This is a genomic window from Alteriqipengyuania abyssalis, from assembly GCF_019857185.1.
GTDB classification, from domain to species: Bacteria; Pseudomonadota; Alphaproteobacteria; order Sphingomonadales; family Sphingomonadaceae; genus Alteriqipengyuania; species Alteriqipengyuania abyssalis.
The window spans coordinates 332959-442969 of sequence record NZ_JAHWXP010000002.1 but is presented as its reverse complement, the minus strand read 5'-3'; the positions used below and the strand labels follow the sequence as shown (position 1 = coordinate 442969).

Here is a 110011-nt window from a genome sequence, read left to right as displayed (position 1 = left end):
ACGACGGGAAGCTTTGGTCGAAAAAGGCTTTCTGCCCTCCTTAGCACGGTGACAGGACACCACCCAGGCGCGCTCACTCCACCGGCCTGCGATGGTCGAGTAGGTCCTGCTTTTGCTCGCTGCTGTCGCGTTCTTCCTCGACCATTTCGTCGATCTCGTTACGCGGGGCGACGTCGGTCGGCGGCGGTGTGGCTGCGGCGCGCGGCTTGGCCGAGGACGTGGCTCCCGCGTCGCGTCCTGCGATATTCTCGAACGGGACGCTGGCGGAGCGCGGATCGAACCGGAGGCGATAGATCGGTTCGGGCAGGCCGAAGCCGGCATCCTCCAGCGCAGTCTTCACCGCCGGGATCGCGACGCTTTGCGCCTTGAACCAGTCGGTCTCGCGCTGGTCGATCCAGCCGAGGAAGCGAATCACAACGGTTGAATCGCCGACCTCCACGATCCGCGCCTCCGGCGCCGGGTCTGCCAGCATGAAGGGCAGGGCCTCCAGCGTGGTGCGGCCCAGCTCTGCCGCAGCGGTCGCATCGTCATCCGCGTCGACGCCCAGCGTGAAGTCGAACCGGCGCTGCGGGTTGCGGGTGAAGTTGACGATTACCGCCTTGAACACGGTCGAGTTGGGGATGCGCAGATGGTTGCCCTCCAGCGTCATCAGCACGGTCGCGCGGCTGGTCAGCCGGACCACGCGCCCCTCGAACGCGTCGATCTGGACCAGGTCGTTGGCCCGGAAAGGCTGGCGTAGCGAGAGCATCAGCGAGGCGACGTAGTTCTCCACCGTGTCGCGCATGGCGAAGCCCAGCGCGATGCCGATCACCCCAGCCCCGCCCAGCACCGCGCCGAGCAGCGCGGTCGCCCCGATGATGTCGAGCGCGATGACCGCGGCGAAGATGATCGCGATGAAGCGGATCGCACTCGCCACCAGATCGGCGAGGAAATCATTGGGCGTGACGAGCCGCCAGAGGAACCTGAGCGAGGCGAGCAGGTATCCCACCAGCAGGATCGCCAGCCCGATCAGCACCGCGACCCCGATCAGCGGCAGCATCCCCGCCGCACCGCGCAGCCGGTCGATCAGCGCGGTGACGATATCCGCCGTCCCCTCCAGCGAGGTGTCGCGCGCGATCTCGTTCTCGACCGTGACCACATCGAAGCGCGCGGCGATTGCGCCGGCATCGTCGATCGCTTCCTGGCTGGGGGCGGAACCGGTCAGGCGTACGACGCCCTGATTCACCGCGACCTCGATGCCGGAGAACGCCTCTACTTCGGCATAGATGTCGCGCAGGCGCGTGGCGATGCGGCTGTCGGCCTGCGGATCGCGCTCGTCCGACAGCGCGCCGGTGGCGGTGGGCGTAGGCTGCGGCTCGGCCTGTTCGGGCACCAGACCCGGCAGTGCAGCGGCCACGGGCGCGGCGAAACATGCCAGCCAGAGCGCGGCGAGGAGTCGCAGCAGCATGGTCAGCCCCACACAACCCGGCCAAGGCCGCGTGCGGGCATCAATCGGGGAAGGCCGTGCCGAATCCCAGCGCGAGCAGCAGGGGCACGCCCACGGTCAGCAGCCACAGCGCCACCTGATCGCGCCGGAACGCCCCCTTCAGGGCCGGATCGTGCGCCTTCGCGTCGTCGATATCGGTCCACCGCTTTTCGAAAAAGCGCAGCACGGGGATGAAGGCGCCGACCATGATGACCAGCAGCAGGTAGACGGTGATCCCGTCGAATGCGTGCTTCATCTTGGGCATGGTGATGAAGATCAGCAGCGCGGTGGTGACCAGCAGCGCCCAGGCGATATTGTCGCTGATCGCAGCGGGCCAGTCGGCCTCGGGCCGCGTATCGGCTGCATTCTTGGTCCAGGTATTCATGTGCGGCATCCTCTCGATCGCCCCCGTGCCGGGCACGATAGGGCGAGTGGCCCGCGCGCTCAAGCATGGAGGCGGAACGCAGGCGCTTGCCTATTGCGACTTTCGCCGCGCGCCCCATCTGCTAGGCAGAGAATTATGGCCGAGATCGATCCCGCCGACATTGTCCAGAAGCCTTCCGAAGTGGAGGCCAACGCCGCCCCGCCGATTCCGCAGGGCGGGCTCGAAGTCGTGTCCATTGCCAAGAGCTACGACAAGCGCCCGGTTCTGACCGATATCTCGCTGTCGGTCGGCAAGGGCGAAGTGCTCGGCCTGCTCGGCCCCAACGGCGCGGGCAAGACGACCTGCTTCTATTCGATCATGGGGCTGGTGAAGCCCGATAGCGGCCGCATCCTGATGGATGGCGAGGACGTGACCGGCCTGCCGATGTATCGCCGCGCGATCCTGGGCCTCGGCTACCTCCCTCAGGAAACCAGCATTTTCCGGGGGCTGACCGTGGAACAGAACATCGCCACCGTGCTCGAACTGGCGGAGCCCGACCGGCAGGCGCAGCGTGACGGGCTGGAGCGGCTGCTCGACGAATTCGGCCTGACCAAACTGCGCAACGCGCCCGCGATGGCGCTTTCGGGTGGTGAACGGCGGCGGTGCGAGATCGCCCGCGCGCTGGCGGCGAACCCGTCGATCATGCTGCTCGACGAACCTTTCGCGGGGATCGATCCGCTCTCGATCAGCGATATTCGCGATCTGGTGATCGACCTCAAGAAGCGCGGGATCGGCGTTCTGATAACCGATCATAACGTTCGCGAAACGCTCGATATCGTAGACCGCGCCTGTATCATCTACGGAGGCCAGGTGCTGTTCGCGGGCACCCCGCAAGACCTGGTCGCAGACGAGAACGTGCGCAGGCTCTACCTTGGCGAGAATTTTACCTTGTGATTTTCCGGCGGTCCGAAACGTGATCGCGCATGGGAAACTCGGGTCCGCCGGGGCGGCACCAGCCCGCACCCCCGCCCGGCCACCCATTCAGGATACTCTCGTGGGTGGCCGGGCGGGGGTGCGGGCTGGTGCGGGGCGCAGGGGTCGGCGCAAGCCGAACCCGGATGGCCGCCAAACCTGATGTCACTCGCTCCGCGCCTCGACCTGCGCCAGTCGCAATCGCTGGTGATGACGCCGCAGCTGCAGCAGGCGATCAAGCTGCTGACGCTGTCCAATCTCGAGATCGAGGCCTTCATCGGCGATGCGCTGGAAGCCAATCCGCTGCTCGAAATGGGCGAAATCCCCGCGCGCGCCGATGCCGGCGAGCGTGACGAGGATGGCAGTGGCGACACGTCCGAAACCCCGCGCGAGGAACGCGAGGCGGATGCGCTGATCGCGGAGGGCGCCGCCGAGAGCGACGCGCCGACCGACCTTTCCGCCGCCGAGATGGAGATCGACCGCGACACGGGCGATGGCAGCTGGGGCGCAGCGGAGGGCTTCGGCGGCGAGGATGACGGTTTCGCGATCGACAGCCACGGCGGCACCGCGCTCTCTCTATCGGAATATCTGCACGCGCAGGTCGGCGCCGCAGGGCGTGACGATCAGGAGATTTTCATCGCCCGCGCGCTGATCGAGCGGCTCGACGAAGCGGGCTACCTCACCGAGACGCTGCGCGAAGTGGCCGATGCGCTGGGCGTGACACTGGCGGAGGCAGAGTGCGGCCTGGCCCTGCTGCAATCGCTCGATCCCGCTGGCGTGGGCGCGCGCGACCTTGCCGAATGCCTTGCGATCCAGGCGCGCGAGGCGGACCGTTACGACCCGTGCATGGCGCGGCTGATCGACAACCTGGAGCTGGTCGCGCGCGGCGATGTCGCCCGGCTGCAAAAGCTGTGCGAGGTCGATGCCGAGGAATTTGCCGAGATGCTCGCCGAACTGCGCGGCTATGATCCGCGCCCCGGGCTGACCTTCGGCGAACAGGGGGGCAGCCCGGTGGTGCCCGACATCCTGATCGCGCCGGCGCATGACGGCGGCTGGCGGATCGCGCTGAACGAGGCGACCCTGCCGCGGCTGGTGGTCAACCGCCCCTATCTGGTGGAGCTGCGCGACGGCTGCCGCGACCGCTCCAGCCGCGCGTGGCTGAAGGACCGGCTGGAGGATGCCCGCTGGCTGATCCGCGCGCTCGACCAGCGGCAGAAGACCATCCTGGCCGTGGCGAGCGAGATCGTCACCCAGCAGGAGGGCTTCTTCCGCCACGGCGTCAGCCACCTGCGCCCGCTGACGCTGAGGCAGATCGCCGAGAAGATCGAGATGCACGAAAGCACGGTCAGCCGCGTCACCAGCAACAAGTTCCTCCATTGCCCGCGCGGCACCTTCGACCTCAAATACTTCTTCACCAGCGGCGTGGGCGGCGGCGAGGACGGCGAAGGCGCGAGCGCGGCGGCGGTCAAGGCGCGGATCAAGGCGCTGACCGACGCCGAGGATGCCAAGGCGATCCTATCGGACGACAAGCTGGTGACCCTGCTCAAGGCCGAAGGGTTCGACATCGCGCGGCGCACGGTCGCCAAATATCGCGAGGCGATGGGGATCGGCTCCAGCGTGGAGCGGCGCCGGGCGAAGAAGATCGCCGCGATCGGCTGAGCCCGGCCTCAGTCCCGCCGCAACACTGCGAAATAGGTGACGTTGTCGGCGCTGTCCTGCACGTCCGCTGCCAGCACATCGAGATTGTACAGCTCCGCCGCGCGGGTCGAGGCGAGCGCTGCGCGGGTGAACTGCCGCGCTTCCGCCACCGCACACGCGGCCCCGGCGGTGTCGCCCGCTTCCTGGGTGCGCGCGTCGATCTGCGCAAGGAAGCGCGTGCATTCGGCGAGCGCCATCGGATGGCTGGAGACGACCTCGACCTCCTCCAGCCGGGTGCCAGGCACTGCGAGGCAGTGGAACACAACCGGCTGGGGATGCACGTCGAGGCGGGTGACGGGGAGTGAGGCAAGCAACTGCTCCACCCCCGGCACGGCGCCCGCAATCGAGTTCTCAAACGGGACCAGTGCCCTGTCGCAGGTGCCCGCAACCAGCGCGTCGCACGCGGCGCGGAAATCGCTGTAACCGACCGGCTCGGCATCGGGGAAACGCCCCAGGCACGCAAGTTCGCCGAAGGCACCGGGGTGCCCGCCATAAGCAATACGCATGTCGGTGTCCGGATCAGGCGGCGCGACGGGCAAGCGGGGCAACCCGCTCGATCGCGCACAGGTGCATCTCGCCCGAAACCGCAATGGGGCACACCGCCTCGCCCCGGCCCAGCCGGGTGGCGAGCTCGCTCTGTTCGAGCACGGCGTAGCTGCGATCCTCGCACAGCCGGTCGCGCGACAGGCGGCCGACCGCCAGTGCGGAGCCCCGACCGCCTTCGCCCAGCAGCCCGTCGATGATGACCAGCTCGGGGTCGTCGGCCAGCGCGGTCCACCAGTCGCCCTCGCCGATCTCGATCATCGCGATCGCCTTTCCGGTCCGCGCGCGCTCCAGCGCCGCTTGCGGAGAGGCGCTCTTGCGCACCGGGATGATCGTGCCGAAGCGCGCCCGCGCCATCAGCTGCATGCGTTCGGGATGGCCGGTGGCATGCAGTGCGATCTCGATCGGGCGCTGGGCCTGCAGGTTGATCGCCATCAGCTCGCGCCAGATCGCGGCGAGGCTGACCTGCGGAATGCGGCGGGTCATCGCGTCGAGCCGGGCAATGACGCTTGCCTCGCGCGCCGGGCGCAGCAGCAGTTCGTCCTCGTCCTGGTCGGCGGATTTCGCGCTGGCGATGGAGGCGGCAAGGTCGAGCCGCTTCTCGATCAGCGCCAGCAGTTCCTCGTCAAGCGCGTCGATCTCTTCACGCAGGGTATCGATGGTTCGCATGTTTGCGGCAGGGTTCGGCATGGTGAATTCGCTTTCGGTTCGTCACCGGCGCGCGACGCAATGGGTCGGCGCGGGTGGTTATCGTTCGTTTGTCTCGATGGTGGCCGCTTTTCGCGCAGGGCCTCGCGCGGATCCCGATACGCCGCTCAGGCGTACCGGCCGCTAAACGAACCGAAATAATAGCCGTAATAGGAGAAACGCGCGCCAGCCAGATACACGAATGGCGGCGCGGAAAGCTGTGTCGGGGCCGAAGCGGGGATTGCGAGATCCCGATGCTTGGTCATGACCAAATTGCTCCCGAGGCAAGGATTGAAATCAAAGCGCTGCCTCCCACGCCTTGTGCGTAACGAAATAACGCAAGCTTTGCCGCACTGCAACCTCGTATATCGCACAGGCCCGGCGCTGTGGCATTCGGGTGACTCACGCCGGGCCCGATCCACCCGACTCGCAATTCTGCCGTTTCATCGTGCGACTCGCCGGTTTTTCACGCTTTACACGATGTTAACCTTTTCCGTTCAGACCTTATGTGGTTAATAAGCGCAACACCTTCTGCGGGGGGCGTTGCAGCACATTCATCGGGCCAAAGGGGGCGACCCAATGCGCGTATTGCTGATCGAGGACGAGCCGAGCACGGCGAAGGCGATCGAGCTGATGCTCACGACCGAGGGGTTCAATGTCTACAGCACCGATCTGGGCGAGGAAGGCCTCGATCTGGGCAAGTTGTATGATTACGACATCATCCTGCTCGACCTGAACCTGCCGGACATGCACGGGTACGACGTGCTCAAGAAGCTGCGCGTCGCCAAGGTGCAGACGCCGGTTCTGATCCTCTCGGGCATTTCCGAAATGGACAGCAAGGTCCGCTCCTTCGGCTTCGGGGCCGACGATTACGTGACCAAGCCGTTCCATCGCGAAGAACTGGTCGCCCGGATCCACGCCGTGGTCCGCCGTTCCAAGGGCCACAGCCAGTCGGTCATCCGCACCGGCAAGCTGGCGGTGAACCTCGACGCGAAGACCGTGGAAGTCGACAGCGCGCGGGTCCACCTGACCGGCAAGGAATACGCGATGCTGGAGCTGCTCAGCCTGCGCAAGGGCACCACGCTGACCAAGGAAATGTTCCTCAACCACCTGTATGGCGGGATGGACGAGCCCGAACTCAAGATCATCGACGTGTTCATCTGCAAGCTGCGCAAGAAGCTCAGCCATGCGTGCGACGGCGAGAACTACATCGAGACCGTATGGGGCCGCGGCTACGTGCTGCGCGATCCCAACGAAGAGGCCGAAGCCGCGTAAGCTGCGGCATCGCTAGATTGTCAGGACATTGATGGGGGCGTCGTGGTTTCACGGCGCTCCCATTCCTTTAGCGTGCGCGGGCTGGAGAGGCGGGCGAAGTCGACCCCGCTCGGCTCCTGGAACACGCGCAGGCCGAACTCGGGCAGGATCGCCAGCAGGTGGTCGAAAATGTCCGACTGGATGGCCTCGTATTCCGACCAGTCGGTCGTCGCGGCGAAGGTATAAATCTCCAGCGGCAGGCCCGTGGGCGTCGGCTCCAGCTGGCGCACCAGCGTCGTCATCTCGTGATTGATCCGCGGATGGGTGCGCAGGTAGGCGAGCAGATAGGCGCGAAAAGTGCCGATATTGGTGATCCGCCGCGCGTTTACCGGATTATCCTCCCCCGCCATTTCGCGCGCGTTCCAGTCGCGCAATTCCTGTTCCTTGCGGTCCAGATAGTCGCGCAGCAGGCGGAAGCGGCGCAGATCGGCCAGTTCCTGTTCGGTCAGGAAACGCAAGGTGTTCTGATCGAGATGGATCGCGCGCTTGATCCGCCGCCCGCCCGATTCGGCCATCCCGCGCCAGTTGCGGTAGGATTCGTTGATCAGCTTGTAGGTCGGGATGGTGGTGATCGTCTTGTCGAAGTTCTGCACCTTCACCGTGTGCAGCGCGATATCGATTACATCGCCATCCGCGTTCTGCTGCGGCATCTCGATCCAGTCGCCTACCCGCAGCATGTCCTGCGCGGACAGCTGGACCGAGGCGACCAGGCTGAGGATCGTGTCCTTGAACACCAGCAGCAGCACCGCGGCCATCGCCCCGAGGCCCGACAATAGCAGCAGCGGCGACTGCTCGATCAGCGCCGCCACGCCGAGGATTGCGGCGGCCGCGAAGACCAGGATCTTCACCACCTGGAGGAAGCCCTTGATCGGGCGATTGCGCGCCTCCGGGCGGCGCTTGTACAGCTCGTTGACGTAAGTGAGCCCGGTCGTGATCGCGAGCGCGACCACCAGCACGATGGTCGCGTTGGCGACGTTGGAGACCACCGCCTCCAGCTCTTCAGGCAGGTGGCGGACGAACACGATCCCGCGCGAGATGATCAGCAGCGGGATCGTGGTGACCAGCCAGCCGACCGCCTTGTCCGGCGTCCTGGTCCGCTTGTCGAGGAAGGGCGCGGCCAGCCGCAGCACCACCTTCTTGAGCACCAGATTGACGAGGAAGGCGATCCCCAGCAGCAGCGCCACCCCGCCCAGTGCCTCGACCAGCGGGGGCTGCCCTTCGAGATAGGTGAACATTTCGCGCATCGTGCACGTCGCCTAACGCGAACCGCCCCGCTGCGTCACCCCCGTCCATCGGGCGGGGACAAGAAATGCTTTGCGCGCAGCCAGCCGATTTCGCTTGGAAACCCCTGTCGCGTCTGCGCATTTGCTTGGCGCTACACAACCTTTCGCAGGGCCCTATGTCGTTTCTGTCTGACTATTCGGCCCAGATCGGGCTGGTGGTGCTGGTCCTCACCTTCATCGCATTCCTGATGGAGCGGCGGCCACCGGTGGTGATCGCAGTGGTCTCGGGCGCGGTGATGCTCGCGCTCGGCTATCTTCCGCCCAAGGAAATGCTGGCGACCTTCGCCAACTCGGCGCCGATCACCATCGCCGCGATGTTCATCCTGACCGGCGCGCTGCTGCGGACGGGCGCGCTGGAGGAAGTCTCCGGCTGGGTCATCCGCAGGACTACACAGAGCCCGCGGCTGGCGACAGCCGAGATCGGCCTGGGCACGATCGCCGCCTCGGCCTTCATGAACAACACGCCGGTCGTCATCGTGATGATCCCGGTGGTCAAGAAGCTGGCGCAGGTGCTGAAGACGGGCGCGACCCGGCTGCTGATCCCGCTGTCCTACCTGTGCATCCTCGGCGGTACGATGACGCTGATCGGCACATCGACCAACCTGCTGGTCGATGGCGTGGCGCAGCAGGCCGGGCAGGCGCCTTTCGGCATTTTCGAGATTACCGCAGTCGGTGTCGTCGGGATGATCGCCGGGGTCGCGGTGTTGCTGGTGCTGGGCCCGCTCCTGCTGCCCAACCGCGGCCCGCGCATGGGCGACGAGACGCGAGAGAGCGACATCTACCTCACCCACCTGACACTGATGGCGAGCAGCAAATATGTCGGCCGCACTCTGGCGGAGAGCAATATCGGCAGGCGTCCCGGCGTGCGCGTGGTCGCGATTCAGCGCGGCACCGACCTCTACCGGCGGGATCTGGGCACGTTCGAACTGGCCGCCGACGACCAGCTGATCGTCAGCGCCAGCCCGGAGGAGATCACCTCGCTCGCCGAGGCACCCGATTTCCGCACCGGCCTCGTTGGCCTTGGCGGCGGGGTCGAAACCGCGCGCGACAAGCGCCCGGCGGACCTGAAGGTGATCGAGGCGGTGGTTTCCGCCACCCACCCCGTGGTCGGCCAGCGGCTGAAGGAAATTCCGCTGCTCTCACGCCTGAGGGTCCGCGTGCTCGGCATCGCGCGCCCGCACCACCTGCCCGGGCCGTCGCTGGGCGAGACGCGGGTGCGCGCGGGCGACCGGCTGCTGATCGCAGCGGGGCCGGACGCGGCGCAGGCGCTGCAGGGCAATGTCCAACTGACCAATGTCGGCCTCACCACGGCGCAGTCCTTCCGGCGGACCAAGGCCCCGATCGCAATTGCCACACTGGCCGCAGTGGTGGTGGGCGCGGCGGTGTTCGGCCTGCCGATCGAGGCGCTGGCGGTGGGCGGTGTCGCACTGGTGCTGGCGACCCGCTGCATCGAGCCGAGCGATGCCTGGGCCAGCCTCGACGGCAGCACGCTGGTGCTGATCTTCGGGATGCTCGCCTTCGGCACCGGGCTCGACAATGCAGGCACCGTCAAGCTGATCGTCGACACGCTCCAGCCGCTGCTCGGCGCGAGTTCGCTGCTGGTGCTGATCCTGCTGGTCTATGGCGTCACCAGCACGCTGACCGAGGTGATCACCAACAACGCGATCGCGGTGATCATGACCCCGCTCGCGATCGGGCTCGCCGATGCCGCGGGGCTCGACGCGCGGCCGCTGATCGTGGCGGTGATGTTCGGCGCCAGCGCCAGCTTCGCGACCCCGATCGGCTACCAGACCAACACGCTGGTCTATGGCGCGGCCAACTACCGATTCTCCGACTTCGTGAAGATCGGCCTGCCGATGAATATCGTGGTCGGGCTGGCGGTATCCTTCGCGATCTGGATTTACTTCGGCTGAGGCGCTAGCCGCACCCGCATGACCGCATACAAGGACGGCGATCCCACCACCCTCAGCCGACTCTACGGCCGCAGCGTCGGCAAGCCGCTGCGCGCGCGCCAGCAGGCGCTCGTCGACGATCTGCTGCCGAAAATCTCCGTGCCCGACGAAGGCCCGGTGACGGCAGAGCGCCTGTTCGGCGAAGATTGTCCGCTGCATTTCGAAATCGGCTTCGGCGGGGGTGAGCATCTTGCCTACCGCGCCGACCTGCTGCCTAATCACGGCTTCATCGGGGCCGAGCCCTTCCTCAACGGGGTCGCGCAGGCGCTGACCCATGTGGAGGAACAGCGGCTCCCCAATATCCGCCTACACGCGGGCGACGCGCTGGAGGTGCTCTCCCGCGTACCCGACGGCGCGCTGACCATGGTCTACCTGCTCCACCCCGATCCCTGGCCCAAGGCGCGCCATGCCAAGCGGCGGATGATGAACGACGGGCCGGTGCGGATGATCGCGGACAAGCTCAAACCCGGCGGCGAATTCCGCTTCGGCACCGATCACCCGGTCTATCTGCGCCACGCGCTGATGGTGATGCGGCGCTTCACCGATCCGCAAACCGGCCCGTTCGAATGGGTCGTCGATGGCCCCGCCAGCTTCCAGCAGCGCCCGTCGGGCTGGTGCCAGACGCGCTACGAGAAGAAGGCGCGCGAGCAGATGGGCCACGAGGTGTGGTACTTCCGCTACCGCCGCAAATAGCAAAAGGCCGCCCGGTCGCCCGGACGGCCTTTTCGTAACCGCTGAAGGACGACGCGTCAGAAGCGCAGGCCGACACCCGCGACCACCTGGTTGGTGGTGACATCGCCGACATCGCCGCCGACATCGCCATAGCGCGACCGGCGATATTCCATCCGCGCCTCGAGCGGCCCGGGCAGATCGAGCTGCACGCCGCCGCCGAAGCGGAAGCCGGTGGCGTTATCCTCGACATCGGCGAAGGAACCTGCGGTAGTGAACGAACGCGTGTCGAGCGCGGTGTACCCGACCTTGCCATAGGCCGAAATCGCCCCGGTAATCGGAACGCCCGCGCGGGCGCCGAGATAGTACTGGCCATCCGATTCCAGCCCGTCGCGCGCGCCGGCAAAGCTGTCGGGAAATTCGGTCGAGCTGCCGCTGGCCGAATATTCACCCTCGACCCCGACGAACACGCCGCCGAGCGAGAGATCGTAGCCGGCCGCGATACCATAGACGACCGAATCGGCATCTGCGGTGACGGTGTTGCCGCTCGATTCGACCTCGACGCCCTCGTAGCCGGCAATCGCCTGGACATAGAGACCGCTGGGCGCCGAATTGCCGTCCTGCGCCAGTGCCGGGGTCGCGGCCAGCGCGGCGGCGATGCCGACCATCGCTGTGCCAATCTTTGCAGTGGTGCTGTTCATCTGCGTCCCTTTCGCATGGAAATCTCGATTGCACGCGGGTGTGAACGAAGATGGTTGACGGGTGGTTAACCAATGCCAGCGGCGCCGATCGGCTGTGCCCGGAACAAGCCCCTTCGTTCGTGCGCTTTTCTGCTACTCCCCACAAGAGCGGCCCATCAGGTCGCCATCGGATCGGGGCAGACCGACATTCTCGCGGGCGTCCCACAATCCGGGCACCCGCATTGCATTCAGAACCGAAAGGATCGGCATGAGCGACAGCAAGAAAATTCTCATCATCGGCGCATCGCGCGGCATCGGGCTGGGCCTGACCCGCGAATTTGCCAGCCGCGGCTGGCACGTCGTGGCGAGCGAACGCACGCCCAGCGATGGCCTGCGCGATGCGGCGCAGAGCCACGAAAACGCCGTGGAAATCGTCACCGTCGATGTGACCAAGCCCGACACCTACCAGGGGCTGGCGAGCAAGCTGGGCGAAGGATCGCTCAACGCGATCATCGTCAATGCGGGGATCACCGGCGCAAAGCACCAGTCCGCCGAACAGGCGACCGACGAAGAGATCGCCCATGTGATGCAGACCAACGCCTATGGCCCGGCGCGGGTCGGCAAGGCGCTGCTCCCGCTGCTCAAGGACGGCGGCACCCTGGCCTTCATGTCCTCCCTGATGGGTTCGATCGCAGACAGCTCGGGCGGGTACGAATTCTACCGCGTCAGCAAGGTGGGGCTCAACATGCTCGCCAAGGGCATTTCGGAGCAGCAGGCTAAGGAGCGCAACGTCGAAGTCCTCTCGCTCCACCCCGGCTGGGTGCAGACCGACATGGGCGGGCCGAATGCCTCGATCACGGTCGAGGAGAGCTGCACCGGCCTTGCCGATGTGGTCGAGAAAGCGGGCGGCGGCGGCTACCGCTTCGTCGACTACACCGGCGAAGCGATAGCCTTCTAACGCGCTATTCCACGATCCCCGCCGCCGCCAGCACTGCCAGCGTCAGCACGTCGGGCACGTTGGCGGTGACGGGGACGATCTGGACCGGCTTTTCCATGCCGACCAGGATCGGGCCGACCGTCGCGTCGCCGCCCAGTTCGCGCAGCAGCTTGGCCGAAAGGTTGGCCGATTGCAGGCCGGGCATGATCAGCACGTTGGCCGGGCCCGACAGGCGGCTGAAGGGATAGAGCTTCATCACCTTCTCGTTCAGCGCGGCGTCGGGGGCCATTTCGCCTTCGTATTCGAAGCCGGGCTGCATCTCGTCCAGGATGTGGACCGCGTTGCGGATGTTCTCCAGCCACTTGCCCGACGGATTGCCGAAGGTGGAGTAGGAGAGGAAGGCGACGCGCGGCTCGTGACCCATGCGCCGGGCGACCGCTGCGGTCTCGCACGCGATGTGCGCGAGGTCTTCCGAACTGGGCCGCTCGTTGATCGTGGTGTCGGCGAGGAAGGTGGTGTGGTTCTTCCCGATCATCATGTGGATGCCGAAGGACAACCCGCCCGGCTTGGGGTCGAGCACCCGGCCGATCTCGCGCGCGGTCTGCGCATAGGTGCGGGTCAGGCCGGAAATCAGCGCGTCGCCGTGACCCAGCGCGACCAGCAGCGAGGCGAAGACGTTGCGGTCCTGGTTGACCATCCGGCGCACGTCACGCTCGGTATAGCCGCGCCGCTGGAGCCGCTTGTACAGGAACTCGACCATTTCGGGCACATGCTCGCTGTCCGCCGAGTTCTGGATCTCGAAACTGCCGGGGTCGGAGACGCCGAGCATGTGCATCTTGTCCGCGACCGCCTTGGTCCGCCCGACCAGCACCGGGGTGCCGTAGCCGAAATCGCGGAACTGGATCGCGGCGCGCAGCGCGACGTCCTCTTCCGCTTCGGCAAACACCACCCGCTTGGGATTGGCCTTCGCCTCCTCGTACACCTGCGTCAGCACCGAGGTCGTCGGGTTGAGGCGCGACTTGAGCGCCAAGCGGTACGCCTCCAGATCCTCGATATGGGCCTGCGCCACGCCCGACTTCATCGCCGCTTCGGCCACTGCGGACGACACGACTTCCATCAGGCGCGGGTCGAACGGGGCGGGGATGATGTAGTCGGTGCCGAACTTGTGGCTCTTGCCATAGGCCGCCGCGACTTCCTCCGGCACGCGCTCGCGCGCCAGCGCGGCGATCGCTTCGGCGGCGGCGATCTTCATCTCTTCATTGATCGCGGTCGCCCGCACGTCGAGCGCGCCGCGGAAGATGAACGGGAAGCCGAGCACGTTGTTGACCTGGTTCGGGTAGTCCGAACGCCCGGTCGCGATGATCGCGTCGGGGCGCACCGCCTTGGCGTCTTCGGGCATGATCTCGGGCACCGGATTGGCCATCGCGAAGATGATCGGCTGGTCGGCCATCTTCTTCACCCATTCGGGTTTGAGCGCACCGGCGGCCGACAGGCCGAGGAAGATGTCCGCCCCCTCCAGCGCCTCTTCCAGACTGGTCGCCTCGGTCGGCACGGCATGCGCGCTCTTCCACTGATCGACATCCGCGCGGCCCGGCGTGATCGGGCCGGAGCGGTCGCACACGATCACGTTTTCGTGCGGCACGCCCATCGCCTTGATCAGCGCGGTGCAGGCGAGCGCGGAGGCCCCTGCACCATTGACCACCATCCGGCAGTCCTTGAACTTGCGCCCGGTCAGGTGGCAGGCATTGATCAGCCCCGCCGCCGCGATGATCGCGGTGCCGTGCTGGTCGTCATGCATGATCGGGATGTTCATCCGCTCGCGCAGAGCCTGCTCGATGATGAAGCATTCGGGCGCGGCGATGTCTTCCAGATTGATCCCGCCGAAGGTCGGCTCCATCAGCGCGACCGCTTCGATGAACTTGTCCGGGTCTTCGGTGTCGAGCTCCAGATCGATCGAATCGACATCGGCGAAGCGCTTGAACAGCACCGACTTGCCTTCCATCACCGGCTTGGCCGCGAGCGCGCCGAGATTGCCCATGCCCAGGATCGCGGTGCCGTTGGTAATCACCGCGACGAGGTTGGAGCGCGCGGTGTACTTTGCAGCATTCGCCGGATCATCGGCGATCGCCTGCACGGGCACCGCGACGCCGGGGGAATAAGCGAGGCTCAGGTCGCGCTGGGTCGCCATCGGCTTGGACGCGATGATCTCGATCTTACCGGGCCGTCCGCTCTCATGATAGAGCAGCGCCTCGCGCGTTTCGAAATCGGCGTTGGGCCCGGCGGCGGGCGCAGCGCCGGGTTCGGTGTTGGGTGCCCCGTTGTCGCCGGTGCTCTTTTCGTCAGCCATATCCGCCCTCGTGCAATGCGTGTTCGGCCCCGCCCTAACCTCGCAAGCCGTAAAGGCATAGGGCCAAAGCCGGTGTTTGCATTCGAATGGCGTGCGACCGGACGAACGAAACGCGACAGCCCGATTTTTCCCCAAGACCAAGCATCGGGGCGATGACCGCGCGGCGCGGACGCGGTAGGCCACGATCCGATGGCAGCCGGCAAACCCACTCCGATGATGGAACAGTACCACGCGCTCAAGCGCGAGGCGGGCGAGTGCCTGCTGTTCTACCGCATGGGCGATTTCTTCGAACTGTTCTTCGACGATGCGAAGATCGCGGCCGGCGTGCTCGACATCGCGCTGACCAGCCGGGGCGAAAGCGGCGGGGAGGCGGTGCCGATGTGCGGCGTGCCGGTCCATTCCGCCGACGGCTATCTCGCCCGCCTGATCCGCGCCGGGCACCGGGTCGCGATTGCCGAGCAGGTGGAGACGCCCGACGAAGCCCGCGCACGCGCCAAGGCCGAGGGCAAGCCTTCGTCCAAGGTGCTGGTCGCGAGACAGATCATCCGTTTCGTCACGGCGGGCACGCTGACCGAGGATACGCTGCTCGAGCCGCGCCGCGCGAACCGGCTCGCGGCGCTGTGCGAGCTGCGCGGGCGCGTGGGAATCGCGGCGTGCGACATCTCGACCGGGCGGATGGAGCTGGAGGAGTGCGAGGCCGACGGGGTGGCCGCCGCGCTTTCCCGCCTCGGCGCGCGCGAGATCGTTGCGCCGGAGGACTGGCCCGATGCGCCTTACGAGGCCATCGCGCGCCCACCCGGCGACTTCGCAAGCGAGCGCGGGCGCAAGCGGCTGGAAGAGCTGCACGGGGTCGCCACGCTCGACGCGTTCGGCACGTTCTCGCGTGCGATGCTCGCCGCGGCGGGAGGCCTGCTCGCCTATCTCGACCATGCCGGGCGCGGGTCCATGCCCTTCCTGCTGCCGCCGACGGTCAACGAAACCGGCACGGTGATGGCGATCGACGAGGCGAGCCGGACCAGTCTGGAGATCACCGCGACCCAGAACGGCGAGCGCGCGGGCAGCCTGCTGGGCACGGTGGACCGCTGCGTGACCAGCGCGGGCGCGCGCCTGCTCGCCGAAGACCTCTCCGCCCCGCTCGCCCGCCGGATCGCGATCGAGGCGCGACTCGCGCTCGTGCGCCTGTTCCACGAGGACCCGATCCTGCGCGGCGACACGCGCGAGGCGCTGCGCGCGATCCCCGACATCGCCCGCGCGCTAGCGCGGCTGGTCGCCGACCGAGGCAGCCCGCGCGATCTGGGGCAGGTGCGTGACGGGCTGGCGCAGGCCCGCAGGCTCAACGATGCGCTGACCCGGCTGCCCGATCGGCCCCCGCTGCTCGACGAACTGCTCCCGCAGCTGACCGGCCACGGCGCGCTGGTGGACGAGCTGTCGCGCGCGCTGGTCCCCTCCCCGCCGACCGAGCGCGGCAGCGGCGGATATATCGCCGCCGGATACGACGCCGCGCTCGACGCGCTGCGCGAGACCAGCGGTAATGCGCGCCGGGCGATCGCTGCGATGGAGGCCCGCTATCGCAGCGAGACGGGGATCTCCGCGCTCAAGATCAAGCATAATGGCGTGCTGGGCTATTTCATCGAAGTGCCCGCGCGCCACGGCGATGCGCTGATGGGACCGGACAGCGGCTTCACCCACCGCCAGACGATGGCCAACGCGGTCCGCTTCAACTCGGTCCACCTGCACGAGGAAGCGAGCCGGATCGCCGAGGCGGGCGGGCATGCGCTCGCGGCCGAAGAAGCCCATTTCGAAGCGCTGGTCGAAACCGTGGTCACGGCACGCGAGCGAATCGCGCAGACCGCCGATGCACTGGCGCGGATCGATGTCGCCGCAGGCTTGGCCGAACGCGCGGCGGAAGGGGGCTGGTGCGCGCCGCAGATCGACGATGCGCCCTGCCTCGAGATCGTCGCCGGGCGGCATCCGGTGGTCGAGGCGGCGCTGGCCAAGGCGGGCGAGCGCTTCGTGCCCAATGATTGCGGGCTCGCAGAGACGGACCGCCTGTGGCTGATCGGCGGGCCGAACATGGGCGGTAAATCGACCTTCCTGCGTGCCAATGCGCTGATCGTGCTGCTGGCACAGGCAGGCAGCTATGTGCCCGCGACATCCGCGCGGATCGGGCTGGTCGACCGCCTGTTCAGCCGCGTCGGCGCGAGCGACAATCTCGCGCGCGGACGCTCCACCTTCATGGTCGAGATGGTCGAGACCGCCGCGATTCTCGCCCGCGCGAGCGAACGCAGCTTCGTGATCCTCGACGAGATCGGGCGCGGCACCTCGACCTATGACGGGCTCGCGCTCGCTTGGGCCGTGGCCGAGGCGATCCACGAGAACAATCGCTGCCGCTGCCTGTTCGCGACCCATTACCACGAGCTCGCCCGACTTGCGGAAAGCTGCGACGCGCTCTCGCTCCACCACGTGCGTGCGCGCGAATGGCAGGGCGATCTGGTGCTGCTGCATGAGGTGGCCGAGGGGCCTGCCGACCGCAGCTACGGCCTCGCGGTGGCCAAGCTGGCCGGCGTGCCGCCCGAGGTGGTCGACCGCGCCAGCGCAGTGCTCGCCAAGCTGGAGAAGGGGCGCGAGGAAACCGGCGGGCTCGCCGCAGGGCTCGGCGATCTGCCACTGTTCTCCGCTGCGGTTCAGGCCGAGCAGCAAGAGTGCGACAGCCTGCGCGACACCCTGAGCGCGCTAGACGTCGATGCGCTGTCCCCGCGCGAGGCGCTCGACATGCTGTACCAGTTGAAGCGCGAGGCGGGCGAAAGCTGATCTTGCGCAGATTTGCCATCGCGCGCGAGGCCGCTAGGTTCTGAACGCATGGCACAGGACGATCCCCCCGAAGATCCGGACAAGAGCACGCAGTGGGCGGAATTCCGCACGGATCTGGCTGAGGATCGCAACATCATGGCGATGGAGCGGACTTTCGCGGGCTGGATGCGCACCGCCTTTGCCGCGATCGGCATCGGGCTGGGGTTTCGGGCCTTGTTCGGCAGCTGGGACCCGTCATGGATGCCCAAGCTGATTGCCAGCCTGTTCATCCTGGGTGGCGGATGGCTGGCAATCACGGCGGAAAGGCGCGCGTGCAAGACGCTGGAGCGGCTCAGCACCCACGAATTCGCGCCGATCCCGACCCCCAATTTCCGCGTAATGGCATATGGGGTCGCGATCGGCGCGATCGTCGTCACGGTCGGTCTGTGGATCCTGGTGGAGGGCTGAAAAGCTCCCCGGCGCGTATCAGGTGCCGTCGCCGCGCAGACCGTCGAGCTTCGCAGGCTTGCCATACTTGTCGACATTGTCGTCGTGATTCGGCTCGCCCCGATAGGCCGACATGTCGACCGTGTTGCCGCGCTCCATCTGGTTCATGTGGTCGACCACGTCCTGCGCGTCCGGCGCGGTCAGGCCGCTGGGCGCATGCTCGCTGTCGGAATTGAGGATCGAGGTCGAAACACCCTGCGCCTGATCGGCGACGGTCTGGGCCTGGTCATAGGCACCGACCTGCTCCGAATTCTCGTTCTCGGGCGCAAGATCGTCGGTCTGGCGACGCTCGCCGTCGAAGTCGGAAGGCAGGGTTTTCTTGTTGTTGTCGGCCATGAGGAATCTCCTTTCCTCATGAACGGGCGGAGGGTTTGAGCGGTTCCTTGCGGATTCATTGTCGCGGCACCTGCCCGCACCCCCACCCGGCCAACCCACACAGGATACTACCGATGGGTTGGCCGGGTGGGGGTGCGGGCCGGCGCCGAATGCCGAAACCTAACGCGTCGGCACGGGCGCATCGCCCGTATAGTCGTAAAAGCCGCGGCCCGTCTTGCGGCCCAGCCAGCCGGCTTCGACATATTTCACCAGCAGCGGTGCCGGGCGATACTTGGTGTCGCCGGTCGTGTCATGCAGCACGCGGATGATGTCGAGGCAGGTGTCGAGCCCCACGAAGTCCGCCAGTTGCAGCGGGCCCATCGGGTGATTGAGGCCTAGGCGGCAGCCCAGATCGATATCCTCGATGCTGGCGGTCGACTGGCCGAGCACGAAGATCGCTTCGTTGATCATCGGCAGCAGGATGCGGTTGACGACGAAGCCCGGCTCGTCCTGGCTCAGCACCACTTCCTTGCCCAGCAGGTGGGCGAATTCGATCGTCCGGTCGGTCACGTCCTGATTGGTGGCGAGGCCGGGAATCACTTCGATCAGGCCCATCACCGGCACCGGGTTGAAGAAGTGCAGGCCGATGAAGCGGCCCGCATCGGGCGACCAGTTGGCCATCCGCGTGATCGGGATCGAGCTGGTGTTGCTGGCCAGGATCGCGCCCTCGCCCAGCACCTTGCCCGCGTTCTCGAAAATGCCCTGCTTGATCGCTTCCTTCTCGGTCGCAGCCTCGATGATCAGGTCGGCCTCAGCCATCGGCGCAAGATCGCCGGTGGGGGTGATGCGGGCGAGCGTGGCTTCGGCATCCGCCACTTCCATCTTGCCCTTGCCGACCAGCTTGCCCAGCGAACGCTCGATGCCCTTCAGCGATTCTTCGGCGATGGCGAGATCGCGGTCGCTGAGGAATACCTTGAGCCCGTGCTGGGCGATGGTCTGCGCGATGCCCGAACCCATTTGGCCCGCACCGATGACACCGATGGTCTGCATGAAATTTTCCGTCCTTCGCAACTGCAGCAAGGACGGCTGGCTAGCGATCAAGCCGCCCGCTGGCTAGCTGTCAGTTTTAGCGATTGGCTCCGGGCGTCCAGGTGATGTCCGCCTTGCCCCCGTCATTGGCCGCGCGGGCGAGCACGAACAGCAGGTCCGACAGGCGGTTGATATAGTGCAGCGCCGCCGGGTTGACCGGCTCCAGCTCTGCCAGCGCGGTCATCGCGCGTTCCGCCTTGCGCACGCTGGCGCGCGCGACATGCAGCCGCGCCGCCGCCTCGCTGCCGCCGGGCAGGATGAAGCTGGTCAGCGGTTCGAGGGTTTCGTTGGCCGTATCGATCGCGCGCTCGATCCAGTCGACCTGCCTGCCAACGATCCGCAGGACCATTTCGCCCGGCTCGAACCCTTCGCCGTCGAGCGCACCCTTGGGCGTGGCGAGATCCGCGCCCAGGTCGAACAGGTCGTTCTGCACCCGGCGAAGATTCGCGACCCCGTCATGCCCGGCGTCCAGCGCGCAGATCGCGAGGCCGAGCGCGCTGTTCGCCTCGTCCACCGCGCCGATCGCTTCGATCCGGGCGGCGTGCTTGGGACTGCGAGAGCCATCGACGAGGCCCGTCGTGCCGTCGTCGCCGGTGCGGGTGTAGATCTTGTTGAGCTTGACCATGCAGGCCGAATGGCCGCGTTACTGCGACACTGCAAGCAGGATGGCGACCACCAGGATCGCCAGACCCTGATACTTGATCCGGTCGAACATCGCCTTGTTCTGCATCAGCTGCATCTCGCTCACCGTCTCGCCGGTGTTGTTTTCCAGATCGATCTTGGTGGTCTTCAGGAACGCGACGACGCCGCGGATCAGCGACACGACGACCATGATCGCAAGGAAGATGATGGCGATGACGAGAAGTGTTTGCATATCCTATATATGGGGCTTTCCGAGCGAAATTCCAATCGGCCATTCCCCCCGCCTCAGCCGCGCTGCCCACGCGGGCCCATCCTCGCCCGCTTCGCGATGGTCCGCGAGGGCGGGTGAACCGCGGCGCTTGGCGAGTTTGCGCGCCTCTGCGTCGAGCAACAGCGGGTGATGATGCCAGCGCGGCACCGGCAGGCCGAGCAGCGTCTGCAGCACGCGATGGACCGGAGTCGCGTGGAACAGGTCGAGCCCGCGGGTGACCAGCGTGACCCCATCCGCCGCGTCGTCGACCGTCACCGCGAGGTGGTAGCTCGCGGGCAGATCCTTGCGGCGCAGCACCGGATCGCCCAGCCCGGCGGGATCGACCGTCTGTTCGCCCGCGATCTCGTCATGCCAGCAGAGCGGGCCGGTGAGCGCCAGTGCCTTGCTCAGGTCCATGCGCAGCGCGGCGGGGGCATCGGGCGGCACCTCGCGCGTCTTGCAGGTGCCGGGATAGACCGGCCCCTCCGGCCCCGTCTCGCTCGCAGCGGCAGCGATTTCCGCGCGGGTGCAGGTGCATTTATAGAGCACGCCGAGCGAACCGAGCTTTTCCAGCGCCTCTTCGTACCGCGCCAGCCGCGTGCCCTGTGCGGGCACTTCGTCCCACTCCAGCCCCAGCCAGGCGAGATCCTTGCGGAACTCCTCTGCCAGCTCGGGGCGGTTGCGCGGCCCGTCGATATCCTCGATCCTCAGCAGGAAGCGGCCACCCGCCGCGCGCGCCAGATCGTGCGCGACGATGGCCGAGTAGGCATGGCCCCAGTGCAGGGGGCCGTTGGGGCTGGGGGCGAAGCGGGTCACGGTCATGGCTTGACGTCTTTAGCGGGCATCGCGGCCAAGTCGTCAAAAAGGACTGTGGAAACCATCTTTGTAACAGGCTTGACGCTTTTGCGAGCAAATGGTCCTTTCATCGCATCAGGGAGGACACAAGCAAGTGTTCAAGGCCGATCTGATCGACCGCGCGGCCACGTTCCGCAGCGTAGATGAAGACCCGACGAGGAATTTGTCGGCGTGCCCGACTCTTGTTCTCAACGCGGACTACACCCCGCTGTCCTATTACCCGCTGTCGATCTGGCCGTGGCAGACCGCGATCAAGGCGATCTTCCTTGAACGGGTCGATGTGGTCGCCAGCTATGACCGGCAGGTGCATTCGCCCTCGCTCGATATGAAGCTGCCCAGCGTCATCGCGCTCAGACAATATGTGAAGCCGTCTGAATTTCCCGCCTTCACCCGCTTCAACCTGTTCCTGCGCGACCGCTTCATCTGCCAGTATTGCGGCAGCCCCAGCCATCTGACCTTCGACCACGTGGTCCCGCGCCGCCTCGGCGGGAAGACCACGTGGGAGAACATCTCCACCGCCTGCGCGCCGTGCAACATGAAGAAGGGCGGGCGCACGCCGAGGCAGGCGGGCATGAAGCTGATGGTCGAACCGATCAGGCCGACCAACTGGCAGCTGCAGCAGCACGGCAAGAGCTTCCCGCCCAACTACCTCCACGAAACCTGGCGCGACTGGCTCTACTGGGACATCGAGCTGGAGGAGTAAGGGGGCGCCTGCGTCCGCTTCCAATCCGCCGATTCTTGCGGGTGGCAACAGATCCCATTACCTTTCCGCCCGACAGGAGGTAATCGTGACACAGCACCCCATCCTTGTTGCTACCGATTTCAAACCCCGTTCAGACCGCGCCGTGGATCGCGCCGTCCAGCATGCCCGGGAAACCGGCCGGGAACTGGTGGTCGTCCACGCGGTCGAGGATCCGGACATCATCCGGGTCGGGCCTTCGCTCGAGCAACGCGTGGCCTCCGTCATGCCGGAGAATGCGGGCGATTATCGCTGCCTGTTTCCCGAGGGATCGGCGCCCGCCGCCATCGCGCAGGCGGTGGAGGACGAAGATCCCTTCTGCCTCGTCATCGGCGTCGCGCGCTACAATTCGGTGGGCGATTTTTTCCTCGGCACGGCGGTCGACATGCTGCTGCGCCGCTCGCCCTATCCCGTGCTGGTCGCCAAGGAACGGCCGCGCGCAGCTTACGAGCATATCGTCATCGGGACCGACCTGTCCGAGGCCTCGAAACGCGGCGTGGAGGCGGTCGTCCGCATGTTCCCGCAGGCGCAGCTGCACCTCGTCCACGCATTCCACGTCCCCTACGAGGCGTGGCAGAATGCGGAGTATGTGCGCAATGAACTGGCAGCCGCGGCGCAGGAACAATGCGACGGCTTCACCGAGCAGCTGGATATTTCGCAGGCATGCCGCGAGAAAATGACCATGGAGCAGGTCGAAGGATCGCCGCTCACCGCCATCAACAGGACGATTCGCAAATACGACGCGCATTTGTGCGCGCTGACCTCACATGGATATGGCGGTTTGCGCCAGGCGCTGATCGGCAGCACGGTCAGCGATCTGCTGAAGACCCTCACCATCGATACGCTGGTCATCCATCCGGAGCATGAGAGCGCGGCCTGACGGAAATCTCCCCCGCCCGGCTGGTGCCGCCGGGCGGGGATAGAGTGGCCTCGCCCTACAAGCGCACCATCCGCATCCCGCGTTCGCCGTAGCGATCGCCCTGCGCAGCGCCCGGAGGGACCGCTGCGGAAAGTTCCGCCAGATCCGCATCCGACAGTTCGAGATCGGCGGCGGCCACCGAGTCGCTCATCGTGGCGATGCGCTTCACGCCGGGGATCGGCACGATGTGGTCGCCCTGCGCGATCAGCCAGGCGAGCGCGACCTGCGCCACGCTGGCCCCGTTGCGGTCGGCGATGGTGCGGATCGTATCGACGATCGCGAGGTTGGCGTCGAAATTCTCTTCCGACCAGCGCGGGTCCTGCCGCCGCCAGTCGTTCTCACCCAGAGCATCGCGGCTGCGGAAATTGCCGGTCAGGAAGCCACGGCCGAGCGGGCTGTAGGGCACGAAGCCGATGCCCAGCTCCTCGCAGGCGGGCAGGATGCCGTCCTCCACGCCGCGCTCCCACAGCGAGTATTCGCTCTGCAGCGCGGTGATCGGATGGGTAGCGTGCGCGCGGCGCAGCGTCTGCTCGCCTGCTTCGGACAGGGCGAGGTGGCGGATTTTCCCTTCCGCCTTGAGGTCCGCCATCGTGCCCACGACATCCTCGATCGGCACGCTCGGGTCGACGCGGTGCTGGTAGAACAGGTCGATCGTGTCGATCCCCAGCCGCTTGAGCGATGCCTCGCACGCGCGACGGATATTGGCCGGGCTGCTGTCCGCACCGGTGATCTGGTCGCCTTCGAAGCGGAAGCCGAACTTGGTCGCAATGACGAGGTTGTCGCGCTTGCCGCGAATCGCGCGGCCGACCAGTTCCTCGTTCTGGAAGGGGCCGTAGATTTCGGCGGTGTCGAAGAAGGTGACGCCGAGGTCGATCGCGCGGTGGATCGTCTCGATCGCGTCGTCGGCATTGGCCTCGCCGTAAACGATGTTGCCGCCCGCAACCATCGGCATGCAGCCTATCCCGATGGCGGATACTTCGAGGCCCTGGCCCAGCGTGCGGTACTTCATCGGTCTTCTCCTCAGGTAACGGCGGCTCTGGTCGCAAATTCGTCGCGCTGCCACTCGCCGGTCTCCAGCACTTGCGCGAGATGGCGTGCAGCTTCGGCAATATCGACGAACCGCAGATAGGCGGGCGCGAAGCCGAGGCGCAGGATGTCGGGATCGCGGAAATCGCCGATGACGCCGCGCGCGATCAGCGCCTGCGATAGCGCATAGGCGTTGGCGTGGCGGAAACTCAGCTGGCTGCCGCGCTGCGCGGGGTCGCGCGGGCTGACCAGATCGAGATCGAGGTCGGCCACGCACTCGCGGAAGAACTCGCTCAGCGCGCGCGATTTGGCGACCAGCGCCTCCATTCCGATTTCTGCGATCAGCTCCACGCCCGACTCCAGCGCCGCCATCGCCAGTACCGGCGGCGTGCCCGCGAGCAGGCGTTTGACGCCCTCGGCCGGCTCGTACTCGTCCGAGAAGGCGAAGGGCTGTGCGTGGCCGAACCAGCCGGTCAGCGGCTGCGAGAAATCGCCATGGTGCCGCTCGGCCACGAAGGCGTAGGCGGGCGCGCCGGGGCCGCCGTTCAAGTACTTGTAGCCGCAGCCCACCGCGAGGTCCGCATTCGCACCGTTCACGTCCACCGGCACCGCGCCGCCCGAATGCGACAGGTCCCACAGCACGATCGCGCCGACATCGTGCGCGGCCCTCGTCAGCCGCTCCATGTCGAACATTTCGCCGGTCTTGTAGTGGACGTGCGTCAGCAGCAGCAGCGCGACGTCTTCATCCAGCGCGTCGATCATCTGGTCGCGCTCGGCCAGTCGCTGTTCGACCTGTGACTGGCCCTGGATCATGTAGAGGTCGGTCGGGAAATTGCCCGGCTCGCTCAGCACCACATTGCGGCCCGGGTTCAGCGACAGCGCCGCGCCAATCAGCTTGGCAAGGTTCACGGACACCGAATCGCACGCGATCACCTCGTGGGGTTTCGCGCCCACCAGCGGAGCAATCTTCGCGCCGACGCGCTGGGGCATCGCGATCCAGTCGCCCCCGCCGCCGGGCAGTTCGTTCCAGCTGCGAATCAGGCCTTCGCCCCACTCGGCATCGATCACCTGATGCAGCCGCTCGCGGCTCGCCTTGGGCAGAGGCCCGAGCGAGTTTCCATCGAGGTAGATCACCCCTTCGGGCAGGTCGAAACGATCGCGGAAATGCGCAATCGGGTCGGCTGCGTCGAGGTCGCGTGCACGTTGCATCATTTCACTCACCGGGCAGCTCCCGCAAAATCGCGCGGCACAGGCCCGCATCGCCGCCGCCGACCTTCAGCGGCAGGGCGATCAGTTCGTACAGGCCCGCAGGCACATCATCCAGAACCAGCCCTTCGAGGATGCGCATGTCGTGTTTCAGCACCGCGAGATGCGCGTCCATCGTCTTGCTTTCCTGCGGGTCGACCGACGGCGCATCGGTGCCGATCAGGACCACGCCCTGCGCGGCGAGCCATTCGATCGCCTCGGCCCCGATCGGCAGCCAGTCGGATCGCCAATCGTCGTGCGGGAAGACGTCCCAGGTGCGGAACAGCACGCGGTTGGCATAATTGAGATCGGGCAGGTCGCCGATATCGATCTCCCCTTCGACGCCACGTGCGTCGACCACGATGCAGGTGCCCAGATACGGGTCGAGGCTCATGTTGGCTGCATCCGCACCATCCGCCGCGTAGTGCAGCGGTGCGTCGGCATGGGTGCCCGAATGCGTGCTCATGGTCATCCGGCCCACGTTGACCGGCGATCCGTCCTCCATCTTCCACGTCCGCTCGAACGCGAACTCGGTATCGCCCGGCCACACGGGCAGGCCCGGACGGACCACCTGCGAGATGTCCCAGATCTTCACAGTGCGGTCCTCACGGAGAGCAGCTCGGGGAAGAACACTTCCTTCAGCACGCCTTCGAGATAGCCGACGCCCGAGGTGCCGCCGGTGCCCTTCTTGAACCCGATGATCCGCTCGACCGTCTTGAGGTGCCCGAAGCGCCAGCGCTGGAAGTGGTATTCCAGATCGACCAGCTTTTCGGCCAGCTCGTACAGGTCCCAGTGGTCGTGCGGGTTCTGGTAGATCGTGACCCACGCAGCCTCGACCGCGTCGGATTTCTCCCACCGCTCTTCGCGGTCGCGGTTGAGAACGTCTTCAGGAATGGCAAACCCGCGCTTGGCGAGCAGGCGCACGGTCTCTTCGTAGAGGCTGGGTTTGGCCAGTTCGGCGCGCAGCTTGGCGGCCACTTCGGGCACAGCCTCATGCATGGTCACCATCTTCGGCTTTCGCCCGCCGAGGATGAATTCCATTAACCGGTACTGCGCGGACTGGAAGCCGCTGGAGGTGCCCAGATGCGGGCGGACCAGCGAATAGTCGTGCGGGGTCATCGTACTCAGCACGTTCCAGCTCTGGATCAGCTGCTCCTGCGCGCGCGCCACGCGGGCGAGCATCTTGAACGCGGGCCGCAGCCGGTCCTCCCGAATCGCCTCGCGCGCGGCCTCCAGCTCGTGCAGGCACAGCTTGAGCCACAGCTCGCTCGCCTGGTGGACGATGATGAACAGCAGCTCGTCCTGCGCATCCGATCGTGGATGCTGCGCGGCGAGGATCCGGTCGAGATCGAGGTAGGAGGCGTAGGTTACGCCGTCATTGTCGGTCGTGTCTGGCGTTGTGTATGGCATGGGGCTCGCCCTAGCGGCTTGTGCGCGCAGCGCAAAACCCGCTCAGCAATCGACGGTCGCCACGTCGGGATGATGCTTGCACATGTATTTCTTCACGATCTTCAGATTGCGCGAGTTGGAACGGAAGGCGAAGTCGGCCACATCGCCCACCAGCGGGACGAAGCCGATCACCCCGTCGATCGCGACATTCCCGATCATCCGCGACACATGCCATTTCGGCATGCCCAGATTGCGCGCCTCCCAAACGATGTAGGCACCCATGGCGACGCCGAAGATGTCGCCCAGCACCGGGATCAGGCCGACGATCGCGTCCATTCCGATGTCGTAGTTGATTCCGGGGATGGTCATGCTGCGTTCGGTCAGCTGTTCCATCATCTGGATCCGCCGATAGACCGATGCAGGGTCGCTACCGGCGGGCATTTCGATGCCCATCAGGTTGATCGTCTGCGTCTCACCCATTGGAACTGTCCCCGTTCTACCAGGCCTCTACCCCTGCCAACGCATAAATGGGGTGTCTGGACCACGAGTTCTCGGAAAAACCTTCGAGCCCGCTGCGAACCAGCGACCAGCGGACCGGCGCGCCCAGCGGAATATACACCTCGCGCGCAATCAGCGCACCCTCCGCCTCGGCCAGCAGCGTCGCGGAGCCCTCGCCCGGCTCGGGGCGCAGCGACTGCGTGACCAGCTCGTCCGCTTCAGGCGAGCAGGGGCCGCGCAGCAGCTCGCAATTGAACTGGTTGAGGAACCAGCGCGCGCTGGGGTAGCGCGCCACCCGGTCGATCATAACCAGATCCGCGCCTTGCGGAAACTGGACCCGGCGCAGCTCCACCCCGATCGTCGCCAGGTCGAGCGAGAGCGCGCGCACCAGCACGTCGCTGCCCGGCCCCTCGGGCACCCACAGGCGGACCCGCGGTGCCTGGCCGGTGCGGCGCTCCCAACCGACCACCTGCTGGCGCGCGCGATCGCGCCGCTGATCGATCGAGAGCGACGCCCAGCGTTCGCCGGGCGAAACGGGATTGCCCGGCAGGCCGACGGGCACGATCCGGGTCGAAGGCTGCCACCCGCCCAGACTGAACCCCTCGGCCAGCGCCGCACGATCGATCGCCATGGACAGCGCCTCGCGATTCTCCACTTCGGCGAAGAAGCCCTGTTCGTTGCTCACCAGCATCCCGAACAGGCCCAGCGCGGGGTCCAGCCGGATGGTCCCGCGCGACAGCGGGCCGGTATCGGCCAGCGGAAGGGTGAAGACCGTGCCGTCGAGCAGCGCCGCCGCCTTGCCCTGGCTGAATGCCTCGTTCGCCTGAACGCCGGGCAGCGCCCGCAGGCGGACGGTCTTGCCCAGCTCGTCAGGCTCGCGCTCGGGCAGGCCGATCGATTCGGGCGCGGTCGGGCGCAGGATCGCCAGATCGCCTTCGCGTTCCAGTCGCATCGGCGCGATCGATTCGCCGTCATGCATGATCGCCAGTTCGGGCTGGGCGAGCAGTTGCAGGAATTCGGGCATCGGCCCGGTCAGGCGAATCTCGATCACCCGCGCGGTCATCGCGCGCACATCGTCGATCTTGCGCAGGTCGAGGCCCAGCGAGGTGCCGCGCAGCTGGCGGATCGTCGCCAGCAGGCTGGCCCGCGCATCCTCTGCGATAAGCGGTTCGCCATCGGGCCAGGTTAACTGGCGCAGGCGGAAGATGTAGCTGCGCCCGTCCTCGGTCACGATCCAGCTTTCGCCGAGCGCGGGCACGACCTCGCCCTCCGCATTGAGCGCGACGATGCCCGACGCGGTCGCATCGCGGACCAGCTGCGCCCCGGGCGAGAGGCGCAGGCCATCTTCGAAAATCGAATCGGGGGCACCGATGACGACGACCGGCAGGCCGTCGCCCTCACCTGCATCGCCGCACGATCCCAGCGCGCCCGCCAGCAGCGCGGCGGCAAGCCAGCGCGCGGCGGACCGGGGACGCCCGGCGGGGGTGAAGCGGACTGGAGTGAATCGGATCGGCACGGCAATCGGCCCTTAGCAGGCCGGCGCGCCGGGGTCAGCGCGGTTTCGTGCTAGATCTTGCGGATCGAACGCGGCGAGGCCTGCGTGGCCGATGGCGGCGCGATCGAGGAGGGCCGGGTATAGCGCGGGGTGCTGTCACCCGCGGGCGCCGGGGCCTCGCGAACCTTCTTCGAATCGATTTCGTTGTCGAACACGATCCCGAAGCGGTTGTCCTGCGTCCACGCGACCGAGCCGGTGACGCGGCCCACATTGCGCAGGTCCACGGCCAGACGCATGCCCCGTTCGACGTACAGATCGGCCTCTGCCATCATCCCGCCGTCGGAAAGGTTGCGCACCTTCACACGAATCGATTGGCCTGCGTCGGCCAGGGTCAGTTCCGCCGTCAGGAACAGGCTGTCGCGCTTCACAGATCTGGTATCGATGGCGTTCATTCGGTCGTCTCGGTCTGTCCGGGTCGCAGTGAGGGGCCTGTTACGGCCCTTTGCTGCATCTAGCGCGAGACAGGCTAAGAAAGTTTAAACATCGCTTTACCGCAATTCCCCCCCGGCTCGTGGGCGGGTTCAGTCGTTGCGGGAGATTTTCTCGCGCCGCTCGTGCGCCTCCTGCGCCTCGACCGTCATGGTTGCGACAGGGCGCGCGATCAGGCGCTGCAGGCCGATCGGATCGCCGCTGACCTCGCAATAGCCGTATTCGCCCTCGTCGATCCGGCGCAGCGCGGCATCGATCTTGGCGATCAGCTTGCGCTGGCGGTCACGCGTGCGCAGCTCGATTCCCCAGTCGGTCTCGCTCGACGCGCGATCGGCAAGGTCGGGTTCGCGCAGCGGCGCATCGGCAAGGTTCTGCAAGGTGCCGCCCGCTTCGGTGTGCAACGAATGCTTCCATTCGATCAGCAGCTTGCGAAAGAACTGCTGCTGCCGCTCGTTCATATACTCTTCGTCGTCGGAGGGCGTATAGTCGTCCGGCAAGGCCTTGTTCGCCTTGGCCAGAATTTCGCTGTCGCTAAGCGCTTCTGCGGCCATCACGTCCTCTATCTCTTCCGGTCCCACCCGTGACCGGCTCCTCTACCTGCCGTCAGGGCGAGCAGCGGAGCCTATGGCGGCGGCTCTTAGCAGGCATGCGATGCCGAACAAGCGCTTATCCCCGAAAGTGAAACTAAGTGTCGCTGCGCGAATGAATGCGCGCCGAACCGAACCTGCGCATCCCCCGCGCCTGTATCTCGCGCAACCGGCAGAAACCGGCGCGGCCATTAACGGCCTGTTTACCATGACCGGCAAGAAGTGAACGGGCGGGCTGCAACCCGTCTAGAAGGGGATAATGAGGACAGGGGAAATATCATGCGACTGACCAGTGTAGAAATCGAGACGGCCACACCGGCCACCAACCAGATTGCCGATCTGACGATCGCGCGGCTTATCGCCGCCGCCGCCGATGGCGATGCGCAGGCGTGCTACGAACTGGGCGTGATCTGGTCGACCGTGGGGCACGGGCTCGACTGCGACCTGATCGAGGCACACCAGTGGTTCAACCTCGCCGCCGCTGGGGGCCATCAGGAAGCGGCTTGGTGCCGGGCCGACATTTCCGACGAGATGACCGCGAGTGAAATCGCCGAAGCACAGCGCCGTGCGCGCCAGTGGATGATCGAACAGCGCAAGAGCGCGTGATTCGCACCCGATAACTACCCCTTTCTGAAGGGCGTGCGCTCTTCGAGGAAGTTCTGTTCAGCCGCGATGCCCTGACGCTCGCGCTCGAGGAACTCCGCCACCGCGGCGCGCAGGCCCGGATCGGCGATGTAGTGCGCCGAGCGCGTCTGCACCGGAGCATATCCGCGCGCGAGCTTGTGCCCGCCTTGTGCGCCTGCCTCCACTCGCGACAGACCGCGTGCGATCGCCGCGTCGATCGCCTGATAATAGCACAGCTCGAAATGCAGGAACGGGATGTCGACGACGCACCCCCAGTAGCGCCCGAACAGCGTGGTCCCGCCGATGACGTTCATCGCGCCGGCGACCGCCTGCCCGTCCAGATATGCGAAGATCAGCAGGATCTGCTCGCCCATCCGTTCGCCCAGCAGGGTAAAGGCCTCGCGCGTCAGGTAGGGCGTCCCCCATTTGCGCATGCCGGTGTCCTGGTAGAACTCCCAGAACGCATCCCACACATCCTCGGTCAGGTCGGCGCCGGTGAGGTGGCGAATCTCGACCTGCTCCTGCGCCTTCGCGCGCTCCTTGCGCAGGTTCTTGCGCTTGCGACTCGCGAGCGTGTCCAGAAACGCGTCGAAATCCGCGAAGCCATCGTTTTCCCAGTGGAATTGCAGGTCGCTGCGAATCAGCCACCCGGCCCGCTCGAACAGCGGGACCTGATCGGGGGCAATGAAAGTCGCGTGCGCGCCCGACAGGCCGTGTTCGTGGCACACCTGCTCGGCCGCGTTCAGCAGCGGCGCGGCAAAGGCCTCGTCCTTGAACAGCAGGCGCGGGCCCGTCGCCGGGGTGAAGGGCGCGGCGATCTGCAGCTTGGGATAATAGCGCCCGCCCGCGCGCTCGTACGCGTCGGCCCAGCCCTGGTCGAACACGTATTCGCCGCGGCTGTGCGACTTGAGGTAGGCCGGCAGAGCGGCGTGGATCGTGCCGCCGTCGTCCGCAATCGTGATCGGCGCGGCCTGCCAGCCGGTGCCCGGCCCGACGCTGCCCGAATCCTCCATCGCGGAAAGGAAGGCGTGGCCAACGAAGGGATTGTCCTCGCCCGCCACTCGGTTCCACGCGGCTGCGTCGATACCGGCGACCCCGCCGTGAATGCGTGCCGTGAGCTCTCTATCCGCCATTATCGCCGATATGGGAACGCGCGGGCCGCTTCGCGAGCCGCTAGTGCTGCGGGCGGAGCGCGATGATCGCGTCGACCTCGACCGCGGCGCCCAGTGGCAGAACCGGCACGCCGACCGCCGCGCGGGCATGGCGGCCCGCTTCGCCGAATACGTCGAACATCAGTTCGGAGGCGCCATTGGCGACCTTCGCCTGATCGGTGAAATCGGCAGTCGAATTGACGAACGCGCCGAGCCTGACGACACGCTCCACCCGGTCGAGCGAGATGCGCGCGCCTTCCAGCTGGGCAAGAATCATCAGCCCGCATGCTCGCGCGGCTGCAACCCCGTCCTCGAGGCTCACGTCATCGCCCAGCCGCCCGGTGGCCAGTTCGCCGTCGATGAAGGGCAGTTGCCCGGAAAGATAGGCGAGGCCGCCATGCACTGCGACCGGCACGTAGCTGGCAACGGGGGCGGCAGCCTTGGGCAGGGTGATCCCCAGTTCGTCGAGGCGGGCTTGGATGGTCATGCGGGCTTCTCCAGTCGGTCCAGTATCCATGGCAGCGCTTCGTGCCACGTATCGATTCGGGCGTGCGCATCGCCTGCCTTGGCTCCGCATGCAATATGCGGGGCGAGGCCGGGCTCGCCGCACAGGTGCAACCGGGCAATATCGGGCGCATGCTCGCGCGCCGAGCTGTGGTGCTGTGAAAGATCGTCGATAAAGACCGCGCGGCTCGGGGAGTACTCGTCCAGAATGCGGGCAATCGCCCCGCCCTTGGGGCCCTGGTTGGTATAGACCTTCACGTCGATGCCGTGGCGGGCGAGCTGGCGTGCGCGATCCTCCTGCCGGTGGTCCAGCAGGTTGGTCAGCACCACCACATCTGCCTGCTCGGCCAGCGTGCCATAGGCCTCGACCGCGCCTGCGATCGGCTCCTGCCGCTCCATCTCGGTATCGAAAAATCCGTTGAGCAGCCGCCAGATCTCCTTCTGCTCGACCGTCTCGCCGGTCTCGCGCCGGGTCAGTGCGGTGGTGAAATCGGGCGCGTCGAAGGCGAAATCGATGGCATGCGCCTCGTCCAGCCAGTCGCGGAAATGGGCGACCATGTGCAGCAGCACTTCGTCGCAATCGGTGATGACCAGCGGCCGGCTCATGCAGACAGCTCCCGGTGCGCGGCGATGATCACCGCCGGATCGACGTTGAGCGCATCGGCGGCGAGCACCAGATCGGGCTCGTGCGCGGCGAGGAATTCAAGCACTGCGGCCTGCACGCTCTTGTCCTCGATCCCGTGGCGCAGCCGCTCGGGCGTCAGCCCGGTCAGCGAGAGCAGGCGGTCGGCCCGCCGCTCGTCGGTCAGGATCCAGCCCAGCGCGCCCAGCGCCAGCGCCTCGGCATCGCTGTGGCCGCCATGGGAGGGGTCTGGTGTCGTGGGCGTTGTCATAGGGGGGGCTGGTGGCCTATCCGATAGCGGGGGAAATCAGGAGTTGGGCGAGACGTGGCAAAACGCATCCTTGTTGTCGAGGACAACGATCTCAACCGCAAATTGTTCTGCGATGTGCTGCGCGCCAAGGGCTACGAAGTGCTGGGCTGCGCGGATGGCAATTCGGTGATCGCCTCGGCGCACCAGTTCCGCCCCGATCTGGCGATCATGGACATCCAGCTGCCGCATGTCTCCGGCCTCGACCTGATCGCGCAGATGAAGGCCGACCCCAAGCTCACGCGTGTGCCCGTACTCGCGGTGACGGCCTACGCGGGCAAGGGCGACGAAGACCGGATCCGCGCCGCCGGGGCAGAGGATTACCTTGCCAAACCGGTCTCTATCGGCCCCTTCTCGGCCAAGGTTCTCGCGCTGATCGGCGAGTAACGCCGCTTCGCGAAAGCTTGACAAATCCGGGGTGAAAGCGCTTTGGCCGCGGCTTCCCCAATTATGCTTAGAGGATGCCCGCGATGGACCGTGCCGAGATCGACCGGCGAATCCGCGACCTGATCGAACCGTTCAACAAGAACGGGGTCACCATTACCGACGCGACCACCTTTCAGGGCGACCTCGAATTCGACAGCCTGACCGTGATGGATTTCGTCGCCGCGATCGAGGACGAGTTCGACATCATCATCTCGATGAACCAGCAGGCCGAGATCGAGACCTATGGCCAGCTGGTCGATGCCGTGAAGAAACTGGTCGACGCAGGGTGATCGCACGATGAGTGAAGGCATCAGCCAGCCGGACGCGCCCGTCGTGCGGGAAGGCCGCGCCAAGGGCGACCTTTTCGCCAAGTTCGATGATCTGATCGCGATGCGCGAGGGCCTGCTCGCCAGCGGGGTGGAAGATCCTTTCAACCTCGTGATGGAAAAGGTCCTCTCGCCCACCCGCGCGATCTGCAACGGGCGCGAGACGATCCTACTCGGCACCTACAACTACATGGGCATGACCTTCGATCCGGACGTGATCGAGGCGGGCAAGCAGGCGCTGGAAGAGTTCGGCAGCGGCACCACCGGCAGCCGCGTGCTCAATGGCACGTATCAGGGCCATAAGGAGTGTGAGGACGCGCTCAAGGAATTTTACGGAATGGACCACGCGATGGTCTTTTCCACCGGCTACCAAGCCAACCTCGGAATCATCTCCACCATGGCCGGCAAGGGCGATTACGTGGTGCTGGATATCGACAGCCACGCCTCGATCTACGATGGCTGCGCGATGGGCCGGGCCGAGATCGTGCCCTTCCGCCACAACGACATCGAAGCGCTCGAAAAGCGGCTGAAGCGCATTCCCGCCGAAGCGGGCAAACTGGTCGTGCTCGAAGGCGTGTATTCGATGCTTGGCGACGTCGCGCCGCTCAAGGAGATGGTCCGCGTTTCCAAGGAAGCGGGCGCGATGGTGCTGGTCGACGAAGCGCATTCGATGGGCTTCATCGGCGAACATGGCCGCGGGGTTGCCGAAGCGCAGGGCGTGCTGAACGATGTCGACTTCGTGATCGGCACTTTCTCGAAGAGCGTGGGCACGGTGGGCGGCTTCTGCGTCTCCAACCACCCCGATTTCGAGATCATGCGGCTGGTCTGCCGCCCCTACGTGTTCACCGCCAGCCTGCCGCCCAGCGTGGTCGCCACCGCCGCGACCAGCATCCGCAAACTGATGCACGGGTCGAACAAGCGCGCGCACCTGTGGGAGAATTCCCGCACGCTGCACAAGGGTTTGAAGGACCTCGGCTTCCAGCTCGGCACCGACGAGCCGCAGAGCGCGATCATCGCCGTCATCATGCCCGACCTGACCAGGGGCGCGCAGATGTGGGAGGCGCTGCTGAAGGAAGGGCTCTACGTCAATCTCGCCCGCCCGCCCGCAACGCCCGCCAACATGACGCTGCTGCGCTGCTCGCTGTGCGCGGAGCATAGCGAGGACGAGGTCACGACCATCCTCGGCATGTTCGAACGCGCGGGCAAGGCGACCGGGATCATCTGATAGGGGAAGGATAGCGGCGCATGGAGGGGCTGGTTTTCGGCTGGCGCAGCGCGATCCTCCTCGCCGCCCTCGTCCCGCTGCTGCCGATCGGCATCGGCCTCGTCACCACGCTGCGCAACCGCATCGCCAATCGCACGCTGACCGCGCTGCTGCTGGTGCTGGCGGGGATTGCGACGCCGTGGATGATCGGGTTCGCCGGCTTCTACGACCGCTGGCAGGGCCTCTCCTTCGTGCCCTTCTCGCTCCCGCTGGCGGTGCCGCCGCTGCTGTGGCTGTTCGCCCACGCGCTGACCCGCGGGCGCTGGCCGCCGAACGGCGCATGGCACCTCGCGCCCGCACTGGTGCAGGCGGCGGCGAAGGTGGCGCAGGTGTGGACCGGCTACCTGCCCGCGCTGGCCACCGCGCTCGACCTCGCGCTCCTGATCTCCGCCCTGTTTTATGGCTGGCGCTCGCTCGCGCTGCTGCGCGCGTTCCGCGCCTTCCTTGCGCAGGAGCGGTCGGACGACCGGCTCTACGCAGGGATATGGCTGAGCCGCGCGATCCTCGCGGTACTGGCGCTGATCGCGATCGCCTTCGCCTACAAGCTTGCCGGCCTGTTCATCCCGCTCGGCTACCGGGGCAACATGGGGCAATATGTCGCGGTCGCCTTCTTCGCGCTCTATCTCGGGATCGAGGGCTGGCGCCACGCGCGGCTCGATTATCCCACGCTGCCCGATGAGGCTCACGCACCGCCGCCACCGCCCGAGGCGCGGGACTGGCGCGCGCTGGGCGAGGAGGTCGCGCAGCGGATGCGCACCGAGGGCTGGGCGCGCGATCCGCAGCTCTCGCTCGACCGGCTGGCGCGCCACATGGGGCTCAACCGCGCCTACGTATCGCGCGCGCTCAACGAGGGGCTGGGCACGGGCTTTTCCGCCTTCGTTAACGGACTGCGGAGCGAGGAGGTGGCGCGCGCGCTCGAGGCGGGGAGCGAGGCGACGCTGCTCGACCTCGCGCTGGAGGCGGGCTTTGCCTCCAAGGCGACCTTCAACCGCGCCTTCGTGCAGCGCTACGGCATGTCGCCCTCGGCCTACCGGGCGCGGCTCGGATCGTAAAAACCTGCAGCGATTGACGCTTTGCAGCGCACCGCACGGCAGGGCGCGCCATGCCTGCCGCTTCCGACATCAGAGGAGCGGACATGGATCGACGGATGTTTCTGGGGGCGGGCACCGCGCTGGCCGCGTGCGCGGCGCTCCCGCTGCGCGCCGGGGCCGGCTCCACCTTTGCAACCGATATCGACGTGGTCCGCGCCGCCATCTCGATCCATCCGGGCGCGCTCCGCTATCTCAGCGAGGCGCAGCTCGCCAGTGCGCTCGACGAGCTGGAGCGCACCTACCTGCGCGCAGAGAGCCTTCCCGCGCGCTTCCTTGCGCTCTCGGGCGTTCTCGCGAAGCTGAAGTGCGGGCACACGCACTGCAATTTCTACAACCAGCCCGACGCGATCGCGGACGACCTGTTCGACCGGCGCACCCGGTTGCCCTTCCTGTTTCGCTGGATCGACAGGCAGATGGTCGTCACGCGCGACTTGTCGGGAAGCGGCCGCCTGCCACCGGGGACGATCGTCACTGGGATCGACGGGCGCACGCCCGCCGCGATCCTCGCCGCGCTGCTGCCGCTGGCGCGCGCCGACGGCGGCAACGATGCCAAGCGGGTCGCGCAGATGGAGGTGACTGGGGGCGAGCGCTTTCCCGCCTTCGACATCTTTCAGGGCCTGCTCTTCCCGCCGCAGAACGGGCTCTTCTCGGTGGCGTTCGCGCCTCCCGGCGGCGCGCCCGCGACCGCGCGCCTGCCCGCGCTCTCGCCCGAGGAACGGCTCGCCGCCGCGTCGCCCCTGCCCGACGACGGCACCCCGCTGTGGTCGCTGGCGCAGCGCGAGGACGGGATCGCGGTGCTGACCATGCCGAGCTGGGTTGTCTATCGCAGCAGATGGGACTGGCAGGGCTGGCTCGCCGAGCGCGCGCCCGCGCTCTACACCGCGCGCGGGCTGGTGATCGACATTCGCGGGAACGAGGGCGGGCTGAGCTGCGGCGACCCGATCCTCGCGCGGCTGGCGGGTGAGGACATCGTGCTCGACGAGTATCGCCAGCAGGTGCGCTTCCGCAGCTTCCCCGCGGCGCTCGATCCCTACGCCGTCACGCCCGTTCCGTCCTTCCGCACGCTGGGAGTCGGGGCGGTCCCGCTCGGCGACGGGTTCTACGGGCAGGATTCTGCGACGACGCCGGTGCCGCGGATTGCCGCGGTAAGCCCGCGCCTGACCACGCCTACCGTGATCCTCGTCGATGCGAGCAACAGCTCGGCGACCTTCCTTTTCGCCCTCCGCGCGAAAGAGCACGGGCTCGCCACGCTGGTCGGTGCGCAAACCGGCGGCAACCGCAGGGGGATCAACGCGGGTGCGGTCGCCTTCGTCACGCTGCCCGGCAGCGGGATCGAGTTCGACCTGCCGCTGGTCGGCTATTACCCCGCCTCGCCCCAGCCCGATCGCGGCGTGCTGCCCGAGATCGCGGTAGAGACGAGCGCGGCGGACATGGCCTCGGGCCGCGACCCGCAGATGGAGGCTGCGCTCGCGCAGCTGCGCTGATCAGCCACCATCGACCCCGTGGCGCACCGGCTTCACCGGGATGCGCAGGTAAGCGACGCCGTTGTCCTGCGCCTCTGGGAAGCGCCCGGCGCGGATATTGACCTGGACCGACGGGAGCAGCAGCCGCGGCACGGCAAGGTCGCTGTCGCGCGCCTCGCGCATGGCGACGAACTCGTCCTCGCTCACGCCGTCGTGGACGTGCACGCTGCTGCGCTTCTGCTCGCCCACGGTGGTTTCCCACGCGTAATCGTCGCGCCCCGGGGCCTTGTAGTCGTGGCACATGAACAGCCGGGTGTCCTCGGGCAGCGCCAGCAGGCGGCGGATCGAGTGGTAGAGCTGGTGCGCATCGCCGCCGGGGAAGTCCGCCCGCGCGGTGCCGAAATCGGGCATGAACAGCGTATCGCCCACGAACACCGCGTCGCCGATCTTGTACGCAATGTCGGCGGGCGTGTGGCCCGGCACATGCAGCACCTCGACGGTGAGCGAGCCGATCGCGAAGCTCTCTCCATCGGCGAACAGGTCGTCGAAATCGGACCCATCTGTCTTGAGGTCGTCCATCCCGAAGACCGGGCGGAAGATCTTCTGCACATCGCGAATATGCGCTCCGATCCCGATTCGCGCGCCAGTCTTCGCCTTGATGAAGGGTGCCGCGCTCAGATGGTCGGCATGGGCGTGGGTTTCGAGCACGCGCTCGATCGTCACGCCTTCCTCCTCGGCGGCGGCAAGGATCGCTTCGGCAGAGCGCACGTCCGCCTCGCCCGAGGCGAGATCGAAGTCGAGCACCGGGTCTATCACCGCGCCCTTCGCCGTGTCCGGGTCCCAGACCAGATAGCTGACCGTGTTGGTCGGTTCGTCGAAGAAGGCGCGAATGCGGGGGTTCGTCATGATGAGTCTCCGTCGGGCTTGCTGTTGACGCTTGACATATATTAGCGATGGCTTATTTAGCAAGTACTAATGGACAACGATACTCTTCTCGCCCCCGCAGACCTCGCCACGTTTGAGGCCAATGCATCTTCCGTTGCCGAGCTGCTCAAGGCGCTCGGCAACACGCGTCGCCTGATGGTGATGTGCAAGCTGGCCGAACATGGCGAGATGCGGGTGAATGCGCTCGCCGAGGAGGTCGGCCTATCGCAGTCCGCGCTCTCGCAGCACCTTGCGAAGATGCGGGCAGAGGGCCTGGTCGACTCCCGGCGCGAGGCGCAGACCGCCTGGTACCGCATCGCCGACCCGCGCTGCCGCACCCTGCTGGCGACCCTTCACGATCTTTATTGTCAGGAGTGACCCCCCATGACTTCTACCCCCAACACCCCCAAGACCGTCTCCCCCACCGAAGCACGGCGCATGATGGCCGAAGGCGCAAAACTGGTGGATATTCGCGGGACCGACGAGTTCGCCCGCGCCCGCGCTCAGGGTGCCGAGAATCGCCCGCTGGACCAGATCGAGCGGATCGATTGCGACGGCCCGATCGTGTTCATGTGCCGCTCCGGCATGCGGACTGGCAGCAATGCACAGCGGCTCGCCGCGTGCCATGATGGCGAGGCCTTTCTGCTCGAAGGCGGGCTGGAAGGCTGGCGCAAGGCCGACCTCCCGGTGGAGGAAGACCGCAGCCAGCCGATCGAGATCATGCGGCAGGTTCAGATCGCCGCGGGATCACTGGTCCTGCTGGGCGTGATCCTGGGCCTCACGGTCGCGCCGGGATGGTTCGCGCTGTCGGGCTTTGTCGGCGCGGGGCTGGTCTTCGCAGGCACCACCGGCTGGTGCGGGATGGCCTACCTGCTCGCGATCATGCCGTGGAACCGGCAGGCCGCAGCGGCCTGACGCGATCGATGGACCTGGCTCATATCCTCATCACGCTGCTTTCGGGCGGTGTCATCGGCTTCGTGCTGGGGCTGGTCGGCGGCGGGGGCTCGATCCTCGCCGTGCCACTGCTGGTCTATGCGGTGGGGATGAAGTCGCCGCACATGGCGATCGGCACCGCCGCGGTGGCGGTCGCGCTCAACGCACTGGTCGGGCTGGTCGGCCACGCGCGCGCAGGCAATGTCCGCTGGCAATGCGCGCTCAGCTTCGCGCTGGCCGGTTCGGCGGGTGCGGCGCTGGGTGCGGAGGCGGGCAAGGCCGTCGACGGAGAAAGCCTGCTCGGCCTGTTCGGCGGGCTGATGGTGGTGGTCGCGCTGCTGATGCTGCGCGGTCGCTCGGCAGCCGAGAACCCGCTGGTGCGGATGACGCGCGAGAATGCGAAATCCATGCTCTCGCGCATCCTTCCGATCGGGTTCGGCACCGGGCTGCTCGCCGGTTTCTTCGGGATCGGCGGCGGCTTCCTGATCGTGCCGGGGCTGGTCTTCGCGACCGCGATGCCGCTGTCGCTGGCGATCGGCAGCTCGCTGGTCGCGGTCAGCGCCTTCGGGATCACCACCGCCGGGTCCTACGCACTCTCTGGCATGGTCGACTGGACGATCGTCGCCTGGCTGGTCGCCGGGGGCATCGGCGGCAGCGTGCTGGGTCGCGGCACCGGGGCGAAGCTCGCCACGCACAAGCGCGCGCTGGAGATCGGATTTGCGGTGCTGGTCGCGGCGGTGGGCGTGTGGGTCATCGTCAAGTCGCTGGGTTGAGATAGCGCGGAACCGCTCGCCACGCCTTTCGTCTGTCAGGGCAGAAGGAGATTCTCTAATGGCGAATATCAGCACTGGCAGCGCAAAGTACGAAGGTTTCGGCAAGGACGGCAAGGGCCATGTCTCGACCGGGTCGGGCGCGCTCAAGGACCAGCCCTACGGCTTCAAGACCCGCTTCGAGGATGAGCCGGGCACCAACCCCGAAGAACTGATCGCAGCCGCGCATGCCAGCTGCTTCACGATGGCGCTGTCGTTCCAGCTGGCGGGCAAGGGCCACTCGGACGGCACGATCGAGACGACCTGCAAGGTCACGCTCGAAAAGGATGGCGAGGGCTTCAAGGTGAGCAAGTCGGCGCTGTCGGTGACCGGCGGCGGCGACGGGCTCGACCAGGCGACGTTCGAGGAATGCGCCAAGACCGCCAAGGAAAACTGCCCGCTGTCCAAGCTGCTCGACACCGAGATCACGCTGGAAACCACTTTTAACGGCTAACCGTCTTCCCCCGTGGGCGGGTCGGCGCTGAGCCATCCGCCCACACCCACCGCGAGCATCATGCCCACCAGCTGCGCGGCGATGAAGCCGGGCACGTCGACCGGCGCGATCCCGGCGAAGGTGTCGCTGAGCGAGCGGACCACGGTGATCGCGGGATTGGCGAAACTGGTCGAACTGGTGAACCAGTAGGCGGCAGTGATGTAGAGCGCGACGCTCGCCGGAACGGACCCGGGCAGACGCTTCAACGTGACGAGAATGGTGAGGACGAGGCCGAAGGTCGCGATCGCCTCGCCTGTCCATTGCCCCACGCCGGTGCGCGCCTTCGTCGAGAGCTGCAGGATCGGCAGGTCGAACATCAGGTGGACCGCCAGCGCGCCCAGCGCACCCGCCAGCAGCTGGACGAGGATATAGAGCAGCGCGATGCGCACCCGCGTCTCCCGGCGCAGCGCGAAGGCTATGCTAACCACGGGGTTGAAATGCGCGCCCGAGATCGGCCCCAGCATCGCGATCAGCACGTAGAGGATTGCCCCGGTGGCGATCGTGTTGGCGAGCAGCGCGACCGCCACGTTCCCGTCCATCAGGTTTTCCGCCGTCACGCCCGAGCCGAGCACGCCGGCGAACAGGAAGAAGCTGCCGATCGCCTCCGCGGCGAGGCGGCGTGACAGGGCGTGCTCTGCGGGCGGAGCGGCCTCGGCGACGGCGTTCACAGATCCTCGATGCTGTGGACCGCCGCACACGGATCGTTCGCGTCGCTCTCGTCACCATGGCCGACCTGCGTCAACACCAGCACCCCGCCGATCACCAGCGCGACGAACGCGGCGGTGACCCACGGAAGATACTTGTCGATGAAGACCTTGATCGGCGCGCCGAAGATGCGGAACAGCAGGCCCACGGTGAAGAAGATCATCCCGCGCCCGACCAGGCTGGCGAGGATGAAGGTGACGATGTTCATGCTCACGAACCCGGCAGAGATCGTCAGCAGCTTGAACGGCACCGGAGTCGATCCGGCGACCACGATCGCCTCCCAGTCGTATTCGCGCAGATAGCAGGCGGCGCGCGGGAAGCTGTCGGTCATCCCGATCACGCCGATCAGCCATTCGCCGACCAGATCGTACAGGCCCCAGCCGATGAAATAGCCGAACAGCCCGCCCACGACCGAGGCAAGCGTGGCGATCACGCCGAAGCGAATCGCCTTCTTCGGCTCGGCGAGGCACATCAGGCCCAGCAGCGGGTGCGGCGGGATGGGGAAGAAGCTGGCTTCGACGAAGCAGAAGAACGCGAGCCACCACTGCGCATGCGGATGCGCCGCCTTCTCCATCGTCCAATTGTACAGACCGCGCAGCATTGCCGCTCCCTCCCAGATTTCGCCAGCGCTTAGGCCAGCCGCCCACCCCGCGCAAGCGCGAGCGTAGATCGGTCAATTTACCAGATAGGTTATTTTAGCATTGACATCGTGACGCTATTTGGTTAGGGAGAAAGAACATCGCGATGGTGCGGGCACGGCGGGGGCCAATCGCTAAGTCAGACGCCAGCCCCCGGGATCATCATTTCATGCCGACCAATAGCAGCAGCGCATCCGCCCAGCGGGTGCGTCGCAAGAACGTGCGCATTACCGACACGCAGAAACGCGAAGGAGAGGAAGGCCCGATCAGCAAGCACTGGCGGACCTATTTCCTCCAGGCACTGGCCGCGACCTCCAGCGTCACCGCTTCGGCGAAGGCGGCGGGCATCTCGCCCAGCCGCGCCTACAAGACCCGGCGCGAAGATGCGGACTTCGCCGCCGCATGGCGTGCCGCGCTGTACGAAGGGTACGAACATCTGGAGATGGAGGCGCTCGCCTACCTGCGCGGCCACGATCCGGAGCGCAAGCTCGACATCGCCAACGCGATCCGCCTGCTCGCCGCGCACAGCGCCACGGTGGCGGAGGAACGTGCCCGCCGCAGCGGGCGGGACGAGGCGGCGGTGTTCGCCGCGCTCGACCGGAAGCTGGACGCGATCCGCACACGGCGCCTTCCCAAACCGGCGCCGGGTCACGCCGATGAACCATAGGCGGCTCAATGCGCTCGCCAACCTGTCGGACGCCGCGCTGGTCGACTGGTACGCCTCGCTGAGAGAGGACGAAGCCGACGCGCTCGGCCTTTACTGGCGTCTATGGGCGAGGCCCGAGCAACTGCCGCCGCCGGACGATTGGGACACTTGGCTGATCTGCGCCGGGCGGGGCTTCGGCAAGACGCGCGCCGGGGCCGAATGGGTGCGGGCGGTCGCGCGGAGCGACCCGGAGGCGCGGATCGCGCTGGTCGGTGCCTCTCTGGCCGAGGTACGCAGCGTGATGATCGAGGGCGAAAGCGGCATCCTCGCGGTGTGCGCGCCGAACAATGCGCCGCAATGGGAGCCGAGCCTGCGGCGGCTTTCGTGGGCGAGCGGCGCGCGCGGCTATTGCTACTCCGCCGCCGAGCCCGAGTCCTTGCGCGGTCCGCAGCACAGCCACGCGTGGTGCGACGAGATCGCCAAGTGGGACAATGCGGGCGAGCGGGCCACGGCGGCGTGGGACAACCTGCAGATGGGCCTGCGGCTGGGCGAGCACCCCCGCGTGGCTGCGACCACCACGCCGCGCGCCGTGCCGCTGGTCCGGCGACTGCTGGACGAGGCCGAAACCGGCGACGTCGCGGTGACGCGCGGGACGACCTGGGACAACGAGGGCAACCTCCCCACCCGCTTCGTCGACCGGATGCGCCGCCAGTTCGCCAGCACCACGCTGGGGCGGCAGGAACTGGACGGCGAACTGCTAACCGACATCGAAGGCGCGCTGTGGACCCGCGCCCTGCTGGAAATGTGCCGCATTCCTCCCCCTCCGCTTCAGGGGAGCGAGCGGGGCTGCCGTCCTGTCCCCCGGACAGGATCGGCGGGCGCCCCGCTGGGGGGTGGGATCTCCCACTTCACCCGCATCGTCATAGGCGTAGATCCCCCCGCCAGCGCCCACGGCGACGCTTGCGGCATCGTAGTCTGCGGCGTGGATGAGGAAGCGCTCGCCACCGTCCTCGCCGACGAAAGCGTCGAACACGCCTCGCCCGAAAAATGGGCACGCGCCGTCGCACGAGCCGCCGAGAAGTGGGAGGCCGACCGCGTGATCGCCGAAGCCAACCAGGGCGGCGCGATGGTCGAAAGCGTGCTGCGCGCAGCGGATGTGTCGCTGCCGGTCAAGCTGGTCCACGCCAGCCGAGGCAAGGTCGCCCGCGCCGAGCCGGTCGCCGCTTTGTACGAAGCGGGCCGCGTGCGCCACGCCGGGCTGTTCGCAAAGCTGGAGGACCAGCTATGCGGACTTACGATTGGTGGCGGCTACGAAGGCCCGGGCCGCTCCCCCGACCGCGCCGACGCGCTGGTCTGGGCGCTGACCGAGCTGATGCTGGGGCGCAGCGGGAGGCCCAGGGTGCGGGGAATGTGAGCCGCCGGGTCACCCCGGACTTGTTCCGGGGTGGTGCTTCTAAGGCGGCGAAAAACCTAGGTCGACGGCCAGATCGCGCCACTCGGAATTGCTCGCCTCGATCGTGTTGAACTTCCACTGGCGCGACCAGCGCTTGATCGTCTTCTCGCGCCGGATTGCGATCTCAATGTCATCGTGGCGCTCGAACCAGACGAGCGACTCGATACCGCGCCGTTTTGCATAGCCATCGAAGGTACCGCAGCGATGCTGATGGATCCGCGCCAGCAGGTCCGACGTGACGCCCGTATACAACGCACCGCGATAGCGGCTGGCGAGAATATATACGGTCGGTTCGAAGGTCCGCATCGGCAGGGAATGAAACAAGCACCACCCCGGAACAAGTCCGGGGCGACTGAACCGCGAACTCCCGTCTGGAGAACCCCCATGTCCTTCCTCACCTCCATCACCTCCGCCTTCAAGGGCGGGGGGAGCGCCCGTGTGCCTATTGCGCGCGGGTTCGCCTCGCCCTGGGCGAGCGCGCTGGAAAGCCACGCCCCGCCGTTCGACTACGCGACCAGCCTGCAGGCGGGCTACGCCTCCAACCCCGTCGCGCAGCGGGCGGTGCGGATCGTGGCCGAGGGGGTGGGTGCCGCGCCTGTCTCTACAGATGCGGACGACCTGCTCGCGCTGGTCACCGCGCCCAGCGCGGGCCAGTCGCTGGTCGAGACGATCGCGGCGCACCTGCTGCTGCACGGCAATGCCTTCATCCAGATCCTCAAGGACGCCAGCGGCAAGCCGGTCGAGCTGTTCGCCTTGCGGCCCGAGCGGGTCGCGATCCGGCCCGGACCGATCGGCTGGCCCGAGGCCTTCGCCTATCACCTCGGCGCGCAGACGCATGTGATCCCACTGGAGGACGAGGATGGGTGGCCCGAGCTGATCCACCTCAAGTGCCTCAACCCCGGCGACGATCACTATGGTGCGGGGGCCTTGAGCGCCGCCGCGCAGGCCATCGCGATCCACAACGCGGCGAGCCGCTGGAACCATGCGCTGCTGGAAAACGCCGCGCGGCCCTCTGGCGCGCTGGTCTACCAGCCGGGCGACGGACAGGGGCTGACGGCGGACCAGTTCGAGCGTTTGAAGGCAGAGCTTGCCCGCGCCTTCCAGGGTAATGGCAATGCCGGGCGGCCGATGCTGCTCGAAGGCGGGCTCAGCTGGCAGAGCATGGCGCTGAGCCCCGCAGACATGGACTTCGCCACGCTGAAAGCAGCGGCGGCGCGCGACATTGCGCTCGCCTTCGGGGTGCCGCCGATGCTGCTCGGCCTGCCGGGCGACAACACCTATTCGAACTATCGCGAGGCCAACCGCGCGCTGTGGCGCCTCACCCTGCTGCCGCTGGCGGACAAGATCTTCGGCGGGATCGCTGCCGGGATGGCGCCGTGGTTCTCCGATGCGCAGATCGCGGTCGATCTCGACCGGGTGCCCGCGCTGTCCGAAGACCGCGAGCGGCTGTGGAAGCAGGTGAGCGAGGCGGACTTCCTCACGCCAGAGGAACGCCGCGCAATGCTCGGCCTCGCCCCGCAGGAGAACGAGGCATGACCACCGAAGACATGCTCACCGCGCTGCTCTCGCAGGCGCGGGCCGAGGGCGCGGAGCTGGTCACGCTGCGCGCGATTGCCGAGGAAGCGGGCGAGCTGGGCGCGGCGCGCGCGCTCGCCCGGATCGGCCTGTCGGACGAAGCCGCCTCGGGCGATATCGACGAGCTGCGCGAACTGCTGCAGGCCTGGCGCGATGCCAAGGCAAGCGCGTGGAAGGCCGCGATCGAGTGGCTGGTGCGCGGCGTGTTCGCGGCGCTGCTGGTCGGGATCGCGGTGCGGCTCGGTGTCGCGGAGCTGGTCCGATGAGGATCGCCGGCTATGCCGCGCTGTTCGACGTGCCCGATGCCGCGCGCGACACCATCCGCCCCGGTGCCTTTGCCGCCACTCTCGCGCAAAGCCGCGATCCTCTGCCGCTGCTGTGGCAGCACGACCCGCGCCAGCGGATCGGCTGGGTCGAGCGGATCGGCGAGGATGCGCGCGGCCTGCGCGTGGTCGCCGCGATCGACCGGCCCGCCAGCCGCGCGGCTGCTCTGCTGGCGGCACGCGCAGTGTCCGGTCTCAGCTTCGGGTTCCGCGCAAAGTCGGCGCATAGCGGACCGCAGGGGCGCGAGCTGATCGCGCTCGACCTCATGGAAATCAGCCTCGTCACCCACCCGCTCCAGCATGGCGCGCGGGTGCATCTGGTCGCCTGACTTCCTCCGACCCCGTCACCCTCGTCTGCCCCACCCCAACCCCCTCCCCTGCAAGGAGAGGGGGCCTTTCCCGTGCCCAACGAAAGAGAGACTGCCATCATGGACATGCCCCTTCCCGACACCGCGCCCATTGCCCCGGCCGACCCGGACGCCACCGCGATCGACGCCAGCTTCGACATTGTCGCCCGGCAGGACCGGGTGGAACAGCAGGTCGAGGGCCTGCGCAGCGAAGTCGAAGAGGTGAAGCTGCGGGTCGACCGCATCGCCCAGGGCGCACAGCGTGCGGCGCAGCGCCCCGCGCTTGCCGCCAGTGCCGCCCAGACCGAGGTGAAGGGCTTCGTCGATGGCTATCTGCGGCGCGGCAATACGCATGAGATCAAGTCGATCTCCGGCACCAGCCCGAGCGATGGCGGCTATGCCGTGCCGCGCCAGATCGATGCGATGATCGCCCGCCAGCTGACCGAGATCAGCCCAATCCGCGCGCTGGCGCAGGTCGTCCAGACCGGCAGCGCGGGCTATCGCAAGCTGGTCGCCACCGGCGGCACGGCGAGCGGCTGGGCGGGCGAGACGGCCGTGCGGCCCGAGACCGACACGCCCAGCTTTGCCGAAATCGCCCCACCCAGCGGCGATCTCTACGCCAACCCGGCGGCGAGCCAGGCGATGCTCGACGATGCGGGCTTCGATCTGGAATCCTGGCTGTCGAGCGAGATCGCGATGGAGTTCGCCCGCGCCGAAGGGGCCGCGTTCGTGAACGGCTCCGGCACCAACCAGCCGCGCGGCTTCCTCAAGGCCCCCACCAGCACGCTGGGCGATGCGGCGCGCGCCTTCGGCAGTGTGCAATATGTCGGCACCGGCGATGCGACCGGCTTCGGCACCGATCCGGAAGAAAAGCTGATCGACCTCGTCCACACGATGAAGGCGGGCCACCGCCAGGGCGCGAGCTTCGTGATGAACTCGACCACGCTGGCCGAGGTGCGCAAGCTCAAGACCAGCGACGGCGCATTCCTGTGGCAGCCCGGCCTGATCGAGGGCCAGCCGGACCGGCTGCTGGGCTATCCGGTGGTCGAGGCGGAGGACATGCCGGACATTGCGGGCGGCGAATATCCGATCGCCTTCGGCAATTTCCGCCACGGCTATCTGATCGCCGAACGCAACGCGACGCAGGTGCTGCGCGATCCCTTCACCAACAAGCCCTTCGTCCACTTCTACGCGACCAAGCGGATCGGCGGGCAGGTGCTCGACAGCGCAGCGATCAAGCTGCTGCGGATCGAGGCCTGACGCCGGGCGGCGCGGGCGGGCCCTTCCCGCAACCGCGCCGCCGCGCCCGCGTCGGCTCCCCCATTCCCCCGGCCGGCGCGGGCGCCCTTTTCACGACGATCATTTCAGGAGACCGCCATGATACGCACGGTGCTGGCGACCGGCGATCTCGCGCCCGCGCTGGCCGAGCTCAAGCATTGGCTCGGCATCACCCGCCCGGCCGACGACGCGCAGCTGACCGGCCTGATCGGTGCCGCGATGGAGGCGTGCGAGCGGTTCACCGGCCTCACTCCGATCGCCTCGACCATCGAGGTGGTGCTGGAGGCGAGCCACGAATGGACGCGGCTTGCCAGCCGCCCGATCGCGCGCCTCACGAAGATCGAGCGGCTCGCCGATGACGGCACCCGCACCGCGCTGGGCGAGGAGGATTACGACCTCCACCTTTCAGGCGACGGCTCGGCGCAATTGCGGCTGCGCGCAGGCCCGTATCTCAGGCGCGTGGTGGTGACTTTGGAGGCGGGCCTCGCGCCGGACTGGCCCGGTCTGCCCGATGGCCTGCGCCACGGCATCCTGCGCTTCGCCGCCTTCCTCCACCGCGAGGGAGAGGCTGCGAGCGGCGAGCCACCCGCCGCGATCGCGGCGCTGTGGCGGCCCTGGCGCGTGCTGAGGCTGGCGTGATGGCCGGGATGATCCGCGTGCGGATGCCCGCGCTCGACCGGCTGGCCCATGCGCTGGAGCGGCGGGCCCTCAAGCGCCTCGAGAACCGCGCCCGAAAGCTGGGCGGCGATCCGTGGCGCTCGCCCGACCGGCTCTGGCCTCATTTCGGAGACGACTGATGGAAACCCGGCTGCGCGCCGCGCTGCTCGATCACCTGCGCGCCGATCCGGCGCTGATGGACGCGATCAATCTGGTCGCCGAGGCGGAGGTGGAGCGCGCCTCGCCCCCGTGGATCGCACTGGTCGCCTCCGCCTCGACCGACTGGGGCACAAAGACAGAGGCCGGGCGCGAGGTGCGCATCGCGCTCGAACTGCGGCTGCACGGCGACGATCCGGCGAGCGGCGGGGACATCGCCGCACGGGTCGATGCCCGCACGCTCGCCCTGCCTGTGCAGCAGTCCGGCTTCCGCGTGGTCAGCGCCGCCTTCCTGCGCGGCCGCGCCGAACGCCGCGCGAACAACGCCCGCGCGATCCTGCGCGAATACCGCTTCCGCCTGCTCGCTTCCGACTGATCCCGAAAGGACATCCCATGACCGCACAAAGAGGCTCCGCCTTCCTCCTCAAGATCGGCGACGGCACCCAGGAAAACGGGGGCCCGCCCGCCTACCAGACCGTCGCCGGGCTGCGGACCACCCAGCTGGCGATCAATGGCGACAGCGTGGTGGTGACCCACAAGGGATCGGGCGGCTGGCGCGAATTGCTGTCGGGCGCGGGCACGCGCTCTGTCTCGGTCAGCGCGGGGGGCATCTTCCTCGGCTCGGATGCCGAGGCGCGGGTGCAGACCCACGCGCTGGCCGGGACGATCGACGATTACGAGCTGTCGTTCGAGGATGGTGCGCGGCTGCGCGGGCGCTTCCTCGTCCAGCGGCTCGACTATTCGGGCGATTTCAATGGCGAGCGCAATTACACGATCCAGCTCGAAAGCTCGGGCCCGGTCGTCCCGGCATGAGCCCGGAACAGGTCCGGGGTGACGCACCCAATCCGCCCCCCAATCCCCTGCGCGGCGAAGCGGCAATCCGTATCGCGGGCGAGGTGCGCAAACTGCGCCCCAGCTTCACCGCGCTGGTCGCGGCGGAGGAAGAACTCGGCCCGCTATTCGCGCTGGTCGAGCGTGCAGCCAATGGCGAGCTGCGCCTGGCCGAGATCGCCGCGCTGTTCTGACACTGCCTGCAATCGCGCGACGGGCTGACCCGCGAGGCTGTGGGCGATGCGATCCTGGCAGGCGGGCTTGCCGCCGCCACCACGCCGCTGCGCGCGCTGCTCGGCGCGATTCTGCAGGGCCGATGACCCGCGCCTTCTCCCCGGGTGTGCCGCCGCTCGCGGCGCTCGCCGCGCAGGCGCTGGGCTGGACGCCGGAGGCGTTCTGGAATGCCACCCCCGCCGAACTCGCCGCCGCGCTCGGTCCGACTTCGCCCACCGGCGATGGCGTTGACCGAAGCGACCTCGACAGCCTGATGGAGCAATATCCCGATGCCTGACCTTGCAGCCGACCCGGTCGACGCAATGCTGATCGACGTGCGCGCCAACACGCGCGGCTTTGCCGAGGATGTCGCCCGCATGCGGCAAGACCTCGACGGCGAACTCGTGGCAGGCTTCTCGCGCGCGGGCGACGTTCTCGAACGCAGCCTGCTGAGCGCGATCCGGCGCGGCAGCCTCGGCTTCGAGGATCTGCAGGCCTCCGCCAGCAAGGCGATCGACCGGATCGCGAGCCAGGCTCTCAAGCTCGGGCTCGGTCAGATTTTCGGGGCGAACAATCCGCTGGGCGGGATCGTCGGCACTCTGCTGGGCGGCGTGCTCGGCCTGCCCGGCCGCGCGACCGGCGGCCCGGTGAGCGCGCAGCGCGGCTATCTGGTCGGCGAGCGCGGGCCCGAACTCTTCGTACCCCCGTCGGATGGGCGGATCGTGCCGCTGACAGCACATGGCGGCGGCGCGCGGAGGGTGGATGTTGCGATCCAGCTGGCCGCGCCCGCGGGCACTGCCGCGCCGATCGCGCTCGAACGCTCCAGCCGGCAGATCGCCGCAGCTTTGCGCCGGGCGATGGAGAACAGCTGATGGCCTACTGGCTTTGCGCTGACCGCAACGGGCAGGAGCACGACCATATCCAGCGCTTCGACCCGCGCTTCTGGACGGTCAATTTCCCCCGTCCGATGATGGCGAGCGTGGTCACCACCGCGCCCGATGCGCTGCGGCTGACCTGCGAATTTCATCATGCGGGCGAACTGGCGGGGCTTATCTGGGAGAGCGAGGACACGCTCGACCATCCGCTGCACGCCTACGTCACGAACCGCGACTACGCCCATGCCGTGCTCAGCTTCCGCTGGCGCAGCGGTGGGGTCATCCCGCTCGACGCGGTGCACGGGCCGACACTGACGATAGAGGGACGCGATGCCAGCGGCGCGGCGCGTGCGTGGTATGTCCGGCTGTGGAACTATGCGGCAGGTTCGCCGGAAGACGCGGTGGTGACGCTGCCGTTTTCGGCACTGCAAAGCGGCTTCGCCTTGCCCGGAGAGCCCGTCCATCCGCACGACATCGACCGCATGTTCATCTCGCTGGTGCCGCCCGGCTACGTGCCCGGCAGCGCCGATCCGCTGGCCCAGCGCGCCGATGGCTGGGTCGAGATGAGCGATATTGCCTGCGACGGCGCGCGCGCGATGCTGGAGATCGGCGAGAGCATGCTGCCCGAGCATGGCGAGCAGATCGCGACCGCCTATGACGACTGCTTCAACCAGACGCCAGCGCGGCTGATCCGCCAGATTCGCCAGCTCGGCTATCGCGGGCGGGTGGTCCACTATGTCGGGATGAGCCACTATTTCCGGCTCGAACCGCTTGGCGGCGGGCATTACGTCAGCCTGGCAGGCGGTGTGCTCAACGATGCCTGCGCTGCGTGGCACCGGGCCTACGCCGAGGAGGCGCAGGCCGCCGGGATCGAGATCATCTGGTCGCTGTCCTACGAGTTGTTCGACGCGCATTGCTGGAACGACTGGAAACAGCGCAGCGCCGATGGCGCGCCCGCACAGACCGGGTGGGAGCCGCCCTCCGCGCTGCTCTCGCCCGCACATGCAGGGGCGATGGGCTATCTGCGGCAGGTCGCGGCGGCGTTCGTCCAGATTGCGCGAAGCGCTGACATGCCGGTTCGCTTCCAGATCGGCGAGCCGTGGTGGTGGGTCACACCGGGCAGCTTTGCACCGTGCCTATACGACGATGCCGCAAGGGCCGCGTTCGGCGGCGATCCGCCTGTCATCGCGGATATGCGCGCACCGCTCGATGAGGCGCAGAAGGCACTGCTCGATGCAGCGGGCGCGCTGCTCTCGACCTCCACCGCCGCTCTGGCGCAGGCGGTGCGCGATGCTGCCGGGGGTGAGGCGGAAGTGCTGCTGCTCGCCTTCACGCCGACGATCCTCGACGGGCAGATGCCCGAGATAGAACGCGCCAATCTGCCGGTCGGCTGGGCCTGGCCCGCCTTCGACCGCTTGCAGCTGGAGGATTACGACTGGCTGACTGCGGCTGCCGATGCCCGCCGCCGCGCGGCCTACGCCCATGTCGATGCACGGCTCGGCTACCCGATCGACCGGCAGGACTATTTCGCGGGCTTCGCGCTGAACGCCGAAGATGCGCCCGCCTACTGGGCGCGGATCGACGCCGCGCTGGACGAGGCGCGCATGCGCGGCGTGACCCAGCGCTTCGTGTGGGCGCTGCCGCAGATCGCACGCGACGGATACACCCGGCTTGCCCCGCCCCAGACCGACCAGCGCGAGGACCACATGCAGAACTTCGACGACGTCCCCTATCCGCTCACGCTCGGCACGGATGCCAGCGCGAGCCCCGAATTCTCGACCTCGGTACTGGTCACCGCCTCGGGCCATGAGCGCCGCACCGCGCAGTGGGCCGACGCGCGGCTGCGCTTCGATGTCGGGCCGGGGATTCGTTCGGAGAGCGAGCTGGCAACGCTTCTCGGCTTCTTCCGCGCGCGGCATGGCCCCGCACGCGGCTTTCGCCTGACCGATCCGTTCGATTTCTCCTCCAACGGCACCACGGGCGCGCCGACCTCTGCCGACCAGTTGCTCGGACTCGGCGATGGCGAGACCACCCGCTTCGCGCTGGTCAAACGCTACGGCGAGGAACCCGAGCCGCAGGTGCGGCGGATCACCCGGCCCCGTAGCGGCACGGTGCGCGTCTCGGTCGGCGGTCAGGAAACCGCTGGCTTCACGCTCGACCCGCTGGGCTTCGTGGTGCTCGACGATGCCCCGGCGGCCGGAGCGGAAGTGCGCGCGGGCTTCCTGTTCGATGTGCCCGTGCGCTTTGCCGAAGACCGGCTGGCGATCAGCGCCGCTGGTTTTGCCGCCGGGCAGGCGCCCAGCGTGCCGCTGATCGAGATCAGGGAGGCAGCATGAGCGAGGTATATGGGGAAGACCGGCTCGCCACCCGTGCCTTCTTCTGGCGGATCGAGCGGCGCGATGGCGTGACGCTGGGCTTCACCAGCCACGACCGCGATCTGATGCTGGACGGCGTGCGCCTGCGCGCCGCGCCCGGCATCCGCCCCGCCGCGCTGCGCCTGACGGGCGAGATTGCAGGCGACGATGCGCAGATGGATGGCGCGATCACGCATGACGCGATCTCGGCAGCCGATCTGGAAGCGGGCCGCTTCGACGGCGCAGCGGTGACGATCGGCAGCATCGACTGGCAGAGCGGCGAGGCGCAGGCGCATTACTGGGGCACGATCGGCCAGACGGAGGCCGTCGCCGACGGTTTCTCCGCCCAGCTGCATTCGGCCAAGGCCGCACCGGAGGAAGACCCGGTCCCGCGCACCAGCCCGGGATGCCGCGCACGCTTCTGCGGCCCCGGCTGCAACCTGTCGCCTGCACGCTTCACGGTTGAGCGGCAGGTCGCGGCGATCGACGCAGGTGCCAATGCGGTCGGCTTCGCAGGGCTCGCGAGCGCGGATTTCGTGTTCGGGGAGCTGCGCTGGCTGGACGGGCCCGCGGTCGGCCTGCGCCAGACCATTATCGCCGATGAGGCCGGAATGCTCGTGCTCGACGGCAGCATCCCCGCCGGAGTGCGCGAGGGAACCCGCGCCCGGCTGCGAGAGGGCTGCGACCGCACCATCGCCACCTGCTCCACCCGCTTCGCCAATGCGGTGAATTTTCGCGGCGAACCCTTCCTGCCGGGCAACGACCTCGTCGCCCGCTATCCCTCGCGCAGCTGATGGACAGGGCAACCCGGATCGCACGCGCGGCGGGCGATCTGGTCGGCACACCGTTCCGCCTGCAGGGACGTGATCCATCGATCGGGCTCGACTGCATCGGGCTGGTGCTGGCCAGCCTCGCCGCGGCGGAGATCCCACTCGCGCTGCCAGCGGATTACCGCCCGCAACGCCGAGCGTTCACGCTTCCGCATCAGGCGCTGGCAGCAGCGGGCCTGATCGCGATGCGCGGGCCACGCCGCGCGGGCGACGTCCTGCTTCTGGAGACCGGTCCGGCGCAGGTCCATGCGGCGGTCGCCGTAGACCGGCACCGGATCGTCCACGCCCACGCCGGGCTTCGCCGGGTCGTCGAAAGCCCGCTGCCCTATCACTGGCGCGTGCTCGCCTGCTGGCGAGCCGCCTCCGATCCGCAAGGAGAGACATCAGGGCAACGCTGATCCTGTCCACGGTCGGCACCGCGCTCGGCGGGCCGATCGGCGGGGCGATCGGGGCGGTGCTGGGCCGCGTGGTCGACAGCGCGGTGATCGGCACGCCGACCCGCCAAGGCCCGCGCCTGACCGAGCTGGCGGTGTCCACCTCCAGTTACGGCCAGCCGGTGCCGCGCGTGTTCGGCACGATGCGCGTGCCCGGCGCGATCATCTGGGCGACCGAACTGGTCGAAAGCAGTCAGACGAGCGGCGGCAAGGGGCAGCCGAAGACCACCACCTACAGCTACGCGATCTCCTTCGCAGTCGCGCTGTCGAGCCGCCCGGTCGCCGCAATCGGGCGAATCTGGGCGGACGGTGCATTGCTGCGCGGGAGCGCGGGCGACCTGAAGGTCGGCGGGACGATGCGGCTGCACGAGGGGACCGGAGACGACGAAGTCGATCCGCTGATCGCCGCCGACAAGGGCGCGCAAGGCTGTGCATTCCGCGACCTCGCCTACATCGTGTTCGAGGATCTGGAACTGGCCAGCTTCGGCAATCGTATCCCAGCGCTCAGTTTCGAGGTGATCGCGCCCGACGGCACGCTCGATGTCATCGACCTGCTTGAAAACATACCGCTTGCGGCTGGAGCGGGTGTCCCGCTGACGGGTTTGCGGGGCTTTGCCGATCAGGGCGGGTCGCGCGCGGACCTGCTGGCGCATGTGGCACAGGTTTTCCCACTGACGCTTGGCGCGACCGCCACGGGCCTATCCCTGTCGCCGGTGGAGGCCCGCGAGCCGATCGCGCTGCCGCCGCCGGTGGTCGGTCGCCTCGACGCAGAGAATCGTGCCGAGCCACGCGTGCGCCGCGACGCATCCACGCGCGAGGTGCCAGCGGCCTTGCGCTATTACGATCCCGCGCGCGACTACCAGCCCTCGCTCCAGCGTGCGCCGGGCGTCGGCGGGGCGAGCGGGCAGATCGAGTTCCCCGGAGCCTTTGCCGCACCGGACGCACAGGGACGGATCACCGCGCTGCACCGCCGCGCTCTCACCGCACGCGACAATCTCGAATGGCGGATCGCAGAGCCTGCGGCGGGAATCGTGCCGGGGGCCGTGGTGACGCGCGCGAGCCACGGCGATGTCTGGCGCGTGACCAGCTGGGAATGGCACGCCGACGGGATCGACCTGGGGCTGGAGCGGATCGCGCGGCTCCCTGCGGGGCAGTCGGTTGCCGATCCGGGCTCCGGCCCGCCCCCGCTCGACGACGTCCCGGGCGAGCTCGTGCTTCGCTATGTCGAGCTGCCGTGGGACGGATCGGGCGATCCGGCGACGCCGCAACGCTACGCCGCGCTCAGCATGGGGGGCACGCGCAGCCCGATCGCGCTGTCGGCGGTGGACGGCGACGCGCTGCTTCCGCTCGGGCAGGTAGGCCGTGGCGACACGGTGCAGGGTGCCAGCCTCTCGCCGCTCGCCCCCTCCCCCAGCCTGCTGTTCGAGGCGGAGGCCACGCTGGAGATCTCGTTGGCCTCGGCCGGCATGCAGCTGCAATCGGTCGACATGCCCGCGCTGCTGGGCGGCGCGAACCGCCTGCTGCTGGGCGAGGAAGTGCTCCAGTTCCGCCATGCCGAGCCGCTCGGCGATGCGCGCTGGCGCTTGACCGGCCTGCTGCGCGGTCGAGCGGGGACCGAGCATCACGCGGCTGCGGGCCATGCGCCGGGCACTGCCGCGATCCTGATCGACCACCGGCTGGTCGCGCTCCCGGCGCAGGATCACGTGGAAATCGCTGCGCTTCCCGGTGTCGGCTCGACCGGGCCGGTCTACGCCGCGCTTGTCTCCGCCGGCGTCACGCAGCGCCCGCTGCCCCCTGTACACCCGCGTGCCGGGCTCACGGAGGCGGGCGATCCGGTGTGGATCTGGGTGCGCAGGACACGTGGGGGCTGGCGCTGGGAGGACGGGGTGGACATGCCGCTGGTCGAGGAGCGCGAAGCCTATCAGGTCGGCCTCGGTCCGCTCGAAGCGCCACATGCGCTGTGGGAGGTGAGCGGGCCAGGCTTCTCCCTGACCCAAACCCAATGGGCGGACTGGCGCGCACTTCATCCGGCAGCGGTGCTGTGGGTTCGCCAGATCGGCGCCCGCGGCCTGTCGCACCCCGTTCGTCTTCCCACTGCCTCATCCCAGGAGACCAATTGATGTCCATTCCGCCGGAATTCGCAGCGCGATCGCCGCGCAATGATCTGCCCTTCCTGTTCGTCGCCCAGGCGCAGAAGGAAGCAACCGTTAACGAGGCACTTGCGCGGATCGACGCGCTGCTGCGCCCCGTGGTGGAGGGCGAGGCGGAAAATCCTCCGGCGGAGCCCGCTGAAGGAGCCGGCTGGATCGTGGGTGCGGAAGCGCAGGGCGAGTGGACGGGGCGCGATGGCGCGCTCGCGTTCCGGATCGCAGGCAGATGGATATACGCACACCCTTGGGAAGGCACCGTGGTGTTCGACCGCGCGCTGGGCGGCTTGCGTCATTGGCGCGATGGCTGGCAGACGGTCGCGTTGCCCACAATCCCCACTGGCGGTGCAACGATCGACACGGAAGCGCGCTCCGCGATCGCGGAACTGATCGTGCAACTTCGCGCCTCTGGCCTGGGGATTTGAGAGCGCCGCCGGGAACCGCCGGTTTGACGAAGCGTTGGCGGGCCGGGAGGAACAGGGATTGATCCCGGCTTCCATCAAAAGACGCTCTCGCTGATGAGGCAAACTTGCAACAGTGTCTTCGCTTTACGGAAACGAAGGCCTGTCTGCTTGCCTCGGAACTGGGGAAAAGTTAAGTGGGGGCCTCCTGGTGGCTCCCAATCATTACAAAGGGGAATTACAGTAATGCGCAATATCGTCATCGGAATGGCGATGGCTTCGACGATGCTCGCATCGCCGGCACTTGCACGTGACAGCCAATGGTACGTGCAGGTTGAAGGCGGTCCGATGCTGGTCGAAGACCTCGACTTCGACGTCAATGGCGTCGAAGACCAGCTCACCCAAGATTACGACGCCGGCTACGACTTCGGCGGTCTCGTTGGTTACGATTTCGGCCCCGTCCGGATCGAAGCCGAAGCGAGCTACCGTGAAGCCGACGCCGACCAGCTCATCGTCGGCACGCTCGGCTTCCCGGCCGGTGCCGGTACGCGCCTCGCAGCCGCAGGCCAGTTCCCTGCGAACGGCTACGTCAACTCGCTGAGCTTCATGGTCAACGGCCTGGCCGACTTCGGTCCCGATGACGGCCTGCAGGGCTTCGTCGGTGGCGGTGTCGGTGTCGCCCGGACCAAGGTCCAGACGACCATCAACACCAACGGCGCGCCGGGTCTCGACGATTCGGACACCGGTTTTGCTTGGCAGATCCTCGCGGGCGTTCGCGCTCCGGTGACCGATCGCATCGATGTCGGCCTGAAGTATCGCTTCTTCAACGCCCAGAACATCGAAATGGTCGATCGTCTTGGTGACGTACTCGAAGGCCGCCTGCGCTCGCACTCGCTGATGGGCACGGTGACCTACAACTTCGGCGAACCGCCGGCACCGCCGCCGCCGCCGCCGCCGCCGCCGCCCCCGCCGCAGGTGACGTGCAACACGGGCCCGTACATCGTGTTCTTCAACTGGGATCGTTCGGACATCACTCCGGAAGCGGCCTCGGTTCTCAACAACGCGATCTCGGCTTACCAGAACTGCGGCAACGCCTCGGTCATGCTGGCCGGTTACACCGACCGTTCGGGTACCGTTCAGTACAACCTCGGCCTCGCGGCACGTCGTAACGCTTCGGTCCGTTCGTACATGACCGGCCGTGGCATCCCCGACGCTCGCATCAGCAGCGAAGCCTTCGGTGAAGCGAACCCCCGCGTTCCGACCGCCGACGGTGTCCGCGAACTGCAGAACCGTCGCGTGGAAATCACCTACGGTCCGGGTTCGGGCATGTAATCGAGCGGACTTCCGCTACGAAACACTGGAAGGGGCCGGAGCAATCCGGCCCCTTCTTCGTTGGGCAGGTGAAAACGGAGGAGATCACCTGTCATGACACGCCTTTCCAAGTTCGCCCGCGTTGCCCCGACCGCTGTGGGGCTCACCTGCGCCGCCGCGCTCGCTGCCTGCGCGACAACGCCAACGCCCAGCGAAGAGACGCTTGCCACCGCCACCCTGCTCGACACCGACGGCAATCCCACGGGCGAAGCGCGTCTGCTGGGTGTCGGGCACCGCGCGGAGCTGGCCGTCACGGTCGAGGGGCTGACCCCGGGCGAGCACGGCTTCCACCTCCACACGACCGGGCGCTGCGCCCTGCCCGACTTCAAGTCGGCAGGCGGGCACCTCAATCCCGCGAACAAGGGCCATGGCCTGCTCGATAATGACGGCAGCCATCTGGGCGATCTGCCCAACCTCGTGGTGGCAGCGAACGGCACCGCCAGTGTGCAGGTGCCGCTCGACGGCACGCGCACTTACGTGATCGACCAGATCTTCGATGCTGACGGGACCGCCGTGGTCATCCACGCGGACGCAGACGACGGGCGTACGGACCCGTCGGGCAATGCCGGTTCGCGCGTGCGCTGCGGCGTTCTCGAACAGGCCTGATAAGCAAAGGGGCGAGGCCAGCGGCCCCGCCCCAACGCCTCACTTACTGGATTTTCAGGCTTCGGACTGACCCGCTGCGAGCACGCGCTCCTGCGCAGCCGGGACCAGCTTGAGCGCCGCCACCAGGAGGACGAGCCCAATCGGCGCGACCCACAGGGTGCTCAGCATACCCAGGCCTAGATCGCCATCCGCCTTGGACGAAACAAGCCCGGCGAGATACGGCCCGAGCGCGAGCCCGACCAGCGTCGTCGCCAGGAAGAACGTGGCCGTCGCCACCCCGCGCATACGGGGCAGTACCAGCGACTGGCTGGTCGCGGCGGCGGCGCCAAGCGCGCTCGACGCGAACAGCTGAGCAACCGCCGCTAGCACCAGGAAGAGCGCTTTGCTGTCGGTAGTAAACATCACCCACACCACCGGCACCGGCGCAAGCAGGCCGAAGAGCACGACATAGAGCCGCCCGCCCGGCAGCTTGGTGAACAGCCAGTCTGCCATCCGGCCGCCGGCGATGACCCCGAGGAACCCGGTCACGGCTGCCGGCGCCCCCAGCAGCAGGCCCAGCTCGCTCTTGGAAATTTCGAACACCCGTTCGCCGTAGGGCGCGCCCCAATAGGACGTGGCGTAGGAGATGAAGGCGACCGTGCCGTATCCCAGAATGGTGCACAGAAAGGCAGGCGAACCCCAAGTCAGCGCGAAGGTCTGTGGATCGCGCGAACGCAGCGCGCTCGCCCAGCTGAAGATCGCGTAATAGCCGACCGCCAGCAGGAACCACTGATCCGAGATCGCCAGGTCGAAGCCCATTCCCCCCATGATGAAGCCTTGTCCCGTCTCCGCCAGTAGGGTGATCAGCCAAGCGGCGGTAAAGAAACCGACCAGCCCGACGAGATTGATCGCCAGAGCCGTCGGGCTGCGCCGCGCGGCCCCCAGAATCGTGAACGGCGGGATAATCTGCAGCAGCTCCTCGACGAAGCCGCGCCACGGCTTCTCGACCGGTTCCGACGGCATTCCGTCGATCAGGCCGCGCACCGGCTCTTTCAGCGTGAAGACCCAGATCGCGAGCAGAAGGCCAGGCAGGCCGACCGCGATGAAGGCTGCCTGCCACCCGGCGAGGCCCAGCGGGCCGCCATTGGGGTAAGCCGCGTTCCAGTTCTCGACCACCAGCGCGCCGATCACCAGGGAGATACCGCCGCCGACATACAGGCCCGAGGAATAGATCGCGAGCGCGGTGGCGCGAAGGCGCGCGGGGAACCAGTCCGAAATCAGCGAATAGGCGGACGGGCTCGCCGTCGCCTCGCCAATCCCGACCCCGACGCGCGCGCCGGACAGCATGGCCGCATTCTTCGCAAAGCCGGACGCCGCGGTCATCAGCGACCACAGGCCCAGACCGATCGTCATCAGCCTGACGCGGTGCCAGCTGTCTGCCAGCTTGCCCAGCGGAATGCCGAAAAGCGCGTAGAAGATCGCAAAGGCGGTGCCGTAGAGGAAGCCCAGAAACGCGTCGTCGACGCCCAGATCCGCCTTGATGTCGTTCGCAAGGATCGAGAGGATCTGGCGATCGACGAAGTTGAGCACGTAAACCAGCACCAGCACGCTGAGCGCGTACCAGCTATAGGCGGGCACCTTGGCATCTGGTGCCGATGCGGGCTTGTCCGTCGCGTCCATTCATCCCCCTCGTCGTTTTTCTTATGTATCCGCCGGGTAAGTCAGCCCGTCGGTCAGCCCCGCATCGGCAAAACCCTTGCGGCGCAGACGACAGCTATCGCACAATCCGCACGGCAGGCCATCCCCTCTCGGGTCGTAACACGACCAGCTGAGTGCGGTATCGAGCCCAAGCCGGTTCGCCTCGCTCGCAATCTCGGCCTTGCCGAGGAACTGAAGCGGAGCGTCGATCGCGAAACCGCCGCCTTCGATCCCCGCCTTTGTGCCCAGCCGGGCCGTTTCGGCGAAGCTGGCGATGAATTCGGGGCGACAGTCCGGATAGCCCGAATAGTCGAGCGCATTGACCCCGATCACGATCCGGCCTGCGCCGATGCTCTCGGCAAAGGCGGTGGTCAGCGCGAGGAATACGAGGTTGCGGGCTGGCACATAGGTGACAGGGATCGTGCCATCGACGCCGTCCTTGGGTACGTCGATATCGGCGGTCAGCGCCGATCCGCCGAACTTGCGCAGGTCGAGCGTGATTTCACGATGGCTCGCAAGCCCCAGCGCCTTGGCGATTTTGCGCGCGGCCTCGATCTCGCGCACGTGGCGCTGGCCGTAATCGATCGTCAGCGCGTGGACTTCGTGCCCACGCTCGCGCGCCAGAGCGGCGGCAACCATGGAGTCGAGCCCACCCGAAAGCAGGGCGGCGGCGATGGTGTCAGGATTTTTGCCCGTCATGGGCTCCGCGCTAGCGGCTTGCGCGATCGATCCGCAAGCCCGAACAGCGCACGCGGATCACTTGCAGTCGCCCACCCGCCGGCCCTCGGCCTCGAACGAGAAGGGCGAACCGCGTTCGATTCCCGTGGTCCGCAGCTGGATCAGCGCGGGCGATTCCCAGCGAATATCGGTCTGGCCATAACCATTGCCGTTGCAGCTGTAATGGACGGTCGCGCTGACCCCATTGTCGTTGATCACATTGCGGCTGCAGCGCATCCCGCGATGGCGCAGCTGGACCAGATCGCTTTCACGCCGGAGACAGATCCGCCGCGTGCTCGCGCCTTCGCCCCGCTCGCGGATTTCCCACGTGCCGAGATGAAGCTTGCCGAACAGGGTGGTCGAGCCGCCCTGCGCGGCAAGCGGCGCGGCAAGGCCAACGCCCCCCGCGAGGGCGAGCGCAAGGGAGATGGTGATCCCGCGTCTCGTCATTGCCCTATCCCCTTCAAATTCGGCGATTCTGTTAAAGTAGAAACGTATCTATACACGATTTCACCCACACCGGAGATGAACGCCGCTAGGCGTCGATTGTGAAAATTCGCGAACAGAACGCGCAATCGACCAGAATGTCACCCGCTTCATTGCGCATTTCGGCCCTGTCTTCCTGAGAGAATCGACGAATGATCGATTCGTAGTGTTCGACACTGCATCGGCAACCGCGTGTCAGCGGCTTTCCCTGAAAGACACGCACCTCGTCTTCTTCGTGGAACAGCCGCCAGACCAGCGCTTCGAGTGGGAGCGCCTCGTCGAGCAGCTCCTCGTGCCGGATCGAGCCTGCCATCGTCTCGACATGCTCCCAGTGCGGGTGGGAAAGGCGCACATGCAGCCGCTCGCGCCCGACCTCGCCATCGGGCAGATGCTGTGCAAGCAGGCCTGCTGCCAACGTGTGCTCGCCTTCGGTCTTCACCGCGACGCGCACCAGCGTGGGGACCTGTTCGGACTGCAGGAAATAGCTCTCGCATGCAGCGGAGAGGCTTTCGCCCTCCAGCGGCACGATCCCCTGATAGCGCCCGCCACGCTTGGGCACGTCGAAGGTGATCGCGAGATAGCCCTTGCCGAACAGCGCCGGGAGCGAGGGATTGGCACCCAGCTTGGCCAGCGCCTCGGCGTCGAAATCGGCATAGCCGCGCACCGCGCCCTGGCGGAAGTCGCAGACCAGTAGCTTGACGATGCCCGCCTCGGTCTGGGCCTGCATGGTCATCTGGCCGCCGCCTTCGCCCTCTGCGCTCTCTTCGTCATCCTCGTCGATCAGCGCACCGACCAGCGCGGCAACCACCAGCGCTTCGGCGAGCAGGTTGCGGATCACGGGGGGATAGTCGTGCGCGGCGAGGATTTCGTCGAGCGTGCGGTCGAGCCGCACGAGTCGCAGGCGCGTATCCCGCGAGGGGATCGACGCGCCCAGCAGGTGGTCGGAGAAGGTTTCGCTTGTTGGGAGAGTATCGGTCACGGCGGGCTATATAAGAACGCCCGCCGTCTCCCCAAGACCCCCTGCGATTCAGAGCTTGCCGAAAGCCCAGAGAAGCACGGATTTCTGTGCATGGATGCGGTTTTCCGCCTCATCGAACACGCGGCTTTGCGGCCCTTCGATCACGCTTTGCGTCACCTCGTCGCCGACATGCGCAGGCAGGCAGTGGAGGAAATCCGCCTCCGGCTTGGCCAGCGCCATCAGCGCGTCGTTGACCTGGAAAGGCTGCATCGCGGCGATCTTGCTCGCGGCGTTTTCCTGCCCCATCGAGACCCAGGTATCGGTGACGATCACGTCCGCGTCCCTCGCGGCGGCCTGCGCATCCTGCGTCAGCGTGATCGTCGCGCCGCCCGCGCGGGCCGCTTCGACGAACGCCGCCTCGGGCTCGAAACCTGCTGGCGTGGCAACACGCACGTTGAACTTGAAGATGCCAGCGGCCTCGAGGATCGAGTGGAGCACGTTGTTGCCATCGCCCAGCCAGGCCAGTTCCAGCCCCGGCAGCGCCTTGCCGTGTTCGATGATGGTCAGCAGATCGGCCACGATCTGGCACGGGTGCGACGCGTCGGTCAGCCCGTTGATCACCGGCACGCTGGCATGGCGGGCCATTTCCTCGACCTTGGCGTGATCGTCGGTCCGGATCATGATCGCATCGACCATCCGGCTGAGCACGCGCGCGGTATCGGCGATGCTCTCGCCGCGGCCGAGCTGCATCGAGCCGCTCTCCATCACGATCGCACTGCCGCCGAGCTGGCGCATCGCGATGTCGAAGCTGACCCGCGTGCGGGTCGAGCTTTTCTCGAAGATCATCGCCAGCACATGGCCCGCCAGCGGTGCATCGGCGTCCGCCTTGCCCTTGGGCCAGGACTTGCGCGCACCCTTGCGGTCGATCGCGTCGTTCAGCATCGCGGCGAGGGCATCGCCGCCTGCGTCCGAGAGGTCGAGGAAATGCCGCGCGCCCATCAGCTGGCGTCCGGCACTTCGTAGTCCGCCGCACCGGCAGACAGCTTGTCGAAGAACTCGTCGATCTCCGCATCGCCCACCACCAGCGGCGGAAGCACGCGCAGCGTGTTGTCGCCTGCCGCCACGGTCAGCAACTGGTGCTTGTCGCGCAGGTGCTGGAAGAACGGGCGACTTTCGACCTTCATCTTGATGCCGAGCATCAGGCCTTCGCCGCGGACCAGTTCGAACAGGTCGGGATAATTGCCGATGAACTGTTCCAGCCGCGCCTTCAGCCGCGCGCCCTTGTCGCGCACGCCCGCAAGGAATTCGTCGTTGGCGACCGCTTCCATCACCGCGACGCCCGCCGCCATGGCGAGCGGGTTGCCGCCGTAGGTGGAGCCGTGGGTGCCGAAGGTCATCCCGCGGGCGGCATGTTCGGTCGCAAGGCAGGCGCCCAGCGGGAAACCGCCGCCGATGCCCTTCGCGCTCGCCACGATGTCCGGCTTCACGCCGTAGAGCTCGTGCGCGTAGAACTTGCCCGTGCGCGCGACGCCGCACTGGACCTCGTCCAGCACCAGCATCAGGCCGTGTTCGTCGGCCAGATCGCGCAGACCCTGCATGAACTCCTGGCTGGCGGGGCGGATGCCCCCCTCGCCTTGGATCGGTTCGACCAGGAAGCCGGCGGTCTGCGGGCCGATCGCGGCCTTCGCAGCGGCCAGATCGTCGAACTCGCAATATTTGAAGCCCTGCAGCAGCGGCAGGAAGCCGTGGTGCATCTTGGCCTGGTTGCTGGCGCTGATCGTCGCCATCGTGCGCCCGTGGAACGCGCTGGTGAAAGTGATCAGCTCGGTCCGGGCGGGGTCGCCATCCTCGTGCTGGTGGAACGCGCGCGCGGTCTTGATCGCGCATTCGACCGCCTCGGCGCCCGAATTGGTGAAGAACACCGTATCGGCGAAACTCGCGTCGACCAGCATCTGCGCCAGCTTTTCCTGATGCGGACTGCCGTAGAGGTTGGAGACGTGCATCAGCGTCTCGGCTTGCTTCTGGATCGCGCCGATCAGCCCTTCGTGGCTGTGGCCGAGCAGGTTGACCGCGATGCCGCTGGCAAAGTCGAGATAGCGCGTGCCGTCTTCGTCGATCAAATGGCAGTGTTCGCCCTTCACGGGGCGGACGTCGCAACGGGGATAGACGGGCATCAGGGCGGGGATCGACATGGCAACTCCGGGAAATTCAAAACGGTGAACGACAAATGGCGGCCCCGCGAGGGAACCGCCATTCGCGAATGACCGGCGATCTATTGCGTCAGCCGGGCCGGGTCAAACTGGTGAGCATGACCCGGGTCGGCGCGCGCCTCATTCCTGTACGGGAACGAGGTTGACCGCCGAATACTTGCCTCGTCGGTCGACTTCGAGATCGAACTCGTAGCGTTCGCCCTCGTTGATCTGCGACAGGCCCGAGCGCTCGACCGCGCTGATGTGCACGAAGGCATCGGGCTGGCCGTCGTCGCGCACCAGGAAGCCGAAGCCCTTCATCGAATTGAAGAACTTGACCGTGCCGGTCGCCTTTTCACCGGTCAGCTCGCGCCGCGGAGCACCGCCGGCGGCACCGGGGCCGCCATCGCGCGGCGCAGCAGCGCCGCCACCGGTCACGGGGATCACGTCGCCCACGACCTGCAGATCCTGCGCGGAAATCTTGCCGCCACGATCGACCAGGTTGAATTCGAGCTCCTGCCCTTCGGCCAGACCTTCGAGACCGGCGCGTTCGACGGCACTAATGTGCACGAACACGTCGTCTCCGCCGGCTTCCTGCTGGATGAAGCCGAAGCCCTTCTGGCCGTTGAAGAATTTCACCTGGCCCTTGCCGGTGCCGACGACCTGTGCGGGCATGCGGTTGAAGCCGCCACCACCGCCGCCGCCACGCGGACCACCGCCGCCGAAGCCGCCACGGCCACCGCCGCCGCCGCTCCGATCCTGGAAGCCACCGCGATCCTGGAACCCGCCACGGTCCTGAAAACCGCCGCGATCCTGGTAGCCGCCACCGCGATCGTCGAATCCGCCGCGATCCTGGAAACCGCCGCCGAAATCACCGCCGGGAAACGGCTCGAAACCGTCTTCTCCGATGTTGTCCCGCTTGTCGCGCCCGCGACGACGCCCTTTATCGTAACCCATAACTCGCCAAAAACCTTGCTACTTCCACCCGCCCGCAAAACGAAATCCCGTAAAGGCGCAGACGGCCGCCTCCCGGCATTGCTGGAGTGGCAAACGATCGACGTTCCTGCCGCCAGTCCCCCACCAACTGGCCCCACCCTTATCGCAGAATGCGCGCGGGCGCGAACCAATTCGCAATAGGATACTTGATTCCGCAAGTTTATGACAATTTCGAAGGCTTGCGCGGCTTCGGGAGAGCCTGCATGTCTTGCGCGCGATGGAGGAGCCAATGCGCTCGATAGACTTGGCAGGACGCCCAGCGCGCACCGCAAGGGGGCGATTCGGCCCGCCCCCCGGCGGGAGCGATTGAGCGCCGATGGACACTCAGCTTCTCCAACTGGGCGGATCGCTGCTCGCGATTCTGGTGCTGGCCGGAATCGCGTGGGCGCTCAAGCTCGGCCAGCCGCGCACCATCGATACCGCCGAGCGGGCTCTCACCCTCGCCCGCGAGGCGGATAGCGCGTTCGATCCCGGCGAAGCTGCGGTCGGACGCGACGGCGCGGCAGCGATCCTCGCCGATTCGGCCGGGCGGATCATGGTGCTGCGCCGCCATGGCACCCACTTCGCCGCGCGCGTGCTGGAGCCGGGCACACCCGCGCACAGTGAAGGCGATATCCTCACCATCGTGCCGCGCGACCGCCGCTATGGCCCGGTAGTGCTGGATCTCGGCCCCAAGGCGCAGGCTTGGGCCTCGCGCATCGAGGCGCTAGGAAGGGTAGACCATGCCTGACTTCTCTCCCGTCGATTACGCCATTCCCGGCTTCGTCCTGCTCGTTCTGGCAGAGATGCTGTGGGCGCGGTTCAAAGCGCCGCATTCCTACGAGCCGAAGGATACGCTGGTCAGCCTCGCGTTCGGGCTCGGCAGTACGGTCGCGGGATTGCTGCTGGGCGGGCTGGCGCTGGCGGTTTTCCTCGCCGCCTACGAGGTGCGCTTCTTCACCATCGGCTGGGAATGGTGGGCGTGGCCTTTGTGCTTCGTGCTCGACGACCTCAAATATTACTGGGTCCATCGCTTCGGCCACCGCAGCCGGTGGTTCTGGGCGAGCCATGTGAACCACCATTCCAGCCAGCACTACAACCTCTCCACCGCGCTGCGGCAGACCTGGACCGGCGCGTTCACGCTGGGCTTCGTCTTCGCGCTGCCGCTGGTGCTGCTCGGCTTCCATCCGGCGATGATCGCGATCTGCGGCGGGTTCAACCTGATCTACCAGTTCTGGATCCACACCGAGGCGATCGACCGCATGCCGCGCTGGTTCGAGGCGGTGATGAACACGCCCAGCCACCACCGCGTGCACCACGCGACCAACCCGCGCTATCTCGACCGCAATTACGCGGGCGTGTTCATCGTGTGGGACAGGCTGTTCGGCACTTTCGAGGCGGAGCGTCCGCATGCCGAAGAACCGATCCGCTACGGCATCGTGAAGCAGCTGGGCAGCTTCAACCTGCTGTGGGCGGTGTTTCACGAATGGATCGGGATGCTGGGCGACATCTGGCGCAGCCCCTGGAAGCACAAGCTTTCCTACCTGCTGCGCGAACCGGGCTGGAGCCACGACGGCAGCCGCGAGACATCCGATATGATCCGCGCTCGCTGGCAGGAGCAGCACCAGCGTGCAGACGCCGCGCCGGTCGAGACGACGCAGGACGAGCCGCAAAAGCCGATTGCGGGGCCACGCCGCGCAGCCTAACCTTTCCGTAAACGGAGAGAATATTCCGTACACGAGAGAGGACGGGCGCATGAACCAATACGACTATATCGTCATCGGCGGCGGCAGTGCGGGGAGCGCGGTCACCGGGCGGCTGGCGGTGGACGGCCATCGCAGCGTATGCCTGATCGAGGCGGGTGGGCGGAACAACGACTTCCGCGTCAAGACGCCCGGCATGATGCCCTTCCTCAGCGGCAGCCAGAACTACCGCTATGAAACCGTCCCGCAGAAGGGGCTGGGCGGGCGCACCGGGTTTCAACCGCGCGGCAAGGGGCTGGGCGGCTCCAGCGCGATCAATGCGATGATCTATATCCGCGGCAATGCGTGGGACTACGACAACTGGGCCGCGATGGGCTGCGATGGCTGGGCCTACGACGAAGTGCTGCCGTGGTTCAAAAAGGCCGAGGCGAACGAGCGCGGAGAGGATGAATATCACGGCGCAGGCGGCCCGCTGTTCGTATCGGACCAGCGCTGGACCAACGAGACCAGCCGCGCCTTCGTGGCAAGCGCCGCCTCGCTCCAGTATCCCGAACGCGACGATTTCAACGGCGAGAAACAGGCCGGCTTCGGCATCTATCAGGTGACGCAGCGCAAGGGCGAGCGCTGGTCCGCCAGCCGCGCCTATGTCGAACCGATCCGCAACCAGCCCAATCTCGATATCCGCACCAAGACTCTGGTCGAGAAACTGGTGATCGAGAATGGCCGGGTGACCGGCGTCATGGTCCGCAAGGGCAAGCACCGCGAATATCTCAACGCGCGGCGCGGGGTGATCCTGTCGGCGGGCGCGTTCAACTCGCCGCAAATCCTGATGCTGTCGGGGATCGGCCCGGGCCGCCATCTGAACGCGATGGGGATCGAGGTCGCGCTCGATCGCCCGGCGGTGGGCAGCAACCTGCAGGACCATATCGACTACGTGTCGAGCTGGGAGAGCGAGAGCCGCGTGCCGATTGGCAACAGCCGCGAAGGCACGCTGCGGATGCTCGGCGCGATCCTCGAACACCGGCGCAAGCGCACCGGGGTGATGACCACCCCCTATGCCGAGGCGGGCGGATTCTGGACCGTGATGCCCGATGCCCCAGCGCCCGACGTGCAGTGGCACTTCGTCCCCGCCATGCTGGAGGATCACGGGCGCGAGAAGGTGAACGGCCACGGAGTCTCGTTGCACGCCTGCGTGCTGCGCCCCGAAAGCCGCGGCACGGTGCGCCTCACCAGCCCCGACGCGGCCGATGCCCCCGCGATCGATCCCAACTTCCTCGACGACGAGCGCGATATGGCGGTGCTGCGCGAAGGCGTGCGCCTGTCGCACCGGATTGCCGAGACCGCGCCGCTGGCCGATTACGGGCTGACTGATCGCCATCCGGTCGACCTTACCGACGATGCCGCGCTCGACGCGATGATTCGCAGCCGCGCGGACACGGTCTATCACCCGGTCGGCACCTGCCGGATGGGCTCGGACGAGGAAGCGGTGGTCGACCCGGCGCTGAAAGCGCGCGGGATCGAAGGGCTGTGGATCGCCGATGCCTCGATCATGCCCAAGCTGGTCTCGGGCAACACCAACGCCCCCTCGATCATGATCGGGGAGCGGTGTGCGGACTTCGTAATTCAGGCAGAGAAAGCCGGCTAGCGCCGCCTTCCCACTGGAGGCAGCCCGTCAGAGCCCCTGTGCCTCGCCCACTGCCTGCGGCGTGAGCCGGGGCAGGCCAAGCTCGGCGAAGAAGTCACCGCCGGTCTCCAACGGCGGCGGGGTCGGGTCGATCGGGCGGCACGTGCCCGGCTCGATCGAGGTCTCCAGACACACGAAGCGGTTGTAATCGAACCGTGCGCGCGCCCATGCCCGGGCCCCGTCGATCGTGTTGTACTCCCCGTAGACCGCGTAATCCGGGCTGTTCTTCTTCTCGCTCTGACGCTCGACATTGCGCAGCGTGCCGGGGCGGTAGCCTTGCCCCTCCGGCACGAAATAGCTGTTGAGCCGCAACAGCGCATCGAGCCGCGCTTCGCCCGCCCCCTCGCCGAAGGCGATGCCGCCGAAGCGCTCGTACGCGGCGATCAGCTCGCGCGTGCGCTCCTGCTCGAAGAAGTCGACCGCGTTGACGCCCACGGCTTCGAACGCGAGGTCGATCTGCTCGGGCGCGTTGGCCACGCTGCGCACCGTGCCGACAAAGGCCTCGCGATCGCAGCGGCCATTCCACACCGATCCGTCGGCAGTGTCGAACAGGCGGCAATTGGCACCGTTGCGGCGGCCGATCAGGCTTGAGGGGCGCATGCCCCCGGTTCCGCGATACTCGCCCTTCACGATGTCGCCGTCGAATTCGAGTTCGGCCTGGAAGCTGCCACCGATCAGTTCGGGGCAGCCGCCTTCGCGCTTGGGGCACTTGGTATCGGTGCGCCGGGGCGTGCCGGGCACGGTCGCGACCACTTCGCCGCTGTGATTGCCGAAGTACTGGACCTTGCCATGGAAGTCGGCGGGCAATGGATCGGCTGCGGCGGCATTCGCCACCTGGGCCGCAGCAGGGGCGGACCCCAGCGGGGCGAGAGAACCTGCGAAAAGCGAAATTGCGAGTATCAACGAACGCATGTGAGGCTCACTCCCGATCATTGCTGTCGGCGTTAACCATACCATGGCGCGCTTTCCGGCAGAAGCGCTGGTTCGTCCGGCAGCCGATTCGGCCCGCCGGGTGATGCGGATCAGTCGAGCGGCGTGCCTGCAATATAGCGATCTGTGGCGCGGGTGGGCAGGCCATCGATGCTCGACGTGCGCCCTGCCATCTTGGCCTCCCATTGCTCAGGATCGGCCTGAGCGTGCGCCTTCTTGAGCGTCGGCCGCTCCGCCTCGTAGGCCATGAAGGGCACGCCCCAGCCGCACGAGGTCTGCACGCTCTCGACATCGATCACGAAGATCTGCCGCGTGCCGGGCAGGAGTGTGAAATGCGCCGCCAGCGCCTCCCACTCGGCATCCTGCGGCAGCACGGGGCAGCCCCGGCCATAGATCCGCAGGATCAGCGCGGGCTGCTCGAAATTGCAGAACATCAGCGTGATGCGGCCATCCGCGGCGAGATGCGCGTGCGTCTCGTTGCCCGATCCGCCAAGGTCGAGATAGGCGACCTTGTTCGGCGCGAGCACGCGAAACGCGTCGTAGCCCTTGGGGCTGAGGTTGATCCGCGCGTCTTCTGCCGCAGTGGCGACGAAGAACACCGGCTGCTTCGCGATCATCGCGATGTGCTTGTCGGTCAGCGTGTCGAAGAAGTCGGCCATGGGGCAAGAATTACCCCACCCCCAACGATCCGTCACCCCCGCGCAGGCGGGGGTGACGGGTTGTCACCGTTCCTTGGTCGCGGAGAACCTCAGGTCGGGGTTCTTTTCCGCCTGATAGTTCACGTCCCACGGGCTCTTGGCGAGAAACACCATGTCGCCATCGCGATCCTTTGCGAGGTTCGCACGGTTGAACTTCTCGAACTCGTCGAGCGCCTTGCCGTCCCCCTTCACCCAGCGCGCGGTTGCGAAGGGTGCGGGCTCGAGCGCGGCTTCGACCTTGTACTCGGCCTGCAGGCGCGAGACCAGCACTTCGAGCTGCAGCTGGCCGACCACACCGACGATGTGGTTCGCGCCCAGCTCCGGATAGAACACCTGGATCACGCCCTCTTCGGACAGATCGTCGAGCGCCTTGCGCAATTGCTTGGTCTTGGTCGGGTCCTTCAGCTGCACGCGGCGCAGGATTTCCGGCGCGAAGTTGGGCAGGCCGGTGAAGCGCACCTCGTTCTTCTCGCTCAGCGTATCGCCCACTCTCAGCGTGCCGTGGTTGGGGATGCCGATGATGTCACCCGGATACGCATTGTCCGCGATCTCGCGATCCTGCGCGAAGAAGAGGATCGGGCTGTGCACCGCGATCGGCTTGCCGAGGCCGCTCGGCGTCAGCTTCATGCCGCGTTTGAAGGTGCCCGAAACCTGCCGCATGAAGGCGATCCGGTCGCGGTGGTTGGGGTCCATATTGGCCTGCACCTTGAAGATGAAGCCGGTGACTTCGTCGCGGTCGGGCGCGATCTCGCCCTCGTCGGTCGGTTGCGGGCGCGGAGCGGGCGCGAACTTTGCAATCGCATCGATGATCGCGGTAACGCCGAATTCCTTGAGCGCGGAGCCGAAATAGACCGGCGTCAGGTCGCCATTGCGATAGGCCTCGAAGTCGAATGCGGGGTAACCCTCGCGCGCCAGCAGACCTTCCTCGGCGACCCGGGCGACGCCATCGGCGCTGAGGTACTCGCCCAGCTTCTCGTCCTCGGGCCCGTCGACCTTCACGGTCTTGCCCTGGAATTCCTTGCTGTCGCCCTCGGGCAGATACAGCTCGTTCTCCTCGAAGTCGTAGACGCCTTCGAACAGCCCGCCCATTCCGACCGGCCAGCTCATCGGCGCGGTGTCGAGCGCGAGCTTTTCGGCAATCTCGTCGAGCAGCTCGAACGGCTCGCGCCCTTCGCGGTCGATCTTGTTGATGAAGGTGATGATCGGGACCGAGCGCAGGCGGCAAACCTCGAACAGCTTGAGCGTCTGCGCCTCGATACCCGCTGCCGCGTCGAGCACCATGATCGCCGAATCGACCGCAGTCAGCGTGCGGTAGGTGTCTTCGGAGAAATCCTCGTGCCCCGGCGTGTCGAGCAGATTGAAGGTGATCCCGTTCCGCTCGAAGGTCATCACCGAGGACGTGACCGAGATACCGCGCTGCTGCTCGATGCTCATCCAGTCCGAACGCGCCCGCCGCGCGGCGCCGCGCGCCTTGACCTCGCCCGCCAAGTGAATCGCTCCGCCGCGAAGCAGCAGCTTCTCGGTCAGCGTGGTCTTACCCGCGTCGGGGTGCGAAATGATCGCGAAGGTGCGGCGTTCGGAGGTCATCGAAAACTCTCGTCATTCCCGCGAAGGCGGGAATCTAAGGCCGTTTCGCGGAGGGTCAAAGGGAAGCGGGGCCCCGGATCAAGTCCGGGGTGACGGCAAGATGGTCAGTTCTCGTCCCGCGCCACGCGGAAGCCCGCGAAGTCCTGCGTCACCGGCATGATCTCCAGCCGGTTGACGTTGAGATGCACGGGCAGTTCGGCGACCCAGCGGATCGTCTCGGCAATATCCTCCCCCGTCATCGGGTGGGCGCCCGAATAGAACTCGTCGGACTTGTCCTGGCTGCCGGTGCGCACGGTGGTGAATTCGGTTTCGACCATGCCCGGCTCGATGCTGGTCACACGCACGCCGGTGCCGTGCAGATCGGCGCGAATCGCCAGCGTGAAGTGGTTCACGAAGGCCTTGGAGCCCGCATAGACATTGCCGCCGGGATAGACGTAGCTGCCCGCGACCGAGCCGATATTGACCAGCGCACCCTTGCGCTCGATCAGGCCGGGGAGCATTTTCCGCGTCAGCCGGACCATCGCGGTCACATTGGTGTCGATCATGGTCTGCCAGTCGTCGAGATCGGCTTCCTGCGCGGGGTTGAGGCCCTTGGCGAGGCCGGCATTGTTCACCAGCAGGTCGATCCCGCGCCAGTCTTCCGGCAGCCCGTCGATCGCCGCGTCGCGCGCCGCATCATCGGTGATGTCGAAGGCGAGGCCGAGGAAGCGATCCGCGCCCAGCTCTTCGCCAAGCGCATCGAGCCGCTCCTGACGCCGCCCGGTGCCGATGATCCGCCAGCCGCTGTTGGCGAGCAGCCGCGTGGTCGCTTGCCCGATCCCTGCGGTGGCTCCGGTGATCAGTGCCGTTTTCATGCTCTCAACTCCGCTCCGGTCTTCGCCGCCGCCTTCACGACCGCGTCGGAAATCGCTTTCAGCTCTTCGTCGGTGAAGCTCTTCTCGCCCGGCTGGAGCGTGACTTCGAGCGCGAGCGAGGTCTTGCCCTCGGGCACGCCCTGCCCGTCGAACCGGTCGAAGATGCGCGCATCGACGATCCGCTGCTTGTCCGCGCCGCGCACCGCCTTGACCAGATCGCCGGCCGGCATCGCGCTGTCGACCAGGAAGGCGAAGTCGCGCGTCACGGGCTGGAGCGCGGGCGGGCTGTAGGTCGAACGCGCAAACTCGGCGTTCTTCTTCGCGGGGATCGCGTCGAGGAAGATCTCCGCCGCAACCACCGGCCCGTCGATGTCGAACGCCTTGAGCGTGGCGGGATGCAGCGCGCCGAAGCGGGCAAGCACCTTCTTCGGCCCGAGCCGCAGCGTGGCCGACTGGCCGGGGTGGAACTGCGGCCCTGGCTCGCCCATCACCATCAGGTTGTCGACCGGAGCGCCCGCCGCTTCGAGCAGCGCGAGCGCCTCTGCCTTAGCGTCGTAGGCGTCGAAACCCTGCGCCTTGCCATTCGCCCAGCCGCGCGGCGCCTTCTCGCCCGCGAGGACGAGGCCGAGCGTCGCGCGCTCGTCGCTATGGCCGCCTTCGCCACGGAAATAGCGTCGTCCGATCTCGAACAGCCGCGCACCCGCCGCGCCGCGATCTGCCGCGCGCTTGGCCGCGGTCAGCAGGCCCGGCAGCAGCGAGGGGCGCATCGCCTTGAGGTCTTCGCTGATGGGGTTGTCGAGCACCCACAGGTCGGCTCCCTCGGCGAAATGCTCTGCCTCGGGCACGGGCAGGAAGCTCCACGTTACCGCTTCGTGCAGACCGCGGGCAGCCGCCGCGCGGCGCAGTTTGCGCTGGACCAGCTGCTCGGGCGTGGCGGTGGGCTTCGCAACACCCGGCGCGCGGGTCAGCGGGACGCTGGCGACCTTGTCGAGCCCTTCGATCCGGACGACTTCCTCGACCAGATCGGCAGGCCCTTCGATGTCGTGGCGGCGCGGCGGGCAGGTGACCTGCCAGTCCGAACCCACCTTGAAGTCGAGCGCGGTCAGGATCGCGCGCTGGCGGTCCTCCGGCACCTCGACCCCGCCCAGCTTCGCCGTGCGCGCCGGGTCGAACTGGACGACCTTGGGTTCGACCGGCGGCTGGCCTGCGCGCACCACTTCGGTCGGAGTGCCGCCGCAGGTCTTCACGATCAGCGAGGTCAGGATCGCGAGCCCCTCGTCGAGGAACTCGGGATCGACACCGCGCTCGAACCGGGTGCGCGCATCGCTCGTCAGGCCCAGCTTGCGGCCGGTCACGCCGATCCGCGCCGGGTCGAAATAGGCGATTTCGAGCAGCACATCGGTCGTGGCTTCGGTGGCACCCGAATGCTCGCCGCCCATGATCCCGGCGACATCGTGAACGCCGGCATCGTCGGCGATCACGGTCATCGTTTCGTCGAGCGTATAGGTCTTCTCGTTCAGCGCCTCGATCTGCTCGCCGTCCTTCGCGCGGCGGGCGACCACCGGGCCGTTGAGCTTGGCAAGGTCATAGACATGCGCGGGCCGCCCGAAAGCGAGCATCAGGTAGTTGGTGCAGTCGACCAGCGCGGAGATAGGCCGCTGGCCCGCAGCCTTCAGGCGACGTCGCATCCACTCAGGACTTGCGCCGTTGCTCACGCCGCGAATCACGCGGCCGTAGAAGGCGGGGCAGCCCTCGGCATCGTCGGTGCGGATCTCGACCGGGCAGGCGCCTTCGCCCGCGATCTCGTCCGCCTCGACCGGCTTGAACACGCCAAGCCCCGCCGCCGCCAGATCGCGCGCGATGCCCATCACGCCCATGCAATCGGGCCGGTCGGGGGTGATCGCCACGTCGATGATCGGCGAGGCGGCGTGATAATCGGCAAAGCTCGCGCCAACCGGCGCATCGGCGGGCAGCTCGATAATCCCGTCGTGCTCCTCGCCCAGCTCCAGCTCGCGCACCGAGCACATCATGCCGTTCGATTCGACGCCGCGAATCTTGGACTTGCGCAGTTCCATGCCGTTCGCAGGCACGACCGCGCCCGGCTGGCCGAGCACGCCCTTCATCCCGGCACGCGCGTTGGGCGCACCGCACACGACCTGCAAAGGCTCGCCTTCACCGGTGGAGACGGAGAGCACCTGCAGCTTGTCCGCATCGGGATGCGGCCCGGCAGTGAGCACTTCGGCGATGGTGAACCCGGCGAGCTTTTCCGCCGGATCCTCGATCCCCTCGACCTCGTGGCCGATCGCGTTCAGCCTGTCGGCGATCTCCTGCACGGACGCGTCGGTTTCGAGGAAATACTTCAGCCATTCGACAGAGAACTTCATGCGCGCGCTCCCACACCGCCCGAAAGCGTCGGTTGGTCGAAGGGCGAGAAGCCGTAATGCGACAGCCAGCGGGCGTCGCCGTCGAAGAAGGCGCGCAAGTCGTTCATTCCGTATTTGAGCATGGCGAGGCGATCGATTCCGCAGCCGAAGGCGAAGCCCTGCCATTCATTGGGATCGAGCCCGGCGGCTGCAATCACCCGGGGGTTGACCATGCCGCTGCCGAGCAGTTCCATCCACGCATGGCCCTCAGCATCGCCGTGGCCACCGACCACGCGCCGACCACCTTCGTTCGAATAGCCGACATCGACCTCCACCGAAGGTTCGGTGAAGGGGAAGTAGGACGGGCGCAGACGCAGCACGATGTCGTCACGCTCGAAGAAGGCCTTGAGGAACGTCTCCAGCGTCCACTTGAGATGGCCGAGGTGAATGTCGCGATCGATCGCGAGCCCTTCGATCTGGTGGAACATCGGCGTGTGGGTCGCGTCGCTGTCGCTGCGATAGGTCCGGCCCGGCGCGATGATCCGCACCGGAGCACCCTCACCCACCATCGTGCGGATCTGCACCGGCGAGGTGTGCGTGCGCAGCAGCATGCGGTTGCCGTCCGCATCGCGGTCGGGGAAATAGAACGTGTCCATTTCCGCGCGGGCGGGGTGCGTTTCGGCCATGTTGAGCGCGGTGAAATTGTGCCACTCGTCCTCGATCTCCGGCCCGGTCGCGACCGCGAAGCCGAGATCGGCGAAGATTTCCGCGAGCTCGTCCATCACTTGGCTGACCGGATGCACGCTGCCCTGCGGCGCGGCGGGCGCGGGCAGCGTAAGGTCGATCACTTCGGTGGCGAGACGCGCTTCAAGCGCGGCGGCTTCGAGCACGGCCTTGCGATCCTCGATCGCGTCGGCGACGCGCGCGCGCATCCCCTGCAGGCGCGGGCCTTCGGTCTGGCGTTCCTCCGGGCTCATCTTGCCCAGCGTCTTCATCAGCGCGTTGAGCCAGCCCTGCTTGCCCAGCGCCTCCACCCGGATCGCCTCGACCGTGTCGAGATCGTCGGCGGCGTGGAGCCGCTCCAGCGTCTGGGTGACTTGTGCTTCGTGTTCGGAAGAATCTGTCATGCTCGTCATTCCTGCGCAGGCAGGAACCCATCTCCATCGTTCAAGGCCGGTGTGACGGGATCGGTGGCAACATCGCGAAGCCCAGATCGACCGCCAGATCGCGCCAGTCGGCATTTGTCTCGCGAATGAGATTGATCTTCCATTCGCGTTTCCATTTTTTGATCCTTTTCTCACGCAGGATCGCTGCGTCCATCGTGGCGTGCTGTTCGAACCAGACGAGACGCCTGACGCCGTAGTCTTTCGTGAACCCTTCAATCAACCCGTCGCGGTGCTCGGCGATGCGTTTCATCAGGTCCGACGTCACGCCGACATAGAGCGAGCCGTTGCGGCGCGAGGCCAGAAGATAGACTGTCGGCTGAAACGCTTCACGCATGGTCTCGTCCGGAGTTGGATTCCTGCCTGCGCAGGAATGACGAGCAAATTGCGAAGCGCAAAGAAAAAGCGCCTACCCGGGTGGGGTGGCGCTTCCTCTTTTCAAACAGCTTCAGTCAATCAGGCCGGAAGCGCGTCCTTGGCCTGCTTGATGATCGCCTTGAAGGCCGCTTCCTCGTTCATGGCGAGGTCGGCCATGACCTTGCGGTCGAGTTCGATGCCGGCCAGCTTGGTGCCGTGCATGAACTGCGAATAGGTCAGGCCTTCGGCGCGCACGGCCGCGTTGATGCGCTGGATCCACAGCGCGCGGAAGTTGCGCTTCTTAACCTTGCGGTCGCGATAGGCGTACTGGCCGGCCTTTTCGACCGCCTGACGGGCGACGCGAATCGTGTTCTTGCGACGGCCGCGATAGCCCTTGGCCTGGTCTAGGAGCCGCTTGTGCTTCTGGCGCGTGGTAACGCCGCGTTTGATGCGAGGCATGGTATTATCCTTTCAGAAATTCGTGGAGCGCGAGGGCGTCTGGCCCTCAAGCGATCACTTCAGGCCGTAGGGGGCCCACTTTTTCACGTGGTCGACGTCTGCGCTGGAGAGCACGTCGGTCCCGCGATTCTGACGGATATACTTCGCGTTGTGGCTGATCAGGCGGTGGCGCTTGCCGGCGACACCGTGCTTGACCTTGCCGGTCGCGGTGAACTTGAAGCGCTTCTTCACACCGCTCTTGGTCTTCATCTTGGGCATTTTCATCTCCTTGACAGAGACACGTCCGAACCAGCCCTGGCAGCCCTTACAGCCAGACCGGCGGTGAATTACGTGTCGGTGAAGGCGGGCGATCTAGCGATTCTCCCCAAAAACGCAAGCCTAAACGCAAGTCAGAAGTGGGCGAGGTAACCGCCGTCGACCGCGAGCACCTGCCCGGTGATGTAACCCGCATCCGCCGAGGCGAGGAATGCGACCGCGCCCGCGATTTCTTCCGGACGACCCCAGCGGCCCAGTGATGTCCGGCGTTTGAGATGCGCCGCGATCTCCTCGTCCGCGACCATCTGTGCATTGGTCTCGGTCGCGAAATAGCCCGGCGCAACCGCATTGACCGTGATCCCGTGGGGGCCGAGTTCCGCCGCCAGCGCGCGGGTCAGCGCGTCGAGCCCGCCCTTGCTGGCGGTGTAGGCCACATCGCCGCGCGCGATCTGGCCAGCGATCGAGCTGACATTGACGATCCGGCCCCAGCCACGCTCGATCATGCCCGGCGCGATCCTGCGGGCGAGGTCGAAGGGCGCGGCAAGGTTGGTCTCCAGCATCGCGGAGAACGCCTCGCGCGGCAGATCGGCCAGCGCGCGGCGGTCGCGCATCCCGGCATTGTTGACGAGGATGTCGATCGCGCCCGCCTCGCGCAGCGCAGCCTCGTAGGCGCGCGAGTCGTCCAGGTCGAACACCACCGGCTGCGTCCCGCCGCCGACATCGGCAAGCGCGGCCGCGTCACGGCCCGAGACCAGCACCCGCGCCCCGTTTTCCGCCAGCCGCAAGGCAATCGCCTTGCCCAGCCCGCGCGCCGCACCGGTGACCAGCGCCGTGCGCCCGGTCAGATCGAGATGTCCCCCCGTCGTCATGGCTAGTGCTCGTAGATCATCTTCACCGTCATGCCACCATCGACGTTGATCGCCTGCCCGGTGACGAAGCCCGCGCCGATCAGCCAGTCGACCGTCTGCGCGATGTCCTCCGGGTTACCCACGCGCCCGGCGGGGTGCTGCGCCTTGTCCTGCTCGCGATGCTCGATCTTCTCGCGCTGCGATTCCTTCTGCCAGTTGCGCGTCTCGATCCAGCCGGGGCGGATCGCGTTGACGCGGATCTTCGGGCCGAGCGAGACGGCCATCGCATGGGTCAGCGCGTCGAGCCCGCCCTTGGCGGCGGCGTAGCCATAGGAATTGGGCTCGCTCATCACCGCGCGAGTGGAGGAGATGTTGACGATCGTCCCGCCATCGCCGCGCCGCAGGAAGGGCAGGAGCGAGCGGCTGCACAGGAAGGCGGCGGTCAGGCTGGCGTCGATCCAGCTCTGGAAGTCGCTCAGCGACAGGTCTTCGAGCGGCCCGGCATAGGGATTGGCTATCCCTGCATTGTTGACCAGACAGGTCAGCGGCGCGCCATCGAGCCATTCGGCCAGCCGGTCCGCCGTGTCGATCACATGCGCTTCCTTGCCCGCATCGCCTTCGACCAGCAGCAGATCGCCGTCGAGCCCCGCGCGCAGTTCAGCGAGCGCTTCCTCGTCCGGGTCCAGCCCGGCGACGCGCCAGCCCTTGTTGGCATAGTGGATGGCGAGCGCACGGCCGATGCCGTTGCCGATACCGGTGATGAAAATCGTTTTCTGGGTCATGGCCCGCCAACGCGCAAGGTGGCCACAAAGTGCCGTGGAATCGGAGACTTAGTCGCGACCCAGAATCGCGCTGCGCCCGCTCTCGCGCAGCCATGCTCCGAAATGGCCGCCGGGGATCGGCTCGGCATCGCCGGGCAGGTCGCGCACGTAGCAATAGGCGAAGCCGCTGGTCGCGGTCCCGTCGCCAAGCGTCACGGCCAGCTCGCGCCGGGCATATTCGGCACCCGGCCCATCATGCGCATCCTCGAAATCGTCCATCGCGGGCCAGTCGACGCCGCGTGCATCGTGGAGCATCCCGTGGACCGTGCCGCCATCGCCATCGGGCAGGAGGATCGGATACCACCCGCCATCAGGCCCGCGCAGCCCGTAGAGCGTGCCGCGCACCGTGGCGGGCCGCCCTTCGTCGAGCGGGGCGATCAGCTCCGCCGCGCGGCCCTTCGCCAGTTCGCGGTTCAGAACGCCGTACGCGAAAAGCCGCATCAGTGCTCCTCGAGGGAGTGCCCGGCCAGCGCCTCCAGCACATCCTCCAGCCGCGCGGGGTCGCCCAGCGCGATCACCGATCCGTCGCTTTGCGCATCCAGCGGATTGCCCTGCCAGTCGGACATGGTGCCCCCCGCGCCCTCGACCACGGGCACCAGCGCGGCGTAGTCGAACAGCTTGAGGCCCGATTCGCACACGATGTCGATCTGCCCGCCCGCGAGCAGACCGTAATTATAGCAGTCGCCGCCATATACGATCATGCCCTGCCGCTTGTTGCCGCCGACCGCGTGGGCCAGCCGCATGTAGCCATCGGCACTCTCGGCATCGAAATAGTGCGGGCTGCTGGTGGCGAGGATTGCCGCGTCGAGGCTCTTGCAAGAGCGCGTGCGGATTTCCGTGCCGTTGAGCGTGGTCGGCATGCCGATTCGCCCGACCCAGCGCTCGCCCGTGATCGGCTGGTCGATCAGTCCCAGCACCGGCCAGCCATCCTGCATCAGCGCGATCAGCGTGCCGAAGATCGGCCGCCCGGCGATGAAGCTGATCGTGCCGTCGATCGGGTCGAGCACCCATTGCCGGCCAGAGCGGCCCTCATGCTCGGGATATTCCTCGCCCACGATCCCGTCCTGCGCATATTCGGACATCAGGATCGCGCGCATCGCGTCCTCCGCCTCGCGGTCGGCGATGGTCACGGGCGAGGCGTCGCCTTTGAACTCGGGCGAGACTTCGCGGAAATGCGGGCGAATCGCCTCGCGCGCAGCATCGGCCAGCCGGTGGGCGACCGCCAGTTCGTCGTCGAGTTTCATCGCGCGGCTCTCCTTTATGGTGCCCGCCCTAGTCGAACAGGCTGGAAACCGAGCTTTCGTCGGCAATGCGCCGCACCGCTTCGCCGATCAGCGGGGCGATGGTGAGGTAGCGGATGCGCTTGGCGTCCTTGGCGGCTTCGGCGGCGGGAATCGTGTCGGTCACCACCAGTTCGGTCAGTTGCGAGGCATCGACCCGCGCCACCGCCGCGCCCGACAGCACGCCGTGCGTGATATAGGCCGCGACCGAGGATGCCCCCTGTTCCAGCAGCGCGTCGGCCGCGTTGCACAGCGTCCCGCCCGAATCGACGATATCGTCGATCAGCACGCAGTGGCGGCCCTGCACGTCGCCGATGATGTTCATCACCTCCGATTCGCCGGGCCGGTCGCGCCGCTTGTCGACGATCGCCAGCGGCGCATTGTCGAGCCGCTTGGCCAGCGCGCGCGCGCGAACCACGCCGCCCACGTCGGGAGAAACGACCATCAGGTCGCGGTCGCCGTAACGAGCCTGGATATCCGCCGCCATCACGGGCGCGGCAAACAGGTTGTCGGTCGGGATGTCGAAGAAGCCCTGGATCTGGCCTGCGTGCAGGTCCACCGCCAGCACGCGGTCGGCCCCCGCCTGGGTGATCAGGTTGGCGACCAGCTTGGCACTGATGGGCGTGCGCGGGCCGGGTTTGCGATCCTGCCGGGCATAGCCGAAATAGGGGACCACTGCGGTGATCCGGCGGGCCGATGCGCGCTTGAGCGCATCGATGCAGATCAGCAGCTCCATCAGGTTGTCGTTCGCCGGGAAGCTGGTCGACTGGAGCACGAACACGTCTTCGCCGCGCACGTTCTCGTGAATTTCGACGAACACTTCCTCATCGGCGAATCGGCGCACGCTGGCGTCGGTCAGCGGAATTTCGAGGTAGCCTGCGATCGCACGGGCGAGGGGCAGGTTCGAATTGCCGGCCATCAGTTTCATAAGGGAGGCGGTCCTTGTTGGAGGCGGGGCGGGGTCGGTTGCGCGGCTAAACCGCCGGTCACACGAATGCAATGTGTGGTTCGCGTGTGCGCCCCGGCTCGCGCGCTCAAAACGCTTTCCTACTGCTGTCCGTTCGTGGCTTAGAATGCCCGATGGCGAAGCCCAGTGCCCACTATTTGCGCCGCCGCCCCGGCAGGTTCAGCCCCGTGCCGCTGCGCACACGGCGCGACGGGTGGAGCTTGGCGCGCCAGTGCGCCTTTCTCGTGCAGCTCTACCTCACCGGATCGGTTGCGGCAGCGGCGCGTCATGTCGGGATGAGCCGTGCGAGCGCCTATCGCCTGCGGGCGCGGCCAGAGGCGCGATCTTTCGCCGATGCGTGGGACCGCGTGCTGACGCCACCCGGGTCGGGGCGCGTGGAGGGCGCGCGCGAGGATTTCCGGAAGGTGACGGATGCCGAGTTGATGGCGCGGGTGAAGCGCGGGCTGGTCAGGCCGGTGATCTATCGCAAGGCGATGATCGACATCGCGCGCAAACCGGACGTTTCTGCACTTTTAAGGCTGACGCGCCGTCTTGGCGCAGCGGCTGACAGCCCACGCGAGGCAGGCCCATGAGCGGACTGGTGGAATTTTGCGAAGCGGCGCGGTCGGTGTCTCACCGAAGGCCACCTATCCTCCCCGCTTTGCCGCAGGCCAAGTGGGGAGGGGGACCGCGACACCGCAGGTGTCGGGGTGGAGGGGCAATAGTGCAAGCACCCCTCCGTCAGCCGCCTGACGGCGTCTGCCACCTCCCCATTTGCGGCTTCGCCGAAAACAGGGAGGATCGCGGGCGGGAAACGCCAGCGTCTCCCCGCCGCTTACCGAATGCGGTGCTCGCCGCGGATCCAGCGCACCGTGCCGCTCGAGGCGCGCATCACCACGCTTTCGGTGGTCATGCGCCCACCCTTGCGGCGCTTGACGCCTTCGAGCAGCGAGCCCGAGGTCACGCCGGTCGCAGCGAAGATGCAGTCGCCCTTGGCGAGGTCTTCGAGCTTGTAGATGCGGTCGAGATCCTCGATTCCCCACTTCGCGGCGCGGGCCTTCTCGTCGTCGTTGCGGAACACGAGACGGCCGTTGAACTGGCCGCCGACGCAGCGCAGCGCGGCTGCGGCCAGCACGCCCTCGGGCGCGCCGCCCTGGCCCATGTACATGTCGATCGTGGTGTCCTCGTCGGTCACCGCGATCACTCCGGCGACGTCGCCATCGCCGATCAGCACGACGCCGCAGCCCAGCGAGCGCAGTTCCGCGATCAGCTCCGCATGGCGCGGCCGGTCGAGCACGCAAACGATGATCTCTTCGGGCTTCACGCCCTTCGCTTCGGCCACCGCGCGCACGTTCTCGGTCGGCGACTTGGCAAGGTCGATCACGCCTTCGGGATAGCCGGGGCCGACCGCGATCTTGTCCATATAGGTGTCTGGCGCGTTGAGCAGGTTGCCCTTCTCCGCCGCCGCCAGCACGGCGAGCGCGTTGGGCCCGGCCTTGGCGGTGATGGTGGTGCCTTCCAGCGGGTCGAGCGCGATGTCGATCTTGGGGCCGGTATCGGGCGCGCCGCCGACCTTCTCGCCGATATAGAGCATCGGCGCCTCGTCCCGCTCGCCCTCGCCGATCACCACGGTGCCATCGATCTCGAGCTTGTCGAACGCCTTGCGCATCGCCTCGACCGCGGCGGCATCGGCGGCTTTCTCGTCCCCGCGACCGACCAGCTTGGATGCGGCGATCGCGGCTTTCTCGGTCACGCGTACCAGTTCGAGCACCAGCACCCGGTCGAGTTCGCTGGACGTGCCTGAGGTGTTCATTGGTAATTCAGCCCTTCTGGTATCGTTTGCCCTGGTTGAAGCGCCTAGTCGGGGAGCGGGCCTGTGTCGATACGAAGCGCTTTTGTCATCACGATTTGCGGCGGCGTGGCGCTGGCGGGGACACCCGCTGCGGCGCAGGATCGCGAGGATGTGGTCGGTCCGGTGCTGGAAGAGGCGCGGCGTGCCTACGCCGCGCCGGAGCCGGAGCGCGAACTGCCCGCCGACTGTCCCGAATCGGCCGACAACGAAATCGTGGTCTGCGCGCCCGTGGAACAGAACCCGGACCAGTACCGGGTGCAATCGCGGCTTGAGCGTGGCGACGAGAGTCATCTGGAGTGGACCGGGCAGGCGCCGGACGTCTCGGGCCCCGGCATCTTCAAGGGCCCGGCGACCGTCAGCGGCTGTATCAAGGGCATCAACTGCCCGCCGCCGCCGGCCTATATCATCGACTTCTCCGAGCTGCCCGAGGCACCGCCAGGGTCCGATGCAGACAGGATTGCGCGCGGTCTCGCTCCGCGTGGCTCGGCCTATGATGGCGGCACTTCTGCCGATGGCCAGCCTTCCGATGAGCAGGCCCAGCCGCAGGAAGCCCCGCCACCCTCGCCCGAAGGCTGAGGCGGATCAGTCCTGCAGGATCGGCATCGAGAGCGGCGGCTCGACGATGCTCTGCGATCCCTGCAACCGGGCCAGCGCATCGCGGATGTTGCGCGCCGGTGCGCGGTGGGTGGTCAGCGCGACCATGATCCCGCCGGCTTCGGGGTCAACCCCCTCGCCCTCCTGGATCAGGCTCTGGATGCTGACCCGCGCATCGCGCATCGCGGCGGCCAGCTCGGCGAGCACGCCGGGGCGGTCGGCGACGACGAAGCGCAGGTAATAGCGTGCCTCTCGCGCCCCCGAATCGGCCCTTTCGGCCACCGCCAGCTGTCCCGCCGGGACGGCCAGCGGCGCGCGCGCCTGGCCGCGGGCAAGCGCGACTACGTCGGCCACGATCCCGCTGGCGGTCGCCGCACTGCCCGCGCCCGCGCCCTGGATCAGTATCGGGCCCGACTGGTCGCCCAGCGTCAGCACCGCGTTGGTCGGCCCGTCGATCCCGGCAAGCAGGTGATCGGCGGGGAGCAGGCAGGGGCGAACCCGCTGCAACAGCGCCGGTGCCTCGCCCGGACGGTCGACCAGGTCGGCCATCGCGACGAGGCGGATCTTGTAGCCCAGCCTTTCGGCCTGGGCGATGTCGGCGGCGCGCACGTCGCGGATGCCGTTCACCTCGACGCCCGCGAAATCGGGCCGCAATCCGAAGCCGAGCGCGGCGAGAATGGCGAGCTTGTGCGCCGCATCGCCGCCATCGACGTCGAGCGCAGGGTCCGCTTCGGCATAGCCCAGCCGCTGCGCCTCGGCGAGCGTCTCGCCGAAGTCCTCGCCCGAGCGCTCCATTGCGGAGAGGATGTAGTTGCTGGTGCCGTTGAGGATGCCCTCGATCCGGTCGATCCGGTTGGCAGAAAGCCCGTCGCGCATGGTCTGGAGGATCGGCGTGCCCGCGCAAACCGCAGCTTCGAACAGCAGCGCCGCGCCGGCGGCTTCCGCCGCTTGCGCCAGCTCGAACCCGTGTGTGGCGATCATTGCCTTGTTTGCAGTCACCACGCTGCGCCCCGCAGACAGGCTGGCGCGGGCGAGATCGAGCGCGGGTCCGTCGGTGCCGCCCATCACCTCGATCACCGCGTCCAGCCCCTCGACCTGCGCCAGATCGGCCGGATCATCGCACCACTGGTATCCGGAAAGGTCGATCCCCCGGTCCCGGCCACGCGTCCGTGCGCTCACCGCGACCACCTCGATCGGGCGGCCGGCGCGCGCTGCGAGGAGATCGGCGTTGTCGTCCAGCAGGCGCAGCACGCCCGTGCCGACCGTTCCAAGGCCTGCAAGGCCCAGTTTGAATGCATCGCTCATGGGCGCGAGGGCTTAATGCCGCGGCGCACAATGGCAACCACCCGCGGCACCTGCCTGACCGATTCAGTAGCGGATGGAGGGCGCCTCGCGCAGCCGCGGGCACGGGCCAAGCTGGTTGATCACATAGCGATAGTCGTCGCTTGCGCGGGCGCGGTCGGCGGGTTCGCGCGCCAGATTGGCCTCGCTCGGCAGCGTCCGGGGCAGCGCACAGGCGAGACGATAGGCGGCCAGCGACCCGCGGGGCGGGATGCGCACGGCCTGATCGACGATCTCGGAGAAGGAGACACCCCACACCGGCTCCATTCCCGGGCGCCGGACCACGCTGATCGCGGCGGGGGCATCATCGACCGTTTCGAGGAAGATCTGCGTCTCCGATTCGCCCGCCAGCGTTCCCGCGACCGACAGCGCATCGCGCACTCCGGTGATTCGCGAGGGCGCATCGGGCGCGACCAGCTGTTCCAGAATGAGACGCGTGCGGCGTTCCAGATCCGCGTTCCAGCGCAGCTGCGCGTCGGGCGCGACCAGCTGCAGCTCGCCCGGGCGGCCCGCAACGGGGCGTGCGAACAGAATCACTTCGGCATTGCGCAGACTGGGCTTGCGGCCCCGCGCGTCGAGCGGAAGATCGACCAGATAGCGAACCCGTTCACCCACCGGAGTGGTGCCGGCCAGCAGGCTCTGCGTTTCTGCCTCGATATAAAACCGGGTATGGCCCGGCTGCACTCCCGGCGCACGCTCGGGCTTGAGTTCGGTTTGCCTGCGGACCTTTGCGCGCAGCACCAGGTCAGCATAGTCGGCGAGGTCGATCAGGTCGGCATCGGTCGCCTGCTGCGGAGCGGGTGCTGCCTGCGCGCTGCGATCCTCCGCATGGGCCGCACCGGCCATGCCTGCAGGGGCAGCAACGGCGACTGCGAGGGCGGTGGCGATAATCGGCCTCAGGAACTTCACTGCTCTCTCCGGGATTGGAAATGGGCGGGCATGCCGCACTTTCGGCTTGGGGATTTGTGACTGCAGACACATTGACTAGTGAATTCCAACTGAACCGACAAAGGGTTTGCAGTGGGTTTGCATCCTGTCTAAGACCCGACGCGTCTGGGTGGACGGTACGTAAATTACCCGGACACGGCCCCACTGGCTCGTGACATTGCGCCTTCCGCCAGCCGGGAGACGCAATCGAATTGGCTAACGGGTCGTAAACTATCGCCGTCCGGTGCAGCCGCCGGACATGATCGCCGGGCCGCGCCCGGTGCTTGATGGAGTGATGCGACTGCATGGCTTATTCAGATCAACAGATGAGCGGCAACAAGATTGTCGCGATCATCATAGTCGGTCTTATTCATGTCGCCATCGGCTACGTCCTCATTACCGGCCTGGCCTATTCAGCCGTCAAGAAGGTCGTGGAACGGGTGACGACAGTCGATATCGAAGAACCGCCGCCCCCCGAACCCGAGGAAGAGCCGCCGCCGCCTGAGCCGCAGCCTGAAACGGCTCCGCCGCCGCCCGTGGCTCCGCCGCCGCCGATTTCGGTTGCGACGAACCCGCCGCAGGTGCGTACGCAGCAGACGATTCCGCCGCCCGCACCGCCGGCGCTGCGGATTCCTCCGGCAGCACCGGTTGCGCCTCCCGCGCCGCCGCCGCCGCCTCCCCCGCCGCCACCGCCGGCCAATCCGCCGCGGCCGTCGAACGGGAACTGGATCACCGATTCGGACTACCGGTCGAGCTGGATCAGCCGCGACTACTCGGGCACCGTGTCGTTCACGCTGTCGATCGGCAGCAATGGCCGGGTTTCGGGCTGCTCGATCACAGGTGGGAGCGCACCGGGAGAGCTCAAGGACGCTACCTGCCGCCTGATCGAGCGTCGCGCTCGGTTCCGGGGCGATGCCGGGTCGTTCTCCGGAACGGTTCGCTGGGAAATTCCCAACTGATTTGAACGGCGCGCCCCCTGCTGCAGGGCAGATCGGGGGCGCGTCGAGGTTACTGGTTAAGACATTTTTTTGGAGACTTCGCGATGTTCATCAATCTTATGGCGGCTGGCGGTGACGCAGGTCCGCAGACTCAGTTCGGCTTCATGGAAGCGATGGAACAGGGCGGCCCGATCGCCTGGACCATTCTTGCCGTGCTCGTGATCATGTCGGTCGGTTCGTTCTACATCCTGATCACCAAGATGCTCGAACAGAACAAGGTGCTGGGCCAGTACAAGAAGGTCCGCAGCCAGTTCTGGCGTGCCAACAGCCTCGAAGAAGGCGCGGGCAAGCTCGACAAGAACAGCGCATGGCGCCAGATGGTCGACGACACCGTCGCGGCCCAGGCTTCGCACGGCAAGATGACCGACAGCATGGAAGCGCACGACTGGATGCACGGTTCGCTCGCGCGTTCGCAGGATGCGATCATGTCGCGCCTCAACGGCGGCCTCGCCTTCCTCGCCACCGTCGGTGCGACCGCGCCGTTCGTCGGCCTGCTCGGCACCGTGATCGGGATCTACCGCGCGCTGATCAACATCGGCCTCGCCGGTTCGGCCTCGATCGACAAGGTTGCCGGCCCCGTCGGTGAAGCGCTGATCATGACCGCGATCGGTCTGCTCGTCGCCGTGCCCGCGGTGTTCGCCTACAACTGGCTGATGGCCCGCAACAAGCGGATCGCCGAACTGCTGACCGGTTTCTCGACCGACCTGCTGGCCTACGTCAACTCGAACGGCTCGGTTCGCCCGATGACCGCCGCCTCGACGCAGCAGGCCGCCAAGACCGTCAAGAAGTAAGTCGACAGGGGCCGCCCATCGCTGGTGGCGCGGCCCCCTTCGCTCACTTCTCTGGTCACATAACGGAATAGGACGCAAACCATGGCGATTTCCACGGGAGGCGACGGCAATACGCCGATGGCAGACATCAACACCACTCCGCTGGTGGACGTGATGCTGGTGCTTCTCATCATCTTCCTGATTGCGGTTCCTGTCGCGATCCAGACGATCGAGAAGCTCCAGATTCCGGTCTTCGAATCGGAAGAATCGAAGGACAAGGTCGAGAACCTGCAGCTCACGGTGAGCACCACCGATGCCAACGGCAACTCGGCCGGTGAACCGGGCTACAGCGGTGCGGTGCGCGACGGCGAATGCCGGGTCTACTTCGGCAACACCACGCCGGTGACCTCGGAAGAGCTGTACGACCAGGCTTTCGAGCGTCTCGACAGCATCGTGCAGCGTGCAGGTGGGCCGGAAGCCATCAAGGCCGAGCCCGACCTGATCCCGCAGGTGCACATTCGCGGCGACGTGAACGCACCTTGGCGGTGTGTCGCGGGCACGATCTACAATGTGCAGGCAGCAGGCTATCCGACCGTCGGGTTCATCTCGAACCCGGTCGATCCGGACGCCTGATCGACCGCAGACAAAGATTTAGGAGACCACACCCATGGCTATGTCAGGCGGTTCCGATGATGGCGCCCCGATGATGGACATGAACATGACGCCGTTGATCGACGTCCTGCTCGTGCTCCTCATCATGTTCATCATCACGATCCCGGTGGCGACCCACGCGGTCAACATCGACCTTCCGCAGCCCAACCCCAACGATCCGCAGCAGGATATCGACCCGGTCAAGAACAAGATCGTGTTGACCCAGAACGGCGAGATCCTGTGGAACGGCGAGGCCATCAACCAGGGCCAGCTGGTCCGCAATCTCCAGCTAACCCGCGATATCGAGCCCGAGCCCGAACTGCAGTTCGAGCCCGAGCCCCTCGCCAGCTACGACCTCTCGGCCAAGACGCTGAACATCATCAAGGCCTCGGGCGTGACGAAGTTCGGCTTCGTCGGCAACGAACAGTACCGCACCTTCGGCAAGTAGGTCCGGTTACATATCAGGCAGCATTCCGATGCAGCCAGGCGATCAGGGGGCGGAGCGATCCGCCCCCTTTTTCGTGCGCGCTCGCCAACACCCCATTGCCAGGCCGCGCGGGTCGCAACCCGAATTGCCGCCCTTCCCGGAAAGCAATACTTTCAACGTCTTGTGCGGGCATGCCCTAGTGGGCGGGCCGCATCGCCTCGCTTGCGAGGGTGTCGGCCTCCAGTAACAATTCGTCGTCTACCGAACCCTGCGGCAGGCTTTCGCGCCCGATCATGACCATAACCGGCACCGCGAGCGGACTCACACGGTCGAGCCGGACATGGACGAGGTCGCCCTGCGCCCGATCGAGAAGATCGCCCAGCCGGCCCACATCGGTCAGCCTCGTGCGTGCGTCCGCCCATGCAGCCTCCAGCAGCACATGCTCTGGCTCGTACTTGCGTAGCACTTCGTAGATCAGGTCGGTCGAGAAGGTGACCTGCTTGCCGGTCTTGCGCTTGCCCGGATGCTGTCGCTCGACCAGCCCGCCGATCACCGCCACCTCTCGGAAGGAGCGGCGCAGCAGATGCGAGTCCTGCACCCAGTCGACGAGTTCGTGTGCCAGGATATCGGGTGACAGCAGCGGCGCAGGATCCTCGACCGGCTTCAGGCCCCACACCGCCAGCGAATAGTCGTTGGCAACGAAGCCGCCCGGCATCAGCCCGCGATCCTCCATCCGCTTGGTGATCAGCATGCCCAGCGACTGGTTCGCGTTCCAGCCGGTAAAGGTGTAGTAGACCGTGTATTCGCGGCCACCGCGCGGGAAGCTTTCGACGAGCAGATTGTCCGGCCCGGGCAGCTCGCTGCGCCAGTCCTGCATCTCCAGCCACTCGCGCACATCGTCGGGAAAGCGCGCCCAGCCCGCGCGGTCGACCAGCATCGCCCTCACCCGGTCGGCCAGATGCGTGGTCAGCGGCATGCGCGCCCCGCCATAGCTCGGGATCATCGCCGACTTGCTCGATGCGCGCACGACGATCTCCATGTCGCGCAGCTGCTCGACCTCCAGCGAAGTGCCGGCGAAGGCGAAGGTATCGCCGGGGGAAAGCTGCGCGGCGAAGTTCTCCTCCACCCGGCCCAGTGACCGGCCGTTCCTGAAGCGCACCTCCAGCATCTGCGCATCCATGATGATGCCCGCATTCAGCCGGTGTCGCGCGGCATGCTGCGGGTGGGTCAGCCGCCATTCGCCCGACCGGTCGCGCACGATCCGCTGGAACCGGTCGTAGGCCTTGAGGGCGTAGCCCCCGGTGGCGACGAAGTTCAGCACCCGCGCGAACACGTCCTCGTCTATCCACGCATAGGGCAGGCAGCTGCGCACCTGCGCGAGCAGCTCGGCCTCCTCGAACGGCGCGGCACAGACGCAGGCCATCACATGCTGGGCGAGCACATCGAGCCCGCCGGGCCGGAAATGCTCGCCATCGCGCTGGCCCTCGTCGACCGCGTCCTTGGCTGCCTGCGCTTCGAGAAATTCGAACCGGTTGCCGGGGACCAGCAGCGCCCGACTGGGCTGGTCGAGCCGGTGATTTGCGCGCCCCACACGCTGTAACAGGCGGCTGGAGCCCTTTGGCGCGCCCATCTGCACGACGCAGTCGATATCGCCCCAGTCCACCCCCAGATCGAGGCTGGCGGTGGCGACCAGCGCGCGCAGTTCGCCCGCCGCCATCGCCCCCTCCACCTTCTCGCGCGCCTCGCGGCTCAGCGAGCCGTGATGGATGCCGATCGGAAGCTTGTCCTCGTTCACATCCCACAGGTGCTGGAAGATATATTCGGCGAGGAAACGCGTGTTGGTGAAGACCAGCGTGGTGCGATTCTGCCTGAGCAGCTCGTAGAGCTGCGGGATTGCCCAGGTCGCCGCATGGCCGCCCCACGGCACGCGGTTCTCGTCGGGCAGCAGGATTTCCACTTCGGGCGGAGCGCCCGCCTCGCCCTGCACCACTGCGACCCGGTCTATCTCGCCATGGGGCGCCAGCCAGGCACGAAAGCCCTCTTCGTTGGCGACCGTGGCGGAGAGCGCAGCACGCTGCATCTGCGGCGCGATCGCCTGCAACCGGGCAAGACACAGCGCCAGCAGATCGCCACGCTTGCCTGTGGCGAAGGCGTGGATCTCGTCGATCACGATCCGCTGGCATCCGGCGAAGATGTCGAAGCTCTCGGGGTAGGAGAGCAGGAGGGAGAGGCTCTCCGGCGTGGTCAGCAGCACATTGGGTGGCTTGTCGCGCTGGCGGCGCTTGCGATCGGACGAGGTATCGCCGCTGCGCGTCTCGACACTGATCGGCAGGCCCATCTGCTCGATCGGAGCGATCAGGTTGCGCTGCACATCCTGCGCCAGCGCCTTGAGCGGCGAGACGTAGATCGTGTGCAACCCCTCCGGCGGCTTCGCATCACCCAGCCGCGAGGGAGTGAAAGCCGCGAGCGTCGGCAGGAACCCCGCCAGCGTCTTACCCGCACCCGTATCGGCCACCAGCAGCGCGTGGTCGCCCTGGTCGCTCGCCTCCAGCATCGCGCGCTGGTGATCGCGGATGCGCCAGCCGCGCCCCGCGAACCAGGTTTCGATTTCAGGCGGTATGCCGGTGCCGGTCATGTCGTTATAATGCACCAGCGCCCCGATGGAGCCGCGCGACTATTCGGTGCCGACATCCTCCATCGCATCCTCGAAGCTATCGTCAGCCTCTGCCGCGTCCACGCCCTCTTCGGACTCCGCCTCTGCCCCTTCGGCTGTCGCTAGCTCGGCCTCGGCCATGCGTGCGCGCAGGGTAGCCTGGTCGACGCCCAGCAGTTCGGCCGCGCGGCGCTGTTCCGACGGGGTGAGATCGTCGTAGCGGCGCGGCTCGGGAAGGCCGAGGTCGGCGCCCTCGACCTGCTCGATCAGCTGCGGCATCTGCATCATCAGTGCGGGCGCGGACTGCATCATGCCCGCGATCACCTGGGCGTCGGAGTAGCTGGGCAAGCTCTGGGCTGCGAACTTGGCCCCGGTCGGGGTGGCGAAGAAGGCCTCCAATTCGGCCAGTTCCGCATCGCTGAAATGGCCGGCATAGGCCCGCGCGAGGCCTTCGCGCATTCCAGGCTCGAGCGCGACGAAGGCCTGGTTGAGCACGCCGGTAATCGCCTCGATTTCCGCAGTGGTGCGAGTTTCGTAGACCGGGTCGAAGATCTCGGTCAGCTCCTCGCGCTGCTCCTCGCTCAACGTATCGACGTCGTCCTTGGCGATACCGGTGTAGCCGGCCAGCTCTTCGCTGCTCATTCCGCCGATCCCGCCCATCATGGTGAAGACCGGGCCGGTGATCGAATCGATCAGCCGCCCCATCATCGCGCCCAGCACACCCTCGGGCACCAGCTGTCCGGCAACCACCTGCGCATCGGGCAGGCGCGCTTCGGCGGCAGGCTCGAGCGGCGCGGGCTGGAACATTTGCGCCACCATTGCGCCCATCATGCCCATCACCGCAGTGCCCATCTCCTTCTCGAAGTCGGGCTCCATCATTTCCTTATCGGATTGACCGTCGGAGGCGAACTCGCTCGCTTCGCCCGGCTGCTCATCGGGCACATCCTGCGCGAACGCGGGCTGTGCTGCGGCCAACGCCAGCGCGCCCAGCGCGGGGGCAAACGGGAAATGTTTCATGATGGTCTCCCCTTCTTGGTTTCTCGGCGTCAATGCCCCGCCTGCGGCCCGCGTTCGAGGCCCGACAGCGCCAGTTGCTCGTCGATCTGCTGCATCAGTCGCGCAAGGCCGGCCTCGCTGTCGCTTTCGGCGCGCGCAACCAGCACGTCCTGCGTGTTCGAGGCGCGCAGCAGCCACCAGCCGTCATTGGTGGTGACGCGCACGCCGTCGGTCGCATCGACCTCAGCCGGGGAATTGGCCAGCCGGTCGCGCACCTCCTCGACCGCAGCAAACTTGCGGGTCTCCTCGACCTGAAAACGCATTTCGGGGGTGTTGACCATGTCGGGCATCGCCCCGCGCAATTCGGTGACGGAACGCCCCAGCCGCGCCGATGCCGCGATCAGCCGGACCCCGGCGTAGAGCGCATCGTCGTAGCCGTAATAGGTATCGGCGAAGAACACGTGCCCGCTCATCTCTCCCGCGAGCGGCGCGCCAGTTTCCTTCATTTTGGACTTAATCAGCGAATGGCCGGTCTTCCACATCACCGGCTTGCCACCATGCGCCTCGACATGGTCGAACAGCGCGCGGCTGGCCTTCACATCGGCGATAATTGTCGCCCCGGCGCGCCTTTCCAGCAGATCCTGCGCATAGATCATCAGCAGCTGGTCGCCCCAGATCACGCGGCCTTCGCCATCGATCGCGCCGATCCGGTCCCCGTCGCCGTCAAAGGCAATTCCGAAGTCGAGCTGCTTGTCCGCGACCAGCGCGCGCAGGTCCGCCAGATTCGCCTCGACCGTCGGATCGGGATGATGATTGGGGAAGGCGCCATCGACCTCTGCGTAAAGCACATGATGCTCACCCGGCAGCCGCGCGACGAGCTTTTCGAGCGCGGGACCGGCCGAGCCATTGCCCGCGTCCCAGCCGATCCTGATATCCGCGAGCGAGGCCGGGTCGATCCCGTCCAGCCCTTCCAGCAACCGCTCGACATAGGCGTCGATCAGCGGGCGATCGACAACGCTGCCGGTGCCATCCTCCCACTCGCCCGCGGCGGCCACTTCGCCGAGGTGCTGGATGTCCGACCCGAAAAACGGGCGGCCCTGAAACACCATCTTGAAGCCGTTGTAATTGGGGGGATTATGGCTGCCGGTTATCTGGATGCCGCCATCCACATCATCCGCTGAGGCTTCCGCGTAATAGAGCATCGGCGTTGGGCCGAGCCCGACCCGTACGACATCGCACCCGCTCGCGGTCAGTCCCTCGACCAGCGCGTGTTCGAGCATCGGCGAGCTTTGCCGCCCGTCATAACCGACCGCTACGCGCGATCCGCCGCTGCGTTTGAGCATCGAGCCGAAGCTGCGCCCGATCGCGCGCGCATCGTCCGCCTCAAGCGTTTCGCCGATAATGCCGCGGATATCATATTCGCGCAGAATGGTCGGGTCGAAGGCGTGGCTCATCTCGGTTTCTCGCTTGGCGGAAGTTGGTCGATCAGGATGTCGCGCGCGGCGTTGGCCTCGTGCACCTGGGCTGCGCTGCCACCCCGGTCCGGGTGGACTTGGCTTACCAGCCGCTTGTGCGCCTCGATGATCTGCGCGTGGCTGGCATCCGCAGACACATCCAGCAGCTTGCGCGCACGAAACACCGCCTGCGATCGGGTCGGGGCCGGTTTGAGGAAGTCCCATGGCCATCGCCCGAACGCCCAGCGGCAAACCACGCTGAGCAAGGCGGCGATGATCAGGAACCGGATCATGCAGCTTCCAGCGCTCGATCGGCCCCTTCTGGCACCGGCAGGTTCAGGTTCTGGACCAGCTGGCGCAGCTCCTGCCGCGCGACGAGATGGCTGGTCCCCAGATCGCCCAGATGCCCCTTGTCGAGCAGGGTCAGGCCCGAGGGGAACAGCTCGCGATAGATCACGCGCTCGGACAGGCCCGAGGAGACGCGGAAACCGACCCGCTTGCTCAGCTCGGTCAGCGCGCGTTCGATGCGGACCATGTTGCGCGCCTCGGTATGGCCGGTGCGGTTGCGCACCACCACCCAGTCCATCTGCGGGCGGTTCTGCTCGATCGTGGTTTTGCTGCGCGCCAGCCGCGCCTCCCAGATCGCCTCGGCATAGAAGCTCAGGCGGCGGACCTTGAAGCTTTCCGCATCGACCTGGCCGATCAGGTCGAAGTCGACGAAACTGTCGTTGAGCGGAGTGACCAGCGTATCGGCTTCCTTGGCCGCATGCTGCGCCAGCGGATCGTCGCGACCGGGCGTGTCGAACAGCAGGAAATCGGCATCGGCGGCGAGTTCCTTCGCCTTTTCCTCCAGCGCCTCGGCATTCCCGCCTGCAAACACCTCGCACCGCGCGGTCGGCAGCACGATACCGCGCCGCCGTGCGGTTTCGTCGCGGTTTTCGAAATAGCGGTCCATCGTGCGCTGACGGTGGTCGAGATCGATCGCAGCCACCCGCGCACCCTGATAGGCCAGCGCGACCGCCACGTGGACTGCGGTGGTCGATTTGCCGGTCCCGCCTTTTTCGTTGGCGAAGACGATGCGATGGGGGCGGTGGCCAGTCACGTGCGCGGCGATCCTTTGCTGATTGCGGAACAGGGCCAGCCAAGGCTAGGCCGTCGCCAATCATCTATCGGAGGGGTCTGACCCATGCAATCGCTTCACCGGCTGGATCACCTGCGCAGTGCCATCGAGGCCTGGCGTGCGAAGGGCGAGAGCATTGCCTTCGTGCCGACCATGGGCGCGTTGCACGAAGGGCACCTGACTCTGGTGCGCGCAGCCCGCGAAAAGGCGGACCGCGTGGTGGTGTCGATCTTCGTCAACCCGACCCAGTTCGGCCCGAACGAGGATCTGGACGCCTATCCGCGCACGCTGGAGGCGGATTCGCGACTGCTCGAAGGCGAAGGCGTGGACGCGCTGTGGGCGCCCAACGCGGAAGAGATGTATCCCGATGGTTTCGCGACCAGCATTTCGGTCGAGGGCGTCAGCGCGGATTTCTGCGGAGCGAGCCGCCCGGGCCACTTCGCCGGGGTCGCCACGGTGGTGTGCAAGCTGTTCAATCAGGTCCGCCCCGATGTCGCTCTGTTCGGCGAGAAGGACTGGCAACAGCTCGCGGTGATCCGCCGCATGGCGCGCGATCTCGATCTCTCACTGCCCTATGCGGACGCGATTCTCGGCGTGCCTACCGTGCGCGAGGCGGACGGGCTCGCGCTGTCGAGCCGCAACCGGTATCTCGACGAGACCGCCCGCGCGCAGGCCGCGGTGCTGCCGACTGCGATGCGTCAGGCGATCGCCCGGATCGAAGCAGGCGCGCCCGTAGGCGCCGCGCTGCGCGATCTGGAGCACAGGCTGATCGAAGGCGGATTTTCGAAGGTCGACTACGCCGCGCTCGCCGATGCGGCCTCACTCGACCGGATCGATACGCTGGGCAGTCGCCCCGCCCGCCTGCTGGTCGCCGCGCATATCCAGGCTACGCGGCTGATCGACAATATGGCGGTGGGTTCGGGTCGCTAGCGGGCCCCTCGACCAAACTGCGTTTGGTCCCCCTCCCCGTACCGGCAAGGAATTGCTGACCTCCATCGCGACGCGATGGCAAGCGCGACCGCGCGTCCGCAGGTGCCGCGCAGCCGGAACGCAGTCCCGGCGGAGCGAACAGCACCGAGGAAAATCGAGAAAAGCTTCCAGATTTTCTGCGAAAAACTGGAGCGGGTAAGGGGAATCGAACCCCTCTAGCCAGCTTGGAAGGCTGGAGCATTACCACTATGCTATACCCGCCCGCTTCAGGATCATGCCTTTGCCACCGGCGATGGCGGGGCGTCAATCGCTTCTGGCGCTTCAAGCCATTCTATCTTGGCGCTGCGGGCATCACCGGCCATGTGAGGCCGCGATGTCTGCACTTACCCATCTCCAGCGCCTCGAGGCGGAGGCGATCCATATCATGCGCGAGGTCGTGGCGGAAACGCAGCGGCCCGTGATGCTCTATTCCGCAGGGAAAGACAGCGCGGTGATGCTCCATCTCGCGCGCAAGGCGTTCCACCCGTCCGCCCCGCCCTTCCCGCTGCTGCATGTCGATACGACGTGGAAGTTCGGCGAGATGTACGCGATGCGCGACAAGTCCGCCGCCGATGCCGGGATGGAACTGCTGGTGTGGCAGAACGCCGAGGCGAAGGAGCGCGGGATCAACCCGTTCGACCATGGCGCGCTGCATACCGACATGTGGAAGACGCAAGGGCTCAAGCAGGCACTCGACCACTATGGCTTCGACGCGGCTTTCGGCGGCGCGCGGCGCGACGAGGAGAAGAGCCGCGCCAAGGAGCGCGTGCTGTCCTTCCGCACCGCGACCCACGCGTGGGACCCGAAGAACCAGCGGCCCGAATTGTGGAACCTGTATAACACCCGCAAGGCTCCGGGCGAGAGCATCCGCGCCTTCCCGCTGTCCAACTGGACCGAGCTCGACATCTGGCAATACATCATGGCCGAGGGGATTGAGATCGCCTCGCTCTATTTCGCCGCCCCGCGCCCGGTGGTGGAGCGCGACGGGATGCTGCTGATGGTCGAGGACGAACGCTTCCCGCTGCGCGAGGGCGAGCAGCCCCAGATGCGTTCTGTCCGCTTCCGCACGCTCGGCTGCTATCCGCTGACGGGTGCCGTGGAGAGCGAAGCGGCGACCGTGCGCGACGTGGTGCAGGAAATGCTGCTGACCACCAGCAGCGAACGGCAGGGCCGCGCGATCGACAAGGACGAAGGCGGTGCCGGGATGGAGAAGAAGAAGGCGGAGGGGTACTTCTGATGGCCGACGCCGAAGACCGGACCTACCGCCCCGATGCGCTGATCGCGCGAGATATCGATGCCTATCTGGAACGCCATCGCGACAAGGGGCTGTTGCGCTTCATCACCTGCGGCAGCGTGGATGACGGCAAGTCGACCCTGATCGGACGGCTGCTGTACGATTCGCGCGCCGTGTTCGAGGATCAGCTCGGCCAGCTCGAAAGCGACAGCGCGCGGGTCGGCACGCAGGGGCAGGACCTCGATTTCGCGCTGCTGGTGGACGGCCTTTCCGCCGAGCGCGAGCAGGGCATCACGATCGATGTCGCCTACCGCTTTTTCGCCAACGAAAAGCGCAAGTTCATCGTCGCGGACACTCCGGGGCATGAGCAGTATACACGCAACATGGTGACCGGCGCATCGACCGCCGATGCCGCGGTCCTGCTGGTCGATGCGCGCAAGGGCGTGCTGGTGCAGACCCGGCGGCACGCGTTCCTGGCGCAGCTGCTGGGTATCCGCCACGTCATCCTCGCGGTGAACAAGATGGATCTGGTCGATTACGACCGCGCCACCTTCGAGGCGATCCGCGACGATTTCGCCGCCTTCGCGAAGGATTTCGGGTTCGAGGGTCTGACCGCAATCCCGATCTCGGGCTTCAGGGGCGATAATGTCGTCGAACGCTCGGCCGCGACCGATTGGTACCAAGGCCCAAGCCTGGTCGAGGCGCTGGAGGCGGTGCCGCTGGCGGGCGAGGATGCGCAGGCGCGTCCGTTCCGGATGACAGTGCAGTGGGTCAACCGTCCCAACCAGGATTTTCGCGGGTTTGCCGGGCTGGTCAGCGATGGCACCGTTCGCCCGGGTGACGCGGTGCGCGTGCTCCCCTCGGGCGCGCAGGCGACGATCGAGGCGATCCATACCTTCGACGGGCCGCTGGAACAGGCGGTGGCCGGGCAGTCGGTCACGCTGACGCTCGCCGAAGAGGTCGATTGCAGCCGCGGCGACGTCATCAGCGCTGCGGACGATCCGCCGCAGGTCGCCGACCAGTTCGAAGCGAGCGTGGTGTGGATGGACCAGACCGCGATGAAGCCGGGTCGCGGATACTGGCTCAAGATAGGCACGCGCACCGTCACCGCGACGCTCGCCGCGCCCAAGTACGAGATCGACGTCAACAATCCCGCCGGATCCGGTTCCCGGCTGGCGGCGAAGACGCTGGAGCTGAACGGCATCGGGGTGCTGGAACTGCGCACCGACCGCCCGATCGCGTTCGAGCCCTATGCCGATAGCAAGGCGCTGGGCGGGTTCATCCTGATCGACAAGGAACGCGATGCGACGGTCGCTTGCGGGATGCTCAACTTCGCGCTGCGTCGCGCGCAGAACGTGCACTGGCAGCCGACCGACATCGCGCGCGAGCATCATGCGGCGCTGAAGAACCAGACCCCGCGGGTGTTGTGGTTCACCGGGCTTTCCGGCTCGGGCAAGTCGACCATCGCCAATGCGGTGGAGAAGAAGCTGGCATTGATGAACCGGCACACCTTCCTGCTCGACGGAGACAATGTGCGCCACGGGCTGAACAAGGATCTCGGCTTCACCGAGGCCGACCGGATTGAGAATATCCGCCGGATCGGCGAGGTTGCCAAGCTGATGGCGGATGCAGGACTGATCGTGCTGACCGCCTTCATCAGCCCCTTCCGTGCCGAGCGGAAGATGGTCCGCGACATGCTGCCCGAAGGCGAGTTCGTGGAGATTTTCGTCGACACGCCGCTGGAAGTGGCGGAGGAACGCGACGTGAAGGGCCTCTACAGGAAGGCGCGAGAGGGCAAACTGAAGAACTTCACCGGGATCGACAGCCCTTACGAGCCGCCCGAGCAACCGGAGATCAGGGTGAACACCGTCGACATGAGCGTGGACGAAGCCGCCGACCATATCATCGCGCAGATCCTGCCGCTCAAATGAGCTTTGCCGAGGACACCAAGCTGGCCGCAGCACTGGCCGAGGCGGCCGGGCGCATTGCGCTGGCGGTGCGCGCGAGTGGGCTGGTCGAAGGGCGCAGTCTGGGCGATGCGGGGGACAAGGCGGCCAATGCCTTCCTGATGCCCGCGTTGCGCCAGCACCGGCCCGATGACGGAATTCTGTCGGAGGAGAGCGAGGACAGTGCCGAGCGCCTCTCGCACGACCGCGTCTGGATCGTCGACCCGGTCGATGGCACACGCGAATTTGCCGAGGGACGCAGCGACTGGGCGGTCCATGTCGGCCTGTCGATCGACGGCGAGGCGCGAGTGGGTGCGGTGGCCCTGCCCGATCTGGGCATCGTCCTCTCCAGCGATCCGGCAGAGGCACGGGCAACCGGGAAGACCGGCAAGATGGTGGTCAGCCGCAGCCGTGCGCCCGCTCTGGCAGAGGACGTTGCGCAGAAGGTCGGGCTGGAGCTGGTCGGCATGGGCAGCGCAGGCGCCAAGGCGATGGCCGTGGTGCGCGGCGAGGCGGACGCCTACCTCCACAGCGGCGGGCAGTACGAGTGGGACAATTGCGCGCCGGTTGCGGTGGCACAGGCGCATGGCCTGCACTGTTCGCGGATCGACGGATCTGCGCTGCGCTACAACCGCGCGGAGGCGCTTTCGCCCGACCTCTTGATCTGCCGCCGCGAGCTGGCCGAGCCTTTGCTCGGCGCCATCGCGAGCGCGCAGGCCAGGGTCTGATAACCCCGCCTAGCGCGCCCCGCCCGGGCCGGACGCGCTTGGCGTGGGCGAGGTGCCCGGTGCTGGCGAGGATGGCGGACCGGTGGGCGTGGGCGTCACCGTCGGCCCGGGATCGGGAATGGTCGCGCCCTTTGGGACCAGAATGGTGATCTCGACCCGGCGATTGGCCGCACGGCCCCGCTCGTTGGGTTCACCATTGGGCAGCAGGTTCGGCTGGACAGGATTCTGCGCGCCGAAGGCGATGATGCTGATCTGGTCCTCGGTCAGCCCCTGCTCCATCAGCCAGTCGGCGACCGCCTGCGCACGCTCTTCCGACACGCGCATGTTGACCCGGTCGGGGCCGCCCGCGTCGCTGTGCCCGCGCAGGATTACCCGCTCGACCTGCTTCCACTGATCGGTGCCGAGCAGGCCGTTGAGTTCAGCCATCGCGGTCTCGTCCAGCTCGGTGCCACCGGCCCCGAAGGGGATCGTGGTCCGCAGCGGTTCGAGCGCGATCGGCGGCCGCTCCACTTCGATGTCAGGGCGGATGATCGAATTGTTTTCCGGCGGGCTGTCGCTCGCGGTCGCGCTGGGCGTCGGGGTCGGCGAAGGGCTCGGCTCCTCGCTGTTGCAAGCCACGAGCAGCGCGCCCAGCGCCAGAACAATCATCGGGCCACGCATGGCCACCCTCCTTCGATTACCAGTTCGTATCAGCTCACTCATGCCGGTTTGGGCTTCCCGCCCGCCTGCCCGGGCTCCCGCTTGTCAGACGGCTTCTTGCCCGCGTCCTTTTGCCCCGCCTCGCGCTTGGCCGATTCGGCCTCCGCGCGTTTGAGGTGCTGGGGCGTATAGGTGATGACGATATCCCCGGCGCGCGGTTCTGGCCGGGCCGCGTGGGTGAAAAAGCGCATCGTGCCGTTTTCGCGCAGCAGAAGCAGCATGTTGGCCTTCTCGCCCAGCTTCTCGCGCGCATCGTCGATAGTGAATTCCTCGGTCAGCTTGGTCCGGCGGAAGACCCAGCCTTCCTTCTGTCGCTGATCGACCTCGGCCACCCCGAAACCCGATTCGAACAGCGCGCGGCCGCGCAGGCTGCCCGGGAGCGCACGCCGGTCGTCCTCGACCGCTTCGCCCAGCTGGTACACGCTGTCTCGCCCGATCTCGTGCGCGAACTCGTTGCAGACCAGTGCGTTATACGCCTCGTTCTCGGTCGCGGCGACCAGCACCTGATAGGGATTGAGGTCGAGATTGTGCTCGGTCGCCTCGTTGAGGAATTCGCCGTGATAATAGGGCAGGCCTTCGCGCCGTGCTGCGGCAAGGCGCTGCCAGCTCGAATCGACGATCATCACCGGGGTCTTGAGCTCGTGCATCTGCTTGGCGAGCGCGATCGTCCACGGCGTGCTGCCCGCGATGATCAGACCCGGGCGATCCGTGCCTTTCACCTTGAGCAGCTTGGCCACGAGATCGACGGTGAAGCCGTGCGCGACGATGGTCGCGACGACCACCGCGAAGCTCAGCCCGATCAGCACGTTGCCGTCGCCATAGCCTAGCTCGCTCAGACGCAGGGCGAACAGGCCGGAGATGGCGACCAGCACGATCCCGCGCGGGGCGATCCAGGCGAGGAACAGGCGCTCGTTCCAAGGGATCGGACTGCCGAGCAGGCTGATCAGCACGGTCGCCGGCCGGACGAAGAACAGCAGCGCGAGCAGGAAGGCACCGAAGCGCCAGTTGAGATATTGCAGATCGTCGTAGCTGAGCGAGGCGGACAGCAGGATGAAGATGCCCGAGACCAGCAGAACCGCGATGTTTTCCTTGAACGGGTGGATACTACGCAGCGACGAAACGTCCATATTGGCCAGCGCGACGCCCATCACGGTCACCGCGACCAGCCCCGCCTCGTGCTCGATCATGTTGCACACCACGAAAACGGCGATCACGAGCGAGAACAGCACCGGCACCTTGAGGTATTCGGGCACCGCGCCGCGCGGGAAGAGGTAGGAGATGACCCACGCGGCGGCATAGCCGATCAGGCCCGAGATCACCGCGGCGAAGATCAGCGGCGGCACCACCTCGAACAGCGAGGCGCCCGGACTCTCCGCGATCTTGCGGAAATATTCGTAGGCGATGACCGCGCACAGCGCGCCGGTGGGATCGTTGACGATTGCTTCCCACTTGAGGATCGAGGCCGGCCGCGTCTGGACGTTGGACTGACGCAGCAGCGGCAGGACCACGGTGGGCCCGGTGACGACGAGGATTCCGCCGAACAGGATCGCCACCGGCCACACCAGCCCGGCGACGTAGTATCCGGTCGCCGCACCGAGCGCCCAGCCGACCGCAACGCCGATCGTGGCGAGCCGCCAGACCGCGCTGCCCGAATGCTGCAGTTCACGAAAACTGAGGCTGAGGCCGCCTTCGAACAGGATCAGGGCGACCCCGATTCCTATCATGGGCTCCAACAGGGAGCCGAAGGTTTCTTCGGGATCGAACAGGCCGAGGATCGGGCCGGCGAGGAAGCCCGCGGCCAGCATCAGGACGATGGCAGGCCAATTGGTCCGCCACGCGATCCATTGCGCGCCGATACCCAGCGCGCCGACCGCTGCGATTACAACTGCTGCCGTTTGCATGGCGAGATCAGACCCCCTTCGATCCGCTAGCAACGGTGCCGAAAGGCAATACGTTCCACAAGCCCCTGAAGAAGCTGGCGGGTGTCGCTAGTCGCCGTCGAACGAAACCAGCGAGTGGACCGGGATATCCGCATCGCGCAAGCGGGTCGATCCGCCGAGGTCGGGCAAGTCGACCACGAACAGCGCGCCCGCCACATGCGCCCCGGTGAGCTTTACCAGCTCGGCTGCCGCCAGCGCGGTGCCCCCGGTGGCGATGAGATCGTCGACCAGCGCAACCCTTGCTCCGGGCGCCAGCGCGCTCGGGTCGAGCTCGAGCCGGTCGGTGCCATATTCCAGTGCGTAATCGACGCCGATCGTTTCCACCGGCAGCTTGCCCGGCTTGCGGATCGGAACGAAGCCGAGCCCCGCGTGGATCGCGACCGCCGCGCCGAAGATGAAACCGCGCGCTTCCATCCCGGCAATCACGGTCGCGCCCTGATCGCGCGCCATATCGGCCAGCAGCGACACGCTGGTGCGCAGCGCTGCGGGCTCGCTCAACAGCGTGGTGATGTCGCGGAACTGGATGCCCGGCTTGGGAAAGTCGGGCACCGTGCGGATGCTGGCCCGCAGCTGCTCGAGGTCGAGCGCTGCGGGAGCATTGCTCACGGAAGCATCAGCCGGGATGGGCTCAGGCCTTTTTCGGCTTCACGCTCGACCAGACCTGCCGCTTCGCGAAATAGGCCAGAACCGTTGCGAACAGCAGGAAGACGAGGACTGCGAAGCCGGTCTGCTTGCGCTCGACCAGCTTGGGCTCGGCGGTCCAGGTCAGGAACGCGGCGACGTCTGCCGACATCTGCGACACCGTGGCTTCGGTACCGTCGTCGTAGGTCACCTGTCCATCCACGCCAAGCGGCGGAGCCATCGCGAGGTTTAGGTTGGCGAAGTACGGGTTGAAGTAGAGCCCCGGCGGCGTCTGGAAGTCGGGGAACTCCTCCATCAGGCGCTTGCCGTCCTTCTCGAAGGTGGCCGGATCCGTATAGCCGGTCAGCAGCGAATAGACGTAGTTGCTGCCGTGGTGGCGCGCCTTGGTCATCAGCGAAAGATCGGGCGGGATCGCGTTATTGTTCGCCGCGGCGGCAGCCACCGCGTTGGGGAACGGCGAGGGGAAGTAATCGGTCGGTTCACCGGGACGCATGACGCTTTCGCCGGTGTTCGGATCGATCCCGGGCACCTGCTTGGTCGCGGCGAAGGCCTTCACCTGTGCTTCGCTGTAGCCGATCTCTTCCAGATCGCGGAAGGCGACGAACTTCAGGCTGTGGCAGGCCGAGCAGACTTCGCTGTAGACCTTCAGGCCACGCTGCAGCTGCGCGACGTCCCACTTGCCCACGGGGCCGTCGAACGAATAGCCGCCTTCGGGGCCGTGCGCGTCGAGATGGAACTCGTGGTCGGCCGAGTGCATGGGCTCTTCGGTCAGCCAGGTGGTCGCACCCATGACGAAGGCGAGCAGGACGACGCCTGCAAAGACGAGTCCGGCAAGGGCGGAAAGAATGCGGATCATCGGGTGTCCTTAACGTTTATCCGTCGTCACTAGGCAATCGGTGGCCGACCGTCAGGTCGCGGGCTGGGTGTTTTCGCCCAGCACGGCCTTCTTGTCGGACCCCAGCACAGCCTCGGTAATCGAGTAGGGCAGGGGCTTGGGTTTCTCGATCGAGGAAACGATCGGCAGGATCACGAGGAAGTGCAGGAAGTAGTACGCCGTCGCGATCTGGCTGATCATCACATAGGGCTCTTCAGCCGGCGCACCGCCGCAGTAGAACAGCACCGCCATGTCAACCAGCAGGATGATGAAGAAGGTGCGGAACAGCGGGCGGTAGTGGCCGCTGCGAACCGGCGAACGGTCGAGCCAGGGCAGCAGGAACCACAGCAGGATCGAGCTGAACATGGCGAGCACGCCCCACAGCTTCGCTTCGAGGATGAAGTCGAAGGTGAACGCACGCAGGATCGCGTAGAACGGATAGAAGTACCATTCGGGCACGATGTGCGCGGGCGTCGAGAGCGGGTTCGCCTCGATATAGTTGTCCGGGTGGCCGAGCATGTTCGGCAGGAAGAACACGACCACGCAGTAGATGATCAGGAACACGCCGAGCCCGAAGCCGTCCTTCGCCGTGTAATACGGGTGGAAGGGCACGGTGTCGCTTTCGCTCTTCACTTCGACCCCGGTCGGGTTGGACGAACCGGGGATGTGCAGCGCCCACACGTGCAGGATCACGACGCCCAAGATCACGAAGGGCAGCAGGAAGTGCAGGCTGAAGAAGCGGTTGAGCGCGGCATTGTCGGGCGCAAAACCGCCCAGCAGCCAGATCTGGATCGGCTCGCCAACGAAGGGAATGGCGCTGAACAGGCCGGTGATGACCTTGGCGCCCCAGAAGCTCATCTGACCCCACGGCAGCACGTAGCCCATAAAGGCGGTCGCCATGGCAAGCAGGAAGATGACCACGCCGAGCAGCCAGATCATCTCGCGCGGAGCCTTGTACGATGAGTAGAAGAAGCCGCGGAAAATGTGGAGGTACAGCACGAGGAAGAAGAAGCTGGCACCGTTGGCGTGCATGTAACGCAGCATCCAGCCCCAGTTCACGTCGCGCATGATGTGCTCGACCGTGCCGAAAGCGACCTGGGCGTTGGCGGCATAGTGCATCGCCAGCACCACGCCGGTGACGATCTGCAGCACCAGACAGAACCCGGCGAGGACGCCGAAATTCCACATGTAGTTCAGATTGCGCGGCACCGGATAGCCCGCGCCCACCGCATTGTAGACGAAGCGCGGCAGCGGCAGCTTCTCGTCAACCCACTTGGTGAACCCGTTTGCCGGGGTGTATTCCTTGGCCCAGGGAAAACTCATCGCTCTCGTCTTTCTCTTGCCTTAGCCGACGGTGATCGTGGTGTCGGAGCTGAACACGTAATCCGGAACCACCAGGTTCGTGGGCGCCGGGCCCTTGCGGATGCGCGCGGCGGTATCGTAGCTCGAACCGTGGCAGGGGCAGAAATAACCGCCGAACTCGCCCTTGTTCTCGCCCTCGGCGGCACCCAGCGGCACGCAGCCCAAGTGGGTGCACACGCCCATAGTCACCAGCATATCGAGGTGGCCATCCTTGGTCCGCTCGGCCAGCGTCTCCGGATCGCGCAGCGCGCTCAGCGGGACGGCGTTGGCCTCCTCGATTTCCTTCGGCGTCAGGCGACGCACGAACAGCGGCTGCTTGCGGAAGACCGCCTTGATCGCCTGGCCCGGCTCGATCGCAGAAACGTCGACTTCGGTCGTGCTCTCGGCAAGCACGTCGGCCGAAGGAGCCATCTGGCTGATCAGCGGATAGAGCACCGCCGCGCCGCCGACCCCGGCTGCACTGACCGCAGCGATGTTGATGAAGTCGCGGCGACGAACGCCACCTTCACCGGTTTCGCTGGTTTCGCCGATATTCTTGGGTTCCGCAGCTGCGGCACCGGTTGCGTCTGCCATCGTTCCTGCCTTGTCGCACGCATGATGAACCAAATGGTCACCTTGCGCGAGTTGCCTTTTTCTCAGGGAAATTCGGGCGATCCGCTCGGCCCCGGTGGCGCGAAAACGCCTGCTGGGGGAGCTGACCCCTTCCCATCTGCGGGGGCTGTTAGCGCGTCAGGCCCGAACTGCCAATGGCCTTTTGTGAACGACGAGTTGCACGCCGCGCGGATCTAGCCGAGGCCGATGAATGCACCCTGCCTGCCGTAGGTCGCCTCGCCCCGCTGGGTCGCGCGGCGGAACGAGTAGAAGCGGGCCGGGTCGGCATAGGTGTCGAGGCCCGGATTCTCGACCTTGCCGACACTTGCGGCAGCCAGCTGCGCGGCAACGAAACCGGGCAGGTCGAACTGGAAATGGCCCGGTTTGCCGGACGCGAAGAAGCAATCGGTGGCGGGATCGTCGGCCAGAAAGGCATCGCGAAAACCCGCATCCACCTCGTAGCTGGGCTGCGCGATGGTCGGCCCGATGGCGGCGGCGATCCGGCTCCTGTCCGCACCCAGCCGCTCCATTTCCGCGACCGTATTGGCCAGCACGCCCTCTTTCGCGCCGCGCCAGCCGGCATGGGCCGCAGCGACCACGCCCGCCTGCCGGTCCGCCAGCAGCACCGGCGCGCAATCGGCGGTGACGACGCCGACCAGCAGGCCCGGCGTAGCGCTGACCAGCGCATCGACGCGGGGCCGGTCGTCGCCCTCGGCCGGAGCGGACACGACCGCGACGTCGGGCGAGTGGACTTGAAACGGCATCGCCAGCCCCGCACCGGGGAGCACGGCGGCGATCACCCGGCGGCGATTTTCCGCCACGAATTCCGGATCGTCTCCCGCGCCGAAGCCGACCTGCAAGCCCGCGACTTCTCCGGTCGAGACGCCGCCCTGTCGGCCGAAAAAGCCGTGCGCCACGCCTTCCAGCGCGGCCGCGCGGATCGGTGCGGTGCCGCCGTCAGCCAAGGCTCGCCTCGACCTGTTCGGCAACATCGCGCGACAGCTTGCCCGCGCCCGCGATCCGCTCCAGCTCGGCGCGCATCATTGCGGCGCGCTTGGGCTCGATCCGGCGGAAGCGGCCCAGCGAGGGCACGAAGCGTGCGGCAAGCTGCGGGTTCCTGAGGTTCAGCTCCAGAATCAGGTCGGCGATCATGCGATAGCCAGTGCCGTCCGCCGCGTGGAACGCCAGCGGATTGCCCGCCGCAGCGGCATAGAGCGCGCGGACCCGGTTGGGATTGCTCATGGTGAAGGCCTGATGCCGGGCAAGCTGTTCGATCTGCCCCAGCACATCCTCGCGCAGGGCCGAGGCCTGCAGCGTGAACCACTTGTCGATCACCAACGCGTTGTCCGCGAATCGCGAGTAGAAATCTGCCAGCGCCTCGTCCCGCTCGGGCCCGTCCAGCCCCGCGAGCACTGCGAGCGCGCCCTGCCGGTCGGTCATGCCCGGCGCATCGCGATATTGCGCGAGCCCGCGCTTCGCACCGTCCGCCGGGTCCGCCGCGGCAAGATAGGCGAGCGCGACGCTGCGCATCCGCCGCGCCTGCTTGCCCGCCATGCCCGCCGCGCGCGAGGGTTCGGCGAGCGAGTCGTGCAGTTGGGCAAACCTGCCTGCAAAGGTCTCGCCCAGCCAGGTCTTCAACCCTTCGCGCTTGTCCACCATCGCGCCCGGATCGAAGACTTCGGAGCGTTCGGCGAGATAGGCGAAGGTCGGCAGGCCGAGCAGCTCTGCACGCATTTCGTGGTCGAGCGCATCGTCGGCCAGAATCGCACCCGCCGCGGTGCCGATCGCTTCGCGCGCGGCCTCGTCGCCATCGCCCAGCAGGTAGCCGAGCAGCAGCTCCTGCATCGCCTCGTGCCGCGCAAAGGCATCGTCGTCATGCGCAGCCAAGAACACCAGATCCTCGCGCGCAATGTCCCGCTCGATCGCGACCGGGGCGGTGAAGTTGCGGTTGATCGAGAGAACCGGCGGCTTCGCATGACCATCGAAGGTGAAGTCCTGGCTTTCCTGCGTCAGCACGATCAGCTGCTCACCCGAATGCGTGCCCGCCTCGCGGTCGAACAGCGCGATCTTGAGCGGGATCGGCACCGGCAACTTGTCGGGCTGGCCCGGTGTGGCCGGAACCACCTGCGCCAGCGTGAGCGTGACGCGGTCGCCCTCGTGGTGCTGCTCGACCGTCACCTGCGGCGTGCCCGCCTGTTCGTACCAGCGGCGGAATTGCGTGAGGTCGAGCCCCGCGCCATCCTCCATCGCCTTGACGAAATCCTCGCAGGTCGCGGCCTCGCCATCATGGCGCTCGAAATAGAGATCGCTCCCCTTTCGGAACGCCTCCAGCCCCGCCATGCTCCGCATCATGCGGATCACCTCTGCGCCCTTGTTGTAGATGGTCGCGGTGTAGAAGTTGCTGATTTCCTTGTAGCTATCGGGCCGGATCGGGTGCGCGAAGGGGCCGCTGTCTTCGGGGAACTGGACGCTGCGCAGCATCCGGACATCGCCGATCCGCTTGACCGCCGCGCCGTGCAGATCCTCGCTGAAGGTCTGGTCGCGCAGCACGGTGAAGCCTTCCTTCAGGCTCAGCTGGAACCAGTCGCGGCAGGTGATCCGGTTGCCCGACCAGTTGTGGAAATATTCGTGCCCGATCACGCCTTCGATCGCGTCGAAATCGGCGTCGGTCGCGGTTTCCTCGTCCGCCAGCACGTATTTCGTGTTGAAGATGTTGAGGCCCTTGTTCTCCATCGCCCCCATGTTGAAATCGCCCACGGCGACGATGTTGAACCGGTCGAGGTCATATTCGCGGCCGTAGGTTTCCTCGTCCCATTTCATCGACCGCTTGATCGATTCCATCGCGTGTTCGGTGCGCGAGAGATCGGCTTCGCGGACCCACACGCCCAGCTCGACCTCGCGCCCGCCCATGGTGGTAAAGCTGTCCCGGCGCGCGACCAGATCGCCCGCGACCAGCGCGAAGAGGTAGGACGGCTTGGGCCAGGGATCGTGCCACTCGGCAAAGTGGCGGCCACCTTCGAGCTGGCCCTCTTCCACCGGGTTGCCGTTGGACAGCAGCACGGGGAAAGCCTGCGCGTCCGCCTCCATCCGCACGGTGTAGACCGACAGGACATCGGGCCGATCGGGGAAGAAGGTGATCCGCCGGAACCCTTCCGCCTCGCATTGGGTGCACAGCATTCCGCCGCTGGCATAGAGCCCCATCAGCTGGGTGTTTTCGGCAGGCGCGATCCGGGTGACGATGGTGAGCGTGTGCGGGCCGGAGGACAGCGGCACGACCAGCGCCTCGCCATCGCGCTGCCAGTCGTCGCGCGGCTCGCCATCCACGGCTACGCTTTCGAGCACCAGCCCGTCCCCATCGAGGCGGATGGCAGACGCGGCACCCGCCTGCGGGTTGGGCTCGACACTCAGCGTCGCTTCGACCCGGGTGCTCTCGATACCCAGATCGAAGGCCAGCCGCACCTCCGGCACGCGCCACGGAAACGGCGTGTAATCCTTGCGCCGGATGATGGCGGGCGCGTCCGGCTCGTGCGCGGCGTCGGGCAGCACGGGCGCCCCGGCGGGGGCATTGTCGGCGGCGGCGGGATTGCTGGGCTGGTCCATCGGTCCTCGTTTCTTCGCGCTTTTTCTTTTCGCGGCATTTGTGGCAGCAGGGCCGCCAATGCCAAATTTATTCATCTTCGGGCTTGGCTACAGCGCCAAGCGGATCGCACAACGCGCGCAATCGCTCGGGTGGGAAGTGGTTGCGACCGGCAGCGAGGGCAAGCTTTCCT

Annotated in this window: 118 protein-coding genes, 1 tRNA gene and 1 pseudogene (1 of these 120 cut by a window edge); 54 read left to right on the top strand and 66 right to left on the bottom strand. The window is 66.9% G+C overall.

Features of this window, described 5'->3' with window-relative positions:
* Positions 1-73: 73 nt before the first annotated feature.
* Positions 74-1447 carry a mechanosensitive ion channel domain-containing protein gene (locus KYN89_RS07355; RefSeq protein WP_222824474.1) on the bottom strand — a complete coding sequence of 458 codons (1374 nt, stop codon included), beginning with the start codon at positions 1445-1447 and terminating at the stop codon, positions 74-76.
* A 40-nt stretch (positions 1448-1487) separates the two neighbouring features.
* Positions 1488-1850 carry a hypothetical protein gene (locus KYN89_RS07350; protein ID WP_222824473.1) on the bottom strand — a complete coding sequence of 121 codons (363 nt, stop codon included), beginning with the start codon at positions 1848-1850 and terminating at the stop codon, positions 1488-1490.
* 135 nt (positions 1851-1985) lie between these two features.
* Here KYN89_RS07350 and lptB point away from each other — a divergent pair, with 135 nt between their 5' ends.
* Together lptB and rpoN are read left to right on the top strand one after the other, a co-directional pair.
* Positions 1986-2783 (top strand): LPS export ABC transporter ATP-binding protein, encoded by a 798-nt coding sequence (gene lptB / locus KYN89_RS07345; protein WP_010233044.1) that lies wholly within the window; start codon positions 1986-1988, stop codon positions 2781-2783.
* A 180-nt stretch (positions 2784-2963) separates the two neighbouring features.
* Entirely contained in the window at positions 2964-4460 is a 1497-nt protein-coding gene (rpoN, locus tag KYN89_RS07340; RefSeq protein ID WP_222824472.1) for an RNA polymerase factor sigma-54, read from the top strand.
* Between the two features lie 8 nt (positions 4461-4468).
* Here rpoN and KYN89_RS07335 read toward each other — a convergent pair whose 3' ends face one another.
* On the bottom strand, positions 4469-5005 hold the full coding sequence (locus KYN89_RS07335; protein WP_222824471.1) for a prephenate dehydratase: 537 nt from the start codon (positions 5003-5005) through the stop codon (positions 4469-4471).
* A 13-nt stretch (positions 5006-5018) separates the two neighbouring features.
* Positions 5019-5711: a chorismate mutase gene (locus tag KYN89_RS07330; protein WP_248285063.1), complete on the bottom strand. Its 693-nt coding sequence runs from the start codon at positions 5709-5711 to the stop codon at positions 5019-5021.
* A 597-nt stretch (positions 5712-6308) separates the two neighbouring features.
* Here KYN89_RS07330 and ctrA point away from each other — a divergent pair.
* Positions 6309-7004, top strand: a complete 696-nt coding sequence (gene ctrA / locus KYN89_RS07325) for a response regulator transcription factor CtrA (protein WP_010233034.1) — start codon at positions 6309-6311, stop codon at positions 7002-7004.
* A gap of 20 nt (positions 7005-7024) precedes the next feature.
* On the opposite strand, the gene KYN89_RS07320 is transcribed toward ctrA, so the two are convergent.
* Positions 7025-8287 (bottom strand): mechanosensitive ion channel family protein, encoded by a 1263-nt coding sequence (locus tag KYN89_RS07320; protein ID WP_222824469.1) that lies wholly within the window; start codon positions 8285-8287, stop codon positions 7025-7027.
* Between the two features lie 155 nt (positions 8288-8442).
* Here KYN89_RS07320 and KYN89_RS07315 point away from each other — a divergent pair, with 155 nt between their 5' ends.
* Both KYN89_RS07315 and trmB read left to right on the top strand, forming a co-directional pair.
* Positions 8443-10239: an SLC13 family permease gene (locus tag KYN89_RS07315; RefSeq protein WP_222824468.1), complete on the top strand. Its 1797-nt coding sequence runs from the start codon at positions 8443-8445 to the stop codon at positions 10237-10239.
* 18 nt (positions 10240-10257) lie between these two features.
* Positions 10258-10971 carry a tRNA (guanine(46)-N(7))-methyltransferase TrmB gene (gene trmB / locus KYN89_RS07310; RefSeq protein WP_222824467.1) on the top strand — a complete coding sequence of 238 codons (714 nt, stop codon included), beginning with the start codon at positions 10258-10260 and terminating at the stop codon, positions 10969-10971.
* A gap of 56 nt (positions 10972-11027) precedes the next feature.
* On the opposite strand, the gene KYN89_RS07305 is transcribed toward trmB, so the two are convergent.
* On the bottom strand, positions 11028-11648 hold the full coding sequence (locus tag KYN89_RS07305) for an outer membrane protein (protein ID WP_222824466.1): 621 nt from the start codon (positions 11646-11648) through the stop codon (positions 11028-11030).
* Between the two features lie 247 nt (positions 11649-11895).
* Here KYN89_RS07305 and KYN89_RS07300 point away from each other — a divergent pair, with 247 nt between their 5' ends.
* Positions 11896-12585 (top strand): SDR family NAD(P)-dependent oxidoreductase, encoded by a 690-nt coding sequence (locus KYN89_RS07300; RefSeq protein ID WP_222824465.1) that lies wholly within the window; start codon positions 11896-11898, stop codon positions 12583-12585.
* Positions 12586-12589: 4 nt separating this feature from the next.
* Here KYN89_RS07300 and KYN89_RS07295 read toward each other — a convergent pair whose 3' ends face one another.
* Complete coding sequence (locus tag KYN89_RS07295; protein WP_248285062.1) at positions 12590-14911, bottom strand: NADP-dependent malic enzyme; 2322 nt, start codon at positions 14909-14911, stop codon at positions 12590-12592.
* Between the two features lie 213 nt (positions 14912-15124).
* On the opposite strand from KYN89_RS07295, the gene mutS reads away from it, so the two are divergent.
* Both mutS and KYN89_RS07285 read left to right on the top strand, forming a co-directional pair.
* The gene (gene mutS, locus KYN89_RS07290; protein WP_222824898.1) at positions 15125-17722 is read left to right on the top strand and encodes a DNA mismatch repair protein MutS; all 2598 of its coding nucleotides are present in this window, start codon (positions 15125-15127) and stop codon (positions 17720-17722) included.
* 48 nt (positions 17723-17770) lie between these two features.
* Positions 17771-18169, top strand: coding sequence for a YidH family protein (locus KYN89_RS07285; protein WP_010239855.1), 399 nt, complete (start codon positions 17771-17773; stop codon positions 18167-18169).
* Positions 18170-18187: 18 nt separating this feature from the next.
* Here the strand turns inward: KYN89_RS07285 and KYN89_RS07280 are convergent, their stop codons facing one another.
* The 5 genes from KYN89_RS07280 to gluQRS all read right to left on the bottom strand — a co-directional run bounded on the left by KYN89_RS07280 (position 18188) and on the right by gluQRS (position 21326).
* Complete coding sequence (locus tag KYN89_RS07280) at positions 18188-18544, bottom strand: hypothetical protein (RefSeq protein WP_010239853.1); 357 nt, start codon at positions 18542-18544, stop codon at positions 18188-18190.
* Between the two features lie 159 nt (positions 18545-18703).
* Positions 18704-19573: a 3-hydroxyacyl-CoA dehydrogenase NAD-binding domain-containing protein gene (locus KYN89_RS07275; RefSeq protein ID WP_222824464.1), complete on the bottom strand. Its 870-nt coding sequence runs from the start codon at positions 19571-19573 to the stop codon at positions 18704-18706.
* 76 nt (positions 19574-19649) lie between these two features.
* Positions 19650-20237, bottom strand: coding sequence for a cob(I)yrinic acid a,c-diamide adenosyltransferase (locus tag KYN89_RS07270; protein WP_222824463.1), 588 nt, complete (start codon positions 20235-20237; stop codon positions 19650-19652).
* An 18-nt stretch (positions 20238-20255) separates the two neighbouring features.
* The gene (locus tag KYN89_RS07265) at positions 20256-20486 is read right to left on the bottom strand and encodes a hypothetical protein (RefSeq protein WP_010239848.1); all 231 of its coding nucleotides are present in this window, start codon (positions 20484-20486) and stop codon (positions 20256-20258) included.
* 3 nt (positions 20487-20489) lie between these two features.
* A complete protein-coding gene (gluQRS, locus tag KYN89_RS07260) occupies positions 20490-21326 on the bottom strand; it encodes a tRNA glutamyl-Q(34) synthetase GluQRS (RefSeq protein WP_222824462.1) in 837 nt (278 codons plus the stop codon).
* 127 nt (positions 21327-21453) lie between these two features.
* On the opposite strand from gluQRS, the gene KYN89_RS07255 reads away from it, so the two are divergent.
* Together KYN89_RS07255 and KYN89_RS15485 are read left to right on the top strand one after the other, a co-directional pair.
* Complete coding sequence (locus tag KYN89_RS07255) at positions 21454-22062, top strand: HNH endonuclease (RefSeq protein WP_054523279.1); 609 nt, start codon at positions 21454-21456, stop codon at positions 22060-22062.
* Positions 22063-22147: 85 nt separating this feature from the next.
* Positions 22148-22978 carry a universal stress protein gene (locus KYN89_RS15485; protein ID WP_346727209.1) on the top strand — a complete coding sequence of 277 codons (831 nt, stop codon included), beginning with the start codon at positions 22148-22150 and terminating at the stop codon, positions 22976-22978.
* Positions 22979-23033: 55 nt separating this feature from the next.
* On the opposite strand, the gene KYN89_RS07245 is transcribed toward KYN89_RS15485, so the two are convergent.
* From KYN89_RS07245 to dksA, 8 genes are all read right to left on the bottom strand, one after another.
* Positions 23034-24026: an aldo/keto reductase gene (locus tag KYN89_RS07245; protein ID WP_222824461.1), complete on the bottom strand. Its 993-nt coding sequence runs from the start codon at positions 24024-24026 to the stop codon at positions 23034-23036.
* A gap of 11 nt (positions 24027-24037) precedes the next feature.
* The gene (gene kynU, locus KYN89_RS07240) at positions 24038-25255 is read right to left on the bottom strand and encodes a kynureninase (protein WP_222824460.1); all 1218 of its coding nucleotides are present in this window, start codon (positions 25253-25255) and stop codon (positions 24038-24040) included.
* A 1-nt stretch (position 25256) separates the two neighbouring features.
* A complete protein-coding gene (gene kynB / locus KYN89_RS07235) occupies positions 25257-25883 on the bottom strand; it encodes an arylformamidase (RefSeq protein ID WP_222824459.1) in 627 nt (208 codons plus the stop codon).
* Positions 25880-26698 carry a tryptophan 2,3-dioxygenase gene (locus KYN89_RS07230; protein WP_222824458.1) on the bottom strand — a complete coding sequence of 273 codons (819 nt, stop codon included), beginning with the start codon at positions 26696-26698 and terminating at the stop codon, positions 25880-25882. The genes kynB and KYN89_RS07230 overlap by 4 nt, the downstream gene beginning before the upstream one ends.
* A gap of 42 nt (positions 26699-26740) precedes the next feature.
* Positions 26741-27157 carry a DUF4112 domain-containing protein gene (locus KYN89_RS07225; RefSeq protein WP_222824457.1) on the bottom strand — a complete coding sequence of 139 codons (417 nt, stop codon included), beginning with the start codon at positions 27155-27157 and terminating at the stop codon, positions 26741-26743.
* A 16-nt stretch (positions 27158-27173) separates the two neighbouring features.
* Entirely contained in the window at positions 27174-28691 is a 1518-nt protein-coding gene (locus KYN89_RS07220) for an ABC transporter substrate-binding protein (protein WP_346727208.1), read from the bottom strand.
* Between the two features lie 50 nt (positions 28692-28741).
* Entirely contained in the window at positions 28742-29122 is a 381-nt protein-coding gene (locus KYN89_RS07215) for a PilZ domain-containing protein (RefSeq protein ID WP_222824456.1), read from the bottom strand.
* A 129-nt stretch (positions 29123-29251) separates the two neighbouring features.
* Positions 29252-29710, bottom strand: coding sequence for an RNA polymerase-binding protein DksA (dksA, locus tag KYN89_RS07210; RefSeq protein ID WP_197634865.1), 459 nt, complete (start codon positions 29708-29710; stop codon positions 29252-29254).
* A 315-nt stretch (positions 29711-30025) separates the two neighbouring features.
* On the opposite strand from dksA, the gene KYN89_RS07205 reads away from it, so the two are divergent.
* On the top strand, positions 30026-30352 hold the full coding sequence (locus tag KYN89_RS07205; protein ID WP_222824455.1) for an SEL1-like repeat protein: 327 nt from the start codon (positions 30026-30028) through the stop codon (positions 30350-30352).
* A gap of 14 nt (positions 30353-30366) precedes the next feature.
* Here the strand turns inward: KYN89_RS07205 and KYN89_RS07200 are convergent, their stop codons facing one another.
* From KYN89_RS07200 to KYN89_RS07185, 4 genes are read right to left on the bottom strand one after another with little or no spacing between them, the layout of a single operon-like run.
* Positions 30367-31503 (bottom strand): GNAT family N-acetyltransferase, encoded by a 1137-nt coding sequence (locus KYN89_RS07200; RefSeq protein WP_222824454.1) that lies wholly within the window; start codon positions 31501-31503, stop codon positions 30367-30369.
* Positions 31504-31543: 40 nt separating this feature from the next.
* Positions 31544-32008 carry a RidA family protein gene (locus KYN89_RS07195; protein ID WP_222824453.1) on the bottom strand — a complete coding sequence of 155 codons (465 nt, stop codon included), beginning with the start codon at positions 32006-32008 and terminating at the stop codon, positions 31544-31546.
* Positions 32005-32631, bottom strand: a complete 627-nt coding sequence (locus KYN89_RS07190; protein ID WP_222824452.1) for an HAD family hydrolase — start codon at positions 32629-32631, stop codon at positions 32005-32007. Before KYN89_RS07190 ends, KYN89_RS07195 begins: the two co-directional genes overlap by 4 nt.
* Positions 32628-32918 carry a DUF3572 domain-containing protein gene (locus KYN89_RS07185; RefSeq protein ID WP_010239818.1) on the bottom strand — a complete coding sequence of 97 codons (291 nt, stop codon included), beginning with the start codon at positions 32916-32918 and terminating at the stop codon, positions 32628-32630. The genes KYN89_RS07190 and KYN89_RS07185 overlap by 4 nt, the downstream gene beginning before the upstream one ends.
* A gap of 54 nt (positions 32919-32972) precedes the next feature.
* On the opposite strand from KYN89_RS07185, the gene KYN89_RS07180 reads away from it, so the two are divergent.
* The 5 genes from KYN89_RS07180 to KYN89_RS07160 all read left to right on the top strand — a co-directional run bounded on the left by KYN89_RS07180 (position 32973) and on the right by KYN89_RS07160 (position 37545).
* Positions 32973-33341: a response regulator gene (locus KYN89_RS07180; protein ID WP_222824451.1), complete on the top strand. Its 369-nt coding sequence runs from the start codon at positions 32973-32975 to the stop codon at positions 33339-33341.
* An 83-nt stretch (positions 33342-33424) separates the two neighbouring features.
* Entirely contained in the window at positions 33425-33670 is a 246-nt protein-coding gene (locus tag KYN89_RS07175; RefSeq protein ID WP_029140632.1) for an acyl carrier protein, read from the top strand.
* Between the two features lie 7 nt (positions 33671-33677).
* Positions 33678-34931, top strand: coding sequence for a serine palmitoyltransferase (gene spt / locus KYN89_RS07170; RefSeq protein WP_222824450.1), 1254 nt, complete (start codon positions 33678-33680; stop codon positions 34929-34931).
* Between the two features lie 20 nt (positions 34932-34951).
* Positions 34952-36022 (top strand): helix-turn-helix domain-containing protein, encoded by a 1071-nt coding sequence (locus KYN89_RS07165; protein WP_222824449.1) that lies wholly within the window; start codon positions 34952-34954, stop codon positions 36020-36022.
* An 83-nt stretch (positions 36023-36105) separates the two neighbouring features.
* Positions 36106-37545: a S41 family peptidase gene (locus tag KYN89_RS07160; RefSeq protein WP_222824448.1), complete on the top strand. Its 1440-nt coding sequence runs from the start codon at positions 36106-36108 to the stop codon at positions 37543-37545.
* Here KYN89_RS07160 and KYN89_RS07155 read toward each other — a convergent pair whose 3' ends face one another.
* Positions 37546-38430: an MBL fold metallo-hydrolase gene (locus KYN89_RS07155; protein WP_222824447.1), complete on the bottom strand. Its 885-nt coding sequence runs from the start codon at positions 38428-38430 to the stop codon at positions 37546-37548.
* Positions 38431-38499: 69 nt separating this feature from the next.
* On the opposite strand from KYN89_RS07155, the gene KYN89_RS07150 reads away from it, so the two are divergent.
* The 4 genes from KYN89_RS07150 to KYN89_RS07135 are packed head-to-tail and all read left to right on the top strand — an operon-like array spanning position 38500 to position 40644.
* The gene (locus tag KYN89_RS07150) at positions 38500-38826 is read left to right on the top strand and encodes an ArsR/SmtB family transcription factor (protein WP_197634874.1); all 327 of its coding nucleotides are present in this window, start codon (positions 38500-38502) and stop codon (positions 38824-38826) included.
* Between the two features lie 6 nt (positions 38827-38832).
* On the top strand, positions 38833-39363 hold the full coding sequence (locus tag KYN89_RS07145) for a rhodanese family protein (protein WP_222824446.1): 531 nt from the start codon (positions 38833-38835) through the stop codon (positions 39361-39363).
* Between the two features lie 8 nt (positions 39364-39371).
* Positions 39372-40154 (top strand): sulfite exporter TauE/SafE family protein, encoded by a 783-nt coding sequence (locus tag KYN89_RS07140; protein ID WP_222824445.1) that lies wholly within the window; start codon positions 39372-39374, stop codon positions 40152-40154.
* Positions 40155-40212: 58 nt separating this feature from the next.
* Positions 40213-40644 (top strand): OsmC family protein, encoded by a 432-nt coding sequence (locus tag KYN89_RS07135; RefSeq protein WP_115490792.1) that lies wholly within the window; start codon positions 40213-40215, stop codon positions 40642-40644.
* Here KYN89_RS07135 and KYN89_RS07130 read toward each other — a convergent pair.
* Both KYN89_RS07130 and KYN89_RS07125 read right to left on the bottom strand, forming a co-directional pair.
* Positions 40641-41351: an aquaporin gene (locus KYN89_RS07130; RefSeq protein WP_429699541.1), complete on the bottom strand. Its 711-nt coding sequence runs from the start codon at positions 41349-41351 to the stop codon at positions 40641-40643. The two genes, KYN89_RS07135 and KYN89_RS07130, sit on opposite strands and share 4 nt — an antisense overlap.
* Positions 41348-41989, bottom strand: a complete 642-nt coding sequence (locus KYN89_RS07125) for a YqaA family protein (protein ID WP_222824444.1) — start codon at positions 41987-41989, stop codon at positions 41348-41350. The genes KYN89_RS07130 and KYN89_RS07125 overlap by 4 nt, the downstream gene beginning before the upstream one ends.
* 206 nt (positions 41990-42195) lie before the next feature.
* Here KYN89_RS07125 and KYN89_RS07120 point away from each other — a divergent pair, with 206 nt between their 5' ends.
* Together KYN89_RS07120 and KYN89_RS07115 are read left to right on the top strand one after the other, a co-directional pair.
* Positions 42196-42693, top strand: coding sequence for a hypothetical protein (locus KYN89_RS07120; protein ID WP_222824443.1), 498 nt, complete (start codon positions 42196-42198; stop codon positions 42691-42693).
* Positions 42683-44086, top strand: a complete 1404-nt coding sequence (locus KYN89_RS07115) for a DNA-packaging protein (RefSeq protein ID WP_222824442.1) — start codon at positions 42683-42685, stop codon at positions 44084-44086. The genes KYN89_RS07120 and KYN89_RS07115 overlap by 11 nt, the downstream gene beginning before the upstream one ends.
* A gap of 39 nt (positions 44087-44125) precedes the next feature.
* Here the strand turns inward: KYN89_RS07115 and KYN89_RS07110 are convergent, their stop codons facing one another.
* Positions 44126-44431, bottom strand: coding sequence for a GIY-YIG nuclease family protein (locus KYN89_RS07110; protein WP_222824441.1), 306 nt, complete (start codon positions 44429-44431; stop codon positions 44126-44128).
* Positions 44432-44509: 78 nt separating this feature from the next.
* Between KYN89_RS07110 and KYN89_RS07105 the strand changes: the two genes are divergently transcribed.
* From KYN89_RS07105 to KYN89_RS07020, 18 genes and pseudogenes are all read left to right on the top strand, one after another.
* On the top strand, positions 44510-45661 hold the full coding sequence (locus tag KYN89_RS07105; protein WP_222824440.1) for a phage portal protein: 1152 nt from the start codon (positions 44510-44512) through the stop codon (positions 45659-45661).
* Positions 45658-45966, top strand: a complete 309-nt coding sequence (locus tag KYN89_RS07100; RefSeq protein ID WP_010239774.1) for a DUF6127 family protein — start codon at positions 45658-45660, stop codon at positions 45964-45966. Before KYN89_RS07105 ends, KYN89_RS07100 begins: the two co-directional genes overlap by 4 nt.
* The gene (locus KYN89_RS07095; RefSeq protein ID WP_222824439.1) at positions 45963-46352 is read left to right on the top strand and encodes an HK97 family phage prohead protease; all 390 of its coding nucleotides are present in this window, start codon (positions 45963-45965) and stop codon (positions 46350-46352) included. The genes KYN89_RS07100 and KYN89_RS07095 overlap by 4 nt, the downstream gene beginning before the upstream one ends.
* Positions 46353-46457: 105 nt before the next feature.
* The gene (locus tag KYN89_RS07090) at positions 46458-47630 is read left to right on the top strand and encodes a phage major capsid protein (protein WP_222824894.1); all 1173 of its coding nucleotides are present in this window, start codon (positions 46458-46460) and stop codon (positions 47628-47630) included.
* A 117-nt stretch (positions 47631-47747) separates the two neighbouring features.
* Positions 47748-48287: a head-tail connector protein gene (locus tag KYN89_RS07085; RefSeq protein ID WP_222824438.1), complete on the top strand. Its 540-nt coding sequence runs from the start codon at positions 47748-47750 to the stop codon at positions 48285-48287.
* Complete coding sequence (locus KYN89_RS07080; RefSeq protein ID WP_226664385.1) at positions 48287-48445, top strand: hypothetical protein; 159 nt, start codon at positions 48287-48289, stop codon at positions 48443-48445. Before KYN89_RS07085 ends, KYN89_RS07080 begins: the two co-directional genes overlap by 1 nt.
* Positions 48445-48837, top strand: a complete 393-nt coding sequence (gp17, locus tag KYN89_RS07075; protein ID WP_222824436.1) for a tail completion protein gp17 — start codon at positions 48445-48447, stop codon at positions 48835-48837. The genes KYN89_RS07080 and gp17 overlap by 1 nt, the downstream gene beginning before the upstream one ends.
* Before the next feature lie 17 nt (positions 48838-48854).
* On the top strand, positions 48855-49274 hold the full coding sequence (locus KYN89_RS07070; protein ID WP_222824435.1) for a phage major tail protein, TP901-1 family: 420 nt from the start codon (positions 48855-48857) through the stop codon (positions 49272-49274).
* A pseudogene (locus tag KYN89_RS07065) lies at positions 49271-49612 on the top strand (gene transfer agent family protein). Before KYN89_RS07070 ends, KYN89_RS07065 begins: the two are co-directional and overlap by 4 nt.
* Entirely contained in the window at positions 49609-49803 is a 195-nt protein-coding gene (locus tag KYN89_RS07060) for a phage tail assembly chaperone (RefSeq protein ID WP_222824434.1), read from the top strand. The pseudogene KYN89_RS07065 and the gene KYN89_RS07060 overlap by 4 nt, the downstream one beginning before the upstream one ends.
* On the top strand, positions 49796-50377 hold the full coding sequence (locus KYN89_RS07055; RefSeq protein ID WP_222824433.1) for a tail tape measure protein: 582 nt from the start codon (positions 49796-49798) through the stop codon (positions 50375-50377). The genes KYN89_RS07060 and KYN89_RS07055 overlap by 8 nt, the downstream gene beginning before the upstream one ends.
* Complete coding sequence (locus tag KYN89_RS07050) at positions 50377-52716, top strand: DUF2460 domain-containing protein (protein ID WP_222824432.1); 2340 nt, start codon at positions 50377-50379, stop codon at positions 52714-52716. The genes KYN89_RS07055 and KYN89_RS07050 overlap by 1 nt, the downstream gene beginning before the upstream one ends.
* Positions 52713-53528: a DUF2163 domain-containing protein gene (locus KYN89_RS07045; protein ID WP_222824431.1), complete on the top strand. Its 816-nt coding sequence runs from the start codon at positions 52713-52715 to the stop codon at positions 53526-53528. The genes KYN89_RS07050 and KYN89_RS07045 overlap by 4 nt, the downstream gene beginning before the upstream one ends.
* Complete coding sequence (locus tag KYN89_RS07040) at positions 53528-53962, top strand: NlpC/P60 family protein (protein ID WP_222824430.1); 435 nt, start codon at positions 53528-53530, stop codon at positions 53960-53962. Before KYN89_RS07045 ends, KYN89_RS07040 begins: the two co-directional genes overlap by 1 nt.
* Before the next feature lie 56 nt (positions 53963-54018).
* Complete coding sequence (locus tag KYN89_RS07035; RefSeq protein WP_346727207.1) at positions 54019-56118, top strand: phage tail protein; 2100 nt, start codon at positions 54019-54021, stop codon at positions 56116-56118.
* Entirely contained in the window at positions 56118-56570 is a 453-nt protein-coding gene (locus KYN89_RS07030; protein WP_222824429.1) for a DUF2793 domain-containing protein, read from the top strand. Before KYN89_RS07035 ends, KYN89_RS07030 begins: the two co-directional genes overlap by 1 nt.
* A gap of 222 nt (positions 56571-56792) precedes the next feature.
* Positions 56793-57878 (top strand): OmpA family protein, encoded by a 1086-nt coding sequence (locus KYN89_RS07025; protein WP_222824428.1) that lies wholly within the window; start codon positions 56793-56795, stop codon positions 57876-57878.
* A 93-nt stretch (positions 57879-57971) separates the two neighbouring features.
* A complete protein-coding gene (locus KYN89_RS07020; protein ID WP_222824427.1) occupies positions 57972-58523 on the top strand; it encodes a superoxide dismutase family protein in 552 nt (183 codons plus the stop codon).
* Between the two features lie 54 nt (positions 58524-58577).
* Here KYN89_RS07020 and KYN89_RS07015 read toward each other — a convergent pair whose 3' ends face one another.
* From KYN89_RS07015 to KYN89_RS15435, 7 genes are all read right to left on the bottom strand, one after another.
* Positions 58578-60182: a spinster family MFS transporter gene (locus KYN89_RS07015; RefSeq protein ID WP_222824426.1), complete on the bottom strand. Its 1605-nt coding sequence runs from the start codon at positions 60180-60182 to the stop codon at positions 58578-58580.
* A 21-nt stretch (positions 60183-60203) separates the two neighbouring features.
* Positions 60204-60899: a 7-cyano-7-deazaguanine synthase QueC gene (gene queC / locus KYN89_RS07010; protein ID WP_197634900.1), complete on the bottom strand. Its 696-nt coding sequence runs from the start codon at positions 60897-60899 to the stop codon at positions 60204-60206.
* A 57-nt stretch (positions 60900-60956) separates the two neighbouring features.
* Positions 60957-61367, bottom strand: coding sequence for a DUF3617 domain-containing protein (locus KYN89_RS07005; RefSeq protein ID WP_222824425.1), 411 nt, complete (start codon positions 61365-61367; stop codon positions 60957-60959).
* 85 nt (positions 61368-61452) lie between these two features.
* A complete protein-coding gene (gene hslO, locus KYN89_RS07000) occupies positions 61453-62382 on the bottom strand; it encodes an Hsp33 family molecular chaperone HslO (RefSeq protein ID WP_222824424.1) in 930 nt (309 codons plus the stop codon).
* A 48-nt stretch (positions 62383-62430) separates the two neighbouring features.
* A complete protein-coding gene (gene argF, locus KYN89_RS06995) occupies positions 62431-63360 on the bottom strand; it encodes an ornithine carbamoyltransferase (protein WP_222824423.1) in 930 nt (309 codons plus the stop codon).
* The gene (locus KYN89_RS06990; protein WP_222824422.1) at positions 63360-64553 is read right to left on the bottom strand and encodes an aspartate aminotransferase family protein; all 1194 of its coding nucleotides are present in this window, start codon (positions 64551-64553) and stop codon (positions 63360-63362) included. Before KYN89_RS06990 ends, argF begins: the two co-directional genes overlap by 1 nt.
* A 138-nt stretch (positions 64554-64691) precedes the next feature.
* Positions 64692-65507: a cold-shock protein gene (locus tag KYN89_RS15435; RefSeq protein ID WP_222824421.1), complete on the bottom strand. Its 816-nt coding sequence runs from the start codon at positions 65505-65507 to the stop codon at positions 64692-64694.
* A 355-nt stretch (positions 65508-65862) separates the two neighbouring features.
* On the opposite strand from KYN89_RS15435, the gene KYN89_RS06980 reads away from it, so the two are divergent.
* The 3 genes from KYN89_RS06980 to KYN89_RS06970 are packed head-to-tail and all read left to right on the top strand — an operon-like array spanning position 65863 to position 68873.
* Positions 65863-66276, top strand: coding sequence for a hypothetical protein (locus KYN89_RS06980; protein ID WP_222824420.1), 414 nt, complete (start codon positions 65863-65865; stop codon positions 66274-66276).
* The gene (locus tag KYN89_RS06975) at positions 66269-67231 is read left to right on the top strand and encodes a sterol desaturase family protein (protein WP_222824419.1); all 963 of its coding nucleotides are present in this window, start codon (positions 66269-66271) and stop codon (positions 67229-67231) included. Before KYN89_RS06980 ends, KYN89_RS06975 begins: the two co-directional genes overlap by 8 nt.
* Before the next feature lie 49 nt (positions 67232-67280).
* Positions 67281-68873, top strand: a complete 1593-nt coding sequence (locus tag KYN89_RS06970; protein ID WP_222824418.1) for a GMC family oxidoreductase — start codon at positions 67281-67283, stop codon at positions 68871-68873.
* 27 nt (positions 68874-68900) lie between these two features.
* Here KYN89_RS06970 and KYN89_RS06965 read toward each other — a convergent pair whose 3' ends face one another.
* From KYN89_RS06965 to KYN89_RS06900, 14 genes are all read right to left on the bottom strand, one after another.
* Complete coding sequence (locus KYN89_RS06965; protein ID WP_346727206.1) at positions 68901-69746, bottom strand: hypothetical protein; 846 nt, start codon at positions 69744-69746, stop codon at positions 68901-68903.
* Positions 69747-69934: 188 nt separating this feature from the next.
* Positions 69935-70501 (bottom strand): pyridoxamine 5'-phosphate oxidase family protein, encoded by a 567-nt coding sequence (locus KYN89_RS06960; protein WP_222824417.1) that lies wholly within the window; start codon positions 70499-70501, stop codon positions 69935-69937.
* 63 nt (positions 70502-70564) lie between these two features.
* On the bottom strand, positions 70565-72127 hold the full coding sequence (locus KYN89_RS06955) for a peptide chain release factor 3 (protein WP_222824416.1): 1563 nt from the start codon (positions 72125-72127) through the stop codon (positions 70565-70567).
* Between the two features lie 104 nt (positions 72128-72231).
* Complete coding sequence (locus KYN89_RS06950; protein ID WP_222824415.1) at positions 72232-72981, bottom strand: SDR family NAD(P)-dependent oxidoreductase; 750 nt, start codon at positions 72979-72981, stop codon at positions 72232-72234.
* Positions 72978-75365: a phenylalanine--tRNA ligase subunit beta gene (pheT, locus tag KYN89_RS06945; protein ID WP_222824414.1), complete on the bottom strand. Its 2388-nt coding sequence runs from the start codon at positions 75363-75365 to the stop codon at positions 72978-72980. The genes KYN89_RS06950 and pheT overlap by 4 nt, the downstream gene beginning before the upstream one ends.
* Positions 75362-76471 (bottom strand): phenylalanine--tRNA ligase subunit alpha, encoded by a 1110-nt coding sequence (gene pheS / locus KYN89_RS06940; RefSeq protein ID WP_222824413.1) that lies wholly within the window; start codon positions 76469-76471, stop codon positions 75362-75364. The genes pheT and pheS overlap by 4 nt, the downstream gene beginning before the upstream one ends.
* A gap of 40 nt (positions 76472-76511) precedes the next feature.
* The gene (locus KYN89_RS06935) at positions 76512-76844 is read right to left on the bottom strand and encodes a GIY-YIG nuclease family protein (protein ID WP_222824412.1); all 333 of its coding nucleotides are present in this window, start codon (positions 76842-76844) and stop codon (positions 76512-76514) included.
* 119 nt (positions 76845-76963) lie between these two features.
* Positions 76964-77323 (bottom strand): 50S ribosomal protein L20, encoded by a 360-nt coding sequence (gene rplT, locus KYN89_RS06930; protein WP_010239708.1) that lies wholly within the window; start codon positions 77321-77323, stop codon positions 76964-76966.
* A gap of 54 nt (positions 77324-77377) precedes the next feature.
* Positions 77378-77581, bottom strand: coding sequence for a 50S ribosomal protein L35 (gene rpmI, locus KYN89_RS06925; RefSeq protein WP_222824411.1), 204 nt, complete (start codon positions 77579-77581; stop codon positions 77378-77380).
* Positions 77582-77712: 131 nt separating this feature from the next.
* Complete coding sequence (locus tag KYN89_RS06920) at positions 77713-78447, bottom strand: SDR family oxidoreductase (protein ID WP_222824410.1); 735 nt, start codon at positions 78445-78447, stop codon at positions 77713-77715.
* A 2-nt stretch (positions 78448-78449) separates the two neighbouring features.
* The gene (locus tag KYN89_RS06915; protein ID WP_222824409.1) at positions 78450-79208 is read right to left on the bottom strand and encodes an SDR family NAD(P)-dependent oxidoreductase; all 759 of its coding nucleotides are present in this window, start codon (positions 79206-79208) and stop codon (positions 78450-78452) included.
* Between the two features lie 48 nt (positions 79209-79256).
* Positions 79257-79688, bottom strand: a complete 432-nt coding sequence (locus tag KYN89_RS06910) for a gamma-glutamylcyclotransferase family protein (protein WP_222824408.1) — start codon at positions 79686-79688, stop codon at positions 79257-79259.
* A complete protein-coding gene (locus tag KYN89_RS06905; protein ID WP_222824407.1) occupies positions 79688-80491 on the bottom strand; it encodes an inositol monophosphatase family protein in 804 nt (267 codons plus the stop codon). Before KYN89_RS06905 ends, KYN89_RS06910 begins: the two co-directional genes overlap by 1 nt.
* A 28-nt stretch (positions 80492-80519) precedes the next feature.
* The gene (locus tag KYN89_RS06900) at positions 80520-81455 is read right to left on the bottom strand and encodes a ribose-phosphate pyrophosphokinase (protein ID WP_010239689.1); all 936 of its coding nucleotides are present in this window, start codon (positions 81453-81455) and stop codon (positions 80520-80522) included.
* Between the two features lie 152 nt (positions 81456-81607).
* Between KYN89_RS06900 and KYN89_RS06895 the strand changes: the two genes are divergently transcribed.
* The gene (locus tag KYN89_RS06895; protein WP_222824406.1) at positions 81608-82066 is read left to right on the top strand and encodes a hypothetical protein; all 459 of its coding nucleotides are present in this window, start codon (positions 81608-81610) and stop codon (positions 82064-82066) included.
* 242 nt (positions 82067-82308) lie between these two features.
* Here KYN89_RS06895 and glpX read toward each other — a convergent pair whose 3' ends face one another.
* The gene (gene glpX / locus KYN89_RS06890) at positions 82309-83286 is read right to left on the bottom strand and encodes a class II fructose-bisphosphatase (protein WP_222824405.1); all 978 of its coding nucleotides are present in this window, start codon (positions 83284-83286) and stop codon (positions 82309-82311) included.
* A gap of 63 nt (positions 83287-83349) precedes the next feature.
* Between glpX and KYN89_RS06885 the strand changes: the two genes are divergently transcribed.
* On the top strand, positions 83350-83901 hold the full coding sequence (locus KYN89_RS06885; protein ID WP_222824404.1) for a hypothetical protein: 552 nt from the start codon (positions 83350-83352) through the stop codon (positions 83899-83901).
* 6 nt (positions 83902-83907) lie between these two features.
* Here the strand turns inward: KYN89_RS06885 and KYN89_RS06880 are convergent, their stop codons facing one another.
* Complete coding sequence (locus KYN89_RS06880; protein ID WP_222824403.1) at positions 83908-85224, bottom strand: homoserine dehydrogenase; 1317 nt, start codon at positions 85222-85224, stop codon at positions 83908-83910.
* A 63-nt stretch (positions 85225-85287) separates the two neighbouring features.
* Entirely contained in the window at positions 85288-86169 is an 882-nt protein-coding gene (locus tag KYN89_RS06875; protein WP_222824402.1) for a hypothetical protein, read from the bottom strand.
* A 344-nt stretch (positions 86170-86513) separates the two neighbouring features.
* Between KYN89_RS06875 and KYN89_RS06870 the strand changes: the two genes are divergently transcribed.
* From KYN89_RS06870 to KYN89_RS06855, 4 genes are all read left to right on the top strand, one after another.
* On the top strand, positions 86514-87146 hold the full coding sequence (locus tag KYN89_RS06870; RefSeq protein WP_222824401.1) for an energy transducer TonB: 633 nt from the start codon (positions 86514-86516) through the stop codon (positions 87144-87146).
* Between the two features lie 83 nt (positions 87147-87229).
* Positions 87230-87976: a MotA/TolQ/ExbB proton channel family protein gene (locus KYN89_RS06865; protein ID WP_222824400.1), complete on the top strand. Its 747-nt coding sequence runs from the start codon at positions 87230-87232 to the stop codon at positions 87974-87976.
* 81 nt (positions 87977-88057) lie between these two features.
* Positions 88058-88588 carry an ExbD/TolR family protein gene (locus KYN89_RS06860; protein WP_222824399.1) on the top strand — a complete coding sequence of 177 codons (531 nt, stop codon included), beginning with the start codon at positions 88058-88060 and terminating at the stop codon, positions 88586-88588.
* 34 nt (positions 88589-88622) lie between these two features.
* Positions 88623-89054, top strand: coding sequence for an ExbD/TolR family protein (locus KYN89_RS06855; RefSeq protein WP_222824398.1), 432 nt, complete (start codon positions 88623-88625; stop codon positions 89052-89054).
* Between the two features lie 175 nt (positions 89055-89229).
* Here KYN89_RS06855 and KYN89_RS06850 read toward each other — a convergent pair whose 3' ends face one another.
* Genes KYN89_RS06850 through KYN89_RS06830 form a run of 5 tightly spaced genes read right to left on the bottom strand, consistent with a single transcriptional unit; the run spans position 89230 to position 95238 of the window.
* Complete coding sequence (locus KYN89_RS06850) at positions 89230-91668, bottom strand: ligase-associated DNA damage response DEXH box helicase (protein ID WP_222824891.1); 2439 nt, start codon at positions 91666-91668, stop codon at positions 89230-89232.
* Between the two features lie 39 nt (positions 91669-91707).
* On the bottom strand, positions 91708-92703 hold the full coding sequence (locus tag KYN89_RS06845; RefSeq protein WP_222824397.1) for a DUF2059 domain-containing protein: 996 nt from the start codon (positions 92701-92703) through the stop codon (positions 91708-91710).
* Between the two features lie 29 nt (positions 92704-92732).
* Positions 92733-94136: a phosphoglucomutase/phosphomannomutase PgmG gene (gene pgmG, locus KYN89_RS06840; RefSeq protein WP_222824396.1), complete on the bottom strand. Its 1404-nt coding sequence runs from the start codon at positions 94134-94136 to the stop codon at positions 92733-92735.
* On the bottom strand, positions 94133-94429 hold the full coding sequence (locus tag KYN89_RS06835; protein WP_222824395.1) for a DnaJ domain-containing protein: 297 nt from the start codon (positions 94427-94429) through the stop codon (positions 94133-94135). Before KYN89_RS06835 ends, pgmG begins: the two co-directional genes overlap by 4 nt.
* Positions 94426-95238 (bottom strand): division plane positioning ATPase MipZ, encoded by an 813-nt coding sequence (locus tag KYN89_RS06830; RefSeq protein ID WP_197634930.1) that lies wholly within the window; start codon positions 95236-95238, stop codon positions 94426-94428. The genes KYN89_RS06835 and KYN89_RS06830 overlap by 4 nt, the downstream gene beginning before the upstream one ends.
* Before the next feature lie 84 nt (positions 95239-95322).
* Here KYN89_RS06830 and panC point away from each other — a divergent pair, with 84 nt between their 5' ends.
* On the top strand, positions 95323-96186 hold the full coding sequence (gene panC, locus KYN89_RS06825) for a pantoate--beta-alanine ligase (RefSeq protein ID WP_222824394.1): 864 nt from the start codon (positions 95323-95325) through the stop codon (positions 96184-96186).
* Between the two features lie 187 nt (positions 96187-96373).
* Here panC and KYN89_RS06820 read toward each other — a convergent pair.
* Positions 96374-96447, bottom strand: a tRNA-Gly gene (locus tag KYN89_RS06820).
* A 112-nt stretch (positions 96448-96559) separates the two neighbouring features.
* Between KYN89_RS06820 and cysD the strand changes: the two genes are divergently transcribed.
* The 3 genes from cysD to KYN89_RS06805 are packed head-to-tail and all read left to right on the top strand — an operon-like array spanning position 96560 to position 100133.
* Positions 96560-97462: a sulfate adenylyltransferase subunit CysD gene (gene cysD / locus KYN89_RS06815; RefSeq protein ID WP_222824393.1), complete on the top strand. Its 903-nt coding sequence runs from the start codon at positions 96560-96562 to the stop codon at positions 97460-97462.
* Entirely contained in the window at positions 97462-99390 is a 1929-nt protein-coding gene (cysN, locus tag KYN89_RS06810; protein ID WP_222824392.1) for a sulfate adenylyltransferase subunit CysN, read from the top strand. Before cysD ends, cysN begins: the two co-directional genes overlap by 1 nt.
* The gene (locus tag KYN89_RS06805) at positions 99387-100133 is read left to right on the top strand and encodes a 3'(2'),5'-bisphosphate nucleotidase CysQ (protein ID WP_222824391.1); all 747 of its coding nucleotides are present in this window, start codon (positions 99387-99389) and stop codon (positions 100131-100133) included. Before cysN ends, KYN89_RS06805 begins: the two co-directional genes overlap by 4 nt.
* A 9-nt stretch (positions 100134-100142) precedes the next feature.
* Here KYN89_RS06805 and KYN89_RS06800 read toward each other — a convergent pair whose 3' ends face one another.
* From KYN89_RS06800 to pepN, 8 genes are all read right to left on the bottom strand, one after another.
* Positions 100143-100793: an OmpA family protein gene (locus KYN89_RS06800; RefSeq protein ID WP_248285058.1), complete on the bottom strand. Its 651-nt coding sequence runs from the start codon at positions 100791-100793 to the stop codon at positions 100143-100145.
* 38 nt (positions 100794-100831) lie between these two features.
* The gene (locus tag KYN89_RS06795; RefSeq protein WP_222824390.1) at positions 100832-102733 is read right to left on the bottom strand and encodes a cation:proton antiporter; all 1902 of its coding nucleotides are present in this window, start codon (positions 102731-102733) and stop codon (positions 100832-100834) included.
* A gap of 87 nt (positions 102734-102820) precedes the next feature.
* On the bottom strand, positions 102821-103378 hold the full coding sequence (locus KYN89_RS06790; RefSeq protein WP_222824389.1) for an adenine phosphoribosyltransferase: 558 nt from the start codon (positions 103376-103378) through the stop codon (positions 102821-102823).
* A 22-nt stretch (positions 103379-103400) separates the two neighbouring features.
* The gene (locus tag KYN89_RS06785) at positions 103401-104270 is read right to left on the bottom strand and encodes a cytochrome c1 (protein WP_222824388.1); all 870 of its coding nucleotides are present in this window, start codon (positions 104268-104270) and stop codon (positions 103401-103403) included.
* Positions 104271-104321: 51 nt separating this feature from the next.
* Positions 104322-105611, bottom strand: a complete 1290-nt coding sequence (locus KYN89_RS06780; protein WP_222824387.1) for a cytochrome b — start codon at positions 105609-105611, stop codon at positions 104322-104324.
* Between the two features lie 21 nt (positions 105612-105632).
* Positions 105633-106223 carry a ubiquinol-cytochrome c reductase iron-sulfur subunit gene (gene petA, locus KYN89_RS06775; RefSeq protein WP_222824386.1) on the bottom strand — a complete coding sequence of 197 codons (591 nt, stop codon included), beginning with the start codon at positions 106221-106223 and terminating at the stop codon, positions 105633-105635.
* A 212-nt stretch (positions 106224-106435) separates the two neighbouring features.
* Positions 106436-107233: a peptidoglycan editing factor PgeF gene (gene pgeF, locus KYN89_RS06770; RefSeq protein WP_222824385.1), complete on the bottom strand. Its 798-nt coding sequence runs from the start codon at positions 107231-107233 to the stop codon at positions 106436-106438.
* Positions 107199-109841 carry an aminopeptidase N gene (pepN, locus tag KYN89_RS06765; protein WP_222824384.1) on the bottom strand — a complete coding sequence of 881 codons (2643 nt, stop codon included), beginning with the start codon at positions 109839-109841 and terminating at the stop codon, positions 107199-107201. The genes pgeF and pepN overlap by 35 nt, the downstream gene beginning before the upstream one ends.
* Before the next feature lie 58 nt (positions 109842-109899).
* Between pepN and KYN89_RS06760 the strand changes: the two genes are divergently transcribed.
* Positions 109900-110011 carry the 5' end (the start) of an SDR family oxidoreductase gene (locus KYN89_RS06760; protein WP_222824383.1) on the top strand. It continues 674 nt past the right edge of the window, so only the first 112 of its 786 coding nucleotides appear in the window; the start codon lies at positions 109900-109902; the stop codon falls past the right edge of the window.

Excerpts from the sequence above, each read along its gene's own strand:
- KYN89_RS07190 (WP_222824452.1), bottom strand. The coding sequence starts at position 32,631 with ATGAGCCGGCCGCTGGTCATCACCGATTGCGACGAAGTGCTGCTGCAC.
- rpmI (WP_222824411.1), bottom strand. The coding sequence starts at position 77,581 with ATGCCCAAGATGAAGACCAAGAGCGGTGTGAAGAAGCGCTTCAAGTTC.
- pgmG (WP_222824396.1), bottom strand. The coding sequence starts at position 94,136 with ATGAGCCACGCCTTCGACCCGACCATTCTGCGCGAATATGATATCCGC.
- spt (WP_222824450.1), top strand. The coding sequence starts at position 33,678 with ATGAGTGAAGGCATCAGCCAGCCGGACGCGCCCGTCGTGCGGGAAGGC.
- KYN89_RS07265 (WP_010239848.1), bottom strand. The coding sequence starts at position 20,486 with ATGCAAACACTTCTCGTCATCGCCATCATCTTCCTTGCGATCATGGTC.
- KYN89_RS07070 (WP_222824435.1), top strand. The coding sequence starts at position 48,855 with ATGACCGCACAAAGAGGCTCCGCCTTCCTCCTCAAGATCGGCGACGGC.
- KYN89_RS06980 (WP_222824420.1), top strand. The coding sequence starts at position 65,863 with ATGGACACTCAGCTTCTCCAACTGGGCGGATCGCTGCTCGCGATTCTG.
- pheT (WP_222824414.1), bottom strand. The coding sequence starts at position 75,365 with ATGAAGTTCTCTGTCGAATGGCTGAAGTATTTCCTCGAAACCGACGCG.
- argF (WP_222824423.1), bottom strand. The coding sequence starts at position 63,360 with ATGGGCGCGCGGCATTTCCTCGACCTCTCGGACGCAGGCGGCGATGCC.
- KYN89_RS15435 (WP_222824421.1), bottom strand. The coding sequence starts at position 65,507 with ATGGGTTACGATAAAGGGCGTCGTCGCGGGCGCGACAAGCGGGACAAC.
- KYN89_RS07315 (WP_222824468.1), top strand. The coding sequence starts at position 8,443 with ATGTCGTTTCTGTCTGACTATTCGGCCCAGATCGGGCTGGTGGTGCTG.
- KYN89_RS06970 (WP_222824418.1), top strand. The coding sequence starts at position 67,281 with ATGAACCAATACGACTATATCGTCATCGGCGGCGGCAGTGCGGGGAGC.
- KYN89_RS07155 (WP_222824447.1), bottom strand. The coding sequence starts at position 38,430 with ATGACGAACCCCCGCATTCGCGCCTTCTTCGACGAACCGACCAACACG.
- KYN89_RS07040 (WP_222824430.1), top strand. The coding sequence starts at position 53,528 with ATGGACAGGGCAACCCGGATCGCACGCGCGGCGGGCGATCTGGTCGGC.
- dksA (WP_197634865.1), bottom strand. The coding sequence starts at position 29,710 with ATGGCCGCAGAAGCGCTTAGCGACAGCGAAATTCTGGCCAAGGCGAAC.
- lptB (WP_010233044.1), top strand. The coding sequence starts at position 1,986 with ATGGCCGAGATCGATCCCGCCGACATTGTCCAGAAGCCTTCCGAAGTG.
- KYN89_RS07230 (WP_222824458.1), bottom strand. The coding sequence starts at position 26,698 with ATGCCATACACAACGCCAGACACGACCGACAATGACGGCGTAACCTAC.
- KYN89_RS07165 (WP_222824449.1), top strand. The coding sequence starts at position 34,952 with ATGGAGGGGCTGGTTTTCGGCTGGCGCAGCGCGATCCTCCTCGCCGCC.
- KYN89_RS07280 (WP_010239853.1), bottom strand. The coding sequence starts at position 18,544 with ATGGCCGACAACAACAAGAAAACCCTGCCTTCCGACTTCGACGGCGAG.
- pheS (WP_222824413.1), bottom strand. The coding sequence starts at position 76,471 with ATGACAGATTCTTCCGAACACGAAGCACAAGTCACCCAGACGCTGGAG.
- KYN89_RS07160 (WP_222824448.1), top strand. The coding sequence starts at position 36,106 with ATGGATCGACGGATGTTTCTGGGGGCGGGCACCGCGCTGGCCGCGTGC.
- KYN89_RS06935 (WP_222824412.1), bottom strand. The coding sequence starts at position 76,844 with ATGCGTGAAGCGTTTCAGCCGACAGTCTATCTTCTGGCCTCGCGCCGC.
- KYN89_RS07295 (WP_248285062.1), bottom strand. The coding sequence starts at position 14,911 with ATGGCTGACGAAAAGAGCACCGGCGACAACGGGGCACCCAACACCGAA.
- pepN (WP_222824384.1), bottom strand. The coding sequence starts at position 109,841 with ATGGACCAGCCCAGCAATCCCGCCGCCGCCGACAATGCCCCCGCCGGG.
- KYN89_RS07025 (WP_222824428.1), top strand. The coding sequence starts at position 56,793 with ATGCGCAATATCGTCATCGGAATGGCGATGGCTTCGACGATGCTCGCA.
- KYN89_RS06795 (WP_222824390.1), bottom strand. The coding sequence starts at position 102,733 with ATGCAAACGGCAGCAGTTGTAATCGCAGCGGTCGGCGCGCTGGGTATC.
- rpoN (WP_222824472.1), top strand. The coding sequence starts at position 2,964 with ATGTCACTCGCTCCGCGCCTCGACCTGCGCCAGTCGCAATCGCTGGTG.
- KYN89_RS06785 (WP_222824388.1), bottom strand. The coding sequence starts at position 104,270 with ATGATCCGCATTCTTTCCGCCCTTGCCGGACTCGTCTTTGCAGGCGTC.
- KYN89_RS07225 (WP_222824457.1), bottom strand. The coding sequence starts at position 27,157 with ATGGGTGAGACGCAGACGATCAACCTGATGGGCATCGAAATGCCCGCC.
- KYN89_RS07140 (WP_222824445.1), top strand. The coding sequence starts at position 39,372 with ATGGACCTGGCTCATATCCTCATCACGCTGCTTTCGGGCGGTGTCATC.
- KYN89_RS07055 (WP_222824433.1), top strand. The coding sequence starts at position 49,796 with ATGCCTGACCTTGCAGCCGACCCGGTCGACGCAATGCTGATCGACGTG.
- KYN89_RS07305 (WP_222824466.1), bottom strand. The coding sequence starts at position 11,648 with ATGAACAGCACCACTGCAAAGATTGGCACAGCGATGGTCGGCATCGCC.
- KYN89_RS07270 (WP_222824463.1), bottom strand. The coding sequence starts at position 20,237 with ATGGTCAAGCTCAACAAGATCTACACCCGCACCGGCGACGACGGCACG.
- KYN89_RS06910 (WP_222824408.1), bottom strand. The coding sequence starts at position 79,688 with ATGCGGCTTTTCGCGTACGGCGTTCTGAACCGCGAACTGGCGAAGGGC.
- KYN89_RS06950 (WP_222824415.1), bottom strand. The coding sequence starts at position 72,981 with ATGAAAACGGCACTGATCACCGGAGCCACCGCAGGGATCGGGCAAGCG.
- KYN89_RS07100 (WP_010239774.1), top strand. The coding sequence starts at position 45,658 with ATGACCACCGAAGACATGCTCACCGCGCTGCTCTCGCAGGCGCGGGCC.
- KYN89_RS07120 (WP_222824443.1), top strand. The coding sequence starts at position 42,196 with ATGCCGACCAATAGCAGCAGCGCATCCGCCCAGCGGGTGCGTCGCAAG.
- KYN89_RS06870 (WP_222824401.1), top strand. The coding sequence starts at position 86,514 with ATGAGCGGCAACAAGATTGTCGCGATCATCATAGTCGGTCTTATTCAT.
- KYN89_RS06800 (WP_248285058.1), bottom strand. The coding sequence starts at position 100,793 with ATGCGTGGCCCGATGATTGTTCTGGCGCTGGGCGCGCTGCTCGTGGCT.
- gp17 (WP_222824436.1), top strand. The coding sequence starts at position 48,445 with ATGGAAACCCGGCTGCGCGCCGCGCTGCTCGATCACCTGCGCGCCGAT.
- ctrA (WP_010233034.1), top strand. The coding sequence starts at position 6,309 with ATGCGCGTATTGCTGATCGAGGACGAGCCGAGCACGGCGAAGGCGATC.
- glpX (WP_222824405.1), bottom strand. The coding sequence starts at position 83,286 with ATGAACACCTCAGGCACGTCCAGCGAACTCGACCGGGTGCTGGTGCTC.
- KYN89_RS07110 (WP_222824441.1), bottom strand. The coding sequence starts at position 44,431 with ATGCGGACCTTCGAACCGACCGTATATATTCTCGCCAGCCGCTATCGC.
- KYN89_RS07085 (WP_222824438.1), top strand. The coding sequence starts at position 47,748 with ATGATACGCACGGTGCTGGCGACCGGCGATCTCGCGCCCGCGCTGGCC.
- KYN89_RS07080 (WP_226664385.1), top strand. The coding sequence starts at position 48,287 with ATGGCCGGGATGATCCGCGTGCGGATGCCCGCGCTCGACCGGCTGGCC.
- KYN89_RS06975 (WP_222824419.1), top strand. The coding sequence starts at position 66,269 with ATGCCTGACTTCTCTCCCGTCGATTACGCCATTCCCGGCTTCGTCCTG.
- KYN89_RS07245 (WP_222824461.1), bottom strand. The coding sequence starts at position 24,026 with ATGAAGTACCGCACGCTGGGCCAGGGCCTCGAAGTATCCGCCATCGGG.
- KYN89_RS07090 (WP_222824894.1), top strand. The coding sequence starts at position 46,458 with ATGCCCCTTCCCGACACCGCGCCCATTGCCCCGGCCGACCCGGACGCC.
- KYN89_RS07175 (WP_029140632.1), top strand. The coding sequence starts at position 33,425 with ATGGACCGTGCCGAGATCGACCGGCGAATCCGCGACCTGATCGAACCG.
- KYN89_RS07050 (WP_222824432.1), top strand. The coding sequence starts at position 50,377 with ATGGCCTACTGGCTTTGCGCTGACCGCAACGGGCAGGAGCACGACCAT.
- KYN89_RS06905 (WP_222824407.1), bottom strand. The coding sequence starts at position 80,491 with ATGAAACTCGACGACGAACTGGCGGTCGCCCACCGGCTGGCCGATGCT.
- petA (WP_222824386.1), bottom strand. The coding sequence starts at position 106,223 with ATGGCAGACGCAACCGGTGCCGCAGCTGCGGAACCCAAGAATATCGGC.
- KYN89_RS07330 (WP_248285063.1), bottom strand. The coding sequence starts at position 5,711 with ATGCGAACCATCGATACCCTGCGTGAAGAGATCGACGCGCTTGACGAG.
- KYN89_RS07275 (WP_222824464.1), bottom strand. The coding sequence starts at position 19,573 with ATGCAGACCATCGGTGTCATCGGTGCGGGCCAAATGGGTTCGGGCATC.
- KYN89_RS07205 (WP_222824455.1), top strand. The coding sequence starts at position 30,026 with ATGCGACTGACCAGTGTAGAAATCGAGACGGCCACACCGGCCACCAAC.
- kynU (WP_222824460.1), bottom strand. The coding sequence starts at position 25,255 with ATGATGCAACGTGCACGCGACCTCGACGCAGCCGACCCGATTGCGCAT.
- KYN89_RS06805 (WP_222824391.1), top strand. The coding sequence starts at position 99,387 with ATGAGCTTTGCCGAGGACACCAAGCTGGCCGCAGCACTGGCCGAGGCG.
- KYN89_RS06850 (WP_222824891.1), bottom strand. The coding sequence starts at position 91,668 with ATGACCGGCACCGGCATACCGCCTGAAATCGAAACCTGGTTCGCGGGG.
- cysD (WP_222824393.1), top strand. The coding sequence starts at position 96,560 with ATGTCTGCACTTACCCATCTCCAGCGCCTCGAGGCGGAGGCGATCCAT.
- KYN89_RS07285 (WP_010239855.1), top strand. The coding sequence starts at position 17,771 with ATGGCACAGGACGATCCCCCCGAAGATCCGGACAAGAGCACGCAGTGG.
- rplT (WP_010239708.1), bottom strand. The coding sequence starts at position 77,323 with ATGCCTCGCATCAAACGCGGCGTTACCACGCGCCAGAAGCACAAGCGG.
- KYN89_RS06865 (WP_222824400.1), top strand. The coding sequence starts at position 87,230 with ATGTTCATCAATCTTATGGCGGCTGGCGGTGACGCAGGTCCGCAGACT.
- KYN89_RS07215 (WP_222824456.1), bottom strand. The coding sequence starts at position 29,122 with ATGAACGCCATCGATACCAGATCTGTGAAGCGCGACAGCCTGTTCCTG.
- KYN89_RS07045 (WP_222824431.1), top strand. The coding sequence starts at position 52,713 with ATGAGCGAGGTATATGGGGAAGACCGGCTCGCCACCCGTGCCTTCTTC.
- cysN (WP_222824392.1), top strand. The coding sequence starts at position 97,462 with ATGGCCGACGCCGAAGACCGGACCTACCGCCCCGATGCGCTGATCGCG.
- KYN89_RS07300 (WP_222824465.1), top strand. The coding sequence starts at position 11,896 with ATGAGCGACAGCAAGAAAATTCTCATCATCGGCGCATCGCGCGGCATC.
- KYN89_RS07350 (WP_222824473.1), bottom strand. The coding sequence starts at position 1,850 with ATGAATACCTGGACCAAGAATGCAGCCGATACGCGGCCCGAGGCCGAC.
- KYN89_RS07015 (WP_222824426.1), bottom strand. The coding sequence starts at position 60,182 with ATGGACGCGACGGACAAGCCCGCATCGGCACCAGATGCCAAGGTGCCC.
- KYN89_RS06920 (WP_222824410.1), bottom strand. The coding sequence starts at position 78,447 with ATGACGACGGGGGGACATCTCGATCTGACCGGGCGCACGGCGCTGGTC.
- KYN89_RS07005 (WP_222824425.1), bottom strand. The coding sequence starts at position 61,367 with ATGACGAGACGCGGGATCACCATCTCCCTTGCGCTCGCCCTCGCGGGG.
- KYN89_RS07125 (WP_222824444.1), bottom strand. The coding sequence starts at position 41,989 with ATGCTGCGCGGTCTGTACAATTGGACGATGGAGAAGGCGGCGCATCCG.
- KYN89_RS06855 (WP_222824398.1), top strand. The coding sequence starts at position 88,623 with ATGGCTATGTCAGGCGGTTCCGATGATGGCGCCCCGATGATGGACATG.
- KYN89_RS07060 (WP_222824434.1), top strand. The coding sequence starts at position 49,609 with ATGACCCGCGCCTTCTCCCCGGGTGTGCCGCCGCTCGCGGCGCTCGCC.
- gluQRS (WP_222824462.1), bottom strand. The coding sequence starts at position 21,326 with ATGACCGTGACCCGCTTCGCCCCCAGCCCCAACGGCCCCCTGCACTGG.
- KYN89_RS07335 (WP_222824471.1), bottom strand. The coding sequence starts at position 5,005 with ATGCGTATTGCTTATGGCGGGCACCCCGGTGCCTTCGGCGAACTTGCG.
- KYN89_RS06990 (WP_222824422.1), bottom strand. The coding sequence starts at position 64,553 with ATGTCGATCCCCGCCCTGATGCCCGTCTATCCCCGTTGCGACGTCCGC.
- KYN89_RS07320 (WP_222824469.1), bottom strand. The coding sequence starts at position 8,287 with ATGCGCGAAATGTTCACCTATCTCGAAGGGCAGCCCCCGCTGGTCGAG.
- KYN89_RS07185 (WP_010239818.1), bottom strand. The coding sequence starts at position 32,918 with ATGACAACGCCCACGACACCAGACCCCTCCCATGGCGGCCACAGCGAT.
- KYN89_RS07105 (WP_222824440.1), top strand. The coding sequence starts at position 44,510 with ATGTCCTTCCTCACCTCCATCACCTCCGCCTTCAAGGGCGGGGGGAGC.
- KYN89_RS07195 (WP_222824453.1), bottom strand. The coding sequence starts at position 32,008 with ATGACCATCCAAGCCCGCCTCGACGAACTGGGGATCACCCTGCCCAAG.
- KYN89_RS06955 (WP_222824416.1), bottom strand. The coding sequence starts at position 72,127 with ATGACCTCCGAACGCCGCACCTTCGCGATCATTTCGCACCCCGACGCG.
- trmB (WP_222824467.1), top strand. The coding sequence starts at position 10,258 with ATGACCGCATACAAGGACGGCGATCCCACCACCCTCAGCCGACTCTAC.
- KYN89_RS06960 (WP_222824417.1), bottom strand. The coding sequence starts at position 70,501 with ATGGCCGACTTCTTCGACACGCTGACCGACAAGCACATCGCGATGATC.
- KYN89_RS06900 (WP_010239689.1), bottom strand. The coding sequence starts at position 81,455 with ATGAAACTGATGGCCGGCAATTCGAACCTGCCCCTCGCCCGTGCGATC.
- pgeF (WP_222824385.1), bottom strand. The coding sequence starts at position 107,233 with ATGTTGCCGAACAGGTCGAGGCGAGCCTTGGCTGACGGCGGCACCGCA.
- KYN89_RS06845 (WP_222824397.1), bottom strand. The coding sequence starts at position 92,703 with ATGAAACATTTCCCGTTTGCCCCCGCGCTGGGCGCGCTGGCGTTGGCC.
- KYN89_RS07115 (WP_222824442.1), top strand. The coding sequence starts at position 42,683 with ATGAACCATAGGCGGCTCAATGCGCTCGCCAACCTGTCGGACGCCGCG.
- KYN89_RS07355 (WP_222824474.1), bottom strand. The coding sequence starts at position 1,447 with ATGCTGCTGCGACTCCTCGCCGCGCTCTGGCTGGCATGTTTCGCCGCG.
- KYN89_RS07135 (WP_115490792.1), top strand. The coding sequence starts at position 40,213 with ATGGCGAATATCAGCACTGGCAGCGCAAAGTACGAAGGTTTCGGCAAG.
- queC (WP_197634900.1), bottom strand. The coding sequence starts at position 60,899 with ATGACGGGCAAAAATCCTGACACCATCGCCGCCGCCCTGCTTTCGGGT.
- KYN89_RS06780 (WP_222824387.1), bottom strand. The coding sequence starts at position 105,611 with ATGAGTTTTCCCTGGGCCAAGGAATACACCCCGGCAAACGGGTTCACC.
- KYN89_RS07150 (WP_197634874.1), top strand. The coding sequence starts at position 38,500 with ATGGACAACGATACTCTTCTCGCCCCCGCAGACCTCGCCACGTTTGAG.
- KYN89_RS06860 (WP_222824399.1), top strand. The coding sequence starts at position 88,058 with ATGGCGATTTCCACGGGAGGCGACGGCAATACGCCGATGGCAGACATC.
- KYN89_RS06880 (WP_222824403.1), bottom strand. The coding sequence starts at position 85,224 with ATGAGCGATGCATTCAAACTGGGCCTTGCAGGCCTTGGAACGGTCGGC.
- panC (WP_222824394.1), top strand. The coding sequence starts at position 95,323 with ATGCAATCGCTTCACCGGCTGGATCACCTGCGCAGTGCCATCGAGGCC.
- KYN89_RS07145 (WP_222824446.1), top strand. The coding sequence starts at position 38,833 with ATGACTTCTACCCCCAACACCCCCAAGACCGTCTCCCCCACCGAAGCA.
- KYN89_RS07200 (WP_222824454.1), bottom strand. The coding sequence starts at position 31,503 with ATGGCGGATAGAGAGCTCACGGCACGCATTCACGGCGGGGTCGCCGGT.
- KYN89_RS07020 (WP_222824427.1), top strand. The coding sequence starts at position 57,972 with ATGACACGCCTTTCCAAGTTCGCCCGCGTTGCCCCGACCGCTGTGGGG.
- KYN89_RS06835 (WP_222824395.1), bottom strand. The coding sequence starts at position 94,429 with ATGATCCGGTTCCTGATCATCGCCGCCTTGCTCAGCGTGGTTTGCCGC.
- KYN89_RS07030 (WP_222824429.1), top strand. The coding sequence starts at position 56,118 with ATGTCCATTCCGCCGGAATTCGCAGCGCGATCGCCGCGCAATGATCTG.
- mutS (WP_222824898.1), top strand. The coding sequence starts at position 15,125 with ATGATGGAACAGTACCACGCGCTCAAGCGCGAGGCGGGCGAGTGCCTG.
- KYN89_RS06915 (WP_222824409.1), bottom strand. The coding sequence starts at position 79,208 with ATGACCCAGAAAACGATTTTCATCACCGGTATCGGCAACGGCATCGGC.
- KYN89_RS07095 (WP_222824439.1), top strand. The coding sequence starts at position 45,963 with ATGAGGATCGCCGGCTATGCCGCGCTGTTCGACGTGCCCGATGCCGCG.
- KYN89_RS06895 (WP_222824406.1), top strand. The coding sequence starts at position 81,608 with ATGGCGAAGCCCAGTGCCCACTATTTGCGCCGCCGCCCCGGCAGGTTC.